Below are 115,343 nucleotides of genomic sequence, written 5' to 3'. Positions count from 1 at the left end.
TTCAAACCCTGCAGATCCAGACCTTCACGGATACCGGCGCAGACCGCGCTGTGGCTGACGTTCTTGCAGTTGCACAGGGTTTTGTCCGCCACAACCTGCGCCCCGGCATTGCCCGGCGGTGCACTCATCGGCGCCAGCAGCCAGCGCCGCAGTTGTTCGTCGGCACGACCTTCCAGCCACAGGCCTTGCAACCAGTGCTGAGCGAGGGTTTCGCCAGCGAGGCGGATCGCAGTGATGCGCCCGTTTTCAATGCGCACCCGTTTGCCGATGGCGCGGCGAGGATCGTCATAAGCCAGCACCGGCCCGTCGATCAGGGCCAGGCACTGGTCGATTTCACGCAGTAATTGCGGTTCTGGCGCCACGGCGCTGGCTGCGCGTATCAGCAGCGCAGGCCGTTCACGTCCGACAAGGCTGAGACTTGCGTAGGAAAACGCCTCACAGAGCGGTCGAAGCGCCTCGAAATGCCGTTGAACATCGCCCTCGATCAGTGCGAACAGTTGCCATGGCAAATCCACCGGTTCCAGCCGTACACCGCTGTGCTTGAGTTCCGGCTGTTTCGACAAAGGATCGAAGGCGGGCAGGGTCAGGCTGTTCACGCCGCCCTTGAGGAAACGATCGCCCCAGTGCATCGGCAGGAACGCCTGGCCCGGACGCACGCTGTCATCGCTGGCGACCGCCACAATCACCGCGCCCCGACGACTTTTCAGATTCACCAGATCCCCCGGCTGCAAGCGGTGACGGCGCAATTCGTCCGGATGCAGGCTCAACACGGCTTCGCTGACATGGCCGAACAACTGCGCCGCCGTGCCGGTGCGGCTCATACCGTGCCATTGATCACGCAGGCGGCCGGTGATCAGGGTCAGGGGAAAGCGCGCGTCGCGTTGTTCCTTGGCGGCGCGATAGGGATCGGCAACGAACCGCGCGCGCCCGTTCGCTGTAGGAAAGATCCCGTCGCCATACAGCCGGGCTGTACCTTGGCGAGCGCCAGCGGGGAAGGGCCATTGCTGTGGCCCCAGCTCATCAATCAACCCATGGCTGATCCCGGACAAATCCAGATCGCGCCCCCGGGTCAGTTGTTTGTACTCGTCAAACAACTGCGCCGGTTGCTCGAAGGCAAACAGACCGGGCTGTTGCGGGCGCAGACGTTTCTCCAGGCGTTGTGCGAAATCAACGGTAATCGTCCAGTCCGGACGCGCTTCACCCGGTGCGGCAATGGCTTGGCGGACGTGGGAAATCCGCCGCTCGGAGTTGGTCACCGAACCTTCCTTCTCGCCCCAACTGGCCGCCGGCAACAGTAGATCGGCAAACGCTGCGGTTTCGGTGGTACGGAACGCCTCCTGCAAAACCACGAACGGACAAGCCTCCAGCGCGGCGCGCACGGCGTTCTGATCCGGCATCGATTGCGCCGGGTTGGTGCAGGCAATCCACAGCGCCTTGATCTTGCCGCTGCGCACTTGTTCAAACAGTTCGATGGCGCTGAGCCCGGTGTTTTCCGGCAGCTTATCCACACCCCAATACGCCGCGACTTCGGCGCGGTGCTCTGGATTGGCTACCTCACGATGACCGGGCAAAAGGTTTGAGAGGCTGCCGGTTTCGCGCCCGCCCATGGCATTGGGCTGACCGGTCAGGGAGAAAGGTCCTGCACCCGGCCGGCCGATTTGCCCGGTGGCCAGATGCAGATTGATCAGCGCGCTGTTCTTGGCACTGCCAGCGGTGGACTGGTTCAGGCCCATGCACCACAGCGACAGGAAACTCGGCGCGGTGCCGATCCACTCGGCGCATTGCTGCAACTGCTCGACGCTGATCCCGCACAGCTGCGAAACCATCGCCGGGGTGTAATCGCGCACCAGGCTTTTCAGCTCGGCGAGGCCATCGGTGTGGGCCTTGATGAAATCGCGGTCGATCCAGTCTTCCCACAACAGCAGATGCAAAATCCCATGGAACAGCGCGACATCGGTGCCCGGCAGAATCGCCAGATGCAGGCCCGCCAGATCGCAGGTGTCGGTGCGCCGTGGATCAATGACGACGACTTTCATCTGCGGGCGGCGGGATTTGGCTTCTTCGATACGGCGAAAAAGCACCGGATGGGCGTAGGCCATGTTACTGCCGACGATCACCACGCAATCGCTCAACTCCAGGTCTTCATAGCTGCATGGCGGTGCGTCGGCGCCGAGGCTGTGTTTGTAGCCGACCACCGCCGAAGACATGCACAGCCGCGAATTGCTGTCGATGTTATTGGTGCCGACCAGCGCCCGCGCCAGTTTGTTGAAGGCGTAGTAATCCTCGGTCAGCAACTGCCCGGAGATATAGAACGCCACGCTGTCCGGGCCGTGTTCGGCGATGGTGTCGGCGAACACGTTGGTGGCGTGATCCAGCGCGGTGTCCCAGTCGCAACGACTGCGTGCCAGGCCTTTGCCCAGGCGCAATTCCGGATACAACGCCCGGGCCGCCAGATCGCCGGTCAGGTGCAGGGTCGAGCCTTTGCTGCACAGTTTGCCGAAGTTGGCCGGATGCGCCGGATCGCCGCTGACGCCGAGGATGCGCTCGCCGTCATGCTCGATCAGCACGCCGCAGCCGACCCCGCAGTAGCAGCAGGTCGAGGCGGTCGTCTGGCGGTTCATCAGACGGCATCCCGCAGGGCCAGTTGCACGCGGCCGTTTTCGACCCGGGCCGGGTGATGGTGCGCGCAGCCGACGTCCGGCGCCTGGGCTTCGCCGGATTGCAGGTCGATCTGCCAGTTGTGCAGCGGGCAGGCGACGCGTTTGCCGTAGATCAGTCCTTGGGACAATGGGCCGCCCTTGTGCGGGCAGCGGTCATCCAGTGCGAAAACTTCGTCGTCGCTTGTGCGAAAGATCGCAATGTCACCTTTGGGCCCGGCGATGATCCGCGAACCGAGGGCGTTGATCTCTTCCAGGGCACAGATATCGAGCCAGTTCATGCCGGCACCTCCAGGTTTTTCACGGGGATCACGTCGAATTCTTTCTTCAGTTGCGGCTGCGCCAGGCGCTCTTTCCACGGGTCTTGTTCGAACGACAGGGAGAACTGCAGGCGCTCGTTCAGGGCCTTGCGGCGCTCGGGGTCTTCCAGCACGGCTTTCTTGATGTGCTCCATGCCGACCCGTTGCAGGTAGTGCACGGTGCGTTCGAGGTAGAAGGCTTCTTCGCGGTACAGCTGCAGGAACGCGCCGTTGTACTCGCGCACTTCCTCGGCCGTCTTGAGCTTGACGAAGAACTCGGCGACTTCGGTCTTGATCCCGCCGTTGCCACCGATGTACATCTCCCAGCCGGAATCGACGCCGATGATGCCTACATCCTTGATCCCCGCTTCCGAGCAGTTGCGTGGGCATCCGGAGACCGCCAGCTTCACTTTGTGCGGCGACCACATGTTGAACAGGTCGTGTTCGAGGTCGATGCCCAACTGGGTCGAGTTCTGCGTGCCGAAGCGGCAGAACTCGCTGCCGACGCAGGTTTTCACCGTGCGGATGGATTTGCCATAGGCGTGGCCGGACGGCATGTCGAGGTCTTTCCATACGCCGGGCAAATCCTGTTTCTTGATCCCCAGCAAGTCGATGCGCTGGCCGCCGGTGACCTTGACCATTGGCACCTGGTATTTGTCCGCCACGTCGGCGATCCGCCGCAGTTCCGACGGGTTGGTCACGCCGCCCCACATCCGCGGCACCACCGAATAAGTGCCGTCCTTCTGGATGTTGGCGTGGGCCCGCTCGTTGATCAGGCGCGACTGCGGATCGTCCTTGGCTTCGCCTGGCCAGGTGGAAATCAGGTAATAGTTGAGGGCCGGGCGGCAGGTGGCGCAGCCGTTCGGAGTGCGCCAGTTGAGGTAGCTCATGGTGCCGGCGATGGTCAGCAAATGCTGTTCGCGAATGGCCTGGCGGATCTGGCCGTGGTTGAGGTCGCTGCATCCGCAGATGGCTTTTTCGCTTTTCGGTTTGACGTCCGCCGCGCCGCCAACGGTGTTGATCAGGATCTGCTCGACCAGCCCGGCGCAGGAGCCACAGGAGCTGGCAGCCTTGGTGTGTTTCTTCACTTCGTCGACGCTGAACAGGCCGTGTTCCTGAATCGCCTTGACGATGGTGCCCTTGCATACGCCGTTGCAGCCGCAGACTTCGGCGTTGTCGGCCATGCTCATGGCTTTGTCCTGGCCCTGATGTCCTACGTCGCCAAGTGCGTTTTCTCCGAACATGAGGTGATCGCGGATCTCGCCGATGGCGTGATTCTCACGAATCTGCCGGAAATACCAACCGCCATCTGCCGTATCGCCGTACAGACAGGCGCCGACCAGCACGTCATCCTTGATCACCAGTTTTTTGTACACCCCGCCGATCGGGTCGGACAGAGTGATGGTTTCGGTGCCTTCGCCGCCCATGAAGTCACCGGCGGAAAACAGATCGATGCCGGTAACTTTCAGTTTGGTCGACGTCACCGAGCCCTGATAACGGGCGAAGCCCAGTTGCGCCAGGTGGTTGGCGCAGACTTTGGCCTGTTCGAACAACGGCGCCACCAGGCCGTAGGCAATGCCGCGATGGCTGGCGCATTCGCCGATGGCATAGATGCGCGGGTCATAGGTTTGCAGGGTGTCATTGACCAGAATCCCGCGGTTGCACGGGATGCCGGCCTTTTCTGCCAGTTCAGTGTTGGGGCGGATGCCGGCGGCCATGACCACCAGATCGGCGGGGATGATGTCGCCGTTCTTGAATTGCACCGAGCCGACCCGACCATTGCCGGCATCGTGCAGGGCCTGGGTCTGTTCACACAGGCGAAAGTGCAGGCCACGGGATTCGAGGGCGGTTTGCAGGAGCTGGCCGCTGGTCTTGTCCAGTTGCCGCTCCAGCAGCCATTCACCGAGGTGCACCACGGTGACGTGCATGCCGCGCAGCATCAGGCCGTTGGCCGCTTCGAGACCGAGCAGGCCGCCGCCGATCACCACGGCGTGCTTGTGGGTCTTGGCAGTGTCGATCATCGCCTGGGTGTCGGCGATGTCGCGGTAGCCGATCACGCCCTGCAAGGTGTTGCCGGGGATCGGCAGGATGAACGGGGTCGAACCTGTGGCGATCAGCAGACGATCGTATTCGGCTTCGGTGCCATCCTCGGCGATCACTCGGCGTTTGACCCGGTCGATCTCCACCACTTTGCGGTTGAGCAGCAGTTTGATGTTGTTTTCCAGATACCAGTCGAGGTCGTTGAGCACGATCTCTTCGAAGGTCTGTTCGCCGGCCAGTACCGGCGACAACAGGATGCGGTTGTAGTTGGTGTGCGGTTCGGCGCCGAAGACCGTGATGTCGTACAGCTCGTTGCTCAGTTTCAGCAGTTCTTCCAGGGTGCGAACCCCGGCCATGCCATTGCCGATCATCACCAGTTTGAGTTTTTTCATCAGGTTCTCCGGGAGCATCGGGCTTGCCTCTTGTGGGCAGTCAGGCCTTGCTCGACAAAAATGGCGCAAACAAAAAAGGCGTCCCGCCAGTTACCTAGCGAGGACGCCTTTGTCCTTGTCCCGTTCTCTCGGGAAGCCTGGCCTTCGTCGTTGAAGGTCGGGCTTTATGTCAGTTGAAAACGTTAATGCAGTGGTTGTGCCAAGTCGCGGCGGGCCGCGAATTCACTGGGGTAAGGCTGGAATTGGCCAGATGTTCATTGTGGTTTTTGCACTGAATGGAAGCGGCACGCCCGTTAATGGAGCGCCGCGTCAGCCATGAAACAGCAGGAACAGCAGCACCAGATTGCCCAGCAGTGCCAGTAGCGCCAGTGTCCGCCAGACCTTCAGCGGCTCACGCTCCAGCAAGGGACGAGGGCGCACATTCAGGCTGCGGCGTTCACCTTGTTCCAGAGCCAGCAGCCATTCTTCAGCAGTTTCATAACGTTGCAATGGGTCGGCCAAGACCCCGCGCTCCAGGCATTGCGCCAGCCATTCCGGCAGATCCGGGCGATAGCGACCGGCACTCACCGGCACCCCGAAACGCGGGCGCTGGAAGGCTTCTATCTCGCCGTAGGGAAAATGCCCGGTAAGCAGGAAATACAAGGTCACGCCTACCGCATACAGATCCTGGTGTGTGCTGGGCGCCGTGCCTTGAAAGGCTTCCGGCGCGATGAAGCTCGGGGTTCCGGGCAAGGTCGACGGTGCGTCCTGCGACAGACCGGGACAATACGCCAGACCGAAATCCAGCAGGCGCAACTCGCCGTCGTCCCCCAGGTGCAGGTTTTCCGGTTTGATGTCGCGGTGCAGGATCTGCCGTCGATGCAACAGGCCGACTGCCCGCAGCAGACGTTCTGCCAGATCCTGCCACTGGGCCAGTGGCAGCGGGCCGCTTTGTGCGAACAGCTGCGCCAGGGTCGTCCCTGAATATTCACGCATCACGTAGTACAAATGCTGACGCTGACCGGCGCTATGGACTTCAGGGAAGTGCCGCCCGGCGACGCGTTTGAGAAACCATTCCTCTGCCAGCAAGGCCTGACCGGCCTGGGCATCGTCTGCCAGTTGTGCAGGCAACGTCTTCAAAAGCCACGCCTGGCCCTGACCATCGAGCACGCGATACAACAACGATTGCTGGCTCCGGCTTATAACCTCTTGAACCCGCCAGCCTTCAAAGACCTGACCCGGTTTCAACGACGTGGGCAGCGGCCACTGCTGCAAATGAATCAGCGCATCGCCGAGGCTGGCCTCGCCAACAGCATCCACCCGCACCAACAGCGCACTGGCATTGTCCTGACTGCCGGCCAGATGCGCGGCATTGACCAAGGTTTGCGCGGCACTGTGCAGATCCGGTTGATCGCGCAGGATTCCGGCAATGGCGGTATCGCCGAGCGCCGCCCAAACGCCATCACTGAGCAGCACAAAACATTCGCCGTCACGCAGTTCGCCGTCGAGAAAATCCAGCACCAGATGCTGATCCAGCCCCAGGGCGCGCTTGAGCACGTGCTGCATGCCCGGTTGATCCCAGACGTGATCCTCGCTGATCCGTTGCAAGGTCTCGGCGTGCCAGCGATAGACCCGGCAATCACCGACGTGCGCCAGCGTAAACCGCCGGCCGCGCAGGACCAGCGCGCTGACGGTGGTGAGCAGCGGCTGGCCGCCACCGTTGGCCTGCAACCAGCGGTTTTGCGCGAGCAGCAGACGATCGAGGGCCTGGGCCACGCTCCAGGTTTCCGGAGTGGCGTAATAGTCCAGTGCCAGCGCCTGCAAGGTCGAACGTGCGGCCAGCCCGCCATCGGCGCACTGGCTCACGCCGTCGGCGATGGCAAACAGAAAGCCTTTGCTGGCCGCCAGCGCCGGGGCCGGCGTGACCAGGCGCAAGGCGTCCTGATTTTCCGCGCGGGGGCCTGTGGCGCTGGCTTCGGCGAAGCTCAGTTGCAGAGCCATTCGGGCCTCAGACCCGGGCAGCGGTCACGGCCGCCGAACCCCAAGTGGTTCTCCAGCGACGTTTGACCCCGTGCAGACCGAACCAGGCCAACACGCCAAGGCTGGCGAACAACCACAGCGCCAGTTGATAGCTGCCGGTGCTCTGTTTGATCGCGCCCATGCCTGCCGCCAGGGCAAAACCGCCGATACCGCCGGCCATGCCGATCAGCCCGGTCATCACGCCGATTTCGCGACGGAAACGTTGCGGCACCAGTTGGAACACCGCGCCGTTACCCGCGCCGAGACCGAGCATGGTGCAGACGAAAAGTGCCAGCGCCGCGTAGGAACTTGGCAGGTTGAAACCGACCGCCGCGATACAAACTGCGGCGACCGTGTACATCGCCAAAAGCGTGCGAATACCACCGAATCGGTCAGCCAGTGCGCCACCGAGGGGACGCATCAGGCTGCCGCCGAAGACGCAGGCGGCGGTGTAGTAACCGGCGGTCACCGGGCTCAGGCCGTATTGATCGTTGAAGTAGCCGGGCAGGGCGCTGGCCAGGCCGATGAAGCCGCCGAAGGTGACGCTGTAGAAAAACATGAACCACCAGCTGTCGCGATCACCCAAAGCCTTGAAGTAGTCGGCCATGGCTTTGGCTCTTGGTCGCTCCGGCGCGTTTTTCGCCAGCCAGGCGAACAGCACCAGGGTCAGGATCAACGGGATCAGGGCGAAACCGAATACATTGCTCCAGCCAAACGCCGCCGCCAGCACCGGGGCGATCAGTGCCGCGAATACGGTGCCGGAGTTGCCGGCACCGGCGATGCCCATCGCCTTGCCCTGATGCTCCGGCGGATACCACTGCGAGGCCAGGGGCAGGGCCACGGCGAACGAGGCGCCGGCCATACCGAGGAACAAACCGAGCAGCAGGGCCTGTTCATAACTGTGGATGCCCAGTTTCCAGGCACCGAACAGCGCACAGATCACGATCACCTGGCCGATCAGCCCGGCGGTTTTCGGCGACAGGCGATCGGCGAGCATGCCCATCGCAAAACGCAGTACCGCGCCGGCCAGAATCGGCGTGGCGACCACAAGACCGCGCTGCTGGGTAGTCAGGTGCAGATCGCCAGCAATCTGCACCGCCAGCGGGCCGAGCAGGTACCAGACCATGAAGCTCAGGTCGAAATACAGGAAGGCCGCGAACAGGGTCGGGGTGTGGCCGGATTTCCAGAAGCTTTTATTCATCGCGCACCTCAGCTGTAGAGAATCTCGAGAAGGAGTCAGAACCAGCACAGTGGGGCGCCGCCACGGCCGCACCACCGGCCCCGGGCTGTGGGGCCAAAACGCAAAAACGCCGCTACCCGGATCGCCGAAAGGGGCGAAGAAGGTGAGCGACGTCTTTGTCGTAGGTGGGGCAACCGCCGTTGGTTACCTGTAGGGATTGCCTAGCGAGATTTGTGCCAGCTCAGCCAAGCAACTCGCTCATCGCGATGATCTGCTCTGCCACCTGAATCAGTTTCTGCTGGCGGCTCATGGCCTGGCGGCGCATCAGGGTGTAGGCCTCTTCTTCGTTGCAGTCCTTCATTTTCATCAGCAGTCCTTTGGCCAGTTCGATGCGCTTGCGCTCGGCCAGTTGCTGGTCGCGGGCCTGAAGCTGGGCGCGCAAGGCCTGGTCGCTTTCGAAGCGGGCCATCGCCACGTCGAGAATCGGCTGCAAGCGTTGTGCATGAATGCCTTCGACGATGTAGGCACTGACCCCGGACTTGATCGCCTGACGCATCACGCCGGGGTCATGTTCGTCGGTGAACATCACGATCGGCCGGGGCTGGTCGCGGCTGACCAGCACCACTTGCTCCATCACATCGCGGCTCGGTGACTCGGTATCGATCAGGATCACGTCCGGACGCACCGTTTCGACGCGCGCCGGCAAATCGATGGTCAGGCCCGACTCATCGATCACCTCGAAACCGGCCTCGGTCAGCGCGGCTTTCAGGCGCCCGACTTTTTTCGCGGTGTCGTTGATCAGCAGAATGCGCAGCATGTTCGCGGTCTCCTGTCAGCGCTGGGCGAGAAGGGTGGCGCTGTCGCTCAGCGCGTGGAGCTTGAAGCTTCGGGCGTAGGCGGCAGGATCGCTGCCGTCCCAGATTTTGCCGTCGATCAACTGGCTGCTGCGCATGTCCTTGCCCCATGGCGCGACGCCCACGGCAGTTGCCGCGTCGCGATAGATCTCCAGTTGTTGCACCTGCCGGGCGACAGCGAGGTAATCCGGGTCATCGCGCAGCAAGCCCCAGCGGCGGAACTGGGTCATGAACCACATGCCATCCGACAGATACGGCAGATTCACCGCGCCATCGCCGTGAAAGCGCAGGGCGTGCGGGTCCTGCCAGCGATTGCCCAGTCCATCGTCGTAATCGCCGAGAAAGCGCGGTTCGATGCAGGACACCGGGGCGTCGAGGTATTCCGCAGCGCTCAGCAACTGCGCGGTGCTGCGGCGGTTTTCCGGGCTTTCTTCAATGAAGCGGCTGGCTTCGAGGATCGCCATCACCAGCGCCCGGGCGGTGTTGGGGTACTGCTCGACGAAGGCGCGGGTGCAGCCGAGGACTTTTTCCGGGTGATCGGGCCAGATGGTCTGGCTGGTGGCCAGCGTGAAGCCGAGACTCTGTTGCACGGCGCTGGCCGCCCACGGCTCGCCGACACAGAAGCCATCAATGCGTCCGGCCTGCAAGTGCGCGACCATTTGCGGTGGCGGCACCACCACGCTGTCGACATCCTGCAACGGATGAATGCCCTGGCTCGCCAGCCAGTAATACAACCACATGGCATGGGTGCCGGTCGGGAAGGTCTGGGCGAAGGTCAGTTTTGCGCGGGTTTGGTGCACATGGTGGTGCAGCGCTTCAGGACCGGTCACGCCCAGGCCCTGCAAACCGTGGGACAGGTTCAGGCTCTGGCCGTTCTGGTTCAGGCCCATCAGTACCGCCATGTCGGTTGACGCGACGCCGCCGATGCCCAGATGCACCGCGTAGATCAGGCCGTAAAGGCTGTGGGCGGCATCGAGTTCGCCGCTGACCAGATTGTCCCGCAGGTTGGCCCAGGAACTCTGGCGCTTGAGATTCAGGGTCAAGCCGTAAGGCTGGGCAAAGCCCTGGGTGGCGGCGACCACCAGCGAGGCGCAGTCGCTCAGGGCCATGAAACCCAGGTTGATCGCGCTTTTTTCCGGGGCATCGCTGCCGTTGACCCAGGCCAGCGGCCCGGCGGAGGTTTGAGTCATGAAAGCCACCCTCAAAAAAAACGTCGTCCCAGGCTTTGCCCGCGCAAAACCGAGAGACGACGCCATTGTCTTTGCCTGCGCGCCACCATTGGCCTGCGGGCTGATGCCGAGGAGGGTGCAAGGCATATGCCATGCGCACCGATTTACCCGTGCGCCTCGCGCGGCGGGGCGATGCCCGGCTATAATCGCCGCCTCTTTTCGCCGCCCGAGTCATAGCCGCCCATGTACACCCTGGCCCGTCAGCTGTTGTTCAAACTTTCCCCGGAAACCTCCCACGATCTGTCGCTGGATCTGATCGGCGCGGGCGGGCGTTTGGGCCTCAATGGCTTGCTGTGCAAGGCGCCGGCGTCGTTGCCGGTAAACGTCATGGGCCTGCAGTTCCCGAACCCTGTCGGTCTGGCGGCCGGTCTGGACAAGAACGGCGCGGCCATCGATGGCTTCGCCCAGCTGGGGTTCGGTTTTGTCGAAATCGGCACCGTGACCCCGCGCCCGCAGCCGGGCAATCCGAAACCACGGATTTTCCGCCTGCCGGAAGCCGAGGCGATCATCAACCGCATGGGTTTCAACAACCTCGGTGTGGATAACCTGCTGGCGCGGGTGGCGGCGGCCAAATACAAGGGCGTGCTGGGGATCAACATCGGCAAGAACTTCGACACCCCGGTCGAGCGCGCCGTGGATGACTACCTGATCTGCCTGGACAAGGTCTACGCCCACGCCAGTTACGTCACGGTCAACGTCAGCTCGCCGAACACTCCGGGCCTGCGCAGCCTGCAATTCGGTGATTCGCTCAAGCAATTGCTGGCGGACCTGGCCACGCGCCGCGCCGAACTGGCCCTGCGCCACGGCAAACATGTACCGCTGGCGATCAAGATCGCGCCGGACATGACCGACGAAGAAACCGCGCAAGTCGCCCAGGCGCTGATCGAAACCGGGATGGACGCGGTGATCGCCACCAACACCACCCTCAGCCGCGTGGGCGTCGAAGGCATGGAACACGGTGACGAGGCGGGCGGTCTGTCCGGCGCGCCGGTGCGTGAGAAGAGCACCCACACCGTGAAAGTGCTGGCGTCCGAGCTGGGCGGCAAGCTGCCGATCATCGCGGCGGGCGGCATCACCGAAGGCAAGCATGCGGCCGAGAAGATCGCTGCCGGCGCGAGCCTGGTGCAGATCTACTCCGGCTTCATCTATAAGGGCCCGGCGCTGATCCGCGAATCGGTGGACGCGATCGCCGCCAAGCGCTGATTTGCGGATTTAAAAGGCAGGCATAAAAAAGGGCTCCTCGAAGGAGCCCCTGGGCCGTAGCCCGCCGTCCGGGAAGGACGTGCATGGTGATCAGGTCGTTACGAAATCAGATTGTCGTGTCGCAATAAGTGCCCTGTGTCAGCCGACGGCGTGAAGTTCGTTGAGTCTGTGGATTCCCGCAGTGCCGGTCATACCGTCCCAGTTGTCGCCGCGTCCTTCTCGCCAGCCGTTGATCCAGGCTTGACGTACCGACGGTAGAGTAAATGGGCAAAGCTCACGGGATTTGCCACCAACGCCATATTGATATCCGCGCAAAAATGCTCTTTCCAACGGATCACGCTTAAGTCTTCTCATAGGGTGTTTCCCTCACTTGTTGACTGTTTTTGTCGCGTCGACCTCAACTGAGGTCTGGCAGAAAAACTCTGCCGTTGGCGGCTCGCTGCCGGCGTGGCGAGCCAAGGTGTTGACGCCGTTGCGACGTCAACCTGTGTCCAGTTCTAACCAATGAGTCACATCGATGGAATGACCGTTTTGTCATAAGGACGTAACGAAAAAGATGCTATGGCCATAAGTAACCGCGTATTTATCCAGCGTCTGTTGGCCAAACCCCGGTATGATCGGCCCCGCGCTGGATGATGAGGTTAATCCTTTAGTGAGAATGACCCACGTTTACGCTGGGGTACTATTCGACGAAGGGTTGCTTTGAGTCATTTTGTTGCTTCAACTTTTTTATCTGTCCCGGCATCTAAGCTCTTTTAACCCGAGCAGCGGGGATGGAACGGCACACCTTCGTGCCACGCGGGCGCTCTTGTAGAAAAGCGCCTGATTGAAAACCGGATCGGCAATGCGTTGCCGGTTCATCAGCCAAAGGCTCTGGAAAAACCATGTCCGACCGTTTCGAACTCTTCCTCACTTGCCCCAAAGGCCTTGAAGGCCTGCTCATCGAGGAAGCCGTCGGGCTTGGCCTTGAAGAGGCCCGCGAACACACCTCCGCCGTGCGTGGCATGGCGACCATGGAAACCGCTTATCGCCTGTGCCTCTGGTCGCGTCTGGCCAACCGGGTGCTGCTGGTGCTCAAGCGCTTCCCGATGAAAAACGCCGAAGACCTGTACCACGGCGTACTCGACGTCGACTGGCAGGATCACATGCTGGCCGACGGCACCCTGGCGGTGGAATTCAGCGGCCACGGCTCGGGCATCGACAACACCCACTTCGGCGCCCTGAAGGTCAAGGACGCCATCGTCGACAAACTGCGCACCCCGCAGGGCGACCGTCCAAGCATCGACAAACTCAACCCGGACCTGCGCATTCACCTGCGCCTTGATCGCGGCGAAGCGATTCTGTCCCTCGACCTTTCCGGCCACAGCCTGCACCAGCGCGGTTACCGCTTGCAGCAGGGCGCTGCGCCGCTGAAGGAGAACCTTGCAGCCGCGATCCTGATCCGTTCCGGCTGGCCGCGCATTGCCGCCGAAGGTGGCGCGCTGGCTGACCCGATGTGCGGTGTCGGTACGTTCCTGGTCGAAGCCGGCATGATCGCCGCCGACATGGCGCCGAACCTGCGTCGCGAACAGTGGGGCTTCACCGCCTGGCTCGGTCACGTGCCGGCGTTGTGGAAAAAACTGCATGAAGAAGCCGTCGAGCGTGCTGCTGCCGGTCTGGCCAAGCCGCCGCTGTGGATTCGCGGTTATGAAGCCGACCCACGGCTGATCCAGCCGGGCCGCAACAACGTCGAACGCGCCGGCCTGAGCGAGTGGATCAAGATCTATCAGGGCGAAGTGGCGACGTTCGAACCGCGTCCGGATCAGAACCAGAAAGGTCTGGTCATCTGCAACCCGCCGTACGGCGAGCGTCTGGGTGATGAAGCGAGTCTGTTGTACCTCTACCAGAACCTCGGCGAGCGTCTGCGTCAGGCCTGCCTGAACTGGGAAGCGGCGGTGTTCACCGGCGCGCCGGATCTGGGCAAGCGCATGGGCATCCGCAGCCATAAACAATATTCGTTCTGGAACGGCGCGTTGCCGTGCAAGCTGCTGTTGATCAAAGTCCTGCCGGATCAGTTCGTCACCGGCGAGCGCCGCACCCCGGAACAACGTCAGGCCGAGCGCGAGCAAGCCGCCTACGACCAGACGCCGAACGAGCCGCAGGAGCGCAAGTTCAACAAGAACGGCAACCCGATCAAACCGACGCCGGCCCCGGCGCCAGTGATCGAGCAACCGCGCCTGAGCGAAGGCGGGCAGATGTTTGCCAACCGCCTGCAAAAGAACCTCAAGGCCATGAGCAAGTGGGTCAAGCGTGAAGGCATCGATTGCTACCGCGTCTACGATGCGGACATGCCGGAATACGCCATGGCCATCGACCTGTACCACGACTGGGTGCACGTTCAGGAATACGCCGCGCCGAAGTCGATCGACCCGGAAAAAGCTTCGATCCGCATGTTCGACGCCCTGGCGGCCATTCCGCAGGCGCTGAACATCGACAAGAGCCGCGTGGTGGTCAAGCGCCGCGAGCGTCAGAGCGGCACCAAGCAGTACGAGCGTCAGGCCGCCCAGGGCAAGTTCAATGAAGTGACCGAGGGCGGCGTGAAGTTGCTGGTCAACCTCACCGACTACCTCGACACCGGGCTGTTCCTCGATCACCGGCCGATGCGTATGCGGATCCAGAAAGAGGCCGCCGGCAAGCGCTTCCTCAACCTGTTCTGCTACACCGCGACTGCCAGCGTGCACGCAGCCAAGGGCGGCGCGCGCAGCACCACCAGTGTCGACCTGTCGAAAACCTACCTCGACTGGGCGCGCCGCAACCTGTCGCTCAACGGTTTCTCCGACAAGAACCGTCTGGAGCAGGGCGACGTGATGGCGTGGCTGGAAAACTCCCGCGACGAATACGACCTGATCTTCATCGATCCGCCGACCTTTTCCAACTCCAAGCGCATGGAAGGCATCTTCGACGTGCAGCGTGACCAGGTGCAGTTGATCGATCTGGCCATGGCCCGTCTGGCGGCGGGCGGGGTGTTGTACTTCTCCAACAACTTCCGCAAGTTCCAGCTCGAAGACAACCTGGCCGAGCGCTACGCGGTCGAGGAAATCACCGCCAGCACCATCGACCCGGATTTCGCCCGTAACGGCAAGATCCACCGCGCCTGGAAAATCACGGCTCGTTGACACTTTGCAAAATTGGATCCACAGAGCCTTGATTTTTAAAGGCTCTTGGATCCGTTCAGAGCTAGCCAAATTAGTGGCTAATAGCTATAACTCACACACGGCCGATGGGGTTTTTCCCGCAGATGCTGACGTAGTGAGTGGCTTTTATGTCGTTGCACCCCGTGCGCCCGAAGATATTGGGTTTTATCAGCGAAGACGTCTCGGCCTGGCTGGTCGGGGTGCTGGTATTGCTCGCCGGCGGAATTCTCACGGGGCTGCTCGCCTGGGGCACCCTCAATCAGTTTCACAGCCAGTTGCGCCAACGCTTTCAGCTGCTGGCCAACGAACGCTATAGCCGCATCGAAGAACGTTTTCAGGATCAGGAGCAACGCCTCGACGGCCTGCGCCGGTTCTTCGCCAACTCCGAATCGGTGTCCCGCGCCGAATTCGACGGTTACACCCATCCTCTATTGCTGCGCACCCAGGCTTATTCGTTTGCCTTGCGGGTGAGCGGTGCCGAACGTGCCGCCTTCGAGCAGCGCGTGCGAGATGAGGGCCTGAGCACCTTCAGCGTGCGCGAACTCAATGCGCGCGGCGAACTGCAACTGGCGTCGGCCCGCGATGAGTACGTCGTCGTGGTGTACAGCCAGACCCAGAGCCGGCTCGGTTCTCCGCTGGGTTACGACTTGCTGGCTCAGCCTTTGCGCCGCTCGACCCTGGAGCGCGCCGACCAGCTTCGCAGTCTGGCAGTCTCGCAGCCGATGCATCTGGTCGGTATAGAGCCGGCATACGCACGCGGCGTATTGCTGGTGGCACCGGTGTTGCGCGAAGGCGAGCCCAGATCATACGGCTACGTGATGGCTGTCATCAGCATGCGTCAGCTGCTGGCAGACGGCTTGCCGGATGCATTTCATGACTATCTGTCGGTGCGCATCCTCGATCTGTCCACCAACGATCAGCATGAAGTGCTGTTCGAATCGACCAATGAACCGGCGCAGAGTGATCTGTCGGCGACCCGGCTGGTGCGCATGGCCGATCACGACTATCAGGTGGATATCCTGCCCAGCGAAGCGTTCATGCAGGCCAACCATTCGTCGGTGGGCAGCGTAGTGGTGCTGGGCGGGTTGCTCAGTCTGCTGCTGAGCGCGCTGCTTTATGTGCTGGTCAGCCAGCGTCAGCGTGCGTTGCGCATGGTCGAATTGCGCACTCAGGAGCTGCATGAGCGCGAGCAGGAACTGCGTGGCACCCACGGTCAGTTGCGCGGGGTGCTCAACGCGGCGACCCAAGTGGCAATCATCGCCACCGACCTGCGCGGCGTGATCAACACTTTCAACCCCGGTGCCGAGCAGATGCTCGGTTATCACAGCAACGAAGTGGTCGGCCACATGACCCTGGAAAACCTGCACTTTCCCCGGGAACTGGTGGCCCGCGCGGCGGAGCTCAGCGCCCGTTATGGCAAGGCCATTCCGACCTGTCAGGCGATGCTGGTGGAGGGTGGCGAAGTCGGTGGGCACGAGGCGCGGGAGTGGACGCTGGTGCGCAAGGACGGCAGCCACATTCCAGTGAACATGCTGGCCACGCCGGTGCTGGACGAGCAGGGGCTGTGGGTCGGGCACCTGGCGATCTGCATCGACATCACCGAGCGCAAGCGCGTGCACGAAGCGCTGGCCGCGCGGGATGTGCTGTTGAAGAAGCTCAGCGCCCATGTTCCCGGCGGGATCTATCAATTCAAGATGGAGTTCGACGGGCGTTTCAGCGTGATCTACGCCAGCGACGGCATCCGCGAGATCTACGAGCTGGAGCCGGACGTGCTGCTGCTCAACGCCGAGGCGATCTTCACCCGTATCCACCCGCAGGACGTCAGCCGCGTGCGCAAGTCGATCCGTGCTTCGGCGGACAATCTCAGCCCATGGCGTGAGGAGTATCGTGTGCAATTGCCCGAGCGTGGCCTGCGCTGGGTTCGCGGCGAGGCGACGCCGGAGGAACTGCCGGGCGGCGGGGTGCTGTGGCATGGCTATATTTCGGATATTTCCGACCTGAAACGGGTGGAAGAAGAGCTGCGCGCGCTGTCGGTGACCGATTCGCTGACCGGGATTCACAACCGGCGCTATTTCCAGGAGCGCCTGACCACCGAAATGGCCCGGGTCGAGCGCGGCGGAGGCGAGTTGTCGGTGATCATGCTCGACATCGACCACTTCAAGCGGATCAACGATCAGTACGGTCACGCGGTAGGTGACCGCGTGTTGCAGGCGGTCTGCGAGCGCATCGGCCATCGTCTGCGGCGTACCGACGTATTCTGCCGCTTGGGTGGCGAAGAGTTCATGGTGCTGTGCCCGGACATCGACGGCGATCACGCCCACATGCTGGCCGAGGAGTTATGGCACAGCCTGCGCAGTGCACCGATCGATGTGGTGGGAGTGGTGACGGCCAGTTTCGGGATTGCCAGCTGGCGTCCGGGAGAGGGCGCGGATGCGCTGTTGCTGCGGGCGGATTCCGGGGTGTATGCGGCGAAGCAGGGCGGACGGGATCGGGTCGAGCGGCAGATGAACTAGGCACTAAACGTGTGGGAGCCAGCCTGCTGGCTCCCACAGTGTTTTGTGGTGTGCTTACAGAACCGAAGCGGTCTGCGGCGTCCGCGGCTGTTTGTAGAGATCCAGCAGCACCTGATCCAGCACCGACGACGCGCCGAACGGGGCCTTGTCGTTGAGGATCGCCACCACCGCCCAAGTGTTGCCGTTGACGTCGCGGCTGAAGCCGGCGATTGCCCGTACCGTGTTCAGAGTGCCGGTCTTGACGTGGGCCTCTCCGCGCATCGCGGTGGTCTTCAGGCGTTTGCGCATGGTGCCGTCGGTGCCGGCAATCGGCAGCGAGCTGATGTACTCGGCGGCGTAAGGGCTGTGCCAGGCCGCTTGCAGCATGTTGGCCATTTCCCGGGCGCTGACCCGCTCGGAACGCGACAGACCGGAACCGTTCTCCATCACCAGATGCGGCGCGGTGATGCCTTTCTTCGCCAGCCACTGACGCACCACCCGTTGCGCGGCTTTGGCGTCATCGCCGTCGGCGTCGTTGCGGAATTTCTGGCCCAGGCTCAGGAAAAGCTGCTGAGCCATGGTGTTGTTACTGTATTTGTTGATGTCGCGGATGATTTCCGCCAGATCCGGCGAGAACGCACGGGCCAGCACTTTCGCGCTGCTCGGGGTCGGGGCCAGACGATCCTTGCCCTGGATGCTGCCGCCCAATTCTTTCCAGATCGCCCGCACGGCGCCGGCGGTGTAGGTCGCGTGGTCAAGCAGCGACAGGTAAGTCTGCGAGCTGCAGCCTTCGCCCAACTGGCCGGCCACGGTCACGGTCACGCTGCCATCGGCCTGCGGCACCGGGTTGTAGCGCACGCCGCCGGTGCATTGTTTGGAGTTGAGCGCTTTGACAGTGTTTTCGATGTTGATGCTGGCAATCGGCGGTTCGACCGAGATCAGCACCCGGCCGTTGTCGTTGCGGGCCACGAAACGCAAGGCCTTGAGGTTGACCAGCAGCGAATCCGGCTTGACCAGGAACGGCTTGTTCTCGTCGTTGCCGTCATCGTTGAATTCCGGCAGTTGCGGCTGCACGAAGAAGCTGCGATCGAGTACCAGATCACCGGTGACCTGGGTCACGCCGTTGGCGCGCAGGTCGCGCATCAGCAGCCAGAGTTTTTCCATGTTCAGCTTCGGATCGCCGCCACCCTTGAGGTAGAGGTTGCCGTTGAGGATCCCGCCGTTCAGGTCGCCGTCGGTATAGAACTCGGTTTTCCACTGATGGTTGGGGCCGAGCATTTCCAGCGCCGCGTAAGTGGTGACCAGCTTCATGGTCGAGGCCGGGTTGACCGACACATCGGCGTTGTACACGGTCGGCGTGCCCGGGCCGTCCAGCGGCACCATCACCAGCGACAGGGCAGAGGGCTGCAGCTTGCTGGCCTTGAGGGCTTTTTCGACGTTGGGGGTCAGGGCGGTGTTGATGGTGGCAGCGGAGACGGGCAGGGCCAGCGGCAGAAGAAGACCGGCCAGGAGCAGAGGACGCAACGATTTGATCATATGAAATAAAACCCTACAGCCGAGGGGAAAAAAGACGAGGACATGGATGAAAAGGCCCTCAGTGGTCATGAAAGTGTCGGCATTATGCCCCAAGGTGCAACAGCTTGGGCCTTTCGCAAGGGCGCCAATTCGTTATTTTTTTACAGGCGGTCGCACGCACGTCCCAGAGAGTCGGGCAATCGCCGGCTTAAACTGGTAAAGTGCCGGCCGTTATTACTTAAGAGGATTGTTCCAATGGCGACTAACCGTTCCCAGCGTCTGCGCAAAAAACTGTGCGTCGATGAATTTCAAGAGCTGGGTTTCGAACTGAACCTGGGCTTCAAAGAAGACCTGTCCGAAGAAGCCATTGACGCTTTCCTCGAAGCATTCATCAAAGAAGCCATGGAAGCCAATGGTCTGGGCTATGTCGGCGGCGACGACTTCGGTCTGGTTTGCCTGCAGAAGCGCGGCTCGGTCTCCGAAGAGCAGCGCGCTGCTGTTGAAGCCTGGCTGAAAACCCGCTCCGAGCTGACCACCACTGAAATCAGCCCGCTGCTGGACGTCTGGTATCCGGAAAAGCCGATCAACGCGGCCAAGTGATACTAAAAAAACGGCGACCCGAGGGTCGCCGTTTTTTTATGCCTGCTTTTTAATCAGGCCTTGCGCCAGTTGAGGATCAGCAAGGTCAGCACCCCCGCGACAATCCCCCAGAACGCCGAACCGATGGAAAACAGCGTCAGCCCCGACGCCGTGACCATGAAGGTGATCAGCGCCGCTTCCCGTTCCTTCACCTCGGTCATGGCGATGCTCAAACCGTTGATGATCGAGCCGAACAGCGCCAGCGCGGCAATCGAAAGCACCAGCTCCTTGGGCAGCGCGGCAAACAGCGCCGCCAGCGTGGCGCCGAATACCCCGGCAATCCCGTAGAAAATCCCGCACCACACCGCCGCGGTGTAGCGTTTGTTGCGATCCTCATGGGCATGCGGCCCGGTGCAGATCGCCGCGCTGATGGCCGCGAGGTTGATGCCGTGGGAACCGAACGGCGCCAGCAGCAGGGACGCGATGCCGGTGGCGGTGATCAGCGGCGAGGCCGGGACGTTGTAGCCGTCGGCCCGCAGCACGGCGATGCCGGGCATGTTTTGCGAGGTCATCGCTACGACAAACAGCGGGATGCCGATGCTGATGGTCGCAGCCAGGGAAAAGTGCGGCGTGGTCCAGACCGGTGTCGCCACTTCCAGATGAAAACCGCTGAAGTCCAGCAGCCCCATGAAACCCGACAGCGCGGTGCCGATCAGCAGCGCGGCGAGCACCGCATAACGCGGCGACAGGCGTTTGACGATGAGATAAGTGAAGAACATCCCCAGCACCAGGCCGGTGCGGTGTTGCGCGGCGACGAAGATTTCGCTGCCGATCTTGAACAGAATCCCCGCCAGCAGCGCGGCGGCGAGGGAGGCCGGGATCTTTTTCACCAGCCGTTCGAAGCTGCCGGTCAGGCCGCAAATGGTCACCAGCACCGCGCAGGTGATGTAGGCGCCGATGGCTTCGCCGTAGGTAACGCCGCTAAGGCTGGTGATCAACAGCGCTGCGCCGGGCGTTGACCAGGCAATCGTGATCGGCGTGCGATAACGCAACGACAGGCCGATTGAACAGACCGCCATGCCGATGGAAATCGCCCAGATCCACGACGAGATCTGCCCGCTGGTCAGGCCCGCCGCCTGTCCGGCCTGGAACATCAGCACCAGCGAACTGGTGTAGCCGGTCATCATCGCAATGAACCCGGCGACGATGGCGGAGGGCGATGTGTCCGCCAGCGGGCGCAGTCGGGTGTGGGTGATTTCGTTCATGACAGCGGTGTTCCTTGTTCAAGCCACGGATTTCGGGTTTAAGCCTAAACTCAAACGTAACGGAGCGTTGCAATACAGCCGAAGCCGCAAACAGCCGTACAGTCGTGTTGCCACCTTCCATTGTGTACAATCGCGCTGTTTTTTACGCGATACTTGCCAGCGACCTACTGTGCCGTATTACAGTCACGGTCAATTCGCCGCCGTTCTTCCCGACTCGAGTGCCCATGAACGAACAGTTGCAACCCCTCAAGAAACAACCGCGAGCAGGCAAAGCCGGCCGCAGCGGAACCCAGGACGATATTGTCTATGCGCATATCTTCGAGGCCATCCTCGAACAACGCCTGGCGCCCGGCACCAAGTTGAGCGAAGAAGCGCTGGGGGAAATTTTCGGGGTCAGCCGGACCATCATTCGCCGTGCGCTGTCGCGTCTGGCCCATGAAGGCGTGGTGCTGTTGCGGCCGAACCGTGGCGCGGTCGTCGCCAGCCCGAGCGTCGAAGAAGCGCGTCAGGTGTTCCTCGCCCGGCGTCTGGTGGAACGCGCGATCACTGAACTGGCGGTGCAACACGCCACCGCCGAGCAGATCGCCGAACTGCGCCAGATGGTCAACGACGAACGCGACAGCTTCTCCCGTGGCGATCGCGGCGCCGGCATCCGTCTCTCCGGCGAATTCCACCTGAAACTGGCCGAAGCGGCGAAGAACGCGCCGTTGATCAGTTTCCAGCGCAGCCTGGTTTCGCAGACCTCGCTGATCATCGCCCAATATGAAAGCGGCAACCGTTCGCACTGTTCCTACGACGAGCACACTCAGTTGATCGACGCCATCGAAGCGCGCAACGGCGAGCTGGCAGTGGACCTGATGATGCATCACATGGACCACATCGACAGCAAGCTCAACCTCGACGAGGAAAGCGCGTCCGACGATCTGCATGCAGTGTTCTCGCACCTGTTGCAGACCAAGAAGCCGGGGCGGCCTGCGGCCAAGCTCTGAGGCGAATCGACAGGCAACAAAAATCCCCCGGACTGCAAAGTACCGGGGGATTTTTTTGTCCGTCTGATCGTGATGATCGTTCCCACGCTCCGCGTGGGAATGCAGCCCGTGACGCTCTGCGTCACTGGACGCGGAGCGTCCCCAGAGGCATTCCCACGCAGAGCGTGGGAACGATCGAGCAATCAGTTAGCGCTGGTGTACCAGCCCACCCGCCGCATAGGTCTGGGCCACAGTGCGGTCATCGCCCAGGGTCATCAGCACAAACAACGTTTCGGCAATATTGTTGGCCTGCTTCAAGCGGTAGCTCAGCAGCGGCGTGGCGTTGTAGTCCAGCACCAGGAAGTCGGCGTCGGAGCCCGGTTGCAGGTTGCCGATCCTGTCTTCCAGACGCAGCGCCCGCGCGCCGCCGAGGGTAGCGAGGTACAGCGATTTGAACGGGCTCAGGCGCGCACCTTGCAGCTGCATCACCTTGTAGGCTTCGTTCAGGGTTTGCAGCAGCGAGAAACTGGTGCCGCCACCGACGTCAGTGCCGAGGCCGACGTTCAGTTTGTGCTTCTCGGCCATCGGCAGGTTGAACAGGCCGCTGCCGAGGAAGAAGTTCGAGGTCGGGCAAAACGCGACCGCCGAACCGGTCTGCGCCAGGCGCGCGCACTCGTCGTCGCACAGGTGCACGCCGTGGGCGAACACCGAGCGCTCGCCGAGCAATTGGTAGTGATCGTAGACGTCCAGATAGCCCTTGCGCTCCGGGAACAGCGCCTTGACCCACTCGACTTCCTTGAGGTTTTCGCTGATGTGGGTCTGCATGTACAGATCCGGGTATTCGCTGAGCAGCTGGCCGGCGAGCGTCAGCTGTTCCGGGGTGCTGGTCGGGGCGAAACGCGGGGTGACCGCATAGTGCAGACGACCCTTGCCGTGCCAGCGCTCGATCAGCGCCTTGCTGTCGACGTAGCTCGATTCCGGGGTGTCGGTCAGGTAGTCCGGCGCGTTGCGGTCCATCATCACCTTGCCGGCGATCATTCGCAGATCCAGCTTTTCGGCCGCTTCGAAGAACGAGTTCACCGACTGCGGGTGCACGCTGCCGAACACCAGCGCGGTGGTGGTGCCGTTGCGCAGCAGTTCCTTGATGAAAATATCCGCCACTTCATCGGCGTGGGCCTTGTCGGCGAACTGGCTTTCGCACGGGAAGGTGTAGGTGTTCAGCCAGTCCAGCAGTTGCTCACCATAGGCGCCGACCATGCCGGTCTGCGGAAGGTGGATGTGGGTGTCGATGAAGCCCGGAGTGATCAGCGCATCCTTGTGATGGGTGATCTCGATGTCCGCCGGCAGGGTCGGCAGCAGTTCGCTGGCGTGGCCGAGGGCACTGATCTTGCCGTCATCGACCACCAGCAGGCCGTCCTCGAAATACTCGTAGGAGGCTTCGATGCCGACCTCGGCAGGGTCGGCAATGCTGTGCAGGATGGCGGCTCGGTAGGCTTTGCGAGTCAGAGGCATGAGGGTTCTCTAATCAGTTTGAGGCTTTGAGTGTGGCGGCCTGACTGCGGCGCGAAACCGGCAGCAGTTTGGCAATCGGTTCGGCACTGGCGGTGTGCTGGCCGAAATTGGCGTTATAGGTGGCGATGATTTCGCCGGCGATGGAGATGGCGATTTCCACAGGCAACTTGCCTTTGACTTCGCCGATGCCCATCGGGCAGCGCATGCGTTGCACGACGCTGGCGTCGAAGCCACGGTCACGCAGGCGGTGTTCGAACTTGGCGCGTTTGGTCTTCGAGCCGATCAGGCCAAACCAGGTGAAGTCGTTGCGCTTGAGGATCGCGGCGGTGAGTTCCAGATCCAGTTGATGGTTGTGGGTCATGACGATGCAGTAGCTGCCGACGGGCAGGTCGTCGATTTCATCCACCGGTTCCTCGGCGACGATCTTGCGCACGCCGTGGGGAATCTGTTCGGGGAATTCCTCTTCCCGGGAATCGATCCAGCGCACCCGGCAGGGCAGGCTGGCGAGCAAGGGCACCAGCGCCCGGCCGACATGACCGGCGCCGAACACCGCGATTTGCGCCTGCACCTGGCCCATCGGTTCGAACAGCAGCACCGTGGCGCCGCCGCAGCACTGGCCCAGGCTCGCGCCGAGGCTGAAGCGCTCCAGATGGGTGTCCTGCCTGCCGCTGGCGAGCATGTCGCGGGCGATCTGCATGGCTTTATATTCCAGGTGCCCGCCACCGATGGTGTCGAACGTCTGGCGGGCGCTGACGACCATCTTCGAGCCGGCATTGCGCGGCGTCGAGCCGAGTTCTTCGATGATCGTCACCAGAACGCAGGGTTCGCCCTGGTTCTGCAGGTCGGCGAGGGCGTCGATCCAGTTGTACATATCTCACCTCTCAGATCGTTCCCACGCTCTGCGTGGGAATGCATCACTGGACGCTCCGCGTCCGCTGTTCAGGATGCGACGCAGAGCGTCGCGGGCTGCATTCCCACGCAGAGCGTGGGAACGATCATCAAACAACCTCGGTTTCAGCTTCTACGGCTTTCACCGCCTTGAGCTGGCGCATCTGCTCGCAGCCCCACAACACCCGCTCCGGGGTCGCCGGCGCGTCGATCTTCGGTTGATGCTTGTAGTCGCCGAGGCTGGCCACCGCATCCTTGATCGCACACCACGCGGCGATGCCGAGCATGAACGGCGGCTCACCCACAGCCTTGGAGTGGAACACCGTGTCTTCCGGGTTCTTGCGGTTTTCCACCAGCTTCACCCGCAGGTCCAGCGGCATGTCCGCCACGGCCGGGATCTTGTAGCTGGCCGGGCCGTTGGTCATCAGCTTGCCCTTGTTGTTCCACACCAGTTCTTCCATGGTCAGCCAGCCCATGCCCTGAACGAAACCACCCTCGACCTGGCCGATATCGATGGCCGGGTTCAGCGAGGCGCCGACGTCGTGGAGGATGTCGGTACGCAGCATCTTGTACTCGCCGGTCAGGGTGTCGACGATCACTTCGCAGCACGCCGCGCCGAAGGCGAAGTAGTAGAACGGCCGGCCACGGGCCTGGCTGCGGTCGTAGTAGATTTTCGGGGTCTTGTAGAACCCGGTGCTCGACAGCGAAACCTGGTTGAAATACGCCAGCTGGATCAGCGCTTCGAAAGTCAGGATGTGGTCGCGCACACGGACGTGGCCGTTGTGGAATTCCACGTCCTCTTCGCTGACCTTGTAGTGCCGCGCGGCGAATTCGACCAGGCGTTGCTTGATGATTTCTGCTGCGTTCTGCGCCGCTTTGCCGTTCAGGTCTGCACCGCTGGAGGCCGCGGTTGGCGAGGTGTTTGGCACCTTGTCGGTGTTGGTCGCGGTGATCTGCACGCGGTCCATTTCCACCTGGAACACTTCGGCCACGACCTGCGCAACCTTGGTGTTCAGGCCCTGGCCCATTTCCGTGCCGCCGTGGTTCAGGTGAATGCTGCCGTCGGTGTAGACGTGCACCAAGGCACCTGCCTGGTTGAGGAAGCTGGCGGTGAAGGAAATGCCGAATTTCACCGGGGTCAGCGCCAGGCCTTTTTTCAGGATCGGGCTGTTGGCGTTGTAGCGACGGATCGCTTCGCGGCGCTCGGCGTACTGGCTGCTTTCTTCCAGCTCGGCGGTCATTTCCTCGAGCATGTTGTGCTCGACGGTCTGGTAGTAATGGGTGACGTTGCGCTCGGTCTTGCCGTAGTAGTTGGCCTTGCGCACGGCCAGCGGATCGAGGTTCAGGTGACGGGCGATGGCGTCCATCACTTCTTCGATCGCGACCATCCCTTGCGGGCCGCCGAAACCACGGTACGCAGTGTTCGACGCGGTGTTGGTCTTGCAGCGGTGACCGTTGATGGTCGCATCGCCGAGGTAGTACGAGTTGTCCGAGTGGAACATCGCCCGGTCAACGATCGAGGCCGACAGGTCAGGCGAGCAGCCGCAGTTACCGGCCAGATCCATCGCGATGCCGTGCAGGCGGCCGGTGCTGTCGAAACCGACGTCGTACTCGACGTAGAAAGGGTGACGCTTGCCGGTCATCAGCATGTCCTCGACACGCGGCAGGCGCATCTTGGTCGGCTGGCCGGTGAGGTGCGCGATCACTGCGCACAGGCACGCCGGGCTCGCGGCCTGGGTTTCCTTGCCGCCGAAACCACCGCCCATGCGGCGCATGTCGACCACGATCTTGTTCATCGAAACGTCGAGGACTTCGGCCACCAGTTTCTGCACTTCGGTGGGGTTCTGGGTCGAGCAGTAGACGATCATGCCGCCGTCTTCGGTCGGCATCACCGAGGAAATCTGGGTCTCCAGATAAAAGTGTTCCTGGCCGCCGATGTGCAGCGTGCCTTGAATGCGATGCTCGGCCGTGGCCAAGGCGTTGGCGGAATCACCACGCTGATGAGTGTGGCTGTCGAGTACGAAGTGGCGTTTGCGCAGGGCTTCGACCACGTCCAGCACCGGTTCCAGATCTTCGTATTCGATGATCGCGGCCATGGCGGCCTTGCGTGCGGTTTCCAGATCCTTGGCGGCCACGGCCAGCACCGGTTGACCGACAAACTGCACGTCATCGATGGCCAGCATCGGATCGCCCGGCAGCAACGGGCCGATGTCTTTCAGGCCCGGCACGTCTTCGTGGGTGATGGCGATGCGTACGCCTTCGAAGGCGTAGCAAGGCTGGGTGTCGATGCTGATGATTTTCGCGTGGGCGCGATCCGACAGCCGCGCGTAAACGTGCAACTGGTTGGGGAATTCCAGGCGGTCATCGATGTACTGCGCTTCACCGGACACATGCTTGGCGGCGCTGTCGTGCTTGACGCTGCGGCCGACGCCGGTGGTCAGGTCTTTGGCGAACAGTTCAGCCAGTTCAGCTTGCGTTTTCTCTACGCCGTGATGGTTAGACATAAGCGGTCACCCGAGTCTCGATGTGCGGTGTTTGCAGTTCGATGAAGTATTTGCGCAGCAGGTTCTGCGCGCTGAGCAGGCGGTATTCCTTGCTGGCGCGGAAGTCCGAGAGCGGGGTGAAATCCTCGCCCAGCGCGGTGCAGGCACGTTCGATTACAGCGTTGTTGAACGGCTGACCGAGCAGTACGGCTTCACAGTGAGCGGCGCGTTTCGGGATCGCTGCCATGCCGCCGAAGGCGACGCGGGCGTCGGTGATCACGTCGTTCTCAACCCGCAGGTTGAACGCGGCGCAGACGGCAGAGATGTCGTCGTCCAGACGCTTGGAGACTTTGTAGGCGCGGAAGCGCTGCTCGGCCGTGGCGCGAGGGACGATGATTTTCTCGATGAACTCGCTTTCCTGACGCGCAGTGACCCGGTAATCGATGAAGTAATCCTCGAGGGCCAGCGTGCGGCGGGTCTCGCCCTTGCACAGCACGATCTGCGCACCGAGGGCGATCAGCAGGGGCGGCGAGTCACCGATCGGCGAGGCGTTGCCGATATTGCCACCCAGGGTGCCCTGGTTGCGGATCTGCAGGGAGGCGAAGCGGTGCAGCAGTTCGCCGAAGTCCGGATACTCGGCGTTCAGCGCTTCGTAGCAGTCGGAGAGGGCGGTGGCGGCGCCGATTTCGATGCGGTCATCGAAGTGCTCGATGCGCTTCATTTCGGCGACGTTGCCGACGTAGATCATCACCGGCAGGGTGCGGTGGAACTGCGTGACTTCCAGCGCCAGATCGGTGCCGCCCGCCAGCAGGCGGGCCTGTGGATAAGCGTCGTAGAGATCGGCCAGATCGGCCACGGTCAGCGGCACCAGGCAACGTTTGTCGCCGCTGTTGAGTTCGCCGATCGACGTCGGGGCAATGGCTTTGAGGCGGGCGATGGTTTCGGCTTCGCGGGCGTCGAACTGGTCCGGTTGCTTGCCGCAGCAGGATTGCTCGGCAGCGGCCAGAATCGGCCGGTAGCCGGTACAGCGGCAGAGGTTGCCGGCCAGCGCTTCGTGGGCCTTGGCCTGATCCGGTGCATCGCTGTTCTTTTGCAGGGCGAACAGCGACATCACGAAACCGGGGGTGCAGAAACCGCACTGCGAACCGTGGCACTCGACCATGGCTTTCTGCACGCTGTGCAGTTCGCCCTTGTGCTTGAGGTCTTCGACGCTGATCAATTGCTTGCCGTGCAGCGACGAAACGAACGTCAGACACGAGTTGAGGCTGCGATAGCGAATGTGCTCGCGGCCATCGTCATCCGTCTGCAACTCGCCGACCACCACCGTACACGCGCCGCAGTCACCGCTGGCGCAGCCTTCTTTGGTGCCGGATTTACCCACGTGTTCGCGCAGGTAGTTGAGCACAGTCAGGTTCGGGTCCAGGGCGTGCTCGCTACGGAGTTCCTGGTTAAGTAAAAACTGGATCACGGAAGGCCTCGCAGACTCATTATTGTTGTTGAGCGACTTGAGCCGAATTTAGCAGGTCTGACTTTTCGGTCAATGGTTTTCTGACTTAAAGGTCAGGAAAAACCGTTTTGTCGCTCAACCACGTGTCTCTTCAGTATTGACCCTCATTGGATCAAGCGCTTTTTTGCGGGATTCGTGCCAAAAACCGCTGTGCGGGCACTCCGCCATGACCGCGCATTGCGCTACACTGCGCCGCTTGTGCAGATCGAAGAGTTTGAAGGACAACCATGACGTTCAAGGCGCCGGACAGCCTCGCCGAGCAAATCGCTCACCACCTCGCCGAACGGATCATTCGCGGCGAAATGAAGCCGGGAGAGCGCATCCAGGAACAAAAGGTCACGCTGGCGCTGAACGTCAGCCGCGGCTCTGTCCGCGAAGCCTTGCTGATCCTCGAGCGCCGTCACCTGATCGCGATCCTGCCGCGCCGAGGCGCCCACGTCACCGAACTGACGGCGCACAAGGTGCAGAGCCTGTGCACGTTGATGAGCGAGTTGTACATCCTGCTCGGCAACGCCGTGGCCAATGGCTGGCAGACCCAGGCCGACATGGCGCCGTTCGTGCAGATCCAGCAGCGCCTGACCGCCAGCTACGAGCGTCAGGACATCCGCACCTTCGTCGACGACAGCTTCAACGTGATGCGCGCCGCGTACCCGTTCGCCAACAACCCGTACCTGCAGGAAACCGTCGAGAACCTGCAACCGGCCATGAGCCGTGCGTATTTCCTCGCGCTGGAACAGCGCAAGGCCGAGATGAGCGAGTTCCTCGAACTGTTCGAACGCCTGCTCGCCGCCGTCCTTGCCCGTGACCTGCCGCAGATCCGCATCGTGCTGACGGCTTACGCCCAGCGCAGCTGCGATCTGGTGGTGTCCGCCCTGACGGTTGCCTGACCTTGCGGCTCAAGTGCATCAAGCTGGCGGGGTTCAAATCCTTCGTCGATCCGACCACGGTGAACTTCCCCAGCAACATGGCGGCGGTCGTCGGGCCGAACGGTTGCGGCAAGTCGAACATCATCGACGCCGTGCGCTGGGTAATGGGCGAAAGCTCGGCCAAGAACCTGCGCGGCGAGTCGATGACCGACGTCATCTTCAACGGCTCGACCAGCCGCAAACCGGTGAGCCAGGCGAGCATCGAACTGGTGTTCGACAACTCCGACGGCACGCTGCTGGGCGAGTGGGCCGCTTATGCGGAAATTTCGATCCGCCGCAAAGTGACCCGCGACAGCCAGACGACTTATTACCTCAATGGCGCCAAATGCCGTCGTCGCGACATCACCGACATCTTCCTCGGCACCGGCCTCGGTCCGCGCAGCTACTCGATCATCGAGCAGGGGATGATCTCCAAGCTGATCGAGTCCAAACCCGAAGACCTGCGTAATTTCATCGAAGAAGCCGCCGGCATCTCCAAGTACAAGGAGCGCCGGCGGGAGACCGAAAACCGCATCCGCCGCACCCACGAAAACCTGGCCCGTCTGACCGACCTGCGCGAAGAGCTCGAGCGCCAGCTCGAACGCTTGCACCGTCAGGCCGAGGCCGCCAAGAAGTATCAGGAATACAAGGCCGAAGAACGCCAGCTCAAGGCGCAACTGTCGGCCCTGCGCTGGCAGGATCTGAACGATCAGGTCAGCCAGCGTGAATCGATCATCGGCAACCAGGAAATCAGCTTCGAAGCGCTGGTTGCCGAGCAACGTAACGCCGACGCCGCCATTGAACGGCTGCGCGACGGTCACCATGACCTGTCCGAGCGCTTCAATCTGGTGCAGGGGCGCTTCTATTCGGTCGGCGGCGACATCGCCCGGGTCGAGCAGAGCATCCAGCACGGTCAGCAGCGCTTGCGCCAATTGCAGGACGATCTGAAAGAAGCCGAGCGCGCACGCCTCGAAACCGAATCGCACCTGGGCCACGACCGCACCTTGCTGCTGACCCTCGGCGAAGAACTCGATCAACTGACCCCTGAGCAGGAAATCACCAACGCCGCCGCCGAAGAAGCCGCCGCGGCGCTGGAAGATTCCGAAACCGTCATGCACGGCTGGCAGGAGCAGTGGGACGCCTTCAACCTGACCGCCGCTGAACCGCGCCGTCAGGCCGAAGTGCAGCAGTCGCGGATCCAGCAGCTGGAAACCAGCATGGAGCGTCTGGCCGATCGGCAAAAACGTCTGGGCGAAGAGCGCGCGCTGCTTTCGGCCGATCCGGAAGACGCGGCGATCATTGAGCTCAGCGAACAGCTCGCCGAGTCCGAAGCCACCCTTGAAGATTTGCAGACCAGCGAAGCAGCCCAAGTCGAAAAACTTGAGCAACTGCGCCAGGAATTGCAGCAGGCGCTGGCCGCGCAGCAACAGGCGCAGGGCGATTTGCAGCGCCTCAATGGTCGCCTCGCATCGTTGGAAGCCTTGCAGCAGGCCGCGCTCGATCCGGGCACCGGCACTGCCGAATGGCTGAAGGAACACAACCTCGCCGAACGTCCGCGTCTGGCTGAAGGCCTGAAGGTCGAGGCCGGTTGGGAGCTGGCGGTGGAAACCGTGCTCGGCGCCGACCTGCAAGCGGTGCTGGTGGATGATTTCGACGGTTTCGATCTGTCTGGTTTCGAGCAGGGCGATCTGCGTTTGCTCAGCCCCGGCAACGACGGCGTGCGCGCCGCCGGCAGCCTGCTGGACAAGGTCGAGGCGCAGGTGGATTTGTCGCCTTGGCTCGCTCAGGTCAAACCGGTCGACAGCCTTGAGCAGGCACTCGCCTCGCGCGGCCAACTGGCTGCCGGGCAGAGTCTGATCAGCCGCGACGGTTACTGGGTCGGCCGGCACTTCCTGCGGGTACGCCGCGCCAGTGAAGCCGAAAGCGGCATGCTCGCACGCGGTCAGGAAATCGAATCGCTGCATGCGGAACGCGAAGAGCGCGAAGCCACGGTCGAGGCTATGGAAGCCCGTTTGCAGACCCTGCGCGCGCAACAGCGTCAGCAGGAAAACGGCCGCGAACATTTGCGTCGCCTGTTGCAGGACGAAGCCCGTCAGCAAGGCGAACTGAAAGCCCAGTTGTCCGCCGGCAAAGCCAAGGCCGAGCAGTTGAACCTGCGTCGCACCCGCCTCGACGAAGAGCTGGTCGAACTCGCCGAGCAGCGCGAACTGGAACACGAAAACATCGGCGAAGCGCGGATCCAGTTGCAGGACGCCCTCGACGCCATGGCCCTCGACACCGAGCAGCGCGAATTGCTGCTGGCTCAACGTGACAGCCTGCGCGAGCGGCTGGATCGGGTGCGTCAGGAAGCCCGTCAGCACAAGGACCACGCCCATCAATTGGCCGTGCGCCTCGGCTCGCTACGGGCCCAGCATGATTCGACTCGCCAGGCCCTTGAGCGTCTGGAAATGCAGGCCGAGCGTCTCACCGAAAAACGTGAACAGCTCAGCCTGAATCTGGAGGAGGGCGAGGCGCCGCTGGAAGAACTGCGCCTCAAACTCGAAGAGTTGCTCGACAAGCGCATGAGCGTCGACGATGAACTCAAGACCGCGCAGATCGCCCTGGAAGACGCCGACCGCGAACTGCGCGACGCGGAAAAACGCCGGACCCAGGCCGAGCAGCAATCGCAATTGATCCGTGGCCAGCTCGAACAGCAACGCATGGAATGGCAAGCCCTGACCGTGCGCCGCAAGGCCTTGCAGGATCAATTGCTGGAAGACGGCTACGATCTGCACGGCGTGCTCAGCACCTTGACTGCCGAGGCCAGCGAGAAGGCTGCCGAAGAAGAACTTGAACGCATCGCCGCGCGGATTCAGCGCCTGGGCGCGATCAACCTCGCGGCGATCGACGAATACCAGCAACAATCCGAGCGTAAACGTTATCTGGACGCCCAGGACGCCGATCTGGTCGAAGCACTGGAGACCCTGGAAAACGTCATACGCAAGATCGACAAGGAAACCCGTAACCGTTTCAAAGATACCTTTGATCAGATCAATGGCGGTTTACAGGCACTTTTCCCGAAAGTTTTCGGTGGCGGGCGGGCGTATTTGGAACTGACGGGCGAAGATCTACTCGATACAGGGGTGACGATCATGGCGCAACCGCCCGGGAAGAAGAACAGCACCATCCATTTGCTCTCCGGCGGCGAGAAAGCCCTGACGGCACTGGCACTGGTTTTTGCGATCTTCAAATTGAATCCGGCGCCGTTCTGCATGCTCGATGAGGTTGACGCACCACTGGATGACGCTAACGTTGGACGCTACGCACGATTGGTCAAAGAGATGTCGCAGACCGTGCAGTTCATCTATATCACCCACAACAAGATCGCCATGGAAATGGCTGACCAGTTGATGGGCGTGACGATGCACGAGCCGGGTTGTTCGCGACTGGTAGCCGTGGATGTCGAGGAGGCGATGGCGATGGTGGATGCCTGAGCCGGCGCTGTCGGAAAAGGTATTTGTAGTCTGTAGGACATATTTACCGGCTTCGACTTGCTGGCCAATCGACATAATCGCGCAAGCCAATGAGACAGACGGTGTAAAGTTGTCTTTGGTCGTGCTAGTTTAATGTCAATTTTTCGTATACGTGGGCAAAACGCCTGTCAGAACATAGAGTTGGCGCCACGTTTTAAAGCGGTTTGCACAGTGTAAACCCCTTATTTTTCAGCATTTTTTATAGAGGCACGGGATTACATGGAAATCGGTCTGCGCGAGTGGCTGATCGTCATCGGCATCATTGTGATAGCCGGTATTCTTTTCGATGGCTGGCGCCGTATGCGCGGCGGCAAGGGAAAACTGAAATTCCGTCTTGACCGAAGTCTGTCCAACCTGCCGGACGAGGACACCAGCGCCGAGCTGTTGGGCCCGGCCCGCGTGCTGGATACCCACAAAGAGCCGCAACTGGACGAACACGATTTGCCATCGGTGAGTATGCCGGCCCGCGAAGCACGCGAGCCTCGCGAATCCGGTTCCAAGCGCGGCAAGCGTGGCGGCAACGGTCCGGCCCAGGGCGACCTGAACCTCGATCTGGATCTGGACGGCGGTCCGAGCTTCAGCAGCCGCGACGATGATTTCGTCGAGCCTGCCGCCAAGTCGTCGCCGGCAGTGGCCGACAAGGATCAGCCGCAAGCCGAAGAAGTGCTGGTGATCAGCGTGATCTGCCGCGACCCGGCCGGCTTCAAGGGCCCGGCACTGCTGCAGAACATTCTGGAAAGCGGTCTGCGTTTCGGCGAGATGGATATCTTCCACCGTCACGAAAGCATGGCCGGCAACGGTGAAGTGCTGTTCTCCATGGCCAACGCGGTCAAGCCGGGCATCTTCGATCTGGACGACATCGACCATTTCAGCACCCCGGCGGTGAGCTTCTTCCTCGGCCTGCCAGGCCCGCGTCATCCGAAGCAGGCCTTCGACGTGATGGTCGCGGCAGCCCGCAAGCTGTCCCAGGAGCTGAACGGCGAATTGAAAGATGACCAGCGCAGCGTCCTGACCGCGCAGACCATCGAGCACTACCGTCAGCGCATCGTCGAATTCGAACGTCGCGCCCTGACCCAGAAGCGTTGATTGAAAAGATTGCCTCGCAATAAAGGGGCAATCGGCAAAATAGATTGAGCAGCCTCGGCTGCTCTTTTGCTTTATGAGAGAACACCCATGACTGCCGCCAAAGACCGCATTCTAGAGCTGCGCGCTGAACTCGATCAGCACAACTACCGTTACCACGTCCTCGATGAGCCGAGCATTCCGGATGCCGAGTACGACCGGTTGTTCCACGAGCTCAAGGCGCTGGAAGCGGCCAACCCGGAACTGATCACCAGCGACTCGCCGACCCAGCGCGTCGGCAGCGTGGCGCTGACCGCATTCACCCAGGTGCGTCACGAAGTGCCGATGCTCAGCCTCGGCAACGCCTTCGAAGAAACCGACATGCGCGAGTTCGACCGCCGGGTGACCGAAGGTCTGGATCTGCCGGCCGGCGATCTGTTCGGTGGTGGCGCGGCGGTGGAATACAGCTGCGAGCCGAAACTCGATGGTCTGGCGGTCAGCCTGCTGTATCAGGACGGCGTGCTGGTGCGCGGTGCCACGCGCGGAGACGGTACCACCGGCGAAGACATCAGCGTCAACGTGCGCACCGTGCGCAACATTCCGCTGAAGCTGCACGGCACGGGCTGGCCGGCGACGCTGGAAGTGCGTGGCGAAGTGTTCATGTCCAAGGCCGGTTTCGAACGCCTCAACGCTTCGCAACTGGAAGTCGGCGGCAAGACTTTCGCCAACCCGCGCAACGCCGCCGCCGGCAGCCTGCGTCAGCTGGATTCGAAGATCACCGCCAACCGGCCGCTGGAATTCTGCTGCTACGGCATCGGCCAGGTGTCCCACGATATTTCCGACACCCACATCGGCAACCTCCAGCAACTGAAAGCCTGGGGCATGCCGATCAGCCACGAATTGAAACTGGCCAACGGCATCGGCGAATGCCTGGATTATTACCGCGATATCGGTGAGCGCCGTAATTCGCTGGCCTATGAAATCGACGGCGTGGTGTTCAAGGTAAACAGCATTGCCGACCAGCGCGAACTGGGCTTCCGCGCCCGTGAACCGCGCTGGGCCATCGCCCACAAATTCCCGGCCATGGAAGAGCTCACCGAGCTGCTCGACGTGGAGTTCCAGGTCGGCCGTACCGGCGCCGTCACCCCTGTGGCGCGCTTGAAACCGGTCAAGGTCGCTGGCGTCACGGTGGCCAACGCCACATTGCACAACATGGATGAAGTCGCCCGGCTGGGCCTGATGATCGGCGACACGGTGATCATTCGTCGCGCTGGCGATGTGATCCCGCAAGTGGTGCAAGTGGTCATGGAGCGCCGCCCGGAAGATGCGCGGCCGGTGCAGATTCCTGAGAGCTGCCCGGTCTGCGGCTCCCACGTCGAACGCACGCAACTGGTCAAGCGCAGCAAGGGCAAGGAAACCATCAGCGAGGGCGCGGTGTATCGCTGCGTCGGCCGACTGGCCTGCGGTGCGCAACTGAAGCAGGCGATCATTCACTTCGTCTCCCGTCGTGCGATGGACATCGAAGGCCTGGGCGACAAGAGTGTCGAGCAGTTGGTCGATGAGGGGCTGGTCAGTTCGCCGGCTGATCTTTATGCGCTGAAGTTCGAGGACATCGTCGACCTCGAGGGCTTTGCCGAGGTGTCGAGCAACAAGTTGCTGGCTGCGATTGAAGACAGCAAGAAACCGGGTCTGGCGCGCTTCATCTATGCGCTGGGCATTCCAGATGTCGGCGAAGAGACGGCCAAGGTGCTGGCGCGTTCGCTGGGGTCGCTGGAGCGTGTTCAGCAAGCCTTGCCGCAAGTGCTGACTTACCTGCCGGACATCGGTCTGGAAGTGGCGCACGAGATTCACAGCTTCTTCGAAGATGCGCACAACCGGCAGGTGATCACCGAGCTGCTGGGCCACGGTTTGCAGATTCAGGATCAGGGCGAGCTGGGCGCCGAGTTTGCCGCCAGCACCACGCTGGGTGGCTTCCTCGACAAGCTGCACATTCCCTCGGTGGGCCCGGGCGGGGCGCAGAAGCTGGCGGACAAGTTCGAATCGCTGGAAGGGGTGATGAATGCGGACTGGCTGGACATGCGCCAGGCATTGCCGGAGAAGCAGGCCAACTCGGTTCGCGAGTTCTTCGCCTTGCCAGAACATCGTCAACTGGCTGAAGACGCCGAGAAGCAACTGCGCGATTTCGGTATGCACTGGCAGAGCGAAAAGAAAGTCGTCGAAGGCCTGCCATTGGCCGGGGAGACCTGGGTACTGACCGGCAAGGTCGAGCTGATGAGCCGCGACGTGGCCAAGGAACACCTGGAAAGCCTCGGCGCCAAGGTCGCCGGCTCCGTGTCGGCCAAGACTCATTGCGTGGTCGCCGGGCCGGGCGCCGGGTCGAAACTGACCAAGGCCAACGAACTGGGCGTGAAAGTGATGGATGAAGAGGCGTTTATCGCGTTCCTGAAAGGACACGGTATTTCCGCCTGACGCAACGCGCGGGAACGATCGACTCGCGGGAATGATCTAGTCTTGGCAAGCCCAAGGGAGAGATCGCCATGTACCGCTTTTTCGAGCAGCTCAGTTCCCGCATCGTCGCGCCGTTCATGGGCGAATCCTCGCGCAACAGCAAAATCTGGCCGTGCCGCTGCGGCCAGTCGCTGTTCTTTCGCAACAGCCAGTGCCTGGCCTGCAATGCGGCGCTGGGTTATCAACCGGAACACAGTCGCCTGACCTCGCTGCAACCGGGGCCGCAAGAGGGCACCTGGACGCTGGACGCCGACCCCGAAGCCGGGCTGTTCCGACGTTGTGCCAACCTTGATACCCCGGCGGCCTGCAACTGGCTGCTGCCCGCCAACGATCACTACACCCTGTGCGCGGCCTGCGATCTGAATCGCACCATTCCCGATCTGTCCGTCCCGGAAAACCCCGAACGCTGGCGCAAGGTGGAAATCGCCAAGCGGCGACTGGTGGCGCAACTGATCAGCCTCGGTCTGCCGGTCGTTCCGAAAACCGTCGACGAAGCCACCGGCCTGGCCTTCGATTTCATCGGCGTCGATCTGCAAGGCAACGCACCGATGACCGGCCACGCCAACGGCCTGATCACTCTCGACATCGAAGAAGCCGACGACGCCCACCGCGAGCGGGTCAGGGCGCAGATGCACGAACCCTATCGCACGCTGCTCGGGCATTTTCGCCATGAGGTCGGGCACTACTACTGGGATCGCCTGATCGACAACGGCCCGTGGCTCGGTTCATTCCGCAACCTGTTCGGCGACGAACGCGCCAGTTATGCCGAGGCGCTGGAGCGACATTATCAACAAGGCGCGCCGGCGGACTGGTCGCAGCACTACGTCAGCGCCTACGCCACCATGCACCCGTGGGAAGACTGGGCGGAAACCTGGGCGCATTACCTGCACATGATGGACGCGGTGGATACGGCGCTGGGTTTCGGCATGAGTGCCCGGGAGATGGACCTGGATTACCAGCCATTTCCGCCGAGCACGCTGTACGACCCCGAGCATCCCGGCGGCGCGGCGTTCCTGTCGTTCGTCAACGCGTGGATCGAACTGGCCGGCATGCTCAACGAGCTGTCGCGCAGCATGGGCCAGCCGGATTTCTATCCCTTCGTCCTGCCGCCGGCGGCGATCGCCAAGCTGCACTTCATTCATCTGGTGATCCAGCAAGAGGGCGGCCGCGCGGACGAGGTGCTGCAGGCGCAATAGCAAGTGCTTGAAGCCCTTCATATTTTTAATCTGCAACGAGCGGTTGTAACTTCGTCTCAGATAGGTACAATGGCGCGGCTCGCCGACAGGCGAGTGTCGTTATGGTGACCCTATCGGTCCCCCCGCAACGATTACCCGTGAACCTGGTCAGAGCCGGAAGGCAGCAGCCACAGCGGGAACATTGTGTGCCGGGGTGTGGCTGGTAGGGTTACCACCTTAACGAACATCGAACGAACCGACTGAACTGCATGGGTTTCGCCCAGTGCGGTTTTTTTATGCCTGCGATTTGTCGGTTCGTACCCAAACCTCCCGCTCTCGAGTGCGCCGACACGGGGTAATCATTTGCTCTTCAATCGCGCATACTCGCAGCCACCGAAATAAATGAAGAGTCTGGCCAGGATCGACCTTGCAAGGTCTGCGCCCTGGCCGCGAGGTTTTATGCTCCCGGAACATTCCGATCTATCCAGCCCTGTGTTCTTGCCCGTCACGGATGAAACCTGCGCGAACCTGTTGCAGGCGGGTGGCGCAAAAGCGCTCGAAAGCCTGACCGATCCGGAATTGGCGGCGGTGCTGGTCATCCAGAATCTGGTGCAGACGAAAGAGCAGGATCTCGGCGCCGTGGCGGCAGAGAAGATTCTGGCCAAGCTGTTGGCGTGGGCTGTCGACACTCCTCAGTCTACGAATGCGAGCCTGCTGTCCGAAGCGCAGCGACTGTTCGACCCGCGCAAACTGTATTTCGGCCTGAAGGTCCTGAATCCTCTGAATCTGCGTTTTCTGTTGGTCGAAGAAATATCGGCACGCGATTACCTATTGCCCGACGGCCAGTGGGATTTTGAATACAAGGTCCGGCGCCATCGCAGCCATGACCCGTTCAGCCAGCCGATCGTGACGCCCCGTTACCGCGAGCGCTGGTTAAGCCCGGCGCAGGACAAACTGGTCAGAACCTTCCGCGCCAATCTGGACGAAGACCTGCACGTTCAGGGTTACGCGGGGATCGGCAAAAGCCATCTGTTGGTCGCTTTGCTGGAGCACTTGCGCCCGGAAAAGACTTTATTGTTGGCGCGCACCCCGGCCAAGCTGGAGGTCCTTCGCCAGCGCATGACAGGGCCGAGCGAGAAGAAGGCCGGCAAGACCTTCCTGGCGTTTGCGCAGTCACTGATGCTCGGGCGCAGGCCTCAGGCTGAAGGGGCGACTCGGATTCTGAGTCGACAGGCGCTGGCGCAGGAACTGAATATCTACGGTTTCCACCACCACGATGGACAGGCGACCCTTGAACTCTGCCTCAAAGTGATCGAGCGCTATTGCCGCTTCCGCGATCACACCTTTTCGGCGAAGCATCTGCCGCATTTCAACCAGCCGCTCTCCAGCGTCGACGCTCAAGTGTTGCTGGAGTATTCGAGCCGGGTGTGGGGCTATCTAGAACTCAACCCGGTGTGGGGCAGCCAGACCGGGTTCGAAGCGCTACTGATGATCAAGCGCGCCTGCATCGCCGGTTGCGTGGTGCCAGCGCGCTACACCCACGTGTTGATCGATGAGAGCCAGGACATTCCCGGATCGCTGTTGCAGATTATCGAACGCGGCCGCCAGGTGTTGATCACCCTCGGCGACGAGTACCAGCAGGCCAGTGGCGTGCCGGTCAAACGGCACCGTGAGGTTCGCCAAAGCGATATCAGCTATTCCGTGCGCTCGGGTCGCAACGTCGAACGGCTGGTCAATCCGCTGATCGCCCGGCATTCGCAGAAGGGCAAGATTCCGTTCGAAGGCGCCAGTGACGCCGATGTTGTTATCAAGGAGTACCCGGAAGGTTTCGTACCGTCCGAGGGTTGCGTGGTGCTGACGGCATCGCCCTGGGACAGCATGATCTGGGCCATCCACCTGCACGACTCCAACTGCAAGTTCAGATTTCCGGACAAGCGCACTCAGGATGAACTCAAGCATTTCATGGCCACCGCCATCGAACTGTTCAAACCTGATTTCTACCGTTCCGAATTCAGCGAAAACGGCGTGCATCCGTACTTCAGCGACCTGCCTGACTGGCAGGCCGTTTGTGACGCCAATCAGTTCGACGAATCATTTCTGCGGGTCAAGGCCAAGCTGGAAAACGGCTTCATGATCGCCGACCTGACACGCTTGAACCGAATGATCGACAACGCCGGCAACGGCTGCCTGCTGATGCTCGCGGAAGAGGCGGGGGGCATGGAGTTCGACAAGGTCTTGCTGACGCCGGGGTTGCTGACCAACGAGAAATTCAAGGACGCCTACGCGTTCGATCAGCGGATCTGCGCCGTGTACATCGCCATCTCTCGCGCCAGGCTGAAGCTTTACGTGCCGTACGATGTGGTTGAGTGGGTCGAGTATCACGAGTACCAGCAGTTTCGTGATACGGCTGGGCATTGAGGGTCTGGCTCACGGCTCGCCGCCAGACTTACCGGTATACAACCGGATAATGTCATCAATCTCCCCCGACATTTTCATCCGCAGCAACGTCCTCAATATCCGCTGCACCGGCACATTCGGATCATTGCGCACATAGCAGCCGACCTTCTGCTCCTGCAGCACCGCCACCGCTTGCAGCTGCTGCCCCGGCTGCAGGCGCTGATTGAACCAGTCCAGCGTCCATTGATTGCTTACGGCGTAGCGATAGCGGCCGGCCAGCAGTTTGTCGAGCACCTGCTCCTGGTTGCGCGCGTCTTCGCGCCAGAGTCGATCGGCGTCGAATATCGGTTGCAGCGTGGGGTAGCTGTAGCCAAGCACGGTGCCGATCGACTGGCGGGGCAGGTGGGCCGGATCAGCGCTGGGCGGTTGGTCCTGGCGGCTGATCAGCAGGTCACGCTGGAACAGCAGCGGAATGCTCCAGATGTAATCACCGGACTGGTTCGGCAGCCACGATTGCGCGGCATAGCAGCGCACGTCGACTTCGCCATGTTCCATGGCGTTCTGCACGCGGGCGCGGGGCAGGACGTGAAATTGCGCCGGTATGCCGACCTGGGTCGCCAGGCTGAGCATCATGTCGTAGAGGATGCCCTGGGTCGGACGGCCGCGTTCGATCTGCACCATCGGCATCGCCCAGCTGTCGGCAATCACGAAGCGCAGCGGCGGTTGCGACGCCATCGCGCTCAGGCTGATTCCCAGTATTGCCCCCACGGCCCACCGCATAAACGCTCCGGTAATTCCCGATCCCGAACCGATAAAAGCCCTCGATCATGCAGCTTAGCCAGAATAGACGAGCACACCGGATGCAATTTTGCCCTTGCTCCGCTAGCATTAGCCGCTTCTGCTTCCTTTGCCGCGACGGTTTTCGATGAGTTATCAGGTTCTTGCACGTAAATGGCGTCCGCGCTCGTTCCGCGAAATGGTCGGCCAGACCCATGTGCTCAAGGCTCTGATCAATGCCTTGGACAGCCAGCGCCTGCACCACGCCTACCTCTTCACGGGTACGCGGGGCGTCGGCAAGACCACGATTGCGCGGATCATCGCCAAATGCCTGAACTGTGAAACAGGTATCACTTCAAGCCCGTGCGGCGAGTGTTCGGTGTGCCGCGAGATCGATGAAGGCCGTTTCGTCGACCTGATCGAGATCGACGCCGCGAGCCGGACCAAGGTCGAGGACACCCGCGAGCTGCTCGACAACGTGCAGTACGCCCCGAGCCGTGGGCGCTTCAAGGTCTACCTGATCGACGAAGTGCACATGCTCTCCAGCCATTCCTTCAATGCGCTGCTCAAAACCCTCGAAGAGCCGCCGCCCTACGTCAAGTTCATCCTGGCGACCACCGACCCGCAGAAACTTCCGGCAACGATTTTGTCGCGTTGCCTGCAGTTCTCCCTGAAGAACATGACGCCTGAGCGGGTCGTCGAGCATCTGACCCACGTTCTGGGCGCCGAAAATGTCCCGTTCGAAGACGACGCCCTGTGGCTGCTCGGCCGCGCGGCCGACGGTTCGATGCGTGACGCCATGAGCCTGACCGACCAGGCCATCGCCTTCGGTGAAGGCAAGGTGTTGGCCGCCGACGTGCGGGCGATGCTCGGTACGCTGGATCACGGCCAGGTCTACGACGTGCTGCACGCGCTGATCGAAGGCGACGCCAAGGCGTTGCTCGAAGCGGTGCGTCATCTCGCTGAACAGGGGCCGGACTGGAACGGCGTGCTCTCGGAAATTCTCAACGTGCTGCACCGCGTCGCCATCGCCCAGGCCTTGCCGGAAGGTGTCGACAACGGCCACGGCGACCGTGACCGGGTGCTGGCACTGGCCCAGGCCTTGCCGGCCGAAGACGTGCAGTTCTATTACCAGATGGGCCTGATCGGTCGCCGCGACTTGCCGCTGGCGCCGGACCCGCGAGGCGGTTTCGAGATGGTGCTGCTGCGGATGCTGGCCTTCCGGCCAGCAGACACGGCGGACGCCCCGAGGCAACCGCTAAAGCCAGTGGGGATCAGCCAGGCCACAGTTGATTCCGCAAACTCAGTGGCTGCCGCGCCGAAACCTGCGCCGGTAGTTGCTGTGGCTGTTGCGCCGGCGCCAGCGCCGGTGGTTGCACCTGCGCCGGCTCCCGAGCCTGCACCGGTTGCCCCGGTGATTGCGCCTGAACCCGTTCCTGAGCCCGAGGCCGAGCCCGAGCCGGTCGCCGTCGAAGAAGTCGTCGATCTGCCGTGGAATGACCCGGTAGAGCCGGCGCCTGTGCAGCAGCCAGCGGTAGAACCGGTGCTGGAAACCACCGCCGAACAGCCTGACCTGCCGCCCATGCCGCTGCCGACTCCGGACAGCGTCGTACCGGACGCGCCGGAGTGGGCCGCCGCGCCGATCCCCGAGCCATCAGTGGCCGACGTCGATGCCGCCACACCGGGCATGGACATGGACGACGAGCCGCCGCTCGACGAGGATTACATCGAGCCGGACATGGATTCGGCCTACAGTTACCTCGACGATCTGGCCAGCGAACACGCCGCAGAACCGGCTCCCGAGCCCGAGCCGGAACCCGCCGCCGCGCCGGCCACCGGTCTGGCCCTGCAATGGCTGGAGCTGTTCCCGCAACTGCCGATCTCCGGGATGACCGGCAGCATCGCCGCCAACTGCACGCTGATCGCAGTCGATGGCGACAACTGGCTGATGCACCTGGACCCGGCCCACAGCGCCTTGTTCAACGCCACCCAGCAGCGTCGTCTGAACGATGCGCTGAACCAGTTCCACGGGCGCACGCTGACCCTGACCATCGAGCTGATCAAGCCCGAGCAGGAAACTCCTGCCCAGGCGGCGTCCCGGCGCCGTGCCAACCGTCAGCGCGAGGCGGAGGAATCGATCCACGGCGATCCGTTCATCCAGCAGATGGTCCAACAGTTCGGTGCGGTCGTGCGACACGATACTATTGAACCTGTCGACGCCCTGGTCAGTCAGGGCTAATAACTGAGGGCGTCCGGCCTGTCTGGCCGGGCGCTGTTTTGATCCAAGTACTTTTGAGGTGATTCCCATGATGAAAGGTGGCATGGCCGGCCTGATGAAGCAGGCGCAGCAGATGCAGGAAAAAATGGCCAAGATGCAGGAAGAACTGGCCAACGCCGAAGTCACTGGCAAAGCCGGTGGCGATCTGGTCACCGTGGTGATGACCGGTCGTCATGACGTGAAAAAAGTCAGCATCGACCCGAGCGTACTGCCGGGCCTGGACGAAGATGACCGCGAAGTGGTCGAGGATCTGGTGGCCGCTGCCGTCAACGCCGCCGTGCGTCAGATCGAAGCCAACAGCCAGGCGAAAATGGGCAGCATGACCGCCGGCATGAACCTGCCGGCCGGTATGAAACTGCCGTTCTGATTCGCCTTTGCGGGTTGGATGAGCTACAAAAAATGCCAGGCATCGCGCCTGGCATTTTTGTTTCCGGCTGACGAAACATCGAACGCGCAATAGCTGCAACGGTCTGCTCCCTATACCACCGAATTCACCCTTCAAAGGAGATGCTGACATGTCTGACCCACTGACCCTCAATCAACGCTTCGTGCTGGCCTCGCGGCCGGTGGGTGCGCCGACGCCCGAGAACTTCCGTCTGGAGCGCGAGGCGCTGCCGGACCTTGAAGACGGCCAGGTGTTGCTCAAGACCCTGTACCTGTCGCTCGATCCCTACATGCGCGGGCGCATGAGTGACGCGCCGTCCTACGCGGCGCCGGTACAAATCGGCGAGGTGATGACCGGCGGGGCTGTCAGCCGGGTCGAACAGTCGCGTCATCCGAAATTCCATCCCGGCGATCTGGTGGTCGGTGCCACTGGTTGGCAAAGCCACAGCATCAGCGATGGCCGCAACATCATCCCGATTCCGTCGGGCCTGGCGAGCCCGTCGATGGCGCTCGGCGTTCTGGGCATGCCCGGCATGACCGCTTACATGGGTTTGATGGACATCGGCCAGCCAAAAGAAGGGGAGACCCTTGTGGTCGCCGCCGCCTCCGGCGCAGTGGGCTCGGTGGTCGGCCAGGTGGCGAAGATAAAAGGCCTGCGCGCCGTCGGCGTGGCCGGTGGTGCCGAGAAATGCAAATACGTGGTCGAGGAACTGGGCTTCGACGCCTGTATCGATCACAAGGCACCGGACTTCGCCGAGCAACTGGCCAAAGCCTGTCCCGATGGCATCGACATCTATTACGAAAACGTCGGTGGTCACGTCTTTGATGCCGTCGTGCCGCTGCTCAATTCCAAGGCGCGGATCCCGCTGTGCGGCCTGATCGCCGGCTACAACGCCTCGGAAGCGCCGAAAGGCCCTGATCGTTTGCCCGCCTTGCAACGGACCTTGCTGACCAAGCGCGTACGGATTCAGGGCTTTATCGTGTTTGACGACTACGGCGACCGTCAGCCGGAATTCATCAGCGCCATGGTGCCGTGGGTGCGCGACGGCAAGGTGAAATTCCGCGAGGACGTGGTCGAGGGCCTGGAGCAGGCGCCGCAAGCGTTTATCGGGCTGCTGGAGGGGCGCAACTTCGGCAAACTGGTGGTGAAGGTCGCCCAGGACTGAGGATTTGACGCTGGCCGGAGGCGCGGGTATAAACCGCGTCTCGTTGTTTTGTCGGACTTTTTCCCCATGAGCTTCAGCCCTTTGATTCGCCAACTGATCGACGCCCTGCGAACTTTGCCGGGCGTGGGTCAGAAAACTGCCCAGCGTATGGCGTTGCAGTTGCTCGAACGTGACCGCAGCGGCGGTACGCGCCTGGCCCAGGCCTTGAGCCAAGCCATGGAAGGGGTCGGACACTGCCGCCAGTGCCGCACGTTGACCGAAGACGATCTGTGCCCGCAATGCGCCGACACCCGTCGCGACGACACGCTACTGTGCGTGGTGGAAGGGCCGATGGACGTCTACGCGGTCGAGCAGACCGGCTTCCGTGGTCGCTACTTCGTGCTCAAGGGGCACCTATCGCCGCTGGACGGCCTGGGCCCGGAAGCCATCGGCATTCCGCAATTGATGGCGCGGATCGAAGAGGCGGGCACCTTCACCGAAGTCATCCTCGCCACCAACCCGACCGTGGAGGGTGAAGCAACCGCCCACTACATCGCCCAGTTGCTGCAGAACAAAGGCCTGATCGCCTCGCGCATCGCCCACGGCGTGCCGTTGGGCGGCGAACTGGAGCTGGTGGACGGCGGCACGCTGGCTCACTCGTTTGCCGGGCGCAAGCCGATTTCCCTCTGAGCCACACAATTCTGTTGAAAACCAAGCAAGCGCTCGGTTAAGTTCGGCGAACCCTTCCATGGAGTTCGCCGATGCCCGCCTTCCAGGAATACTTCGATCCCAGCCACCAAATGGTCCGCGACAGCGTCAGTCGTTTCGTCGAACGCGAGATCCTGCCGGATATCGATGCGTGGGAAGAAGCCGAAAACTTTCCCCGTGAGCTGTACCTCAAGGCCGGCGCGGCCGGCATCCTCGGCATCGGTTACCCCGAAGCGCTGGGCGGCAGTCACGAAGGTGATCTGTTCGCCAAGATCGCCGCCAGCGAAGAACTGATGCGTTGCGGCTCCGGCGGGCTGGTGGCAGGGCTCGGTTCGCTGGATATCGGTTTGCCGCCGATCGTCAAATGGGCCCGGCCCGAAGTCCGCGATTGCGTCGTCCCCCAAGTGCTCCGCGGCGAGAAGATCAGCGCCTTGGCCGTCACCGAGCCGGGCGGCGGTTCCGACGTCGCCAACCTGCAGACCCGCGCCGTACGCGATGGCGATTATTACCGGGTCAGTGGCAGCAAAACCTTCATCACCAGTGGGGTACGCGCCGACTACTACACGGTCGCGGTACGTACCGGTGCGCCTGGTTTTGGCGGCATCAGCCTGCTGCTGATCGAGAAGAGTACGCCAGGTTTCACTGTCGGCCGGCAACTGAAGAAAATGGGCTGGTGGGCGTCAGACACCGCTGAATTGTTCTTCGACGATTGCCGGGTGCCTGTAGGAAATCTGATTGGCGCGGAGAACATGGGCTTTGCCTGCATCATGGGCAACTTTCAGAGCGAGCGTCTGGCGCTGGCGCTGATGGCCAACATGACCGCACAACTGGCGCTGGAAGAGAGCGTGAAGTGGGCGAAGGAGCGTGAAGCGTTCGGCAAACCCATCGGCAAGTTCCAGGTGATCAAGCATCGCCTCGCGGAAATGGCCACGACGCTGGAAGTCTCGCGGGAGTTCACCTACCGGCAGGCGGCGAAGATGGCGGCGGGGCAGAGCGTGATCAAGGAGATTTCCATGGCCAAGAACTTTGCCACGGACACTTCGGATCGCATCACCAATGAAGCGGTGCAGATTCTCGGTGGGCTGGGTTACGTGCGCGAAAGCCTGGTGGAGCGGCTTTATCGGGATAACCGCATTTTGTCGATTGGCGGCGGGACGCGGGAAGTGATGAACGAGATCATCAGCAAGCAGATGGGACTGTAATCTTCGGTGTTTGATCGTTCCCACGCGGAGCGTGGGAACGATCGAGGCGCGGGGCTGATTATTTATCAGTCAACGCAAACTGCGTCAGGCAGAACGTCGGAATCCCCATGTCCTCAAGACGCTGCGAACCACCCAGCTCCGGCAGATCAATGATCGCCGCCGCTTCATGAACGCGGGCGCCCATGCGGCGGATCAGGTTGGCCGCCGCGATCAGCGTGCCGCCGGTGGCGATCAGGTCATCGAACATCACCACCGAATCGCCTTCGCACAGGCTGTCGGCGTGCACTTCGAGGAACGCTTCGCCGTACTCGGTCGCGTAACCTTCGGCCAGCACGTCCGCCGGCAGTTTGCCTTGCTTGCGGAACAGCACCAGCGGCTTGTTCAGTTGATAAGCCAGCACCGAACCGATCAGGAAACCACGCGCATCCATCGCGCCGATGTGGGTGAAGTCGGCTTCAACATAGCGGTGGGCGAAGCTGTCCATCACCAGGCGCAGGGCCTTGGGCGACTGGAACAGCGGGGTGATGTCGCGAAAGATCACGCCCGGTTTCGGGAAGTCGATCACGGGGCGGATCAGGGATTTGATGTCGAAGGAGTCGAAGACCATCGTCGAGGTGTCCTGGCAGGGCTGCAAACGGCGCAGTATACCCGCGGCTGAAACGATACGCTCGGCCGCGGGTCGAGATCAGACTTCGAGCGAGCCGCCGGCCAGGGCACAGAGCTGGATCGGGTCGAGAATATGGATTTCCTTGCCCTCGGCGGCGATCAGTTCGTTCTGTTGGAAGCGGGTGAAGACCCGGGACACGGTTTCCACCGCCAGCCCCAGGTAGTTGCCGATTTCATTGCGCGACATGCTCAGGCGGAACTGGTTGGCCGAGAAGCCGCGAGCGCGGAAACGCGCCGACAGGTTGACCAGGAAGGTGGCGATGCGCTCGTCGGCGGTTTTCTTCGACAGCAGCAACATCATTTGCTGGTCGTCGCGAATTTCGCGGCTCATCACACGCATCAACTGACGGCGCAGCTGCGGCAATTGCAGGGCCAGTTCGTCGAGGCGTTCGAACGGAATCTCGCAGACCGAAGTGGTTTCCAGCGCCTGGGCGGAGACCGGGTGTTTCTCGGTGTCCATGCCGGACAGCCCGACCAGTTCGCTCGGCAGGTGGAAGCCGGTCAGTTGCTCTTCGCCGGTGTCGCTCAGGCTGAAGGTCTTGAGGGCGCCGGAGCGTACTGCATAAACGGAATCGAAGGTATCGCCCTGACGGAACAGGAACTCACCCTTTTTCAACGGGCGGCCACGTTTAACGATTTCGTCCAGCGCATCCATGTCTTCCAGATTCAGCGAAAGTGGCAGGCAGAGAGGGGCCAGGCTGCAATCCTTGCAATTAGCCTGGTTGTGAGCGCGCAGTTTAACTGGCTCGGACATTTCTTGGATCCTTGTGGGAAAACACACATAAGGCGTAAGGGTAACCCAGCGGAGGACATTCAGGCCAGCTTGGGGCGAGATTGCCCCCTCGGCATAAAGCCGCAGGGATGACGGCCGATAAACAGGTATCTGACGGCATGCAAGGAACCGCTTCGATGACTGCTATTGGTACGCTGACCCCCGGTAACAGTGGCGTTGCGTCGTTGCTGGAAAGTGCTGAAACCTCCGTTGCCGATGAGTCCGGCACAGACGCGTCGTCTTTGGGAAGCCCGACCTTGGTCGAGGGCGTCAAAGTGTCGCTGTCCGGTGCCGCCATTGCAAAATCCGCCGGTGCCGGCGGGAAAAACCGCGATATCGAAGAAAGTGGCCTGCCGGAGAACGTCCAGCAATTGCTGAAGATGATTCGCAAGTTTCGCCAGCAGATCGCCGAAAAGAACGCCCAGATCAACGCGCTGATGGCCAACAAGACCCTTTCCAACGAAGAGCGGTTCGCCAAGATCGCTGCCCTCAAAGGCGCCATCTCCTCCCTCAACAACGGCCTGATTACTGCCAATCTGTCCCTGGCCAAGGTCATCGACCAGTCGAGCCTGACCGCTGACCAGAACCTGAAAACCAACTCGCTGCTGATGAAGAGCTAGATCACCCGCGAAAAACGCTGGCGGTTCTGCTGCTCCAGATACGCGTCGAACACCATGCACACCGAACGTACCAGCAGGCGCCCGGCCGGTAGCACGGTGATGCGCTCGCGATCCAGTTCGATCAACCCGTCCTGCGCCATGCCCTGCAATTGCGGCCAGAGCGCGCCGAAGTAGCCCTGAAAATCGATGTTGAAACTGCGCTCGATCTCGGCGAAATCCAGGCTGAAGTTGCAGATCAGTTGCTGAATTACCGCGCGGCGCAGGCGATCGTCGGCGTTGCACACCAGGCCCCGGCTGGTGGCCAGTTGCGCGCCGGCGAGGGTGTTCTGGTAGTGATTGAGGTCGCTGCTGTTCTGGCAGTACAGGTCGCCGATCTGGCTGATGGCCGACACGCCCAGGCCGATCAAGTCGCAATGGCCGTGGGTGGTGTAGCCCTGGAAATTGCGTTGCAGGGTCGACTCTTCCTGAGCAATCGCCAGTTCATCGTCGGGCAGGGCGAAGTGGTCCATGCCGATGTAGCGGTAGCCGGCGGCGGTCAGTTGTTCGATGGTGCGTTGCAGCATTTCCAGTTTCTGCGCCGGGCTCGGCAGTTCGTTGCCGTTGATCCGCCGCTGCGGCATGAAGCGTTCCGGCAGGTGCGCGTAGTTGAACACCGAGAGCCGGTCCGGTTGCAGGCTGATGACTTCCTCGACGGTGCGGGCGAACTTGTCCGGGGTCTGTTTGGGCAGGCCGTAAATCAGGTCGATGTTGATCGAGCGAAATTGCAGGGTCCGCGCCGCGTCGATCACCGCGCGGGTTTCTTCCAGGCTTTGCAGGCGATTGACCGCCCGCTGCACCGCCGGGTCGAGATCCTGCAGGCCGATGCTGACCCGGTTGAAGCCCAGTTCCCGCAGCAGGCCCATGGTCGACCAGTCGGCTTCGCGCGGGTCGATTTCGATGCCGTAGTCGCCAGAATCATCGTCCAGCAGATTGAAGTGCTTGCGCAGGTGCGCCATCAACTGCCGCAATTCATCGTGGCTGAGAAAGGTCGGCGTGCCGCCGCCGAAGTGCAGTTGCTCGACTTTCTGCGCCGGGTCGAGGTGGCAGGCGATCAATTGGATTTCCTGCTCGAGCCGTTGCAGATAAGGCAACGCGCGGCCGCGATCCTTGGTGATGACCTTGTTGCAGGCGCAGTAGTAGCAAATGTTCGCGCAGAACGGCACGTGCACGTACAGCGACAGCGGGCGCAGGGCCTTGCGGCTGTCGCGCAGGGCGTGAAACAGGTCGAAGGTGCCGACCTGACTGTGAAATTGCACGGCCGTCGGGTACGAGGTGTAGCGCGGCCCCGCCAGGTCGTAGCGGCGGATCAAATCGGTGTCCCAACGAATGGCGTCGAGCATGCGGGCATTCCCCCGGATAGGCTGGCAGTGTGCCGAGTCTAGGGGAGGGCGCGAAAAGGCATCTTGATTTGCATCAACGGGATCAGTGGCCCATCAGCCAGTGCTGGTGCGGCCCCGGCAGGGTCCAGATGCCGAACAGGATCACCAGCAAGCCGCCGGCCATGCGCACGCTGCGTTTGCGCAACAGTGTCGTTACACGCTCGGCCGCGAGGCCGGTCGCCAGTAATACCGGCCAGGTGCCGAGGCCGAAGGCCAGCATCAGTAAGGCGCTGTCGAGTGCATTGCCCTGGCTGGCCGACCACAACAACGTGCTGTAAACCAGCCCGCACGGCAGCCAGCCCCACAGCGCGCCAAGCAGCAGGGCGCGGGGCAGGCTCGACACCGGCAGCAGACGATTGGCGACAGGTTGAATGTAACGCCACAGTCCGCGACCGAGGCTTTCGATGCGGGTCAGGCCGCTCCACCAGCCCGCCAGATACAGGCCCATGGCGATCAGCAGCAACCCGGCCAGAACCCGCATGAACAATGCGGCAGGGCTGTTGGCTACGGCCCATCCAGCAAGACCGATCAGCAGACCGGCCGTGGCATAGCTGAGAATTCGCCCGAGGTTATAAGCCAGCAGCAATCGAAAGCGTCGGCTGCGTTGTTCCTTGGGAATCGCCAGAGTCAGCGCGCCCATCAGACCGCCGCACATGCCCAGGCAATGCCCGCCGCCGAGCAGGCCGAGAATCAACGCAGACACCAGCAGTGGCGCCAGTTCAAGCATGGGGTGGCGCCTTGTCGTCCGGTTTGGCCGGGTTGGCTTCGTCCACAGCGGCGGTGTGGTTCGGGTCCTGGTCGTCGAACAGGATGCTGTGGGCCGGGCCGTCGAGGTCGTCGTACTGGCCGCTGTCCACCGCCCAGAAGAAGATGTAGACGGCGATGGCCACGATCAGCAGCGCGGCCGGAATCATCACGTAGAGAGCTGGCATCTGTACTCCATGCCCGCGCGGTTCAGGCCGGCAGCGGGCGGGTTTCTGACGTGGCGCTGACGGCCGGCGCGCTCGGCAGGCGAGTCAGGCGCAGGGCGTTGAGCACCACGGTCAGCGAACTGATCGACATGCCGACGGCGGCCCACACCGGAGTGATCCAGCCGAGGGCGGCGAACGGCAACATGAGGCCATTGTACAGCGCGGCCCACAACAGGTTCTCGATGATCACCCGGCGAGTGCGGCGGGCCAGCGTGAAGGCTTGTACCAAGGCGTCGAGACGGTTGGACAGCAACACCGCGTCGGCACTGGTTTTTGCCAGATCGGTGGCCGAACCCATGGCCACGCTGATGTCCGCAGCGGCCAGTACCGGCACGTCGTTGACCCCGTCGCCGAGCATCAACACCTTGCGGCCGTTCCTGTGCAGTTGTTGCAGCACTTGCAACTTGTCGTCCGGACGCAAGCCGCCACGGGCCTCGTCGATGCCCAGTTCGGCGGCGACACTGGCGACCATTGGCGAACTGTCGCCCGACAGCAGCAGCGTGCGCCAGCCGCGCGCCTTGCACGCCGCGAGCAGGGCCGGGGCGTCGTCGCGCAGACGGTCGTCGAGGGCGAACCAGGCCAGCGGCCCCTGACGGTTACCGAGCAGCAGCCATTGACCCGGCTCGTTCGGCATCGATGGCACCGGCGCGCCGCTGAGATCACAGACAAAATCCGCCTGGCCGATGCGCAAGCGTTGTTCGCCAACCAACCCTTCAAGCCCCAGGCCCGGCGTGCTGTGGACATCTTCGGCAGCCAGCGGCGCGCGGCCGAAGGCGCGGGCAATCGGGTGTTCGGAACGGTTTTCCAGGGCGGCGGCGAGGCTCAGGCAATGATCGTTGTCGAGGGCGCCGAGCGGGCGGATCGAGCGCAATACCAGACGCCCCTCGGTGAGGGTGCCGGTCTTGTCGAAAATCACCGTGTCGATCTGGTTCAGGCCTTCCAGCACATGGCCGCGGGTCAGCAGCAGGCCGAGTTTGTGCAGGGTGCCGGTGGCGGCGGTGAGGGCGGTCGGTGTCGCCAGCGACAGCGCGCACGGGCAGGTCGCCACCAGCATGGCGAGGACGATCCAGAAGGCCCGTGACGAATCCAGTTCCCACCACAGTAAGCCGATGGCGGCCGCCGCGATCAACGACAGCAACAGGAACCATTGCGCGGCGCGGTCGGCGATTTCCGCCAGCCGTGGTTTTTCCGCCTGGGCGCGATCCAGCAGGCGGACGATCGCCGAGAGTCGCGTGTCCTGACCCAGCGCCTGCACCTCGACGGTCAGCGCACCTTCCACGTTCAGCGTGCCAGCGGTGACGGCATCGCCCTTGGCACGCGGTTGCGGCAGGTATTCGCCGGTCAGCACCGATTCGTCGATGCTCGACTGGCCATCAAGGATCTTGCCGTCCGCCGGCAGCACCGAACCGGGCTGCACCAGTACCCGGTCACCGAGGCGCAGTTCGCTGAGCAGGATCCGCTCGCTCTGGCCGGCGTCGTCGAGGCGCAGGCACGAGGCGGGCAGCAGATTGACCAGTTGCGCGGTGGCGGCAGCGGTGCGCTCGCGGGCGCGGCGTTCGAGGTAGCGGCCGGCGAGCAGGAACAGCGCGAACATGCCCACCGCATCGAAATACAGCTCGCCAACCCCGGTAATAGAGGTCCAGATTCCGGCGACATACGCTGCGCCGATCGCCAGCGACACCGAGACATCCATGGTCAGATGACGGGTGCGCAAGTCGCGCATGGCCCCTTTGAAAAACGGCGCGCAGCTGTAGAACACGATCGGCGTGGTGAGGAACAGCGCGACCCAGCGCAGGATGGTGTGCAACTCCGGGCTGAGGTCGATGTTGAATTCCGGCCAGGTCGCCATGGTCGCCATCATCGCCTGAAACCACAGCAGCCCGGCGACCCCGAGTTGGCGCAGGGCGAGACGGTTTTCGCTGGCCAGTTGTTCGCTCGCGCGGTCGGCCTGATACGGGTGCGCGGCGTAGCCGATGTGGCGCAGTTCGCCGAGGATCTGGCTCAGTGGCAGCTGAGCGTCAGCCCAGCGCACATGCAGGCGATGATTGGACAGGTTCAGCCGCGCCTCGGCCACGGCGGGCAGGGTGCGCAGGTGTTTCTCGATCAGCCAGCCGCAGGCGGCGCAACTGATGCCTTCCATCAGCAACGTGGTTTCGGCCAGTTCACCTTCGTGGCGCACAAACGGTTGCTGCACATCGGCGCGGTCGTACAGCTCAAGCTCATCGACCAGTTGCACCGGCAGCGCTTCGGGGTTGGCCGAGGCTTCGCTGCGATGCTGGTAATAGCTTTCCAGACCACCGGCGACGATGGCTTCGGCCACGGCCTGACAGCCGGGGCAGCAGAACTCGCGGGACTCCCCGAGCACGACGGCGGTGAAGCGGCTGCCGGACGGGACGGGCAGGGCGCAGTGGTAGCAGGGGATCGGGGTGGTCATGGCATTGTCGAGGGGATAAACCCTTGGAATCGAGTGGTCCGCTTGCCCTCACCCCAGCCCTCTCCCAGAGGGAGAGGGGGCCGATTGATGTGAGCCGGAAAAGTGGGTTCAGTCAGCGACATCGTCACTGGCATACATGGCGCGTGCAAGCGTCCGAGATCAGTTCCCTCTCCAGGGGGAGAGGGCCAGGGTGAGGGGGCACTTGCAGGCTGCTTACTTCTTCAAATCCTCGGCGCCCTGCAGCGGTTCATCACCCAGCAACAAATCCTTCTCATGGCTGACCAGTTCTTCCTCGAACATCCGCCACACGTGATCATCCTGAGTGCCCAGCAACTCCACAAAACGCCGGCCTTCGATCTTGTCGCTCAACTGGCCGATGTAGCGGCCGGTTTCAGTCTCGCTGCGGGCCAGGACGATCTTGCGATCCTTCTCCGGCTGGGTCGGCGAGATCAGGTTCAGTTCCAGGGTCTTAGGCTGGCTGTCGCCGCTCAGACGCAGGTCGACCTCGCCAGTGACGTCATCCAGATGCACGGCCGCGCGCATCTTCAGGGTCTGCGCCAGCAGCTCGCGATCCAGCGAACGGTTGATGCCTTTGCCGGCCTCGTAGTAGTTGTCGTTGACCAGGTTGTCCGGGTTGTTCACCGCGATGGTCACCATGGACAGCGTCAGGGTCACCGAACAGGCCAGAATCCCGATGATGATCCATGGCCAAAGGTGCTTGTACCAGGGACTTGCGGCGTTTGCTGCGGGCATGTTCAGTTCTCTCAACGATTTTGTGGGCCGATGAACCGGCTCTTGGCTTCTACGTGGACGCTGTCGTCATCGGCATCCTTGAGGATGAATTTCACCTCGTTGGTGCTCGACGGCAGTTGTTCGGGAGCGCTCGACAGCTCGACCGGCATGCTGAAGATTTCTCCGGCCGGGACCTTGATCTCGCGCTTGCCTTGCAGGCGCAGATCCGGCAAACCGGCGGCTTCCAGCACATAGGTGTGGTCGCGCTGATCCTTGTTCATGATCTTCAGGCTGTAGACGTTTTCGATCCGGCCTTCGGCGTTTTCACGGTACAGCACGCGGTCCTTGCTGACGTCGAAACCCACCAGCGAACGCATGAAAAAGGCCGTCACCAACAGGCTGATCATCGCCAGCAGCACCACGGCGTAGCCGATCAGGCGTGGTCGCAGTTTATGGGTTTTCTGCCCGGACAAGTTATGTTCGGTGGTGTAGCTGATCAGCCCGCGCGGGTAATCCATCTTGTCCATGATGCTGTCGCAGGCGTCGATGCAGGCGGCGCAGCCGATGCACTCGATCTGCAGGCCGTCGCGGATGTCGATGCCGGTCGGGCAGACCTGAACGCACATGGTGCAGTCGATGCAATCGCCCAGCCCTTGAGCCTTGTAGTCGACGCCTTTCTTGCGCGGGCCACGGCTTTCGCCGCGACGCGGGTCGTAGGAAACGATCAGCGTGTCCTTGTCGAACATCACGCTCTGGAAGCGCGCATACGGACACATGTAGATGCACACCTGCTCACGCAGCCAGCCGGCATTGCCGTAGGTGGCGAGGGTGAAGAAGCCGACCCAGAAATACGACCAGCCATCGGCCTGGCCGGTGAAGAATTCGAAGACCAGTTCGCGGATCGGCGAGAAGTAGCCGACGAAGGTCATGCCGGTGACGAAACCGATCAGCAGCCACAGCGCGTGCTTGGCGAATTTACGCAGGAACTTGTTGGCGCTCATCGGCGCCTTGTCGAGCTTGATGCGCTGGTTGCGGTCGCCTTCGGTGACCTTCTCGCACCACATGAAAATCCATGTCCACACGCTTTGCGGACAGGTATAGCCGCACCAGACCCGGCCGGCATACACGGTGATGAAGAACAGGCCGAACGCCGCAATGATCAGCAGCCCGGAAAGCAGAATGAAATCCTGCGGCCAGAACGTGGCGCCGAAGATGAAGAATTTGCGCTCCGGCAGGTTCCACCACACGGCCTGATGGCCGCCCCAGTTCAGCCAGACCGTTCCGAAATACAAGAGGAACAGCGCGGCGCCGCCTATCATCCGCAGATTACGGAACAGGCCGGTGAAAGCACGGGTGTAGATTTTTTCTCGAGAGGCGTAAAGGTCGACGCTGTTGTTCGCGTTTTTGCTGGGTGGCGTGACGTCGTGTACCGGAATCTGGTTGCTCATCATTGCATCCCACGGCAGTGGAAAAATGCCTCGGTCGATACGTGCCGGCCGGGGTCAAAAAGGGGTGTTGCAGTGGCCCAATGATACGCCTGTCATGTCGACGAACGGGTGCGACCTTTGGTCGCGTTGGGCAAAATCAATTGATGGTGTAATGACTTGAATCAATTGACTTGTGAGGGATCACCCTTTTTTGCCCGGCCGATAAATCAGTCTAGGCGATTCGTCGCCGTTGCGCTGCCGGGTGATCCGCATGGCCGAAAACCGGCCCTTCGTCGTCCGGTTTCCGTAATTAAACCTAGAGCGGTCTTGTTGAAGTGCGGAGCTCTGCTTTCTGTTGTTCTTGTATTTGAAACAAGTTTATTTAATTGCTCATGTTGTCGGCTTTGAAAGATTCCGTTTGATCGAATATGTTTGCGTCTGGCGAAATTTAGTTGCCAGTCATTATTCAAGTTAAATGGAGTTTCACTGTTATGGCTTTAAATGGAGTTGTAAAGTTTCTGCTGAGCATCTGTTTATTATCTTCTGTCACTTTGGCTCATGCCGTCGAGGGCACGCCACGGCATATGGTGTTCGCTTCCGATACGCAGTATCCCTGGACTGACAAGACCGATAGTGGAGCGCCGGAATCCGATGCGGACTTTGAGAAACGTGCCAAGTGGCTGGTGGACAGCCAGTTGGGCAGTATCGCCGAGTTTCGAAATGCCCACGGTGGGCAGACGGCAATCCCGTTGATGATCAATGGCGACATTACTGCTTTTGGTCATGGTTGGCAGCGCTCGTATATGAAATCGGCCCTTGAGAAATACTTCAAGGGTGATTACCTGTATGGCTTGGGTAATCATGACTACGAAAATAATGTTGATGACTGTTTCAGTAATAGTTGTGCGGCGGGCAGTATTGTCGAGTTCAACGAGCATCATAAGAGCAAGGTGGATAACTTTGATCTCAAGGTCACTGGCGCTTTTCTGAATATCCTTTATTCGGGCAGTCTCGCTTACTCGAAAAATGTCGGAGAAGTTCATCTGGTGCAGCTCAACAATGAACCCACCTACGCCACAAAGATTGCTCATGCGTTGAATCCGACAACCTTCAATATCACCAGTGCCCTGGACTGGCTGGAGAACGATTTGAGGGTGGCGAGGGCCCAGGGTTACGCCATCATCCTCAACATGCACAAGTGGGATGACTGGCAGGGAGACTGGCAACAGGAGCAGCGCTTTCTGGACATGATCGAGAAGTATGAAGTCACGGCCATTTTTGCGGGTCATTACCATGCGCGAGGTGGAGCCAAGCGCTGGATGGGTAAGGTGCCGATGTTTCTCAGCGGCGCAACGTCCCAGCAAACGTACCTGACGGCCAGTTTTTCGGATGATCGCAGGCAGCTGCACGTCAATCTGGTCGAGAACAATGAATGGCAAAAGCCGCGATTCGTGCACACGGTTCCGGTGAAGTCCATCTGGGCCAATCGTCCATAAAAAATGTCTCGGACATCGCTTTCACAGGCTTTGTCCGGAAGATCTGACTCTTTCAAGGATGAAAATGTATGAATAAAGGCACTTTCAAAGCACTCGGCATTACTCAGAAAGAAATGGATGCATTGGACCGTCATTCTGAATAGCGCCAGCGCGGTAGCTCCCTTGGCCGTCGTGTACCTGCAAACGGCTCTGCGAGCGCTTGAGCCGGTCGAAGCTGCGCAGGGGACGAAGGATCTGGCCAGTCAGAAAGGCAACCAGCCGGGCGATGCCGGCAGGCAGCGCAGACCTTCGGGCCTGGACAGTCTCGGTGGAGGCAATATTCTTTGAATCAGTAGAGAGGGAAACAAAATGGCCCCGCCAATACTCATTGGCGGGGCCGTTTTTTGCTTCAAGCGTTGGTCTTACTGAGCCTCGGCTTCCGCTGGTTTTTCACCGTGGGACAGGCTGTAAACGTAAGCCGCCAGCAGGTGAACCTTGTCGTTGCCTTGCAGTTGTTCCTGGGCAGGCATCTGGCCCTGACGGCCGTAACGGATGGTCTGCTGCAGCTGGGCGAAGCTCGAACCGTAGATGAACGCGGCCGGGTGGGTCAGGTTCGGGGCGCCCATTGCCGGGGTGCCTTTGCCTTCCGGACCGTGGCAGGCCACGCAGTTGGCGGCGAACAGTTTCTGGCCGTTGGCCGGGTCTGCCTTGGTGCCTTCCGGCAGCTTGCGGCCATCCAGATTGGTCAGCACGAACGCGGCCACGTCGGCCACGCCTTGCTCGCCGATCACTTCTGCCCAGGCCGGCATCACCGCGTGACGACCGCCCATGATGGTGGTCTTGATGGTTTCCGGCTCGCCGCCCCAGCGCCAGTCGGCGTCGGTCAGGTTAGGGAAACCATAAGCGCCCTTGGCATCGGAACCGTGGCAGACCGAGCAGTTGGAGGCGAACAGGCGGCCACCCATCTTCAGGGCTTGCGGATCCTTGGCGACTTCTTCGATCGGCATGGCGGCGAACTTGGCGAAGATCGGACCGAACTTGGCGTCCGAACGCGCCATTTCCTTTTCCCATTCGTGAACGCCGGTCCAGCCGGTCTGGCCGTTGGCGAACGCGGTCTGCTTCTCGGTATCGAGGTAGTTGTAGCCCGGCAGCAGGCCTTTCCAGTTGCCCAGGCCCGGGTACAGCACCAGATAACCCAGCGCAAACACGATGGTACCCACGAACAGCATGAACCACCATTTCGGCAGCGGGTTGTCGTACTCCTCGATTCCGTCGAAGGAGTGGCCCACTGTCTCGTCCGTCTGTTCGCTGCGCTGGCCCTTGCGGGTCGACAGCAACAGCCAGGTCAGGGAAAAGATCGTACCGAGACTGAGGACTGTGACGTACAGACTCCAGAATGTAGTCATTCTTTGTTACTCCTAGAAGCTTGCTCGACGTGCTTGATGGCTTCGGGATCATCCGCGAAGGGCAGCAAGGTCGCGTCTTCAAACTCCGACTTGCGCTTGGGGCTGAACACCCACAACGCCAGGCCGATGAAGGCAACCATCACGACAACGGTGCCCAGGCCTCGAATCATCCCGATATCCATCAGAATCACCGTTTGCTTTTGATGATGGTGCCCAGGCCTTGCAGATAGGCCACCAGCGCGTCCATTTCGGTTTTGCCCTTCACGGCATCTCTTGCACCGGCGATGTCTTCGTCGGTGTAAGGGACGCCGAGCGTGCGCAACACTTCCATTTTCTTGGCCGTGTCTTTGCCATCGAGCTTGTTTTCTACGAGGAACGGGTAGGCCGGCATTTTCGACTCGGGGACGACGTTGCGCGGGTTGTACAAGTGCGCACGCTGCCAGTCATCGGAGTAACGGCCGCCGACGCGGGCCAGGTCCGGGCCGGTACGTTTGGAACCCCACAGGAACGGGTGATCCCAAACGCTTTCACCGGCGACCGAGTAGTGGCCATAGCGTTCGGTTTCGGCACGGAACGGACGGATCATCTGCGAGTGGCAGCCGACACAGCCGTTGGCGATGTAAACGTCGCGGCCTTCCAGTTCAAGGGCGGTGCGCGGCTTCATGCCTTCGACCGGCTTGTTGGTGACGTCCTGGAAAAACAGCGGAACGATTTGGGTCAGGCCACCGACGCTGACGGCGATGACCATGAAGAAGGCCAGCAGGCCAATGTTCTTCTCGACAGCTTCATGCTTCATCAGTGAGCTCCAACTACGGCGATCTTGGCGGCGGCTTCAGCTTCAGCCGGGTCCGAGGCGCGAACGGTGCGCCACACGTTGTAGGCCATCAGGAACATGCCGCTGGCGAAGAACGCACCGCCCAGGGCGCGAACGATGTAGCCAGGGTGGCTGGCCTGCAGGGCTTCGACGAACGAGTAGGTGAGGGTGCCGTCATCGTTGATTGCACGCCACATCAGGCCCTGGGTGATGCCGTTGACCCACATCGAAGCGATGTACAGCACGGTACCGATGGTCGCGAGCCAGAAGTGCGCGTTGATCAGGCCGGTGCTGTGCATCTGCGCACGGCCGAACAGTTTCGGGATCATGTGGTAGATCGCGCCGATCGAGATCATCGCCACCCAGCCGAGCGCGCCGGCGTGTACGTGGCCGATGGTCCAGTCGGTGTAGTGCGAGAGCGAGTTGACGGTCTTGATCGCCATCATCGGACCTTCGAAGGTCGACATGCCGTAGAACGCCAGCGATACCACGAGGAAGCGCAGGATCGGGTCGGTGCGCAGCTTATGCCAGGCGCCCGACAGGGTCATCATGCCGTTGATCATGCCGCCCCAGCTTGGCGCCAGCAGGATGATCGACATCGCCATGCCCAGCGATTGGGCCCAGTCCGGCAGCGCGGTGTAGTGCAGGTGGTGCGGGCCGGCCCAGATGTACAGGGTGATCAGCGCCCAGAAATGCACGATCGACAGACGATAGGAGTAGATCGGACGTTCGGCCTGTTTCGGCACGAAGTAGTACATCATCCCCAGGAAGCCGGTGGTCAGGAAGAAGCCCACGGCGTTGTGGCCGTACCACCACTGGATCATCGCATCGGTGGCGCCCGAGTAGGCCGAGTAGGACTTGAACAGGCTGACCGGCAGCGACATGTGGTTGACGATGTGCAGCATCGCGGTCACCACGATGAACGCACCGTAGAACCAGTTACCGACATAGATGTGCTTGGTCTTGCGCTTGGTGATGGTGCCGAAGAACACCAGACCGTAGGTGACCCAGACAATGGCCAGCAGAATGGCGAGGGGCCATTCCAGTTCCGCGTATTCCTTGGTGGTGGTGTAACCCAGCGGCAAGGTAATGATCGCGCCGACGATTACCGCTTGCCATCCCCAGAAGGTGAAGGCCGCGAGGCTGTCGGAAATCAGTCGCGTCTGGCAGGTTCGCTGCACGACATAGTAAGAAGTGGCAAACAGTGCACAACCACCGAAGGCGAAAATCACCAGGTTTGTGTGCAACGGGCGCAGGCGTCCAAAGCTCGTCCACGGCAGACCGAAATTCAACTCCGGCCAGACCAGTTGCGAGGCGATGAAGACACCGAGCCCCATGCCAAGGATCCCCCAGACCACCGTCATGATGGCGAACTGGCGGACTACCTTATAGTTATAAGCAGTCGGACTGATTGCTGTGCTCATTCTAAGGTTCCACGGTTTGGGTGTTTTATTAGGATTAAAATCGGCCGCAAGTATGTAGAAAGCAGGGGGTCAATGCAACGCGCCATGACCTGGGTCAATGCTTTCCAACGCTGATTCTGCGGCCTTTCCATGCGCCGCGTAAGGACAAAATTGCCCTCGGGCAAAATGTCGCAGCGAACAAAAAAAGTGAGGGGTCCCGGTCGGATGTAACGGGGTGTGTTCGAACGCTCGGTTAGGGTGACGGACGGTAATCGGCACGACAGCCGGTATCTACCGGCCTTTGCGGCCATGTCAGTCAGCCGATTCGTTCAACGCCTCGCTCAGGGTCGACCTGGAACCGGCACGGGCCAGTCCGCATCGAGCAAGCGTAGACCCGAATCCGGGTAATCGAAAGGAGAGGGGGTAACAGGGTGCGACAATGCGTCGCAAAGAGGCTGGAAACTGCCGCACTGGAAACGTGCGGCAGTGTTGTACTCAATGATTATTGTTTGTTGTCTTCAGTAATCAGTTTTTCTGTATTCAATCCGTGACTCAAGCTGTACACGTAAGCGGCCAGCAATTGCACTTTATCGTTGCCCAGCAGCTCGTTCTGAGCTGGCATGTGGCCTTGACGACCATGGCGAATGGTCTGCTCGAGCTGGGTCAGGCTGGTGCCGTAGATGAAACCGGCCGGGTGCGTCAGGTTCGGTGCGCCCATGGCTTCGGTGCCTTGGCCGTTTGCCCCGTGACAGGCGACGCACATGGTGCTGAACGTTTGCTGCCCCGCTTGCAGATCGGCCTTGTTGTCTGCCGGCAGTGGCAGCCCGGCGAGTTCGTGGCGCACGTATGCCGCGACGTTTTTCACACCTGCCTCACCGAGCGACTCGCCCCACGCCGGCATCGCCGCCATCCGGCCACCCATGATGGTGGTCTTGATGGTTTCCGCACTGCCGCCCCAACGCCAGTCCTTGTCGGCGAGATTAGGGAAGCCGAACGCGCCCTTGGCGTCCGAGCCGTGGCACACCGAGCAATTGGAGGCGAACAGACGGCCACCCATTTTCAGCGCCTGCGGATCCTTCGCCACTTCTTCCACCGGCATGGCGGCGAATTTGGCGAAGATCGGCCCGAATTTGGCGTCAGCCTTGCTCATTTCCTTTTCCCATTCGTGGACGCCGGTCCAGCCGTCCTCGTAGCCGGGCAGGATGCCTTTCCAGTTGCCCAGGCCCGGATAAAGGATCAGATAACCCACGGAAAACACCAGCGTGCCGGCGAACAGCATGAACCACCACTGCGGCAGCGGGTTGTCGTACTCCTCGATGCCGTCGAAGCTGTGGCCCATGGTCTGGTCGACGCTGCCCTTGGTTTCGCCCCGACGGGTGCCGACCAGCAGCCAGGTCAGGCCGATCAGGCTGCCGATGGTCAGTACGCAGATCCACGTACTCCAGAAGGTGGTCATGGCCGGGTACTCCTTGTTTCATTAACTTGGGTAGTGTCGGGTTGCGGCTCGTCGGCAAACGGCAGCAGGCGCGCTTCGGCGAATTCCGGCGTGCGCTTGCGGTTGAACACCCACAGGGTCAGGCCGACGAAGGCCACGAACACCACGACCGTGCCGAGGCCGCGAATCAGCCCCGCGCTCATTTCAAAGGCCATCTCGATCACCTCTTGCTTTTGATCGCAGTGCCGAGCACTTGCAGGTAGGAGACGAGGGCGTCCATTTCGGTCTTGCCCTTGAGGCTGGCCACCGCGCCGCTGATGTCGTCATCGGTGTACGGCACGCCGAGGGTGCGCATGGTCTTGAGCTTGGTTTCGGTGTGGCTGCTGTCGACCGCTTGCGTAACCAGCCATGGGTAGGCCGGCATTTTCGATTCCGGTACAACGTTGCGCGGGTTGTACAAGTGCGCGCGGTGCCAGTCATCCGAGTAGCGCGCGCCAACCCGGGCCAGGTCCGGACCGGTACGCTTGGAACCCCACAGGAACGGGTGATCCCACACGCTTTCACCGGCTACCGAGTAGTGGCCGTAGCGTTCGGTTTCGGCGCGGAACGGACGGATCATCTGCGAGTGGCAGCCGACGCAGCCTTCGCGGATGTAGATGTCGCGGCCTTCCAGTTGCAGCGCGGTGTAGGGTTTCATGCCTTCCACCGGTTTGTTGGTCACGTCCTGGAAGAACAGCGGGACGATCTGGGTCAGGCCGCCGATGCTCACGGCGAACACCATCAGCAGCATCAGCAGGCCGACGTTCTTTTCAATCGTTTCGTGTTTCATGGCGGACTCCTCAGGCCATCTGCGCGGCAGCAACGACGTCAGCAGGCTGCGAGGCCCGCACGGTGCGCCAGGTGTTGTAAGCCATCAGGAACATGCCGCTGAGGAAGATCGCACCGCCGATCAGCCGCACGACGAAGCCAGGGTGGCTGGCCACCAGGGTTTCGACGAAGGAGTAGGTCAGCGTGCCGTCCTCGTTCACCGCACGCCACATCAGGCCCTGGGCGATGCCGTTGACCCACATCGAGGCGATGTAGAGCACGGTGCCGATGGTCGCGAGCCAGAAGTGCGCATTGATCAGGCCGATGCTGTGCATCTGCTCTTTGCCGAAGACTTTCGGGATCATGTGATACAGCGCGCCGATGGAAATCATCGCCACCCAGCCGAGCGCGCCGGCGTGTACGTGGCCGATGGTCCAGTCGGTGTAGTGGGAGAGGGCGTTGACAGTCTTGATCGCCATCATCGGACCTTCGAAGGTCGACATGCCGTAGAACGCCAGCGACACCACCAGGAAGCGCAGGATCGGGTCGCTGCGCAACTTATGCCAGGCGCCCGAGAGGGTCATCATGCCGTTGATCATGCCGCCCCAGCTCGGTGCCAGCAGTACCAGCGACATCACCATGCCCAGCGACTGCGCCCAGTCCGGCAGCGCGGTGTAGTGCAAATGGTGCGGGCCGGCCCAGATGTACAGGGTGATCAGCGCCCAGAAGTGCACGATCGACAGACGATACGAATACACCGGACGTTCGGCCTGTTTCGGCACGAAGTAGTACATCATCCCGAGGAAACCGGCGGTGAGGAAAAAGCCTACGGCGTTGTGGCCGTACCACCATTGCACCATCGCGTCGGTTGCACCGGCATACACCGAGTAGGACTTGGTGAAACTCACCGGCAACTCAAGGTTGTTGACGATGTGCAGGATCGCCACGGTGATGATGAACGCGCCGAAGAACCAGTTGCCCACATAAATGTGTTTGGTCTTGCGCTGCATGATCGTGCCGAAGAACACGATGGCGTAGGCGACCCAGACGATGGTGATCAGAATGTCGATCGGCCATTCCAGTTCGGCGTATTCCTTGGAGCTGGTGTAACCCAGTGGCAGGCTGATGGCCGCCAGCAGGATCACCAGTTGCCAGCCCCAGAAGCAGAAGGCGGCGATTTTCGGCGCAAACAGCTGGGTCTGGCAGGTGCGCTGCACCGAGTAGAACGAACTGGCGAACAAGGCACAGCCGCCGAACGCGAAGATCACCGCGTTGGTGTGCAGCGGGCGCAGGCGTCCGAAGCTGGTCCACGGCAGGTTGAAGTTGAGTTCGGGCCAGACCAATTGAGCCGCGAGAAAAACCCCGAGCCCCATGCCGACGATGCCCCACACCACCGTCATAATGGCGAATTGGCGGACCACCTTGTAGTTGTAGGCGGTACTGATAGAAGTGTTCATGGTTCCCCATCCACGGTTCAGCCGAAGTGAGCGCCAACAGCGCGTCCTTCGCCTGGAGTTATAGGCAGACTAAAAGCGAGGCAAGCATGGACAAACAGCACAAGGCCAGTATTGACGGGGATCAATGGGCGCAGTGCCTGCGGGATCATGGGTGGCTTTGGGATGCCGCTGTTGGCGAGGCTTCGGCGACGCTCATTCTCGCGCATGGGGCGGGGGCGCCGATGGACAGTGAGTGGATGACGGATGTGGCTGGGCGCCTTGCTGCATTGGGCGTGAACGTGTTGCGGTTTGAGTTTCCTTATATGGCGCAGCGGCGGATTGATGGGGTCAAGCGACCGCCGAATCCTGCGGGGAAATTGCAGGAGTGCTGGCGTGAGGTTTATGGCTTGGTGCGACTTCATGTCGCTGGTCTGCTCGCGATTGGCGGGAAGTCCATGGGGGGGCGGATGGCTAGTTTGCTGGCTGATGAACTTGGCGCTGATGCGTTGGTTTGTCTGGGGTATCCGTTTTATGCGGTGGGGAAACCGGAGAAACCTCGGGTTGAGCATTTGGCTGCTTTGCGGACTCGGACGTTGATTGTTCAGGGGGAGCGGGATGCTCTGGGGAATCGGGACGCTGTCGAAGGGTATTCCTTATCGCCGAGTATTGAAGTGTTTTGGCTGGCGGCGGGGGATCATGATTTGAAGCCGCTCAAGGTTTCCGGGTTTACGCATGAGCAGCATTTGGCTAGCGCCGCGCAGAAGGTAGCCGAGTTCCTTTAGTGTTGATTGAGCCGAACCGAAATTTTGAAACTCATGAAGATCGGCTCCCTTTCTCCCTCGCCCCCTTGGAGGAGAGGGCTAAATAGCCAGCTTCTTGGCGGTCATAGTTACGGGACAGGCCCAGAATCCCCCTTAACGATATAACCGGCCCCCCTTCAGCAGAACGGCCCGTCCTGTGCACAGCAATGCCCTGGGGCGGGCTACGCAGCGCCATTTACATTGGTTTTTGCCAATCAGAGGTGGCGTAACGGTACCGGGGGTTTTGAACCTTCGGGCTGCCAAATTTTTCCTCGTCGATGACGAACGATTTGGCCATGAGGTCGCGAACACCACCTTAGGCCGGATAGCGCAGCGCCCAGCGCTTGTTGCTCGCCCTCATCGTCCAAATTTGGGGCTTTGCACCGCTATTCGTGCAGTGGTGTAAGCGTTGGCGAACTCGGACTGGTCAATAGTGCCCTGCGTTAGGCTCTCATTGAGCTCGGTGAAGATTCGCAACCCTTCGCCAGCCGCTACGGATTCCAACTGAGCACATTTCGAACCGAGCAACCGGATAGCAACCTTCTCAAGACGCTCATCCATATGGTCACCATGGTGAGACTCGACCAACAATCTGTAAACCGCCCAGAGTCGTTTGGCGCAAGCCTCCTGCAAATGCCCTATAAGTGCGGCGGTTATGATCAAAATGACTATGGTCTCAAGGGCCTGGTCAGGGGCATCATTTTTCATGGCTGCTTTGACATGCCAGTGTCGCATCAACGCAGCTAGCCCAATTTCAGGAAGTAGAGCCTGCTCCATCAGTTCACGTAGCACCGATGCAGCATGCTCCAGAGCTTTATCAAAGGGCGCGCGGTAATCCCAGACCGCCGAGATAACCGAAATGAACCTAGGTTCTGCGTCAAGGATTTCTACGCCTTGACGTACGGTTCGTGCATTAAAGGCAGCCGGAGGGAGTAACTGCACAATATCGGGTAGCTGTACGATTACTCCGACTCGCCATTCGCATAGCTGCGCAATTTTGCCCGCTTTTTCAAGTGGTGAGAGCCGCCCCACCTCTGTCAGTGCGGCCAAGACGTCAAGCGTGCAGAAGCCATCGACCTCGGAACCTGCGGCACAAAATAAGCGCAGCGCTTCGTCATCAGAATAGAGTCTGTACCGTTCTGGCTCTTTTGCGCATATCTCCGCCATTTCGCTGTTGCTTCGCCCAATGACTATAGAGGGCGGTGTTTCGCTTGCTTCCTCTGAAGCGGAGGGTTGGAGGATCGAAGCGAGGTGGGGTTTCAAGGCGTTTTGTAGGTCCAAACATTTGCTTCGCATTGGACTTCCGAATATAGGATTCGTGAACTCGGCAAGCTCCTCCATCGTGGCTCTGGCCACTGCGATTTGACCGAAGAAAGTGATGGCGGCGTCGATCAACCCCAAGTCGTTGAGGACTAACAGCGCTGTCCAATCCAGCAAAGGCACTCGCTTGCGCAGGGCCTCGGCACCGGTCGGTTGCCAACCAATATCGTTAACCATCACTAGGTGATACTGGCGATCATCCCGGCTGGACACCTTGGCAACTTCCCACAGATGCACGATATCGGAAATGCAGGACAGGACCAGTCGCGGGCGCCATGAGAAAGGGATGGTGTTTAATCCCTGCTGTAAGGACCGCTCCAGCCGTTTCTGGAGCGCTTCTCTGCCGGGCGTCAGTCCAATAAGTGCTTTCAGACTTTCAACTAACTCTTTGCCAGAGGCGCCCTCTCGAACCTCGCCTTTCCATAGCATCCGGGAATTTGGGAAGTTTCTGAAGAATGCATCGGCGCGTGTTCGGAATTGCTCTCTATCCTTTGCAAGGTCGATGTCGCTGCGTCCACCCAGAGTGCCACTCAGATGCATCATCAAGTAGGTGCCTTCCTGGCTCTCTACGCTCTGATCCACCAGTTCGCCTGCTCGCAAGGCCAACTCCAATAGCCTGTCGCTCGTTGGGTCGGAAAACTGAATGAGAAAAAACAGTAATTTCACGAACTCCAACTGTTCCCCTTTGGACTTCGCTGTTTCGAGAGCCCTTTCCGCCGCCTCTACTGCGTCATCGACGTAGCCGCAACGAGTGGCGATCGTGACATAGGTGTTTAGAGCTAGTGGGTCGTCGGATCCTGTAGCTACAATTTTCAACAGCCGATCGCGGGCCTTTTCCGTTTCGCCTAGATGATCAAGTGCCAATGCCTCGAAGGCACCCATTCGATCACCAGGTTCAACGCGGACTCTATTGCTTTGACACAGTTCAACGAGGCCCCGCCAGTCTTTCAAGGTCACCAACGCCATCCCGAGGCGCGCAGCCATCGCAGGCGAGAGTACATAGTGCTCAGTTATTTTTTCGGAGAGTCGAACACACTCCATCGCACTTTCCGGATCAGTAGGATCAAGCTCGTGGATGAGTGTGAGTGCAATGCTCACGGGCCGATCCAGTTCCTCATACCTGGACTGCAGCGACCTCAAAGCCTCATCTTTGGCCAACCTGCTGATTTCCAACTGAAGATAAAAATGTGCGAGGGCGGCTTGGGGGGCTAGATCAGGATCTGATTCGAGCAGGCCCATCCACTGTTTTACGAGGCCAGGCTGAACTGATTTGTGAGCAGAAATAGAGGCCGCAGTGACAGCCGACCCAAACAGGGAATGGCTGCGATCCACGTTGTCGATGTATGCGCTGAAGCTTTGGTAGCATGCCCGGAATTTACGGGTCTCATAGAGCAAAAGCGTGTTCCAGATATGCTTGTCAGGTGAGTCGGGCAACTGATCATTTGCCGACAACGCGAGGGTGAAGTCCGACAGCTGACCCGCAATGCCCCGTAAGACCTCATGGATATGGGGCAAGTCCGGACGTTTCTGCGCAGCATCCTTCAGGTCTGCAAGTATCGACTCTGCTCTGCCGAGTGCCGAAGCTGTAGCCCCCCATATGTCGACGAGCTGCTCTATGTTGGAGTTCCAGCCTGATGCCTTTATGGACAAGACAGCGTCGTTAATCGCAGCCCAAGCCTCTTCAAGCTTTTGAAGGTCTACACCCGGAAGACCTGCTGGTGGGATAGATTCACGTCTCTGCGTAGTGGCGGTGGCCACCGCGAGGGCAAATTTGGCTCGGGCTCTAAGCAAAAGCAACAGTTCACGTATGTCATCGGATGCCTCGCAGGATGCAAGGCCCGCTTCGCAGTCCGCCAGGGCATTTGCAGGCTCCTCAGACAACCAATGTGCAAACGCTCTGGCGAAAGACCGTTGAGGTTCTGGAAGCAAATCAGCCAGCTCCACGGCCAACTGGTAATGCCCTTGCACCGCATGTAGCCGGGAACGAACGGCGATGACTATTGGGTCTTCACCCTCCAGTAGATCATGCAGCTCAGCAAGCGAGTCGCTATCGTTTTCGAATCTGATGCGGATCTCTGCTTCCACCCTAGCGGCTCGGTACTTGGGCAAAGGCGTTGCCTCATACGCGTTCTGGTATGAAGTGACTGCCGCTTGGTTATCCCCCGTTTGAACCTGCCAGTTGCCACGTAGACGCCAATATTCCGCGCGCTCAAGGGTGGTCGATTCTTCTAGCTTTGGCTCTGCCTCGTCGAGCTGTATCTTTGCTCGATCCAGCGCAGTTACCCGTAGATCTGCTTTGGCCTGAGTCAGATTCCAGGCAAGCGTGTCCCGAGCTGGGTTGACCCAGTAGTCTTCAGTTGAGCCTGCCAAAGCGTTCATCAGTGCAGACCCTCTCGCAGCCACGCCTTTTACCACCCCCTGAACCAAGGTTAAGCGGTCATCTGCTCGCATCCCGGGGTGGGTTTGCTCCGCGCGTTGGCTAAGGACGTGCCCCACGCGAGACAGTTCGTTCTGGTGGCTAATGTCCTCAGAGAGATCTGTAGTCCTTTTCAGAATGTTCTTTGTTGGCGCGCGAAGGGTGACGTATTTCTGTTCGGCAGACAGATCATCGACGGTGATGCGGATCAGCTCATCCCTGAGCCAGACGTAGTAAAGGGGGCAGTCAACAGGGTCTTCGTTTACTGAAAGGTCGCAGATCACCAAGAGCACCGGTTCTACGGCTCGGGCGTAATAGCGGACAGTGGTGGCTTTCAGAGCGACCGAAATGTATTCGCCATCCGCCGTCAGGCTCGGAGAGCGGGTGCCTTTAAGTTGGATACGGAAAATATCCGTCGCGCGTTGATTCGGCGTGGTCTGCACTTGGAAGTCATAGCCATAGTCGTCAGTCCCTTCCAGGCTTTGCAATCGCCAATCCTTGGGATGACGAGCCATCAGGCAACGTGTTGCATCGGCATTGATGTCGTGCTGATCACCCGTCCCAGGTAAAGGCCCGTCAACTGGCATGGTGCTTCCTCGGAATAATCAAAAAGGGCGCTGATGGCGTAAAGAGGCGTTTCTCGGTGCAATTTTTTTTAGGAGTATACAGCCCTCTAAACAGGGCTTGGGATCAGACTACGGGATCAATATCTCTGTATCTGGGGCTGAGAGTCAGGTTGGGCGTATACCTGTCTCGCACGAGACTGCCCAAGGTTATCCGAGCTCCGGCCTTTCCAAAGCGCCTGGTAATGGCATCTTGATGCTAGTCCGGCTACGCTGATGTGCACCGGGGAGGATGCGTGATGAGTCAGTACCTTTTAAGTTTTGCAAGGCAGAATCTTGAGGGGCGCACTGATGCTTACCTGGTGCTTCTCTGGTGTATGTACCAGGCTAACCAAAGCAAGGGCCGCTACTCAGACCACATCAAATCACACATCACCACGGCGTCGGATCAGCTGCTGGGTCGCAACTACCAACGTGTCGCTGCTCGCTTCAAGAAAGTGCTCGATAAAAGGCCTGAACTAGATCGAATACCACCTTCGGGCTTGGGGGCGTTGGATTACCTTCGCGTCAAGAATTTCCGTGGCTTTGGGGAGTTTGGCGCCGACGATAAAGGCACGTTCATTCGATTCAGTAAGCTGAAAAACATTTTCTACGCGCCCAATGGTGGCGGTAAATCATCGCTCTGCGAAGCCATCGAAATTTGCACCACTGGGGACATCAAGGAAGCCGCTAGGCGCAAGACCAAGGTCAAGCAGTACATTGCACGTGGAGAAACCAAGCCTCAGCTCGCTCTCTTGGGAACGAATAAGCTCAAAATTACGCCCAGCATCAGTTGGTCGAGCTGTTTCATTGATCGCAATCGCCTTCAGGAGTTTTCGCTCCTGGGCTCCAAGGACACAGGCAGTGGCGAAAGTGATGTCTTGGCCACCTTGTTCGGATTGGAAGAGCTCCAAGAAGTCATTTCTCGTTTCGTCCGCCCTGAAAGCTTTACGCTCAAAACATTTATGCGTGCCGACCAGGCGGAGGCGCTGCTGAACCTTGAACGCGCTCGAACAGAACTAGGTCAACAGCGGCGCAAGCACAGGGCAGATCTTCAAGTTGCGATTTCGGAAACCTGTCAGCTATTGGGACTGCGGTCTGATCAGGATTTCGAAATTCGTCCAAAGGTACAGCGGCTCCGCAAAAAGATAGACATGCATATCCGTGGGGCCGAGCGACTGCGAGCAGCCAAGGCACCAGTGGTCATTCCTGTGAAACGTGTTGCACGTACTTCTGCCATCGCCAAGCGGTTGCTCAACCGCAGAACTCAGATCGAAACACTTTTTCTGCAAAGGGCCAGTGAAGTTAACTATCGCGCTGTTTTTGAAGCCTTGGAAGCCATGGAACAACAGTCTGAGCAGACCTGTCCTGCATGTTTGACGCCACTTGATCAGGTCACGGTGAACCCCTTTGAAAGGGCTCGCGATCAGATCAAAGCGCTCGGAGCCTTGGAGGCTCTGAAGCAATCCAAGCTGAGAAATGATGCTCAAGTTGTCTTGTGGGCTTCCAGGATCGCTACTGGTATCAGTTCCGTGAAGGGTAATACCTACGCTGATGTACCCTGCTCACTGGCGATGGACGCGTTGGAAGCGGTGCTCGCAGAATTCCATACGGCCACTGATCGCTCGACAGTGGCAGCGTCTGTCCTCAATGCTTTCATCGCGCTCTGTGCTGACAGTACAGCCCAGATCGAGGCCTATCTGCTCGCCTGCGAGCGTAAGCGGCGAGAGGTTGACCAGGCAGAAGTTCAAGCGGCCCGTCTCAATGAGCTCATCGAACACCTCAAGAAGGTAGATGAGTCGCTGAAGCGACAGTTCGACATCAAAACCCGTGCAGAAACCGAGTTCAAAAACGCCAATAACAGAATGCTTGCCTTGATGGGGCAGAGAACGGTTTTGCTCAACGATTCTGTGGATAACAGTCACTTCAACCAATTGCTCAAGGATCTTGAGGTTGAATACCGAACGCTGTATGGCGACCTGCTGGATTACAAGCTAGAGCTCGAAAAAGCGCGCATTACAGGGATCGAAGCCAAGGCTGCCGAGTACTACCGAGCGATCAATAACCATGACGATGACCATGAGCAGATAGAGACGCTGAACTTTGAAAAGCTCTCGGAGAGCTACCGGATCAAGATCAACAACGTGGACGGATCTCTTCTGGATGCATTTGCTGTGCTCAGCGAGGGGCATCTGAGGGCATTGGGCTTATCGATTCTTCTGGCGATGGCTGAGAAAAACAATTTTCCGCTAATCGTCTTTGATGACGTCGTCAATGCGATCGACACGGATCACCGATCCAACATCATTGATCTGTTTTTCAATGACACTTACCTGCGTCGGATCCAGATGGTGGTAACCACCCATGATCGCCTCTTCTGGGAGCGCTTCTGCATCATCGCTGACCGTCATCCTCAATGCGACCAGCACGCAAACCATGTGCTCAGCTACACGAACAAAGGCATCGTGGTGATTGATCACGCAGGCGGTTTCCAGAAAAAGGTGCACATGGCGTTGTCGGTCTTCGACGTTCGGCAAGCGTTGCTGTATTGCCGGATCTGGTTCGAGTCCATGGTGCTGGAGTTCTGCATTGAAAACGGCGTCCAGGTCACCGCGAACTTCAACAAATCTCAGCTCAAGAAGAGTATGTACCTGCAGGTGAGCCTGGAGCACACCTTCAAGCTAGTGGAGCCCTTCATTGACTACGACCTATCGTATTTCAATTTTATCAAGAATGATCTGGTGAACTGGGGTGGCCAAAATCAAGAACATCATGCATTTGATGAAGAAAGCCTGAACTTTGTGCACTCCAAGACCAGTGGTGAGGTTTCGAGAATCTACGACGCGATCCGTTTTCTGGAATGTCAGCTTTTCATGGACAAAAAGAAGGAGTCCGGAGAAAGGTACCTTGCAGAGGTGAATGAGAAAGTCGAGAAGGGCCGCAGGAAATTAGCAGGACTCGCCAGAGCACCTGAAGAGGTGCAGAAAGAACATCAGGCAGGGTTGAAGGCGTTGGAAAAGCGCGCCCTTGAGCTCACCCATGAGCTTCAGTTCATCGAGCGCTGTGTAGTGAGCATGGCTGACCGCGAGCGAGCCGGGGAGCTGCCCGCTGAGTTGCCGCCTGCCTAGTGCCCTGAAAGGTTAGTTCGTTTATCTAGCTAATTCGATTCTCCCTGAGATTCCAGAGGGCTCTAGCTCAGCAAGTCCTCTCTCCCACGGGAAGAGGGCTAGGGTGAGGGGGAAGGCTTCACTGACACGTCACCAAAACCGAAAGCTCCCCCAGCCCAGCATTTCCAGCGCATAAACACGATCGCGTAACCACGTTTAAAGTACACGAACCGTTACGCCATAAGGGCTACAACACCTTGCGTCGTTGCCTACGCGTACGCCAGAATCCGCCGGCTTACGCGGCTATGGGGCGGGCTATATCGTTTCCCTGTCACTGAAAAACAGTGATCGGGTTTGGTAGCCCGTCTGTAATAGCTGTGTGGCAACACCGTATGCAGTCCCTTTCTTGGGGCTCGGTTTTATGGTGGTCATGCGTGGGGCTCATTCGTGGGCGCCGGGTTCCTATTGCAGCCGGTCTACCAACCCGCGTATGGCCGCCACCCATCGTTTGGTAGCGTGGGTGATGGCTCCTTGAAGTCTGCGATAGGAGTTACATCTATGTTCAAAGTCACACCCAACCCACCAGAAACCGATTCAATCCCCTACGACGCCGCACTCGAAGCCGAAAACATAAAAACGGCAACCGAACGGGCGATCAATCATTACCTCGATCCTGGGGCGCAGAAGACATCCAAGCCATCGCGCAAGCCCGGCAGGATTTATCTGGTCAATCCAACGGTGGATGACGAGACGCTGCTGGTCGAAGCGTGCGAAACGCTGTCGTCGGCCAGTGACATGGCCCGGGTTATTGGCGACACCGTCGATCCATCGCAGCGCAAGGCGATGCAGATACTGCAGCAGGTCATCATGCTGAGTGAGCTGCTGGTCAATCGTGTGCTGGATAACCATCACGTTTCGCGGTAGTTGCCGCCCCGGTGAGGGGCTTGTCCCCTCACTGTCAGGCAGCCGTCTATAAAAATCCTCAAGCGACTCTTTCCGGAGTTCCAGCTAATGTCCAAGACCGTCATTCCACCGTTAGAAGATCCGGTGTCCCCGTACGAATTTCCCGATTCAAGAAAGCTCCACGACGCCGCCGAACGCGCCCTCGACTATTACCTGACCCCCGCAGCCCAAATCATGGCCACGCCTTACACCCCAAACGACATGTTCATGGTCAACCCGCAAACCGACACCGAGTCCTTGCTGGCCAACGCCTGCGAATCCCTCGCGTCAGCCACGGTCATGCTCGGTGACTTCGCCGGCCTGCTGGAAGGGCCGAACCGCAAGACCCTGTTGGGCATTGCGCAGGTGGTGATGTTGGGTGAGTTGGCGGTGAATCAGGCGCTCGATAACCTCGTGCCGAAGGAGTAAACGACACAAAAAACCGGAAGTGTTTGGCTTCCGGTTTTTTCATCGATATCAAAAGGTCACAGCCTGCCAGTGATCACAAATTTATCGAATGCTTTCTGCCCATCACGTGCCGCTCGCCGCACTTCAAGGAATGTCAGTTCTCCTCGGACTTCCTTTCTCACAGGTTTGTCAGTCCTGATCATCGGATGCTGCGTACGTGATGTATTCATGTTGGCTAGCCCGTGTGAGTAGGTTTGTACGACAAAGTAGAGCCGGGCTTCATCGCGTGCCAGTCAGTTGGGTCTGATTCAGTTGTAGGCACTGTCCGCGCTTTTTGAATGAGATTTTCGCCAGCAGGCCTGGCCTCTTCGCGGGCAAGCCCGCTCCCACAATGGGTTGTGGTGTCGCGAGATTTTGTGGCCAATGCGAAACCCTGTGGGAGTGGGCTTGCCCACGAAGAGGGCGGTGCTGGCTACGTCCATTTCAGACAGGCAATAAAAACCCCGGAAGCTTTCGCTGTCCGGGGTTTCTTTATTGCCAGAACAATCAGCGGTTAAACCGCTCCACCAACGAGTATTGCGTGTTGGCAGTCTTGGTCAGCTCTTCACTCAACAGCGCCGAGTTATGCGCCTGTTCCGAGGTCTGGTCCGCCAGTTCCGAGATGTTGCTGATGTTGCGGCTGATTTCTTCAGCCACGGCACTTTGCTCTTCGGTCGCGGCGGCGATCTGGGTGGTCATGTCGGTGATGTTGGCCACCGCTTCGCTGATGCCGACCAGGGCCTGATCCGCTTCCAGAACCCGCGCTACACCTTCTTCCGCCTGGCGATGCCCGGCTTCCATGGTTTGTACGGCGCTGGATGCAGTCTGTTGCAGTTTGGCGATCAGGGCGTGGATCTGGCCGGTGGATTCGCTGGTGCGTTGTGCCAGTTGGCGGACTTCGTCGGCGACCACGGCAAAACCACGGCCCATCTCGCCGGCACGCGCGGCTTCAATCGCGGCGTTGAGCGCGAGCAGGTTGGTTTGGTCGGCGATGCCTTTGATCACGTCGACCACGCCGCCGATTTCGTCGCTGTCCTTGGCCAGTTGGGTGACGGTCAGGCCGGTTTCACCGACCACGACCGACAGGCGCTGGATGGCTTCGCGGGTTTCCCCGGCGATGTCGCGGCCGCGACCGGTCAGGCGATTGGCTTCCTGGGTGGCGTCGGCGGTGCGTTGGACGTGGCTCGCCACTTCCTGGGTGGTGGCGGCCATCTGGTTGACGGCGGTGGCGACCTGTTCGGTTTCCACGCGCTGACGTTCCAGCCCGCTGGAGCTGTTATGCGCCAGGGCGTCGGACTGTTTGGCCTGATCGGTCAGGTGCTCGGCGGTGTCCTGCAGACGGGTCAGGCAGGTTTTCAGGCGCGCTTCTTGGCTGAGGATCGACATTTCCAGACGCGCCTGGGCGCCACGGCTGTCGGTGTACATCTGCGCGATCAACGGGTCGGAGGTGGTCTGCTCGGCCAGACGCAGCAGGCGCTTGAGCCCGCGTTGTTGCCATTGCAGGCCCAGCAGGCCCAGCGGCACCGACAGACCGGCGGCGAGGGCGAAGCCCCACTGCGAGTTCAGCGTGGCGCCGATCATGAAGCTCAGCTGGCTGACCAGAATGAACGGCAGCCAGTCCTGCACAATCGGCAGCCACTTGTCGCTCGAAGGAATCGCCGACTTGCCCTGGTTGATGCGTTGGTAGAGCGCTTCGGCACGGCGGATCTGTTCGGCGGTGGGTTTGACCCGCACCGACTCGTAACCGACCACCTGATTGCCCTCGAACACCGGCGTTACATAGGCGTTCACCCAGTAATGGTCACCGGTCTTGCAGCGATTCTTGACAATGCCCATCCATGGCAAGCCTTGTTTCAGTGTGCCCCACATGTGCGAAAACACCGCCGCCGGCACGTCAGGGTGACGAACCAGGTTGTGCGGCGCACGGATCAGTTCTTCACGCGAAAACCCGCTGATTTCGACGAAAGCGTCGTTGCAGTAGGTGATCACGCCCTTGGCGTCGGTTGTGGAAATCAACCGTTGCTGAGCCGGGAAAGTCCGTTCGCGTTGTGTAATGGGCTGGTTGTTACGCATGGTTTTTCAATCCGCAAGGCTTTGAAAGGTTGTCGGCGGGGTCGGCCATTTATTGAAATTTTTTTTCATTTATAAGTACGGCGTCGCAAAACGGCCCTTGCTTCAACCCGCGAGCATCGGATAGGTGAACAGGCCGAAATGCAGCAGGTTCAGGCCAAAATGCGTTGCGATCGCCGCGCCGAGCCCGCCAAAACGGTAGGCCAGACCATAGCCGACACCCGCCAGGCTCGCCAGCAACACCCATTGCCAGCCGGCGCCCACATGCACCAGGCCGAACAGCAGGGAAGCCAGCAGCAACGCGAGGTTTTCGCCGTAGGGCAGGTGTTGGAAACGCCGACTCAGGCCACCCTGGATATAGCCGCGAAACAGCGCTTCTTCGACCAGCGTCACCAGCAGCAGATTGTTCAGCACCCACAGCCACGCCTGATCCGGCCATTTCGGCGCCCAGGTGATCATACCCAGCAATACCGCGCCGCCCAGCGCCAGAATCACGCTCAACGTCAGTGCCAGCGCAGTGGCGTAGACGGTCAGGCGCAACGAACGACGCGCGACGATCCATGGGCAGACCAGCAGCAGCCAGAAGCCAATCAGCGGTTTGTCGAGATTCAGGTACATCGAGAACGGCACGGCATTGTCGGTGAAGCGCTGCGGCTCGATGGCCCGACCGTTGTAGAAGCCCGGCAGCCAGTGCAGGGCCAGCGCCAGAGCCAACACGATAAACAGGCCATGCCCGAGATAACGCCCGACCGGCACGGTTTGCTGGCGCACGGCATAACCGGCGAAAACCAGCAGTGCAATGGAGATCAGCGCCAGCCAGCCGAGCTGGCCGAAACTCAGCGCCAATCCGTAACCAAGGCTGAGAAGCCCGAGATAGAGCCATGGCAGAGCTGTCATGGAAAGTCCTTGTGCACGATTTGTGGACAGGCTTTCTACACGGCTGGGGGCGGGGGGACAAGTGAAGGTGTAGGGCTAAACCGGTTCGCAGGCCCTGCGGGTTGGTCCCCGCAGGGCCTATGTTGCGCACGAATCAGCGCAGATTGAGCTTCGCCGCAGCACGCTCGGTGATTTCAGTGCGCAACTTCAATGAAGGCGCCGCACGCTTGCGCGCCTCATCGACAACAGCACTCGGCGCCGTGTCCGGGCTGCCCGAATCAAATGGCGGCGCCGGCGCGTATTCCAGCTGCAACTGCACCAGTTGCGCCGTATCGACACCGACCAGTTCCTGCGCCAGTGTCAGGGCAAAATCGATCCCGGCGGTGATGCCGCCCCCGGTAAACAGATTGCCGTCACGCACCACCCGATCCTTCACCGGAATCGCGCCCAGTGTCGGCAGCAAATCGTGATATGCCCAGTGCGTAGTCGCCCGTTTACCTTGCAACAGACCCGCCGCGCCAAGCACAAGCGAACCGGTGCAAACCGACGTAACGTACCGAGCCTGTGCCGCTTGCGACCTGATGAAGTCCAGCGTCTGCTCATCCTCCATCAACGGCCCGACCCCGGCGCCGCCGGGTACGCAGATCACGTCCAAAACCGGGCAGTCCTCGAACGTAGTGGTCGGTTTCAGCTGCAGCCCGGTGCTGGAAGTTACCGGCACCAAATCCTTCCAGACCAGATGCACCTGCACGTCCGGCAGAGAGGCCAGCACGTCATACGGGCCGGTCAGGTCGAGTTGCTGCACCTGGGGAAACAACAGAAAACCGATCTGCAACGCCATGGTTCTTCTCCGTGAAAAGGGGGTAGACGGCTTCACTGTAGGCGCGTAGGTTTTGGCGCATACGCCAATCAGCCCACGAATTACGCCAAATGCCGAAAACCATCCACGTCCTCGCGTTCGCCAATGTGCAATTGCTCGATGTCACCGGGCCGTTACAGGTCTTCGCCTCGGCCAACGATATCGCCCGCCAGCAGGGATTGCCTGCGCCGTATGCGCCAACGGTCATCGCCAGCGGTGGCGGGGCGGTGAACTCGTCCGCCGGGTTGGCGATGCTGGCCGAACCGCTGCCGAAACAGCCCAGCGATACGCTGATCATCGCCGGAGGCTGGGGCGTTTATGCCGCTGCCGAAGACGCCGGGTTGGTGAATTGGGTGCGTGAACATGCGAATGGCTGTCGGCGCGTGGCCTCGGTCTGCACCGGCGCATTTCTGCTGGCGGCCAGCGGCTGGCTCGACGGTCGCCGGGTCGTCACTCACTGGACCCGTTGCGAACAACTGGCGCAGCAACACCCGCAATTAAAGGTCGAACCGAATCCGATCTTCATCAACGACGGACCGGTCTGGACCTCGGCGGGCGTCACCGCCGGCATCGACCTGGCGCTGGCCATGGTCGAAGACGACCTCGGCCGCGACATGGCTCTGGACGTTGCCCGGCAACTGGTGGTGTTCCTCAAGCGCCCGGGCGGGCAGTCGCAATTCAGCGTGACACTGTCACTGCAAAAACAGGGCAACCGCTTTGATGATCTGCACGCGTGGATCGCCGAACACCTGACCTGCGACCTGGGCATCCCGACCCTCGCCGAACAGGCCGGCATGAGCGAGCGCAGCTTCGTGCGCCACTACCGCGCCGACACCGGCCAGACCCCGGCCCGCGCCATCGAATTGATCCGCGTCGAAACCGCCCGCCGGTTGCTGAGCGATACCGGATTGCCGATTAAACGGGTGGCGGCCAATTGTGGATTTGGCAGTGAAGAGACGTTAAGACGCAGTTTCCTGCGAGCCATAGGTGTGACGCCGCAGGCGTATCGGGAGCGGTTTTCGGTCAGTGCCGCAGCAGATCCAGTAATGCCTTGAGCGTTTCGCCCGGTGCTTCCTCGGGAATGTTATGCCCGACACCCGCCAACACCCGCCGCTCGTAAAGTCCGTTGAAGTGGTGCGCATCGTCATCGTCCGCCGGCGCCGGGCCAACGCCATCATCGGCACCGCACAGCGAAATCGTCGGAACGCCGATCGCCGGTTGTTTCTCCAGCGCCTGCTCCATCCCCTCCAGCGCCGGATCGCCCGGCGCATACATGAAGCGATGGCGATAAGAGTGAATCACCACCTCGACGAAATCCGGGTTGTCGAACGCCGGCGCGCTCAGCGGAAAACGCTCGGCGTTCCGCGCCCAGGTCGGTGACCACAATTGCCACAGCAACTCGCACAGCGCCCGACGATTCTGCGTCAGCCCTACAACGCCACGGGGCGTGTGGAAGTAATACTGATACCAGTAGCGATGCTCGCTCTGCGGATCCAGCGGCTGGATCGAATTCGGAATGTCCTGCAGGTTGTAGCCATCACCTGTCACCAACCCGCGCACCCGCTCAGGAAACAGCGCCGCCACAATGCACGCTGCCCGACCACCCCAGTCGTAACCGCACAATGTCGCTTGCTCGATACCCAGGGCATCCATCAGATCCAGCAGATCCTGCGCCAGCGCCGCTTGCTGGCCGGAGCGCAGTGTGTCCGGGCTATTGAAACGGGTCGGGCCGTAACCGCGCAGGTACGGCACGATCACCCGATAACCTTGGGCGGCGAGGGTTGGGGCGATTTCGTCATAGGCGCGGGGAGAGTAGGGGAAGCCGTGAAGCAGAATGACCGGCATGCCGTTTTCCGGGCCGTGATGCTCATAGGCGATGGTCAGACTTTCAGTCTTGCAAAACTGCATCACGGCTCGGGTCATACGGGATTCCTCAAGTTTCGGCTTCCGCCACCTGATTGAAATACTTGCTGCGATCCGGCGTAAATGTCACCACCATTTTCGTCCGCGAGCAGGTCAGCACCCGTTCGGCACTCAAATCGATATCCAGATCTTCCCCACGCAAACCCTGCCACTGAGCCAGGTATTTCAGCGATCCGTACTTTTCATTCTTCTTCAGGCTGCGACTGACTCCGCCTTTCCAGCCCAGCACCGGCAGTTCATCGGCGCTGCAGCGTTGGGCGAGGTCGGGGAAGCGGGCGGCGCGCTGGCGGCCGATTTCCCAGCATTTGATCAGGCCTTTGTCGGCGGCTTCCCACAGTTCGTCGCGCTTGAGGCCGGTGCGCAATGGGGTGTCGATCTGGCGGTGGATGCGTTGGCTCATTCTGGTTCCTTGAATCGGGTTTTTATTGGACAGCTCCGCTGTGCCCGTTGCGGTGGATGGTAGGGGGGGATGTAACAGCTGGCAACAAGGTATTTCGGGGTGTGAGTGCGAGTTGCGGGCCAAGCGTTACACGGGGTTGGCAGCTTTCTGTAGGCCGTGCCATCAACAAGTTGTATCGAAAGGAATCGATTGTGTGGGCCAGCCCTTCAACCGCAAGGCTCGGAGGTGTTTGCCGTTCGTAGGTAGCCATCCTACAAACGGCGATTGGAGTTGGGATCTTTCTTACAGTCTCTGGCGAAGAAGGATGACTACGGCTGCCAGTAATTCTTCTCCCCACTCAACTTGCGATCGAGAAAACTCGCCGCGCTGATCAGCGCCAGATGGGTCAACGCCTGGGGTGTGTTGCCCAGATGCCGTCCACGGTTGTCGAATTCCTCCGCGTACAGACCCAGCGGATTGGCGTAACGCAGCAGTTGCTCGAATTCCAGATGGGCCTTTTCCACTTGCCCGGCCCGAGCCAGACACTCGACGTACCAGAACGAGCACGCAGCAAAAGCGCCTTCAGTGCCCGACAAACCATCGATGCCGGCATCGTCGTTGCGGTAGCGGTAAACCATGCCGTCACGCACCAGATGCTTCTCGATCGCTTCCAGCGTCGCCAGCCACTTCGGATCCTTGGCGCTGACGAAGCGCACCAACGGCATCAGCAGCATCGAGCCATCCAGCGCGGTACCGCCTCGGTATTGCACGAAATGCCCACGCTCTTCGTTCCAGAAGTTGTCCCAGATGTCGGCATGAATCGCCTGACGGGTCTGGTCCCAGCGGGCAAAGGGCGCCGGCAGCGAGCGTTTCGAGGCCAGGCGGATTGCCCGGTCCAGTGCCACCCAGCACATCAGCCGTGAGTGCAGGAAGTGATGTTGCTCACCGCGCATTTCCCAGATGCCTACGTCCTTGGTCTGCCAGGTCTCACAGACCTGATCGACCACTTCCATCACATGTTTCCAGCCTTCTTGGGAAATCGCGTCGCCGTATTTGTTGACCAGATAAACGGCGTCCATCAGTTCGCCGAAGATATCCAGTTGAATCTGGTTGTACGCGCCATTGCCGATCCGTACCGGTTTCGCGCCGCCGTGTCCGGATAGATGCGTAAGTTCGGTTTCCGGCAGTTCCTGACGGCCGTCGATGGCGTAGAGGATGTTCAGCTTCATCGACGACTGGCCGCTGCAATCGCTGATCCGCCCGCGCAGCCAGCGCATATAGGCGTTGGCTTCGTCGACAAAGCCCAGGCGCATAAAGGCGTAGACGGTGAAGGAGGCGTCGCGGATCCAGGTGTAGCGATAGTCCCAGTTGCGTTCGCCGCCGGGAGTTTCCGGCAGGCCGAAGGTGGCGGCGGCGAGGATTGCGCCGTGCTGGCGCGAGGTCAGCAGCTTGAGGGCGAGGGCCGAGCGGTTGACCATTTCCCGCCAGCGACCGCGATAGTTGGACTGGCCGATCCAGTCACGCCAGAACTTCAGCGTGCGCTCGATGCACAGTTGCGCGGCGCCTTCGGCGAAGCGCGGATCGTCGCTGGCGCCGAGCATGAATGCCGCCGTCTGATCTTGCTTGAGGGTGAACTGTGTGACTGCCGCAGCGTTATCGACGCTCAGGGTTTGATCCGAAGCCAGCCGCAGTGTCGGCTGATCTAAAGCGCTGAACAGCACATCCTTTTTATCGATGACGGCGCGCGTTTCAGCGCGGGCGTAGTCATGCCGAACCGCGCAGCGCAGGTGAAACGTTGCCTGTCCGCTGACCACTCGCACCCGGCGCATCAACAGCGGCAAGGCATCGTCGTTGTCGCCGATGGGCAGCAGATCGGTGATTTCCACCACGGCGTGGTCGCTGAGCCAGCGGGTCTGCAGGACGTTGGTGTCTGGCAGGTAAATCTGTTCGCGCCGGGCATCGGGTAGGTCCGGCGCGAGCTGAAAAATTCCCGCGTCGGGCGTGTCCAGCAGCGAACAGAAGATCGACGGACTGTCGAACTCCGGCCAGCAGAAAAAATCCACGCTGCCCTTGTCATTGACCAGCGCGGCACTGCGCAGGTCGCCAATGATGCCGTGGGCGTCGATGGGGCTTTGTCGTTCGGGATGATGCTCAGCCATTGCCACGGAACTCCGGATAGAGGCTCATGCCGCCGTCGATGAACAAGGTGGTGCCGACGATGTAGTCGGAGGCATCGGAGGCGAGAAACACCACCGCGTTGGCCACGTCCTCGACATCGCCGATGCGCCCGTAAGGGATGAGTTTGAGCAGGGCCTGCGCGGCGTCGCCTTCGGTGGCGTCTTTGTTGATGGCCGTGCGGATCGCCCCCGGCGCGATGCCGTTGATGCGGATGCGCTGGTGGCTGACTTCCTGGGCCAGGGTCTGCATCAGCTGATCGACGCCGCCCTTGGACGCTGCGTAATTGACGTGCCCAGCCCACGGAATGCGCTGGTGCACCGAGCTCATGTGGATGATCTTGCCGGCGGCCCGGGACACGCCTTCGCGCACGCCCTGGCGATTGAAGATCCGCAGCGCGGCGCGGGCGCAGAGGAACTGGCCGGTGAGGTTGACGTCGATCACCGCGTTCCAGTCGGCCAGCGACATATCCACAGCCGCCGCGTCTTTTTGCAGGCCGGAATTGGCCACCAGAATGTCCAGTGTGCCGAAGGCGTCGAGGGTTTGCTGGAACAGCCGCTCCACGTCTTCTTCTTTCGAAACATCTGCGCCAATCGCGATGGCCTGACCACCGTCGGCGACGATCTGCCGGGCCAGCGCTTCGGCGGGCTCGGCCTGGCGGTTGTAGTTGATGACGACAGCGGCACCGGCAGCGGCCAGGGCTTTGGCGGCGCCGTGGCCGATGCCGGAACTGGCGCCGGTGACAAGAGCCACTTGGCGGGCGAGGGAAATCTGCATGAACGGTCGCGCCTTATGCGGGGATCTGATCTGCTGACCGGCATCCTTGAGTCAGAGTTCAGCGTGAATGCGAAGGGGCACGTAATCAAGTCGAGTCCCGCAGGGCTGTACGGGTTCAGATATGGTACCGGGCACTGTGTTTATGCCACTCCAGATTGCCGCCGATCCATGTACTCAATCCGGTGAGATAGCGCCGCAATACCGGCGAGCGCGTGCCTTTCATCAGCGTTGCGTGCAGGCGTTCGTATTCTTCCATCACTGCGTCATGGATATCGGCTGCCAGGTCGATTGCCTCTTGAAGCGAACAGTTGTGCCTGGCTGCCAGTAGATAAGGCAGCTTGAAGTCGCCGGTTTCGTTCAGGTGCTCTTTGTAAGCGGAATACAGATCGTTGACCAGAGTGGTCGCCAGCGAGGCCAGTGCGGTGACGTGGTGAATGTCTGGACGGGAATACGTATTGGCCGGGACTTCGTAGCCGCCGATCAGGTCGATCAGTACCAGGCATGGCCAGAAGCTGTTGACCTGCCGACTGGCCAGGTATTCGGCGACGGTGGGTTGAGTGCCATAGAGGCGCCAGGGACCTTCCGCCGCCATGGTGACGAACATGGCGATGGTGATCTGGCGCACCCGGGCGACTTGCGAGGGCGTGCAGAATTGGGCGACCCGTTTCATGTAGGCCAGCAATCCCCTGATTACCGGGTCGCACATTTGCTGCTTCAGGAGTTCTTTGTCGAACGGCGAAGGCAAATAGACCGGATCGATCGCGGTGAGGGCGAACGACAAGCTTTCGGCCACTGTCTCGGGGCGACCGCCGAGGGATTGATCGTCGCAATAGTGATCGTCCACCGCAAACAACGCCGCAAAGCATTGCGCCACGAGTAACAGTCGATCCGGATTATTCGTGTCGGCATGGCACAGCATTGCATAGCGACCGAAGTCGCTGGCGCGGATTTTTTCTTCCTTGCCGGCAAAGATCCCTATGTTCGATATCCACTCCATCAGGCGTTCGTTGACTTCCTGGCCCAACGCCTCATCAATGCGCGTAGGCGGCGGGCAGCGTACGGCACGGACGATAAAGGGGGCAGTGGCGCTGCGTGGCGTCCGGGCACTGCTGGATTGATTCATGGGGTGATCCTTTTCTCGGGGCCGATTGAGATGCTCACCGACGCGGTTCCTGTGCAGGGATGACAGGTCCATGTAAAACCTTTGGCGGAATTTGCGCACCTGTCATGTTTGACAGGTGCGCGGCTCAATGGACGAGCAGTCAACGACCTCCACTAAGCGTCAGGCAGGCAATTTGCGAAGCCAAAACCCTGAATCTTTCGCGGGTGCATTCCCTTCACATTCCACCAACAATTCCTCGCTTCCCCGCCCGTCAGGCTTTGTGGCAACTTGGCCGCCCCTGATGAGGCTGCATCCGATGGCAAACCCTTACCGCGAGTTGTTCAACGCCCCCGGCGCCCGGGCTTTTGTGATGGCCGCGATGATCGCGCGCATGCCGATTTCCATGACCGGCATCGGTGTCATCACCATGCTCTCGCAATTGACCGGCGGTTACGCGCTGGCGGGTGGGGTGGCGGCGACGTTTGCGTTGGCCACGGCGTTTTGCGCGCCGCAGGTGTCACGGCTGGTGGACCGTTTCGGCCAGGGTCGGGTGCTGCCGGTGGCGGCGCTGATCGGCGGGGGCGCGCTGCTGATGTTGCTGCTGTGCACCCGTTTGCAGGCGCCGACCTGGACCCTGTTTGTGTGCGCAGCATTGGCCGGTTGCATGCCGAGCATGTCGGCGATGGCGCGGGCACGCTGGACCGAAATCTATCGCGGCCAGCCGCAATTGCAGACCGCTTATGCATTGGAGTCGGTGCTCGACGAAGTCTGTTTCATCGTCGGCCCGCCGTTGTCGGTGGGCTTGTGCGTCGGCGTGTTTCCCGAGGCCGGGCCACTGGCGGCGCTGTTGATGCTGGCGATTGGCGTCACAGCGTTCGTCGCCCAGCGCAGCACCGAGCCGCCGGTGCATCCGCACGAATCGCAGCATCAAGGTTCGATCATTCGTTCCACCGACGTGCAATGGCTGCTGGCGTTGATGCTCGCCATGGGCGTGATTGTCGGCGTGGTGGATGTGGTCAGCGTCGCGTTCGCCCAGCAGCAGGAGCAGCCGGCGGCGGCGAGCATCGTGCTGTCGGTGTATGCCATCGGCTCCTGTCTGGCCGGGATTGCCTTCGGCGCGATGCGCTCGAAGCTGCCGTTGCCGCGCCTGTTTCTCTACGGCGGTCTGGCGACAGCGGTGACAACGCTGCCGTTGTTGCTGGCGAGCAACATTTTCGGGTTGGCCGTCGCGGTGTTCATTGCCGGGCTGTTCTTCTCGCCGACCCTGATCGTGGCGATGGCGTTGATCGAGCGCATCGTACCGCCGGCCAAACTCACCGAAGGCCTGACCTGGCTGGTGACCGGTTTGAGCATTGGCGTCGCCATCGGTGCCGCCGGTTCCGGCGCACTGGTGGATGCGTTCGGTGCCCGCAGCGGCTTCTGGCTGGCGATTGCCGCCGGGGCAGTGGTGCTGGGCTCGGCGGTGCAGAGCTTTCGTCACCTCAAATAATGCCGGTTACCAGCCCCGGCCCGAGTTCACCCAGAAATTGACCGACAGCGACGTCGACACCGATTCCACCTGATGGAACCAGCCTTCGGGCAGGAACAGCAGATCCCCGGCTTCCAGCGTCACCCGCATGAAGGTCACGTCGCGGGCCTTGGGGAAGCGCTCATAGTCCGGCGCATCCGGGTTGAAATCGCAGCCGTCCAGCCCGCCTTCCGGCGCGGTGGACCAGGTGCCCAGCGCTTCACGATGATGCGGTGCGGCGAGGGTGAACTTCTTTTGGCCCCAGACCTGGGCGAACAGGTTGTCGGTGTCATCGCGGTGCAGCGGGGTCAATGTGCCTTTGGGGCCGATCCAGATGCGCGGTGGGATGAACAGCGAAGCGTCGAAGTAGGGCGGGTACTGAATCTGCTCCATCAGCGCTGCCGGCAGAATGTTGTTGCCCATGTAGGCCGGTGGCTCTCCGTCCGCACCTTTGACCGCCGGGCTGTCCAGCGAGGCGATGAAATCGGCCATCGACGTGGAGCGGAAGTCCCGCTCGGTCGAGAACGTCTTTTTCACGTAATCGCCGTGGCGGGTGATGCCTTGCAGTTCGGCGAAATGCACCAGCGATTCTTCGCGGCTGAGCCTGAACAGCGGCCAGTCGTGCAAGGCATTGCTGATCACCACCGGAATACCGTTGGGCAGGTAGCGGCTCTCGAATTCGATCAGCGACAACTCGCTGCGCGGTCTGCGCTCGACGACGGTTTGCGCTGGCAGGCTGGCGGTGAGTTTTTCGCTGAAACGGGGCGGCGTCGGATAGCGCTTGTTCATGTCGACCTTTTCCACGGGCGCCACCCCCCGGCGAGCGTGGTCGATGATCTGCGGCAGCATCGTCGCCAGGCCCATGTTGCCGCTGATCTTCAGGCGACCGCTGGCAAACAGTTCCTCGACGTTGGCGATGCCGGCCATGATCCCGAGAAAGTCCTGCTCAGCGACTTCAATGGTCACGTCGGGGCTGGCATGGCGACCGGCCTCGGTGCGGCTGCTCGCGCTGACCTCGGACCAGAATGCCTGTGAACCCAATACGAATTGGAAAACGCCTTCGATACCGACCGCGCCGGCATTGGCGAACAGTTTGCCCAGAATGGTCTGCAGGTCCACGGTGAATCCTCGTCGTTGTTTTGGTCTGAACGGTTAACGAGCGTTTGTAACGGAAATTTACGAACTGCCGACTAATTTGCCCGGGCAGCCATCCGTACCCTCAACAGAGACATTTTTTCCGAGGGAAGCGTGGTGACCAAGTTGACCCTGCTGTGCCTGCCGTACTCCGGCGCCAGTGCCATGGTCTACAGCCGCTGGCGGCCGAAGCTGCCGCAGTGGCTGCAATTGCAACCGGTAGAGTTGCCGGGGCGCGGTGCCCGGTTCGGCGAACCGCTGCACACCGACATGCGGGCACTGGCCATGCAACTGGCCAGGGAACTGCGGCCGACACTCAAGGCCCCTTACGCACTGTTCGGCCATAGCCTGGGCGCCTTGCTGGCCTGCGAAATGGCTCATGCCTTGCGCGCGCTGGGCTGCCCGGAGCCGGTGGCACTGTTCGCCTCGGGCACCGCAGCGCCGACGTTGCGCGCCGATTACGACCGCGGCTTTGCCGAGCCCAAGACAGACGCCGAGCTGATCGATCAGCTGCGCACACTCAATGGCACCAGTGAGGAAGTGCTGGCCAATGAAGAGTTGATGAGCCTGACGCTGCCGATCCTGCGCGCCGATTTCCTGCTGTGCGGCAAATTCCAGCCGTTGCAGCGGCCGCTGCTCAACTGCCCGGTGCACGTACTCGGCGGCAAGGCCGACAAGGCCACCACCGAGCAGTTGATCGGCTGGAGCAAGGAAACCCGTGGCAGTTTCTCGGTGGACATGCTGGCCGGTGGACACTTCTTCATTCATGAGCACGAAGCCAAGGTGCTGCGGGTGATCAAGGATCAGCTCGACGTGCATCATCGTCGACATGGCTTGATGGCCGCCGTCTAATCCGGACTCAGTACTGTCCAGAACCCTGTGATGAGCGAGCAGGCTTGCTCCCGCAGGGTTTTTTATCGCCCGCAAATCCGCGCTGCACCTCCCTTCTGATAGTTCTTCTCAATCGCTAATTTTTCCGCTTTGCATTCGTTTTATAGGGACGACGTGCCTTTGTGCTGCCAGCCTACTGATTCGGATACCAAGAAATGAATGCTGAAGACTCCTTGAAACTTGCTCGCCGGTTTATCGGGTTGCCCCTGGAAAAGCGCCAGATGTTCCTCGCGGCCCTGCACAAGGAGGGCGTGGATTTCGCCCGTTTTCCGATTCCTCAAGGGGTCGAGGCCGATGATCGGCAGGCGCTGTCCTACGCGCAGCAGCGTATGTGGTTTCTCTGGCAGTTGGACCCGCACAGCGGCGCCTACAACTTGCCCGGTGCGGTGCGCCTGACGGGGCGCCTGAGCCTGGCCGCCCTCGACGCGGCGTTTGCCAGCCTGGTGGCGCGCCACGAAACCCTGCGCACGGTGTTCCAGCGGCAGGCCGACGACAGCCTGCTGCACGTGCCGGCCGAAGCGCCGCTGGTGATCGAACACGTGGATTTCCGCGGTCTTGCAGAGCCCGAGCGCGAAGTCGCGGTGGCCGACGCCGCTCAGCAACAATCCTTGCAACCGTTCGATCTGGCCGTCGGCCCGCTGCTGCGGGTCAAGTTGCTCAAGCTCGACGAACAGGAGCACGTGCTGCTGTTGACCCTGCACCACATCGTTTCCGATGGCTGGTCGATGAACGTGCTGATCGACGAATTCATCCGTTGCTATGACGCCCATGAAGCCGGCCAGTCGCCGCAACTGGCGCCGTTGCCGATCCAGTACAGCGACTACGCACTGTGGCAGCGCCGCTGGCTGGAGGCGGGCGAGCAGGCCCGGCAGCTGGAATACTGGCAGGCGCAACTGGGCAATGAGCACCCGGTGCTGGAGTTGCCAACCGATCACCCGCGCCCGGCAATGCCGAGCTATCGCGGCACGCGCTACGAATTCGCCATCGACGGCGCGCTGGCGGAACAACTGCGCAGCAGCGCCCAGCAGCACAACATCACCTTGTTCATGTTGCTGCTCGGCGCCTTCAACGTGTTGCTGCATCGCTACACCGGGCAGTCGGACATTCGCGTCGGCGTGCCGATCGCCAACCGTAACCGGGGGGAAATCGAAGGCCTGATCGGCTTCTTCGTCAACACCCAGGTATTGCGTACCGAACTGGACGGACAGACGCGCGTCGCTGATCTGTTGCGTGCCGTCAAAGAGACCGCACTCGGTGCCCAGGCTCATCAGGACTTGCCGTTCGAGCGTCTGGTCGAAGCGCTGAAACTGGAACGCAGCCTCAGCCACACGCCGCTGTTCCAGGTGATGTACAACCATCAGCCGCAAGTCGCCGACATCAGCACCGTGAGCACGGCTTCCGGGCTGGAGCTGGGCGTCATCGAATGGCAGGGGCGCACCACCCAGTTCGATCTGACCCTGGACACCTACGAGAAGGGCGGCAGGCTGCACGCCGCGCTGACTTACGCCAACGATCTGTTCGACCCGCAGACCATCGCGCGCATGGCGCAGCACTGGCTCAATCTGCTGCGTGGCATGGTGCAGAACAGCAACCAGCGCATCAGCGATCTGCCGCTGCTGGAAGCGGCTGAATACCAACGCATGGTGTTCGACTGGAACAGCGTGGACGCCGGCACTGCCGAGGCGTCGAGCATCCATCGCTTGATCGAGCAACAGGTTGCCGCCCAGCCGGGCGCGCTGGCCGTGACCTTTGGCGAGCAAACCTTCACCTATGCCGAGATCGATGCGCGGGCCAATGCGCTGGCGCACAAACTGATCGAGTGCGGCGTCAGTCCGGAAGTCCGGGTTGGCGTTGCCATGCAGCGTTCCGACAGCCTGCTGGTGGCATTGCTGGCGGTGCTCAAGGCCGGCGGCGCCTATGTACCGCTGGACCCGGATTATCCGGCGGATCGTGTTGCCTACATGCTTGAAGACAGCCGCGCGCTGGTGCTGCTGACCGAGCACGCCGTGGCCGAGACCCTCTCCGTCAGCGCCGAAACCCAGGTGCTGTTGCTGGACCGGATCGGCGCAGAACTGGCGGCGTATCCGTCCCGTGCGCCCGTCACGGCGGTGACACCGGACAACCTCGCCTACGTGATCTACACCTCCGGCTCCACCGGCAAACCGAAAGGCGTGGCCATCGCGCACCGCAACGTGCAGGCCTTGATCGACTGGTCGCGCACGGTCTACAGCCGCGATGACATTCAAGGTGTGCTGGCGTCGACGTCGGTGTGTTTCGACCTGTCCGTGTGGGAGCTGTTTGTCACCCTCGCCAATGGCGGCTCGCTGATCATCGCGCGCAATGCCCTCGAGTTGCCGCAACTGTCGGCGCGCGATCAGGTGCGGTTGATCAACACCGTGCCTTCGGCGATCAATGCCTTGCAGCGCGACGGTGCGATCCCGTCGAGCGTGCGCATCATCAACCTCGCCGGCGAGCCGCTGAAGCAAAGCCTGGTGGAAGCGCTGTATCAGCAGGCCAGCGTCGAGCACGTCTATGACCTGTACGGCCCGTCGGAAGACACCACGTATTCCACCTGGACCCGTCGTGCGGCGGGCGGTACGCCGAGCATCGGTCGACCACTGACCGGCACCGCCAGCTATCTGCTGGACGCCGATCTGCAACCGGTGCCGCAAGGCGCGGCAGCCGAACTGTATCTGGCGGGGGCTGGCATCACCCGTGGCTATCTGGGCCGCGCGGCGATGACCGCCGAGAAGTACGTGCCCAATCCATTCGCCAGCAATGGCGAGCGGCTGTACCGCACCGGCGACCTGACCCGTTATCAGGCCGATGGCGCGCTGCAATACGTTGGCCGGATCGACCATCAGGTGAAGGTACGCGGCTTCCGCATCGAACTCGGCGAAATCGAAGCGCGGCTGTTGCAGCAGGGCGCGGTGCGCGAGCTGGCGGTGCTGGCTCAGGAAGGCGCCAGCGGCCAGCAATTGGTGGCCTACATCGTGCCGACCGACGCGGCCGTGCTGGCGGCGGATGCCGATGCCCAGGCAAGCCTGCGCGAAACCCTGAAAGCGGCGCTGCGCCAACATTTGCCGGACTACATGGTGCCGGCGTACCTGCTGTTCCTCGAGCAATTGCCGCTGACGCCCAACGGCAAACTCGATCGCAAGGCGTTGCCGGCCGTCGATGGCAGCCAGCAACAACGCGAACACGTGGCGCCCCGCAGCGCCCTGGAAAAAGCCCTGGCGGCGATCTGGCAGGACGTGTTGTCGATTGAAAACGTCGGCCTCGAAGACAACTTCTTCGAACTGGGCGGCGACTCCATTGTGTCGATGCAAGTGGTCAGCCGTGCCCGTCAGGCCGGGATCGTGCTGAGCCCCAAAGAACTGTTCCAGCACCAGACTATCCGTAGCCTGGTGCAAGTCGCCCGTCAGGGCCAACAGACGCTGATCGACCAAGGCCCGGCCGTGGGCGCCGTGGCGCTGGCACCGGTTCAGCAGTGGTTCTTCGAACAGGACATTCCTCAGCGTCAGCACTGGAACCAGTCGCTGTTGCTGGCGGCGCAACAGCCTGTGGACGCTGCCGCGCTGGAGCGCGCGCTGAGTCAGTTGCTCAACCATCACGACGCGCTGCGCCTGCGCTACGAATCGACTGCCGAGGGCTGGCAGCAGGCGTACGCTGCGCCAACCGGCGAGTCGGTGTTGTGGCAGCGCAGCGCGCAATCGCAGGAAGATCTCAAGGCCTTGTGCGATGAAGCCCAGCGCAGTCTGGACCTGAGCAATGGGCCATTGTTGCGCGCGATGCTGGTGAATATGGCCTATGGCGGCCAGCGTCTGCTGCTGGTTGCGCATCACCTGGTGATCGACGGCGTGTCGTGGCGCGTGTTGCTGGAAGACCTGCAAGCTGCTTACACCCAGGCCCTGAGCGGCGCGGCCAGCGCCTTGCCGGGCAAGACCAGTTCGTATCAGCAGTGGGTCGCACGCCTGCAAGGACACCTGCCGACTTTCGCCGAAAGCCTCGATTACTGGCAGGCGCAGCTGCGTGACGCACCGCGTGCCGAACTGCCTTGCGAGCGTCCTGACGGCGCACTGGAAAACCGTTTCGAAGACAAGGTTGAGCTCAAGCTCAGCGCCGAGCAGACCCGCAAGTTGCTGCAACAGGCGCCGGCGGCCTATCGCACCCAGGTCAACGACCTGCTGCTGACCGCGCTGGCCCGCGTGGTCTGCCGCTGGAGCGGCCAGGCCAGCACCCTGATTCAACTGGAAGGTCACGGTCGCGAAGACCTGTTCGATGACATCGACCTGACCCGCACCCTTGGCTGGTTCACCAGCCTGTTCCCGGTCAATCTTTGCCCGGCGGACAACCTGGGCGCTTCGATCAAAGCCATCAAGGAACAACTGCGTGCCGTGCCGGACAAAGGCCTGAGCTACGGCGCACTGCGTTATCTGGCGGACGCGCAAACGGCGGCGTCGCTGAACAGCGACGTCAAACCGCGCATCACCTTCAATTACCTCGGCCAGTTCGACCGTCAGTTCGATGAAGCGGCACTGTTTGTGCCGTCCGGTGAAGGTGGTGGTGAAGCACAGGATCCTTCGGCGCCGCTGGCCAACTGGCTGACGGTCGAAGGCCAGGTGTACGGCGGCGAGCTGGCGCTGAACTGGGGCTTCAGCCGTGAGATGTTCGACACGGCGACCGTGCAGCAACTGGCAGATCAATACGCCCATGAACTCAATGCCCTGATCGACCATTGCTGTGCGCTCGAAGCGCCGCAAGCGACGCCGTCGGACTTCCCGCTGGCACGGGTGACCCAGGCGCAACTCGATGCGCTGCCGGTGCCGGCCGGTGAGCTGGACGATCTCTATCCGCTGTCGCCGATGCAGCAGGGTCTGCTGTTCCATACCCTGTACGAGCAAGCGGCGGGCGAGTACATCAACCAGATGCGCGTCGACGTTCAAGGCATCAATCCACAACGTTTCCGCGATGCGTGGCAAGCCACTGTAGATGCTCAGGACATCCTGCGCAGCGGGTTTGTCTGGCAGGGCGAGTTGGCCGAGCCGGTGCAAATCGTCCACAAACAGGTGCAGTTGCCGTTCACGTCGCTGGACTGGCGCACCCGTGATGATCAGCCACAAGCCCTCGCGGCGCTGGCCGATGCCGAGCGCCAACAAGGTTTCGACCTGACCTGCGCGCCGTTGCTGCGTCTGGTGCTGGTGCAGACCGGCGCCGAGCAGTGGCATCTGATCTACACCCATCACCACATCCTGATGGACGGCTGGAGCAACTCGCAGTTGCTCGGTGAGGTGTTGCAGCGCTACAGCGGGCAGATTCCGGCGAATGCCGGCGGCCGCTATCGCGACTACATTGCCTGGTTGCAACGTCAGGACGCTCGACTCAGCGAAAACTTCTGGGGCGAGCAACTGGCCGCCCTGCAAGAGCCGACCCGTCTGGCCCGTGTGGCCTCGACCAGCGACGGCCAGAGCGGTCACGGCGATCACTTCCAGACCCTCGACGTGGCGCAAACCCGTGTGCTGGAAACCTTCGCCCGCCAGCAGAAAGTCACCGTCAACACCTTGATCCAGGCCGCGTGGCTGCTGTTGCTGCAACGCTACACCGGTCACGAAGCGGTGGCGTTCGGGGCCACGGTCGCCGGGCGTCCGGCGGACTTGCCGGGTATCGAGCAGCAAGTCGGACTGTTCATCAACACCTTGCCAGTGATCGGTGCGCCGCGTCCCGATCAAAGCGTGGGCCACTGGCTGCAAACCGTGCAGGCGCAGAACCTCGGCCTGCGCGATTTCGAGCACACGCCGCTGGCGGACATTCAGCGTTGGGCCGGGCAGGGCGGTGAAGCGCTGTTCGACAACATTCTGGTGTTCGAAAACTACCCGATTACCCAGGCCCTGAAGCAAGGCGCCGATCAGGGCGTGGTGTTCGGCGAAGTCGCCAACCTGGAACAGACTCACTATGCGTTGAGCGTCGCCGTCACGCTCGGTGAACAACTGGCGCTGCACTACAGCTTCGACCGTGGTCATTTCGCCCCCGCTGCCATCGAAGGCATCAGCGCGCACCTGCTGCAATTGCTGGAGCAGTTTGCTGTGTCGGCCGAGCGCAGCCTCGGTGAAATTGCCCTGGCCGATGCCGGCGAACACGCCCGCCAACAAGCCGATAACCACCCGCAGCCGTACCCGGTGGACATCGCTGTGCACCAGCGGATCAGCGCCCTGGCCGCTGAGCGTCCGCAGCGCACGGCGGTGATTTTCAACGGCCAGCACTTCAGCTATGGCGAGATCGATCAGCGCGCCAATCAACTGGCCCACGCGCTGATTGCACGCGGTGTCGGTGCCGAAACCCGGGTCGGCGTAGCCTTGCCGCGCAGCGAATCAGTGATCGTTGCCTTGCTGGCCGTGCTCAAGGCGGGCGGTGCCTATGTGCCGCTGGACACCAGCTATCCGCGCGAGCGTCTGGCGTACCTGATCGAGGATTCGGGGCTGGCGCTGCTGATCAGCGATTCGTCGGTGTCGGCGCAACTGCCGGTCGCCGAATCGGTACCGGTGCTGGAACTGGACCGCCTCGACTTGCGCGAGTGGCCGATCAAGGCACCGCAGGTGCAGCTCGATCCGGACAACCTCGCCTACGTGATTTACACCTCCGGTTCTACCGGCAATCCGAAGGGTGTCAGTGTTGCCCACGGCCCGCTGGCGATGCACTGCCAGGCCATCGGTCAGCGTTATGAAATGCGTGACAGCGACTGCGAATTCCACTTCATGTCGTTCGCCTTCGACGGTGCCCACGAGCGCTGGCTGACCAGCCTGACCCACGGTGCCTCGCTGCTGATCCGCGACGACACGCTGTGGACCCCGGAGCAGACTTACAACGCAATGCGCGAACACGGCGTGACCGTGGTCGCGTTCCCGCCGGTGTACTTGCAACAACTGGCCGAACACGCCGAGCGCGAGGGGCATCCACCCAAGGTGCGCATTTACTGCTTCGGCGGTGACGCGGTGCCGAGCGCCAGTTTCGAACGGGTCAAACGCGCCCTTGATCCGGACTACATCATCAACGGTTACGGGCCGACCGAAACCGTGGTCACGCCGCTGATCTGGAAGGCCGGCCGCGAAGTGCCGTGCGGTGCAGCCTACGCGCCGATAGGCAGCCGTATCGGCGACCGCAGCGCCTATGTGCTCGACGCCGATCTGAACCTGTTGCCGCAAGGCATGGCCGGTGAGTTGTACCTTGGCGGCACGGGCCTGGCGCGCGGTTACCTCAACCGTCCGGGGCTGACGGCGGAGCGTTTCGTCGCGGATCCGTTCAGCCACACCGGCGGTTTGCTGTACCGCACCGGCGACCTGGTGCGCCAGCGCGCCGACGGCACTTTCGACTACCTGGATCGCATCGACAATCAGGTGAAGATCCGTGGTTTCCGGATCGAACTGGGGGAAATCGAAGCCTGCCTGCAAGCCCTCGACGGCGTGCGCGAAGCGGTGGTCGTGGCCCAGGAAGGCAGCGCCGGCAGCGGCAAGCGTCTGGTGGCCTACGTGGTCGGTGATTCGGCCCGCGAGGATTTCGCCGAAGACCTGCGCGAGCAACTCAAAGCCACGCTACCGGCGCACATGGTGCCGGCCTACGTGCTGCGTCTGGAACGCATGCCGCTGACGCCGAACGGCAAACTCGACCGCAAGAACCTGCCGAAACCGGATGTCAGCCAACTGCAACAAGCCTACGTCGCGCCGCAAACCGTGCTGGAGCAGCAACTGGCGACGATCTGGCAGGACGTGCTGAAGCTTCAGCAGGTGGGTGTCAGCGACAACTTCTTCGAGCTGGGTGGCGATTCGATCATCTCGATCCAGGTGGTCAGTCGTGCGCGGCAGGCCGGGATCCGCTTCACGCCGAAAGACCTGTTCCAGCACCAGACCATTGCTGCACTGGCGGCGGTGGCCAAAGTGGGCGAGCAGGCGCAAGCGATCGATCAGGGCCCGGTGACTGGCGCGCTGCCGTTGCTGGCGGTGCAGCAGGCCTTCTTCGAACAGGACATCCCCGAGCGTCAGCACTGGAACCAGGCGGTGATGCTCAAGCCGACTCAGCTGGTGCAGGCGGCGGCGCTGGAGCAGGCGCTGAACGCGCTGGTCGCGCACCACGATGCTTTGCGCCTGAGTTTCGTCGAGCAGGCCGATGGCTGGCACGCCGAGTACCGCGACGTCGACAGCCGTGACGACGCTCTGCTGTGGACTGTCGATGTGGCCGATGGCGCCGCGCTGGAAGCGGTGGCCAACGAGGCGCAACGCAGCCTCGATCTGCAAGCCGGGCCGCTGCTGCGTGCAGTGCTGGCGAACCTCGACGACGGCAGCCAGCGGTTGTTGCTGGCGATCCATCACCTGGTGGTGGACGGCGTGTCGTGGCGGATTCTGTTCGATGATCTGCAAAGCGCTTACCGGCAGATTGCAGCGGGTGAGTCCCTGCAATTGCCGGCTAAAACCAGCGCCGCCAAGGCCTGGGCCGAGCACCTGCAGACCTACGCCCGCAGCAGCGAGCTGCGCGCCGAACTGGCGTATTGGCAGGAGCAGCTTCAAGGCGCCGATGTCGCGCTGCCGCTGGACAACGCCGACGGTGGTCTGCAAAACCGTCACGCGCTGACCGTGCGTACCCGTCTGGACAAGGCCCTGACCCGTCAGTTGTTGCAGGACGCTCCGGCGGCCTATCGCACCCAGGTCAATGACCTGCTGTTGACCGCACTGGCCCGCGTGATGGTGCGCTGGACAGGCGCCGACAGTGCGCTGATTCAACTCGAAGGCCATGGCCGTGAAGAGCTGTTCGATAGCATCGACCTGACCCGCACCGTGGGCTGGTTCACCACCGTGTACCCGGCCAGACTGACGCCGGTGGCAGGGCTGGGCGCGTCGCTGAAACAGATCAAGGAGCAACTGCGCGCGATCCCCAACAAAGGCATCGGTTTCGGTGCGCTGGCGTATCTGGGCGAGGAGGCGGATCGTGCCGCCCTCGCGCAGCTGCCGGTTCCGCGCCTGACCTTCAACTACCTGGGCCAGTTCGACGGCAGCTTCGACGCCGCCGATGGCGCGCTGTTCGTGCCGTCCAGCGAAGCGGCGGGCGATGAGCTGGATGCCAATGCGCCGCTGGCCAACCAGTTGGCGCTCAACGGCCAGGTGTATGGCGGCGAACTGAACCTGGGCTGGACGTTCAGCCATGAGATGTTCGATGAGGCAACGATTCAGCGTCTGGCCGATGATTACGCCCAGGAACTGCAAGCGCTGATCGCGCATTGCTGCCAGGCCGGTCATCACGGGGTCACGCCGTCGGACTTCCCGCTGGCGCGCTTGAGCCAGGCTCAACTGGACGGCTTGCCGCTGGCGCCGCAGTCGATCGAAGACGTTTATCCGCTGTCGCCGATGCAGCAGGGCATGCTGTTTCACGCGGTGTATGAAGAGTCCACCGGCAACTACATCAACCAGATGCGCCTGGACGTCGAAGGCCTCGACCCCGAGCGTTTCCATCAGGCCTGGCAGGCCGCCGTCGATGCGCACGACATTCTGCGTACGCGGTTCGTCTGGCAGGGCGAGCTGGATGCGCCGGTGCAAGTGGTCAGCAAGCACGCGCAAATGCCTTACAGCCTGCACGATTGGCGTGCACAGCCGCAGCGGGAAGACGCGTTGCAGACCCTGGCTGACGCCGAGCGTCAGAGCCTGGACCTGAATGCATCGACCCTGCTGCGTCTGGTGATCGTACGTATTGATGATCAGCGTCATCACTTGATCTACACCAACCACCACATCCTGATGGATGGCTGGAGCAACTCGCAGTTGCTCGGCGAAGTGCTGCAACGCTACAGCGGCAAGTTCAGTGCCGCGCACGCAGGTCGCTACGGCGACTACATCGGCTGGTTGCAGCGTCAGGACGCGGCGGCGAGCGAGGCGTTCTGGCTGCCGGCGTTGCGCACGCTGGACGAGCCGACGCGCCTGGCTCACGCCATCGCCCGGCCGAAAGATGCGCCGGCGGTGCAAGGCTACGGCGACCATTATCGCGTGCTGGACAGCGAGCAGACTGCTCGTCTGGGTGAGTTCGCCCGGGCTTCCAAAGTCACCGTCAACACCCTCGTTCAGGCCGCATGGCTGCTGGTGCTGCAACGCTACACCGGCAAGGCCAGCGTCGCGTTCGGCGCCACCGTGGCGGGGCGTCCGGCGGACTTGCCGGGAATCGAGCAACAGATTGGTCTGTTCATCAACACCTTGCCGGTGATCGCCAGCCCACGGCCCGAGCAATCGCTCGGCAGCTGGCTGCAAGCGGTGCAGGCGCAAAACCTCGCGCTGCGCGAGTTCGAACACACCGCGCTGTTCGATATCCAGCGCTGGGCCGGGCAGGGCGGTGAAGCGCTGTTCGACAACATTCTGGTGTTCGAAAACTACCCGATTGCCCAGGCGCTGGAGCAGGGCGCACCGCAAGGTCTGCGCTTCGGCCCGGTGGCCAACCACGAACAGACCAACTACCCGCTGACCCTGGGCGTAAGCCTGGAAGGCACGCTGGAAGTGCATTACAGCTTTGACCGCGAGCACTTTGCCGACGCCACCGTCGAGCAGTTGGGCGCGCAGTTGAACCACGTGCTGATGCAGATGGCCGCCGGTTCCGATCAACGTTGCCTGGGCGACCTGCAACTGCTCGATGCGGCTGCACGTGAGCTGGCACTCAACGATTGGGGCTATTGCGCCGGGCACTACCCGACTGCGCTGCATGTGCATCAATTGTTCGAACAGCAAGTGCAACGGGCGCCGGATCAGGTCGCGCTGTACTTTGCCGATCAACATCTGACGTACGCCGCACTCAACCAGCAGGCCAACCGTCTGGCGCACACCTTGCGTCAGCGCGGCGTCGGTCCTGACGTGCTGGTGGGGATCGCGGTCGAGCGTTCGCTGGAGATGATTGTCAGCCTGCTGGCGGTGCTCAAGGCCGGCGGCGCCTATGTGCCGCTGGACCCGCAATACCCGGGTGATCGCCTGACCTGCATGATCGAAGACAGCGGCCTGCTCCTTTTGCTGAGCCAGAGCCATTTGCTGGAGCGTCTGCCGCAGGTCGCAGGCGTCGAGGTGCTGTGTGTTGATCGTCAACCAGAGCAGCTCCAAAGCGCTGATCTGCCGAACCTGACCCTGGCCGATAATCTCGCTTACGTGATGTTTACCTCGGGCTCCACCGGGCGTCCGAAAGGCGTGGGGATCAATCAGGCGTCGCTGACCAAGCACGCCTGCGTGACCGTGGACCTGATGGCGTTGACCGCGCAGGACTGCGTGCTGCAATTCTCGACGTTCAACTTCGACGGTTTCGTCGAACAGCTTTACCCGGCGCTGATCACCGGTGCTTCGGTGGTGCTGCGCGGCACCGAGATCTGGGACAGCGAAACCCTGTACAGCGAGATGCTCGACAAGCGCATCAGCGTGATCGACCTGACCACCGCCTACTGGGGCATGCTGGCCAAGGACTTCGCCGAAGTCGGCCCACGTGACTACGGCGTGTTGCGTCAGGTGCATGCCGGCGGTGAAGCGATGCCGCCCGAAGGCATGGCGGCCTGGAACAAGGCCGGTCTGGCCCACGTTCGTTTGCTCAACACCTACGGCCCGACCGAAGCCACCGTGACTGCCACGTCGCTGGATTGTGGCGACTACGTGACCGGTGCCGAGCCGACGCCATCGACCTTGCCGATCGGTTCGGCGTTGCCGGGCCGTTCCATCTACCTGCTGGACATTGCCGGCCAACCGGTGCCGGTCGGCGCGGTGGGCGAGCTGATGATCGGCGGCGAATTGCTCGCTCGCGGTTATTTCAACCGTCCGGACCTGAGCGCCGAGCGCTTCATGCCCGACCCGTTCTCGGTGCAGCCGGGGGCACGTCTGTATCGCACCGGTGACCTGGCGCGGTTCCGGGCCGACGGGGTGATCGAGTACATCGGCCGTGTCGACCATCAGGTGAAGATTCGCGGTTTCCGTATCGAACTGGGTGAAATCGAAGCGCGTCTGCTGGATGCCCCCACCGTCCGCGAAACGCTGGTGATGGCGGTGGCCGGGCCAAGCGGTCAGCAACTGGTGGCCTACGTGGTGCCGACCGACCCCGAACCGGTCATGTCTGACAGCGAGCTGCAAAGCGAGCTGCGCCGTGCATTGCGCGAGCAGCTTCAGCAAACCCTGCCGGATTACATGGTGCCGACACACCTGTTGTTCCTGGCAAAAATGCCGCTGTCGCCCAACGGCAAACTCGATCGTCACGCGTTGCCGAAACCCGACGCGGCGCAGGCGCAGCAGGATTACCTGGCCGCCACCAATGCCGCCGAGCAAACGCTGGTGGACATCTGGCAAGCGGTGCTGGGCCTGGCGCAAGTCGGTGTGACCGACAACTTCTTCGAACTGGGCGGTGACTCGATCGTCTCGATTCAAGTGGTCAGCCGCGCCCGTCAGGCGGGTATTCATTTCAGTCCGAAAGACCTGTTCCAGCACCAGACCATTCAAGGTCTGGCCAGCGTCGCGCGGGTCGGCGAGGGCGGTTTTGTCATCGACCAGTCGCCGGTCACCGGTGCATCGCTGTTGCTGCCGGCGCAGTTGCAGTTCTTCGAAGAAGGCGTGGCCGAGCCGCATCACTGGAACCAGTCGGTGCTGCTCAACACCTCGCAGACTCTGGACGCTGCGCATCTGAAAGCTGCCCTCGACGCGTTGATCGAGCATCACGACGCACTGCGCTTGTCGTTTGTGTCGGTTAACGGCCTATGGACCGCGCAACACCTGGCGGTCGACGAGCTGCCGGAGGATCTGCTGTGGCAAACCCAGGTCACAGACGCCGCCGAGCTCGAAGCGCTGGGCCTGGAAGCGCAACGCAGCCTCGCCCTCGGCGGGCCGTTGTTGCGCGCGGTGCTGGCGACGCTGGCGGACGGTACTCAGCGGCTGTTGCTGGTGATCCATCACCTGGTGGTCGACGGCGTTTCGTGGCGTGTTCTGCTGGAAGACCTGCAAGGGCTTTACCAGCAAATCAGCAACGCTCAGCCGGTGAAACTGCCGGCCCGGACCAGCGCGTTCAAAACCTGGGCCGAGCGCCTGCACGCTTATGCAAGCAGTGAAGCGCTGCTGGCCGAGCAACCGTACTGGCTCGAACAGCTGCAAAACGTGTCCAGCCAGTTGCCGGTGGATCATGCCGATGGCAGCTTGCAGAGCCGTCATGAACACACGGTGCAGACCCGACTCGGCGCCGAGCTGACCCGCCAACTGCTGCAAGACGCGCCAGCGGCCTACCGCACCCAGGTCAACGACCTGTTGCTGACCGCACTGGCACGGGTGATCAGCCGTTGGACCGGCGAGGATTCGACGCTGATTCAGCTCGAAGGCCATGGCCGCGAAGACCTGTTCGCCGACATCGACCTGAGCCGCAGCGTCGGCTGGTTCACCAGTCTGTTCCCGGTCAGGCTGACTGCCGGCGTCGAACTCGGCGCTTCGCTCAAAGCGGTCAAGGAGCAACTGCGCGCCATCCCGAACAAAGGCATCGGCTTCGGTGTGTTGCGTTATCTGGGCAGCGATGCGGTACGCGAAACCCTGCGTGCCTTGCCGCAACCGGCGATCACGTTCAATTACCTGGGGCAGTTCGACAGCAGCTTCGACGCGGGGCAGGCCGCCCTGTTCACGCCAGCCAGTGAAGCGCGCGGTGCCGAGCAGAGCCTGGACGCCTTGCTCAGCAGTCCGTTGACCCTTAACGGCGGCATTTATGGCGGCGAATTCAGCCTTGGCTGGACCTTCAGTGAACGCATGTTCGAGCGCGGCACCGTTCAGGCTCTGGCCGATGATTACGCCCAGGAACTGGCGGCGCTGATCGAACATTGCTGCCGCGACGGCATGCACGGTGTGACGCCGTCGGACTTCCCGCTGGCGCCGCTGAGCCAGGCACAACTCGATGGGTTGCCGCTGCCGTCGTCGCTGATCGAAGACATCTATCCGCTGTCGCCGATGCAGCAAGGCATGCTGTTCCACACGCTGTACGAGGAAGAGGCCGGCGATTACATCAACCAGACCCGCGCCGATGTGCAGGGGCTGGATGTCGAGCGCTTCCGTGCTGCCTGGCAGGCAGCGTTGCAGGCGCATGACGTACTGCGCAGCGGATTCCTGTGGCAGGGCGAGCGTCCGGTGCAGGTGGTGCATAAACAGGTCGAACTGCCGTTCAGCGTGCAGGACTGGCGTGGTCGCCGTGACTATCAGGCCGACCTCGACGCACTGGCCGCGCAGGAGCGCAAACGGGGCTTCGAACTGACCGCTGCGCCGTTGCTGCGCCTGTGTCTGGTGCGCATCGATGATGACACCTGTCACCTGATCTACACCAACCATCACATCCTGATGGATGGCTGGGGCAACTCGCAGTTGATGGGCGAAGTGCTGCACCGCTACAGCGGTCAGCCGCTGGCGCAATCGGTGGGACGTTATCGCGACTACATCGCCTGGCTGCAACGTCAGGACGGCAGCGTCAGCGAGTCTTTCTGGAAAACCCAGTTGGCCGACCTGCAAGAGCCGACCCGTCTGACTCAGGCCATCGCCCGTCGTGATGACCTGATGGACGTCGCGGGGTATGCCGATCATCAGCGCGTCATGAATGCCGCTGCCACCCGGCAACTGGCCGAGTTCGCCCGTGAGCAGAAAGTCACCCTCAACACCCTGGTGCAAGCGGCGTGGCTGCTGTTGCTGCAACGCTACAGCGGTCAGGACACGGTCGCCTTCGGTGCAACGGTGGCCGGGCGTCCGGCGGATCTCAAAGGCATCGAGCAGCAGATCGGGCTGTTCATCAACACCTTGCCGGTGATCGGCACCCCGCGAGCCGAGCAGAGTGTCGGCCAGTGGTTGCACACCGTGCAGACGCAAAACCTGAGCCTGCGCGAGCACGAACACACGCCGCTGTTCGAGATCCAGCGCTGGGCCGGCAAGGGCGGTGACGCCCTGTTCGACAGCATTCTGGTGTTCGAGAACTACCCGGTATCGGAGGCCATGCAACAGGGTGCGCCGGCCGGATTGCGCTTCACCGACGTCACCAACCACGAGCAGACCAACTACCCGTTGACTCTCGCCGTGAGCATGGGCGACACCCTGTCGCTGCACTTCAGCTACGGCCGTGCGCATTTTGCCGAAGTCGACATTGCGCGACTGGGCGAACACTTGCACAACCTGCTGACGCAGATGATGCAGGGCGGCGCTTTGGCGTTGGGCCAACTGGAGTTGCTCTCCAGCGAGGAGCAACAGCAGCAGGTCGAACAATGGAACGCCACGACCACCGAATACCCGCTGTCGCGCAGCGTGCATTCGCTGATCGAGGATCAGGTACGTGCTACCCCGGACGCTCTGGCGCTGGTGTTCGGCGAACAACGTTTGACCTATGCCCAGCTCAACGCCCGGGCCAATCGGCTGGCAGATGTGTTGATCGAACACGGTGTCGGCCCGGAAGTGCTGGTCGGGATTTCGGTCGAGCGCTCGCTGGAAATGGTTGTCGGTTTGCTGGCGATTCTCAAGGCCGGCGGTGCCTATCTGCCGCTGGATCCTGAGTACCCGCAGGATCGTCTGGCCTACATGTTCGAGGACAGCGGGGTTGCGCTGTTGCTGACCCAAAGTCATCTGCTGGCGCAACTGCCGGTTCCGGCCGGGCTGCACAGTCTGGTGCTGGATCAGGACGGTGATTGGCTCGAAGGTCGCAGCGAAGCCAACCCGGCGCTGAACATCGATCCGGAAAACCTCGCCTACGTGATCTACACCTCGGGCTCGACCGGCAAACCGAAAGGCGCGGGCAACCGCCACTCGGCGCTGGTCAACCGTTTGTGCTGGATGCAGCAGGCCTATCAGCTGACGGCTGACGACAGCGTGCTGCAGAAGACCCCGTTCAGCTTCGACGTGTCGGTGTGGGAGTTCTTCTGGCCGCTGATGACCGGTTCTTCCTTGGTGGTCGCGGCGCCGGGCGCGCACCGTGATCCGGCGCAACTGATTCAGGTCATCACCGAACAGCGCATTACCACGCTGCACTTTGTGCCGTCGATGTTGCAGGCGTTCCTCCAGGATCCGGCGGTGGCCGAATGCACCAGCCTGACCCGAATCGTGTGCAGCGGCGAAGCCTTGCAGGTCGATGCGCAGCAGCAGGTGTTCGCCAAGTTGCCGAACGCCGGGCTGTTCAACCTGTACGGCCCGACCGAAGCGGCCATCGACGTGACCCACTGGACCTGCCGCGACGAAGGCCGTGACAGCGTGCCGATCGGTCAGCCGATTGCCAACCTCAGCACTTACATCCTCGACAACAGCCTGGCGCCGTTGCCGGTCGGTGTGATCGGCGAGCTATATCTGGGCGGCGAAGGCCTGGCCCGGGGTTACCACCGTCGTCCGGCCCTGACCGCCGAACGCTTTGTTACCAGCCCGTTCGGTGACGGCCAGCGCCTGTACCGCACCGGCGACCTGGCGCGCTATCGCGCCGACGGCGTGATCGAGTACGCCGGGCGTATGGACCATCAGGTGAAGATCCGTGGCCTGCGTATCGAACTGGGCGAAATCGAAGCGCGTCTGGCCGAGCACGATGACGTGCGCGAGACCGTGGTCATCGCCCAGGACGGCTCGTTGCTGGTGGGTTATGTGGTGCCGAACGACGCCCGTCTGGTGGATGCCGACGAGGCCAGTCGCAGCGAACTGGTCCAGCGTCTTAAAGAACACCTCGCCCGGAACGTTCCTGACTATATGGTTCCGCTGCACTGGGTGCTGCTGGCGAAAATGCCGGTCAGCCCGAACGGCAAACTCGAACGCAAGGCACTGCCCAAGTTCGATGCCAGCCAGGCGCAGCAGGCCTTTGTCGCGCCGTCCACTGAACTGCAACAACAAGTGGCGGCGATCTGGCAGGACGTGCTGCAACTGGAGCGCATCGGCCTCAACGACAACTTCTTCGAACTGGGCGGCCACTCCTTGTTGGCCGTCACCGTGGTTTCGCGCCTGCAACTGGAACTGGGCCTGAAGCTGACACCGCAATTGATTTTCCAGCACCCCGCGCTTGGCGATTTCGTCAGCCAGCTGGACGCCGCCGATGAGCAAGTCGATATGTTGAAACTGAGCAAGCTGGAATCCCTGCTTGATGAAATGGAGGAGGCTTGATGGATAGGAATGTCGCACTGAAGATTGCCAGGCGGTTCATTTGTCTGCCCCTGGAAAAGCGCACGCTCTATCTTGAAAAGATGCTCCAGGAAGGGGTTTCCCCCGCGAACCTGCCGATCCCGCAGACCCGCGAGGAATTCACCGCGATCCCGTTGTCCTTCGCTCAGGACCGGCAATGGTTTGTCTGGCAGATGGACCCGCACAGTGCGGCCTACAACATTCCGACCGCGCTGCAGTTGCGCGGCACCCTCGACGTGCCGGCGCTGGAGCGTGCGTTCAACGCCGTGATCGCCCGTCACGACAGCCTGCGCACCACCTTCGGTCAGGACGACGAAGGCGCGGTGCAGGTGATTCACGCACAACTGCCGCTGACCATCGCGGTGGATGCGCTGGATAGCGCGGCGGACCCGACGCAGCGCGAGCAGCAGATTCAGGCCTACATCAACGAGCAGTTGCACCTTCCGTTCGATCTGCAGACCGGCCCGCTGATGCGCGCCAGCCTGCTGCGTCTGGCGGATGACGATCATGTATTGGCGGTCACCGTGCACCACATTGCGGCCGATGGCTGGTCGATGCGGGTCATGGTCGAAGAACTGGTGCAGCTGTATTCCGGTTATGCACAGGGGCGCGACGTCAGCCTCGCCGAATTGCCGATCCAGTACGCCGACTACGCCATCTGGCAGCGGCACTGGATGGAGGCGGGCGAGCGGGCGCGGCAACTGGCTTACTGGCAGGAACAACTGGGCACCGACCATTCGGTGCTGCAACTGCCGACCGATTTTCCTCGACCGTCGGTGCAGAGCTTCCGTGGCCAGCGGCTCGATGTGAGCCTCGACAGCCAATTGGCTGCCGGTTTGAAAACCCTTGCCCAGCGCGAAGGCATGACCGTGTTCATGGTCTTGCTGGCCTCGTTCCAGGCCTTGTTGCACCGCTACAGCGGCCAGAACGAAATCAGCGTCGGCGTGCCCAACGCCAACCGCAACCGGGTCGAGACCGAGCGCCTGATCGGCTTCTTCGTCAACACTCAGGTGCTCAAGGCACGCATTGACCCGCAAGCGAGTTTTCGCAGCCTGCTGCAACAGGTCAAGCAATCGGCGATGGGCGCCCAGGCGCATCAGGAGCTGCCGTTCGAACAATTGGTGGAAGCCCTGCAACCGGAACGCAGCCTGAGCCACAGCCCGCTGTTCCAGGTGATGTTCAACCACCAGAACCTCGCGACCGGCGAGTCCCGGCAAGGCGCGCGTTTGCCGGGGCTGCAAATCGATCCGCTGAGCATGGCCAGCCAGACTGCCCAGTTCGACCTGAGCCTGGACACCTTCGAGACCCCGCAAGGCCTTGGCGCTCAACTGACCTTTGCCACCGATCTGTTCAGCGCCGCGACCATCGAACGGATGGCCGCGCATTGGCAAAACCTGTTGGCAGCGGTTGTGGCCGACGCGAGTTGCTCGCTGGCCGAACTGGTGTTGCTCGACAGCGCAGAACGCGAGCTGATTGTCGAAGGCTGGAACGCCACCGCCACCGAATACCCGCTGTCGCGCAGCGTGCATTCGCTGATCGAAGATCAGGTGCGCGCCACGCCGGACTCGCTGGCGCTGGTGTTCGGCGAGCAACGTCTGACCTACGCCCAGCTCAACGCCCGCGCTAATCAGTTGGCAGATGTATTGATCGAACACGGTGTTGGCCCGGAAGTGCTGGTCGGCATCTCGGTCGAGCGTTCGCTGGAAATGGTTGTCGGCCTGTTGGCAATTCTCAAGGCGGGCGGTGCGTATCTGCCGCTGGATCCGGAGTATCCGCAGGATCGTCTGGCCTACATGTTCGAGGACAGCGGCATTGCCTTGCTGCTGACCCAAAGTCATCTGCTGGCACAACTGCCGGTTCCGGCCGGGTTGCGCAGTCTGGTGCTCGATCAGGACGGTGACTGGCTGGAAGGTCGCAGCGAAGCCAATCCGGAGCTGAACCTCGATCCGGAAAACCTCGCGTACGTGATCTACACCTCCGGCTCGACCGGCAAACCGAAAGGCGCGGGCAACCGTCATTCGGCGCTGGTCAACCGCCTGTGCTGGATGCAGCAGGCCTATCAACTGACGGCTGACGACAGCGTGCTGCAAAAGACCCCGTTCAGCTTCGACGTGTCGGTGTGGGAATTCTTCTGGCCGCTGATGACCGGTTCTTCGTTGGTGGTGGCTGCTCCGGGTGCGCACCGGGATCCGGCGCAACTGATTCAGGTGATCACCGAACAACGCATCACCACGCTGCACTTTGTGCCGTCGATGTTGCAGGCGTTCCTGCAGGATCCGGCGGTGGCCGAATGCACCAGCCTGACCCGGATCGTGTGCAGCGGTGAAGCGTTGCAGGTCGATGCGCAGCAGCAGGTGTTCGCCAAGTTGCCGAACGCCGGACTGTTCAACCTCTACGGTCCGACCGAAGCGGCGATCGACGTCACCCACTGGACGTGCCGCGACGAAGGTCGCGACAGCGTGCCGATCGGTCAGCCGATTGCCAACCTCAGCACCTACATCCTCGACAACAGCCTGGCGCCGTTGCCGGTGGGTGTGATCGGCGAGTTGTACCTGGGCGGCGAAGGCCTGGCCCGGGGTTACCACCGTCGTCCGGCGCTGACCGCCGAACGCTTTGTTACCAGCCCGTTCGGTGACGGCCAGCGCCTGTACCGCACCGGCGACCTGGCGCGTTATCGCGCCGACGGCGTGATCGAGTACGCCGGGCGCATGGACCATCAGGTAAAGATCCGTGGCCTGCGCATCGAACTGGGCGAAATCGAAGCCCGCCTGGCCGAACACGATGACGTACGCGAGACCGTGGTCATCGCTCAGGATGGTTCGTTGCTGGTGGCCTACGTGGTGCCCGACGACGAAGCGTTGTTGAGTGCCGACGACGCCACACACAGCGCGAAAAACCTCGAACTCAAGGCGCATCTGGGGCAGAGCCTGCCGGAGTTCATGGTGCCGCAGCACTGGGTCTGGCTGGAAAAAATGCCGGTCAGCCCCAACGGTAAACTCGAACGCAAGGCGTTGCCGAAGTTTGATGCCAGCACCCTGCAAAACACCTTTGTCGCGCCGCAGACCGACCTGCAAAAACACGTCGCGACGATCTGGCAGGACGTGCTCAAGCTCGAACGCGTCGGCCTGACCGACAACTTCTTCGAGCTGGGCGGGCATTCGCTGCTGGTGACCCAGGTGGTGTCGCGCATCCGTCGCACGCTGGATATTCAGGTGCCGCTGCGCACGCTGTTCGAACACAGCAGCCTGGAAGCCTTTGTCCGCGTCCTCGATGCCGATCAGCAGACCACGCAAACCCCGATTCCACAGGTCAGCCGCGAGCAACCGCTGGCGCTGTCCTACGCCCAGGAACGTCAATGGTTCCTGTGGCAGATGGACCCGCAAAGCGCCGCCTACAACATTCCCACCGCGCTGCGCCTGCATGGCGAACTCGATCGTGCGGCTCTGGAGCAAAGCTTCCAGGCGCTGATCCAGCGCCACGAAAGCCTGCGCACGGCGTTTGTCGATACCGACGGGCGCGTGCAGCAAGTGATCCGGCCGAGCGGGCAGGTGGCGTTTTACGAGCAGACGCTGGCCAACGCCACGGATGAGCAGATCAAAGTCTTCGTCGAACAGCAGACCCGGCAGGCGTTCGACCTGTTGGCGGGCGAGTTGCTGCGAGTGGCCTTGCTGCGCATCAGCGACACCGACCATGTGTTGGTCCTGACCCTGCACCACATCGTCTCCGATGGCTGGTCGATGCAGGTGATGATCGAAGACCTGATCGCCTGTTACGCAGCGTTCAGCCAAGGCCGCACGGCCGAGTTGCCGGCGCTGGCGGTGCAGTACGCCGATTACGCGGTGTGGCAGCGCGAGTGGATGGACAACGGCGAGCGCGAACGGCAGCTGACGTACTGGAAAACTCAACTGGGCAGCCAGCAACCGCTGCTGGAAATGCCGGCCGACCATCCGCGTCCCGCCGTGCAGAGCTTCCGCGGTGCGCGCCTGAACGTGACCATCGAACCGGCGCTGGGTGACGCACTCAAGGCGCTGGCGCGGCGTGAAGGCGTGACCGTGTTCATGTTGCTGCTGGCCTCGTTCCAGACCCTGTTGCACCGCTACAGCGGTCAGTCGGATATCCGCGTCGGGGTGCCGATCGCCAACCGCAATCGTCTGGAAATCGAGCGGTTGATCGGCTTCTTCGTCAACACCCAGGTGCTGCGGGCCGAGTTCGACCCGGCGCTGGATTTCGCCCGGTTGCTGCAGCAGGTCAAGCACACCGCGATTGCCGCGCAAATGCATCAGGACCTGCCGTTCGAGCAACTGGTCGATGCCTTGCAGCCTGAACGCAATCTGAGCCACAGCCCGTTGTTTCAGGCGATGTTCAACCACCGCACCGAAGCCGAGTCCGATCTGGTCGCGCAATTGCCGGGGCTGAACCTGCAAAGCCTGAGCTGGGAACACCGGACCGCGCAGTTCGACCTGGCGCTGGACACCGGCGACAGCCCGGAAGGCCTGGATGCGTCCTTTACATACGCTACCGATCTGTTCGAGGCGAGCAGCATCCGGCGCCTCGCCGGGCATTGGCTGAACCTGCTCAACGCCGTCGTGACTGACGCGACACGTCCGTTGGCTGAGCTGGTGCTGCTTGACGGTGCAGAACGCGAACTGATTGTCGAAGGCTGGAACGCCACCGCCACTGAATACCCACTGTCACGCAGCGTGCACTCGCTGATCGAGGATCAGGTACGTGCCACCCCGGACGCTCTGGCGCTGGTGTTCGGCGAACAACGTTTGACCTATGCCCAGCTCAACGCCCGGGCCAATCGGCTGGCAGCGGTGTTGATCGAACACGGTGTCGGCCCGGAAGTGCTGGTCGGCATTTCGGTCGAGCGCTCGCTGGAAATGGTTGTCGGGCTGCTGGCGATTCTCAAGGCGGGCGGTGCCTATCTGCCGCTGGATCCTGAGTACCCGCAGGATCGTCTGGCCTACATGTTCGAGGACAGCGGCATTGCCTTGCTGCTGACCCAAAGTCATCTGCTGGCGCAACTGCCGGTTCCGGCCGGGCTGCGCAGTCTGGTGCTGGATCAGGAAGGTGATTGGCTCGAAGGTCGCAGCGAAGCCAACCCGGCGCTGAACATCGATCCGGAAAACCTCGCCTACGTGATCTACACCTCGGGCTCGACCGGCAAACCGAAAGGCGCGGGCAACCGCCACTCGGCGCTGGTCAACCGTTTGTGCTGGATGCAGCAGGCCTATCAGCTGACGGCTGACGACAGCGTGCTGCAGAAGACCCCGTTCAGCTTCGACGTGTCGGTGTGGGAGTTCTTCTGGCCGCTGATGACCGGTTCTTCCTTGGTGGTCGCGGCGCCGGGCGCGCACCGTGATCCGGCGCAACTGATTCAGGTCATCACCGAACAGCGCATTACCACGCTGCACTTTGTGCCGTCGATGTTGCAGGCGTTCCTCCAGGATCCGGCGGTGGCCGAATGCACCAGCCTGACCCGAATCGTGTGCAGCGGCGAAGCCTTGCAGGTCGATGCGCAGCAGCAGGTGTTCGCCAAGTTGCCGAACGCCGGGCTGTTCAACCTGTACGGCCCGACCGAAGCGGCCATCGACGTGACCCACTGGACCTGCCGCGACGAAGGCCGTGACAGCGTGCCGATCGGTCAGCCGATTGCCAACCTCAGCACTTACATCCTCGACAACAGCCTGGCGCCGTTGCCGGTCGGTGTGATCGGCGAGCTATATCTGGCCGGCGAAGGCCTGGCCCGTGGTTACCACCGTCGTCCGGCGCTGACCGCCGAACGCTTTGTTACCAGCCCGTTCGGTGACGGCCAGCGCCTGTACCGCACCGGCGACCTGGCGCGCTATCGCGCCGACGGCGTGATCGAGTACGCCGGGCGCATGGACCATCAGGTAAAGATCCGTGGTCTGCGTATCGAACTGGGCGAAATCGAAGCGCGCCTGGCCGAACACGATGACGTACGCGAGACCGTGGTCATCGCTCAGGACGGTTCGTTGCTGGTGGGCTATGTGGTGCCGAACGACGAATTGCTGCTGGAGGCGGACGATGATCGCCGTCAGGCCTTCCAGCGCCGTCTCAAGGAGCACCTGAGCCAGAGCCTGCCGGAATACATGATTCCGCAACACTGGCTGTTGCTGGCGAAGATGCCAGTCAGCCCGAACGGCAAACTCGAGCGCAAAGCCCTGCCAAAGGCCGATCCGAGCGTCAGCCAGAAAGCCTACAGTGCACCGACCAGTGAGATCGAGCAAGCGTTGGTGGCGATCTGGCAGAACGTGCTGGGCCTGGAGCAGGTGGGCATTCACGACAACTTCTTCGAGCTGGGCGGGGATTCGATCATCTCGATTCAGGTGGTCAGCCGCGCCCGGCAAGCCGGCATTCATTTCAGTCCCAAGGATCTGTTCCTGCACCAGAACGTGCAGAGTCTGGCAGCGGTGGCCAAGGTCGGTGTGGCCGGTCCGAGCATCGATCAGGGCCCGGTAACGGGCGACAGTCCGTTGCTGCCGTTCCAGCAATTGTTCTTCGACAGCGCCATGGCCGAGCCGCATCACTGGAACCAGTCGGTGTTGCTCAAGCCGCGCGAAACGCTGGATGCCGCCCACGTCGAACATGCGTTGCAGGCGCTGCTGGTGCAGCACGATGCCTTGCGATTGGTGTTCAGCCAGCGTGACGGCCAGTGGTCTGCAACTCACCGTGCTCCGGGCAGCGAACCACTGCTCTGGCAACACGCGGTGGCGGATGATGCCGCGCTGGAACAGCTGGGCGAACAGGCGCAACGCAGCCTCGACCTGGAAAACGGCCCATTGCTGCGGGCAGTGTTGGCGACCCTGGCCGACGGCAGCCAGCGCTTGCTGCTGGTGATCCATCACCTGGCGGTCGACGGGGTGTCGTGGCGCATCCTGCTGGAAGATCTGCAACAGGCGTATCAGCAGTTGCAGGCCGGTCAGGCACTCAAGTTGCCGGCCAAGACCAGCGCTGCGAAAGCCTGGGCGCAACGTCTGCAAACCTACGCCGCCAGCCCTGCACTGCAAGCGGAGCTGGGGTTCTGGCAGGCGCAGCTGCAAGGCGCGAAGGTTGAACTGCCGCTGGATCACGCTGACGGTGCACTGCAAACCCGCTACGCCGCGAGCGTCGAAACCCGTCTCGACAAGGAGCAGACCCGCCAACTGCTGCAACAGGCGCCGGCGGCCTATCGCACCCAGGTCAACGACCTGTTGCTGACTGCGCTGGCACGGGTCATTTCCCGCTGGACCGCCAGCGAATCGACCCTGATTCAGCTCGAAGGCCACGGCCGTGAAGACCTGTTCGATGAACTGGATCTGAGCCGCACCGTGGGCTGGTTCACCAGCCTGTTCCCGGTCCGGTTGACCCCGACTGCCGACCTCGCCGGGTCGATCAAGGCAGTCAAGGAGCAACTGCGCGCGATTCCGGCCAAAGGCATCGGTTTCGGTGCGCTGCGTTATCTGGGCGACGACGCGGCGCGTCAGACCCTGCAAGCGCTGCCGATGCCGCGCATCACCTTCAACTATCTGGGGCAGTTCGACGCCGGTTTCGCTGACGATGGCGGTGCATTGTTCAGCCCGGCCAACGAACCGGCCGGTGCCGAGCAGAGCCCGTTGGCGGCGCTGGGTAACTGGCTGACCCTCAACGGTCAGGTGTATGGCGGTCAGTTGAGTGTCGGCTGGACGTTCAGTTCGCAGATGTTCGACACCGCGACCATTCAGGCGCTGGCCGATGCCTACGCGCTGGAACTGAATGCATTGCTGGAGCATTGCTGCCAGCGCGACAGCCACGGCGTTACACCGTCGGACTTCCCGCTGGCGCACCTGACTCAGGTGCAGCTCGATTCGCTGGCGCTGGCGCCGCAACAGATCGAAGACATTTATCCACTGTCGCCGATGCAGCAGGGCATGTTGTTCCACACCCTGTACGAGCAACAGGCCGGCGATTACATCAATCAGATGTGCGTCGACGTTCAAGGCCTGGACATCGAACGCTTCCGTACGGCGTGGCAGGACGCGCTGGATGCCCACGATGTGCTGCGCAGCAGTTTTGTCTGGGACGGTGAATTCCAGCGTCCGGTGCAAGTCATCCACAAGCACCTGACCGTGCCGTTCAGCGTGCTCGACTGGCGTGACCGCGCAGACCTGCCGCAAGCCATCGCCGCCCTGGCGCTGGCCGAACAGCAGCAAGGTTTCGAGCTGGGTACCGCGCCGTTGTTGCGTCTGGTGGTGGTGCGTACCGCGGCCGATAGCTGCCGGCTGATCTACACCAGCCATCACATTTTGATGGATGGCTGGAGCAATTCGCAGTTGCTCGGCGAAGTGCTGCAACGCTACAGCGGTCAGCCACCGGCCGGCGGTGCAGGCCGATATCGCGATTACATTCAGTGGCTGGCCCGACAGGACGCGCAGGTCAGCGAGGCGTTCTGGAACGCGCAACTGGCCGACCTGCAAGAGCCGACCCGACTGGCGCGCGCGTTTGCCGCGGTGCAGCCGGTCAAGGGCCATGGCGAGCGTTTCCATGTGCTGGACGAGGTGCGCACGCGCCAGCTCAACGAGTTTGCCCGTGGCCACAAAGTCACCCTCAACACGCTGGTGCAAAGCGCCTGGTTGCTGCTGTTGCAACGCTTCACCGGGCTCGACACCGTCAGCTTCGGTGCGACCGTGTCCGGGCGTCCGGCGCAACTGGCCGGCGTCGAGCAGCAGATCGGCCTGTTCATCAACACCTTGCCGGTGATCGCCAGTCCGCGTGCCGAACAAACGCTGAGTGCCTGGCTGCAACAGGTGCAGGCGCAGAACCTGGCACTGCGCGAGCAGGAACACACGCCGCTGTTCGAGATTCAGCGCTGGGCCGGGCAGGGCGGTGAAGCGCTGTTCGACAACATCCTGGTGTTCGAAAACTACCCGGTGTCCGAAGCGCTGCAACAAGGTGCGCCGCAGGATCTGCGCTTTGGCGAAGTAGCCAATCACGAACAGACCAACTACCCGCTGACCCTCGCGGTCAGCCTCGACGCACAGCTGTCGCTGCACCTGAGTTTCGACCGTGAGCAATTCGACGGGCGTTCGGTCGAGCAACTGGCGAGCCAGCTCGATCACCTGTTGCAGCAGATGGTGCAGGCACCGGCGTCGACCTGTCTGGGCGAACTGGCCCTGGCGACCGGGCCGATGCTCGCCGCCATCGACGCACCGGCCAGCGAGCATTGCGTGCATCAGTGGTTCGAACAGCAAGTGGCACAAACCCCGGATGCCATCGCCCTGATATTCGAAGACCGACAACTGACTTACACCGAACTCAATGCGGCCGCCAACCGCGTGGCCCACGGCTTGTTGCAACACAACGTCGGCAGCGATGTGCTGGTGGGGATTGCGGTTGATCGTTCGATGGACATGATCATCAGCCTGTTGGCCGTGCTCAAGGCAGGCGGTGCTTACGTGCCGCTGGACCCCGGCTACCCGGCCGACCGGCTGCTGGCGATGATCGAAGACAGCGGCCTGCGCCTGATGCTCAGCCAGCAGCACCTGCTGGAGCGACTGCCTGTGGTGGCCGGTGTGCGCACGCTGACCGTGGACGGCGATGCATGGCCGTCGCTCGACAGCAACCCGTCAGCCGTCGTGCACGGGCAGAGCCTGGCTTACGTGATGTTCACGTCCGGCTCGACCGGGCGCCCGAAAGGCGTGGGCATCAGCCACCAGGCGCTGGCGCGGCACACCCGTGTGTCCGAGGCCTACAAGGGCCTGTCGGCCCGTGATCGGGTGTTGCAGTTTGCGACGTTCAACTTCGACAGTTTTGTCGAGCAGGTCTACCCGGCGCTGATCTGTGGCGCGGCGGTGGTGCTGCGCGGCAACGAGGTGTGGGACAGCGAAACCCTGTATCAGCAAATTCTTGCCCGGGACATCAGCATCGCCGACCTGACAACGGCGTACTGGAACGTGGTGGTGCAGGACTTCGCCGATCATGGCCCGCGCGACTACGGTCGTCTGCGCCAGATGGTGGTGGGCGGTGAAGCCATGCCGCCGCAAGCCATCGCGGCGTATCGGCGTGCAGGGCTTGAGCAGGTGCAACTGATCAACGCCTATGGCCCGACCGAGGCGACAGTCACCAGCACCGTGCTCGACTGCGTTGACTACGTGCAGGACAGCCAGCCGTTGCCGGCAGCGTTGCCGATCGGTCATGGTCTGGCCGGGCGCACGATTCATATCCTCGACAGCGCCGGGCAGCCGGTGCCGCAAGGTGTGGTGGGCGAGTTGCTGGTCGGTGGCGAACTGTTGGCGCGGGGTTATTTCCAGCGTCCTGACCTGACGGCCGATCGCTTCCTGCCTGATCCGTTCAGCACGCTGGGCGGGCGGCTGTATCGCACTGGCGATCTGGCGCGGGTCAACGCTGACGGTTTGATCGAATACGTCGGGCGTCTCGATCATCAGGTCAAGGTGCGCGGTTTCCGCATCGAACTGGGCGAGATCGAGACTTGCCTGTTGCGTCAGGACGGTGTGCGTCAAGCATTGGTGCTGGCGCAGCCGGGGGCGGGTGGACAGCAGCTGGTGGCTTACGTCGTGCCACACGACGAATCACTGGCCAGCAACGCTGATGCAGCGCTGCTTCAAACACTGCGCGACGGACTGAAAAACAGCCTGCCGGACTACATGCAGCCAAGCCATGTCCTGCTGCTGGCGCAATTACCAATCGGCCCGAGCGGCAAGCTGGATCGCAAGGCCTTGCCACTGCCGGACAGCCAGGTGTCGAGCGAAGATTTCGTCGCACCACAGGGCCAA

The 115,343-nt window shown here is 61.6% G+C and carries 68 protein-coding genes and 1 other RNA gene (2 of these 69 only partly in view); 28 read left to right on the top strand and 41 right to left on the bottom strand.

Going from position 1 to position 115,343, the window contains the following annotated elements:
• From JKA62_RS10850 to JKA62_RS10820, 7 genes are all read right to left on the bottom strand, one after another.
• Window positions 1-2,621, bottom strand: the 5' portion of a protein-coding gene (locus JKA62_RS10850) for a nitrate reductase (protein WP_201817791.1). The gene continues 94 nt to the left of window position 1, outside the view; 2,621 of the gene's 2,715 nt are visible here — the first part of the coding sequence; its start codon is at window positions 2,619-2,621; its stop codon lies beyond the left edge, outside the window.
• Window positions 2,621-2,938 (bottom strand): nitrite reductase small subunit NirD, encoded by a 318-nt coding sequence (nirD, locus tag JKA62_RS10845; RefSeq protein ID WP_007951992.1) that lies wholly within the window; start codon window positions 2,936-2,938, stop codon window positions 2,621-2,623. Before nirD ends, JKA62_RS10850 begins: the two co-directional genes overlap by 1 nt.
• A complete protein-coding gene (gene nirB / locus JKA62_RS10840) occupies window positions 2,935-5,388 on the bottom strand; it encodes a nitrite reductase large subunit NirB (protein ID WP_045121673.1) in 2,454 nt (817 codons plus the stop codon). The genes nirD and nirB overlap by 4 nt, the downstream gene beginning before the upstream one ends.
• Before the next feature lie 309 nt (window positions 5,389-5,697).
• The gene (locus JKA62_RS10835; protein ID WP_011333256.1) at window positions 5,698-7,368 is read right to left on the bottom strand and encodes a bifunctional protein-serine/threonine kinase/phosphatase; all 1,671 of its coding nucleotides are present in this window, start codon (window positions 7,366-7,368) and stop codon (window positions 5,698-5,700) included.
• 7 nt (window positions 7,369-7,375) lie between these two features.
• Window positions 7,376-8,587 (bottom strand): nitrate/nitrite transporter, encoded by a 1,212-nt coding sequence (locus JKA62_RS10830; RefSeq protein WP_011333257.1) that lies wholly within the window; start codon window positions 8,585-8,587, stop codon window positions 7,376-7,378.
• A 220-nt stretch (window positions 8,588-8,807) separates the two neighbouring features.
• Window positions 8,808-9,383 carry an ANTAR domain-containing response regulator gene (locus tag JKA62_RS10825; protein WP_007916390.1) on the bottom strand — a complete coding sequence of 192 codons (576 nt, stop codon included), beginning with the start codon at window positions 9,381-9,383 and terminating at the stop codon, window positions 8,808-8,810.
• A 15-nt stretch (window positions 9,384-9,398) separates the two neighbouring features.
• The gene (locus JKA62_RS10820; RefSeq protein ID WP_201817789.1) at window positions 9,399-10,610 is read right to left on the bottom strand and encodes a CmpA/NrtA family ABC transporter substrate-binding protein; all 1,212 of its coding nucleotides are present in this window, start codon (window positions 10,608-10,610) and stop codon (window positions 9,399-9,401) included.
• Window positions 10,611-10,832: 222 nt separating this feature from the next.
• Here JKA62_RS10820 and JKA62_RS10815 point away from each other — a divergent pair, with 222 nt between their 5' ends.
• Window positions 10,833-11,852, top strand: a complete 1,020-nt coding sequence (locus JKA62_RS10815) for a quinone-dependent dihydroorotate dehydrogenase (protein ID WP_011333259.1) — start codon at window positions 10,833-10,835, stop codon at window positions 11,850-11,852.
• Window positions 11,853-11,990: 138 nt separating this feature from the next.
• On the opposite strand, the gene rmf is transcribed toward JKA62_RS10815, so the two are convergent.
• A complete protein-coding gene (gene rmf / locus JKA62_RS10810; protein ID WP_003223300.1) occupies window positions 11,991-12,206 on the bottom strand; it encodes a ribosome modulation factor in 216 nt (71 codons plus the stop codon).
• A gap of 530 nt (window positions 12,207-12,736) precedes the next feature.
• On the opposite strand from rmf, the gene rlmKL reads away from it, so the two are divergent.
• Window positions 12,737-15,007 (top strand): bifunctional 23S rRNA (guanine(2069)-N(7))-methyltransferase RlmK/23S rRNA (guanine(2445)-N(2))-methyltransferase RlmL, encoded by a 2,271-nt coding sequence (rlmKL, locus tag JKA62_RS10805; protein ID WP_201817784.1) that lies wholly within the window; start codon window positions 12,737-12,739, stop codon window positions 15,005-15,007.
• Between the two features lie 146 nt (window positions 15,008-15,153).
• A complete protein-coding gene (locus tag JKA62_RS10800) occupies window positions 15,154-17,538 on the top strand; it encodes a sensor domain-containing diguanylate cyclase (RefSeq protein ID WP_201817781.1) in 2,385 nt (794 codons plus the stop codon).
• A 54-nt stretch (window positions 17,539-17,592) separates the two neighbouring features.
• Here the strand turns inward: JKA62_RS10800 and dacB are convergent, their stop codons facing one another.
• A complete protein-coding gene (gene dacB / locus JKA62_RS10795; protein ID WP_201817765.1) occupies window positions 17,593-19,053 on the bottom strand; it encodes a D-alanyl-D-alanine carboxypeptidase/D-alanyl-D-alanine endopeptidase in 1,461 nt (486 codons plus the stop codon).
• Between the two features lie 234 nt (window positions 19,054-19,287).
• Here dacB and JKA62_RS10790 point away from each other — a divergent pair, with 234 nt between their 5' ends.
• Window positions 19,288-19,632, top strand: a complete 345-nt coding sequence (locus JKA62_RS10790) for a YggL family protein (RefSeq protein WP_011333263.1) — start codon at window positions 19,288-19,290, stop codon at window positions 19,630-19,632.
• Between the two features lie 53 nt (window positions 19,633-19,685).
• On the opposite strand, the gene JKA62_RS10785 is transcribed toward JKA62_RS10790, so the two are convergent.
• Window positions 19,686-20,876, bottom strand: coding sequence for a benzoate/H(+) symporter BenE family transporter (locus tag JKA62_RS10785; RefSeq protein WP_201817763.1), 1,191 nt, complete (start codon window positions 20,874-20,876; stop codon window positions 19,686-19,688).
• A 224-nt stretch (window positions 20,877-21,100) separates the two neighbouring features.
• On the opposite strand from JKA62_RS10785, the gene JKA62_RS10780 reads away from it, so the two are divergent.
• Window positions 21,101-21,865, top strand: coding sequence for a GntR family transcriptional regulator (locus JKA62_RS10780; protein ID WP_064378756.1), 765 nt, complete (start codon window positions 21,101-21,103; stop codon window positions 21,863-21,865).
• 186 nt (window positions 21,866-22,051) lie between these two features.
• On the opposite strand, the gene guaD is transcribed toward JKA62_RS10780, so the two are convergent.
• The 4 genes from guaD to xdhA form a co-directional block, all read right to left on the bottom strand.
• Window positions 22,052-23,356 (bottom strand): guanine deaminase, encoded by a 1,305-nt coding sequence (guaD, locus tag JKA62_RS10775; RefSeq protein ID WP_201817761.1) that lies wholly within the window; start codon window positions 23,354-23,356, stop codon window positions 22,052-22,054.
• Window positions 23,357-23,369: 13 nt separating this feature from the next.
• Window positions 23,370-24,227 carry a xanthine dehydrogenase accessory protein XdhC gene (xdhC, locus tag JKA62_RS10770; protein ID WP_201817759.1) on the bottom strand — a complete coding sequence of 286 codons (858 nt, stop codon included), beginning with the start codon at window positions 24,225-24,227 and terminating at the stop codon, window positions 23,370-23,372.
• Window positions 24,228-24,354: 127 nt separating this feature from the next.
• On the bottom strand, window positions 24,355-26,748 hold the full coding sequence (xdhB, locus tag JKA62_RS10765; protein WP_201817757.1) for a xanthine dehydrogenase molybdopterin binding subunit: 2,394 nt from the start codon (window positions 26,746-26,748) through the stop codon (window positions 24,355-24,357).
• Window positions 26,741-28,195, bottom strand: a complete 1,455-nt coding sequence (gene xdhA, locus JKA62_RS10760; RefSeq protein ID WP_201817756.1) for a xanthine dehydrogenase small subunit — start codon at window positions 28,193-28,195, stop codon at window positions 26,741-26,743. Before xdhA ends, xdhB begins: the two co-directional genes overlap by 8 nt.
• 266 nt (window positions 28,196-28,461) lie before the next feature.
• Between xdhA and JKA62_RS10755 the strand changes: the two genes are divergently transcribed.
• From JKA62_RS10755 to JKA62_RS10725, 7 genes are all read left to right on the top strand, one after another.
• Window positions 28,462-29,121, top strand: a complete 660-nt coding sequence (locus JKA62_RS10755; protein WP_011333269.1) for a GntR family transcriptional regulator — start codon at window positions 28,462-28,464, stop codon at window positions 29,119-29,121.
• A gap of 2 nt (window positions 29,122-29,123) precedes the next feature.
• Complete coding sequence (gene smc, locus JKA62_RS10750) at window positions 29,124-32,612, top strand: chromosome segregation protein SMC (protein ID WP_201817754.1); 3,489 nt, start codon at window positions 29,124-29,126, stop codon at window positions 32,610-32,612.
• A gap of 258 nt (window positions 32,613-32,870) precedes the next feature.
• Complete coding sequence (zipA, locus tag JKA62_RS10745; RefSeq protein WP_011333271.1) at window positions 32,871-33,737, top strand: cell division protein ZipA; 867 nt, start codon at window positions 32,871-32,873, stop codon at window positions 33,735-33,737.
• 87 nt (window positions 33,738-33,824) lie between these two features.
• The gene (gene ligA / locus JKA62_RS10740; protein WP_201817752.1) at window positions 33,825-36,182 is read left to right on the top strand and encodes an NAD-dependent DNA ligase LigA; all 2,358 of its coding nucleotides are present in this window, start codon (window positions 33,825-33,827) and stop codon (window positions 36,180-36,182) included.
• A 68-nt stretch (window positions 36,183-36,250) separates the two neighbouring features.
• Window positions 36,251-37,417 (top strand): zinc-binding metallopeptidase family protein, encoded by a 1,167-nt coding sequence (locus JKA62_RS10735; protein WP_011333273.1) that lies wholly within the window; start codon window positions 36,251-36,253, stop codon window positions 37,415-37,417.
• Window positions 37,418-37,528: 111 nt separating this feature from the next.
• Window positions 37,529-37,625, top strand: an RNA gene (ffs, locus tag JKA62_RS10730) — signal recognition particle sRNA small type.
• Between the two features lie 230 nt (window positions 37,626-37,855).
• Complete coding sequence (locus JKA62_RS10725) at window positions 37,856-39,814, top strand: hypothetical protein (protein WP_201817749.1); 1,959 nt, start codon at window positions 37,856-37,858, stop codon at window positions 39,812-39,814.
• 9 nt (window positions 39,815-39,823) lie between these two features.
• Here the strand turns inward: JKA62_RS10725 and JKA62_RS10720 are convergent, their stop codons facing one another.
• Window positions 39,824-40,573 (bottom strand): substrate-binding periplasmic protein, encoded by a 750-nt coding sequence (locus tag JKA62_RS10720; RefSeq protein ID WP_201817748.1) that lies wholly within the window; start codon window positions 40,571-40,573, stop codon window positions 39,824-39,826.
• Window positions 40,574-40,718: 145 nt separating this feature from the next.
• Here JKA62_RS10720 and dnaX point away from each other — a divergent pair, with 145 nt between their 5' ends.
• The 5 genes from dnaX to JKA62_RS10695 all read left to right on the top strand — a co-directional run bounded on the left by dnaX (window position 40,719) and on the right by JKA62_RS10695 (window position 46,287).
• Window positions 40,719-42,809, top strand: coding sequence for a DNA polymerase III subunit gamma/tau (gene dnaX / locus JKA62_RS10715; RefSeq protein ID WP_011333276.1), 2,091 nt, complete (start codon window positions 40,719-40,721; stop codon window positions 42,807-42,809).
• Between the two features lie 67 nt (window positions 42,810-42,876).
• Window positions 42,877-43,215, top strand: coding sequence for a YbaB/EbfC family nucleoid-associated protein (locus tag JKA62_RS10710; RefSeq protein WP_007951650.1), 339 nt, complete (start codon window positions 42,877-42,879; stop codon window positions 43,213-43,215).
• A 148-nt stretch (window positions 43,216-43,363) separates the two neighbouring features.
• Entirely contained in the window at window positions 43,364-44,398 is a 1,035-nt protein-coding gene (locus JKA62_RS10705) for an NADP-dependent oxidoreductase (RefSeq protein ID WP_201817747.1), read from the top strand.
• A 66-nt stretch (window positions 44,399-44,464) separates the two neighbouring features.
• Window positions 44,465-45,067, top strand: coding sequence for a recombination mediator RecR (recR, locus tag JKA62_RS10700; protein ID WP_007951652.1), 603 nt, complete (start codon window positions 44,465-44,467; stop codon window positions 45,065-45,067).
• A 71-nt stretch (window positions 45,068-45,138) separates the two neighbouring features.
• Window positions 45,139-46,287, top strand: a complete 1,149-nt coding sequence (locus JKA62_RS10695) for an acyl-CoA dehydrogenase family protein (protein WP_011333278.1) — start codon at window positions 45,139-45,141, stop codon at window positions 46,285-46,287.
• A gap of 58 nt (window positions 46,288-46,345) precedes the next feature.
• Here JKA62_RS10695 and JKA62_RS10690 read toward each other — a convergent pair whose 3' ends face one another.
• Both JKA62_RS10690 and fnr read right to left on the bottom strand, forming a co-directional pair.
• Complete coding sequence (locus tag JKA62_RS10690; protein ID WP_003223345.1) at window positions 46,346-46,894, bottom strand: adenine phosphoribosyltransferase; 549 nt, start codon at window positions 46,892-46,894, stop codon at window positions 46,346-46,348.
• A gap of 78 nt (window positions 46,895-46,972) precedes the next feature.
• Window positions 46,973-47,707, bottom strand: a complete 735-nt coding sequence (gene fnr, locus JKA62_RS10685; protein WP_007951654.1) for a fumarate/nitrate reduction transcriptional regulator Fnr — start codon at window positions 47,705-47,707, stop codon at window positions 46,973-46,975.
• A gap of 155 nt (window positions 47,708-47,862) precedes the next feature.
• Here fnr and JKA62_RS10680 point away from each other — a divergent pair, with 155 nt between their 5' ends.
• Window positions 47,863-48,345 carry a hypothetical protein gene (locus JKA62_RS10680; RefSeq protein WP_011333279.1) on the top strand — a complete coding sequence of 161 codons (483 nt, stop codon included), beginning with the start codon at window positions 47,863-47,865 and terminating at the stop codon, window positions 48,343-48,345.
• On the opposite strand, the gene hemN is transcribed toward JKA62_RS10680, so the two are convergent.
• The 6 genes from hemN to ccoG all read right to left on the bottom strand — a co-directional run bounded on the left by hemN (window position 48,342) and on the right by ccoG (window position 55,348).
• Window positions 48,342-49,724 carry an oxygen-independent coproporphyrinogen III oxidase gene (gene hemN, locus JKA62_RS10675; protein ID WP_201817746.1) on the bottom strand — a complete coding sequence of 461 codons (1,383 nt, stop codon included), beginning with the start codon at window positions 49,722-49,724 and terminating at the stop codon, window positions 48,342-48,344. The genes JKA62_RS10680 and hemN overlap by 4 nt on opposite strands.
• An 82-nt stretch (window positions 49,725-49,806) precedes the next feature.
• Window positions 49,807-50,490 carry a sulfite exporter TauE/SafE family protein gene (locus JKA62_RS10670; RefSeq protein WP_011333281.1) on the bottom strand — a complete coding sequence of 228 codons (684 nt, stop codon included), beginning with the start codon at window positions 50,488-50,490 and terminating at the stop codon, window positions 49,807-49,809.
• Window positions 50,483-50,695: a cbb3-type cytochrome oxidase assembly protein CcoS gene (gene ccoS, locus JKA62_RS10665; RefSeq protein ID WP_007951659.1), complete on the bottom strand. Its 213-nt coding sequence runs from the start codon at window positions 50,693-50,695 to the stop codon at window positions 50,483-50,485. The genes JKA62_RS10670 and ccoS overlap by 8 nt, the downstream gene beginning before the upstream one ends.
• Before the next feature lie 22 nt (window positions 50,696-50,717).
• Window positions 50,718-53,168 carry a heavy metal translocating P-type ATPase gene (locus JKA62_RS10660; RefSeq protein WP_011333282.1) on the bottom strand — a complete coding sequence of 817 codons (2,451 nt, stop codon included), beginning with the start codon at window positions 53,166-53,168 and terminating at the stop codon, window positions 50,718-50,720.
• A gap of 213 nt (window positions 53,169-53,381) precedes the next feature.
• Window positions 53,382-53,921, bottom strand: coding sequence for a FixH family protein (locus JKA62_RS10655; RefSeq protein ID WP_011333283.1), 540 nt, complete (start codon window positions 53,919-53,921; stop codon window positions 53,382-53,384).
• An 11-nt stretch (window positions 53,922-53,932) separates the two neighbouring features.
• Entirely contained in the window at window positions 53,933-55,348 is a 1,416-nt protein-coding gene (gene ccoG, locus JKA62_RS10650) for a cytochrome c oxidase accessory protein CcoG (protein WP_041475186.1), read from the bottom strand.
• Window positions 55,349-55,818: 470 nt separating this feature from the next.
• Here ccoG and JKA62_RS10645 point away from each other — a divergent pair, with 470 nt between their 5' ends.
• Entirely contained in the window at window positions 55,819-56,823 is a 1,005-nt protein-coding gene (locus JKA62_RS10645) for a metallophosphoesterase family protein (protein WP_011333285.1), read from the top strand.
• 401 nt (window positions 56,824-57,224) lie between these two features.
• Here the strand turns inward: JKA62_RS10645 and ccoP (JKA62_RS10640) are convergent, their stop codons facing one another.
• The 8 genes from ccoP (JKA62_RS10640) to ccoN (JKA62_RS10605) form a co-directional block, all read right to left on the bottom strand.
• Window positions 57,225-58,208, bottom strand: coding sequence for a cytochrome-c oxidase, cbb3-type subunit III (gene ccoP, locus JKA62_RS10640; protein WP_011333286.1), 984 nt, complete (start codon window positions 58,206-58,208; stop codon window positions 57,225-57,227).
• Window positions 58,205-58,390 (bottom strand): CcoQ/FixQ family Cbb3-type cytochrome c oxidase assembly chaperone, encoded by a 186-nt coding sequence (locus JKA62_RS10635; protein ID WP_003175465.1) that lies wholly within the window; start codon window positions 58,388-58,390, stop codon window positions 58,205-58,207. The genes ccoP (JKA62_RS10640) and JKA62_RS10635 overlap by 4 nt, the downstream gene beginning before the upstream one ends.
• 5 nt (window positions 58,391-58,395) lie before the next feature.
• On the bottom strand, window positions 58,396-59,004 hold the full coding sequence (ccoO, locus tag JKA62_RS10630) for a cytochrome-c oxidase, cbb3-type subunit II (protein WP_011333287.1): 609 nt from the start codon (window positions 59,002-59,004) through the stop codon (window positions 58,396-58,398).
• Window positions 59,004-60,446: a cytochrome-c oxidase, cbb3-type subunit I gene (gene ccoN / locus JKA62_RS10625; RefSeq protein WP_011333288.1), complete on the bottom strand. Its 1,443-nt coding sequence runs from the start codon at window positions 60,444-60,446 to the stop codon at window positions 59,004-59,006. Before ccoN (JKA62_RS10625) ends, ccoO (JKA62_RS10630) begins: the two co-directional genes overlap by 1 nt.
• 481 nt (window positions 60,447-60,927) lie before the next feature.
• Window positions 60,928-61,881 carry a cytochrome-c oxidase, cbb3-type subunit III gene (gene ccoP, locus JKA62_RS10620; protein ID WP_011333289.1) on the bottom strand — a complete coding sequence of 318 codons (954 nt, stop codon included), beginning with the start codon at window positions 61,879-61,881 and terminating at the stop codon, window positions 60,928-60,930.
• Entirely contained in the window at window positions 61,878-62,075 is a 198-nt protein-coding gene (locus JKA62_RS10615) for a cbb3-type cytochrome oxidase subunit 3 (RefSeq protein ID WP_011333290.1), read from the bottom strand. Before JKA62_RS10615 ends, ccoP (JKA62_RS10620) begins: the two co-directional genes overlap by 4 nt.
• A 5-nt stretch (window positions 62,076-62,080) precedes the next feature.
• Complete coding sequence (gene ccoO, locus JKA62_RS10610; protein ID WP_003223389.1) at window positions 62,081-62,689, bottom strand: cytochrome-c oxidase, cbb3-type subunit II; 609 nt, start codon at window positions 62,687-62,689, stop codon at window positions 62,081-62,083.
• 10 nt (window positions 62,690-62,699) lie between these two features.
• Window positions 62,700-64,124: a cytochrome-c oxidase, cbb3-type subunit I gene (gene ccoN / locus JKA62_RS10605; RefSeq protein ID WP_011333291.1), complete on the bottom strand. Its 1,425-nt coding sequence runs from the start codon at window positions 64,122-64,124 to the stop codon at window positions 62,700-62,702.
• Between the two features lie 86 nt (window positions 64,125-64,210).
• On the opposite strand from ccoN (JKA62_RS10605), the gene JKA62_RS10600 reads away from it, so the two are divergent.
• Window positions 64,211-64,885 (top strand): alpha/beta family hydrolase, encoded by a 675-nt coding sequence (locus JKA62_RS10600; RefSeq protein ID WP_011333292.1) that lies wholly within the window; start codon window positions 64,211-64,213, stop codon window positions 64,883-64,885.
• 375 nt (window positions 64,886-65,260) lie between these two features.
• On the opposite strand, the gene JKA62_RS10595 is transcribed toward JKA62_RS10600, so the two are convergent.
• Window positions 65,261-69,127, bottom strand: coding sequence for a DUF4365 domain-containing protein (locus JKA62_RS10595; protein WP_236676496.1), 3,867 nt, complete (start codon window positions 69,125-69,127; stop codon window positions 65,261-65,263).
• Window positions 69,128-69,501: 374 nt separating this feature from the next.
• On the opposite strand from JKA62_RS10595, the gene JKA62_RS10590 reads away from it, so the two are divergent.
• The 3 genes from JKA62_RS10590 to JKA62_RS10580 all read left to right on the top strand — a co-directional run bounded on the left by JKA62_RS10590 (window position 69,502) and on the right by JKA62_RS10580 (window position 73,719).
• A complete protein-coding gene (locus JKA62_RS10590) occupies window positions 69,502-72,369 on the top strand; it encodes an AAA family ATPase (RefSeq protein ID WP_011333294.1) in 2,868 nt (955 codons plus the stop codon).
• A 537-nt stretch (window positions 72,370-72,906) separates the two neighbouring features.
• Window positions 72,907-73,272: a DUF6124 family protein gene (locus tag JKA62_RS10585; RefSeq protein ID WP_011333295.1), complete on the top strand. Its 366-nt coding sequence runs from the start codon at window positions 72,907-72,909 to the stop codon at window positions 73,270-73,272.
• An 87-nt stretch (window positions 73,273-73,359) separates the two neighbouring features.
• A complete protein-coding gene (locus JKA62_RS10580; RefSeq protein WP_011333296.1) occupies window positions 73,360-73,719 on the top strand; it encodes a DUF6124 family protein in 360 nt (119 codons plus the stop codon).
• Between the two features lie 525 nt (window positions 73,720-74,244).
• Here the strand turns inward: JKA62_RS10580 and JKA62_RS10575 are convergent.
• From JKA62_RS10575 to inhA, 3 genes are all read right to left on the bottom strand, one after another.
• Window positions 74,245-75,810, bottom strand: coding sequence for a methyl-accepting chemotaxis protein (locus JKA62_RS10575; protein ID WP_011333297.1), 1,566 nt, complete (start codon window positions 75,808-75,810; stop codon window positions 74,245-74,247).
• 102 nt (window positions 75,811-75,912) lie between these two features.
• Window positions 75,913-76,704 carry a CPBP family intramembrane glutamic endopeptidase gene (locus JKA62_RS10570; protein ID WP_011333298.1) on the bottom strand — a complete coding sequence of 264 codons (792 nt, stop codon included), beginning with the start codon at window positions 76,702-76,704 and terminating at the stop codon, window positions 75,913-75,915.
• 133 nt (window positions 76,705-76,837) lie between these two features.
• Window positions 76,838-77,524 carry an isonitrile hydratase gene (inhA, locus tag JKA62_RS10565; RefSeq protein WP_201817745.1) on the bottom strand — a complete coding sequence of 229 codons (687 nt, stop codon included), beginning with the start codon at window positions 77,522-77,524 and terminating at the stop codon, window positions 76,838-76,840.
• A gap of 89 nt (window positions 77,525-77,613) precedes the next feature.
• On the opposite strand from inhA, the gene JKA62_RS10560 reads away from it, so the two are divergent.
• Complete coding sequence (locus JKA62_RS10560; protein WP_201817744.1) at window positions 77,614-78,597, top strand: GlxA family transcriptional regulator; 984 nt, start codon at window positions 77,614-77,616, stop codon at window positions 78,595-78,597.
• Here the strand turns inward: JKA62_RS10560 and JKA62_RS10555 are convergent.
• The 5 genes from JKA62_RS10555 to JKA62_RS10535 all read right to left on the bottom strand — a co-directional run bounded on the left by JKA62_RS10555 (window position 78,566) and on the right by JKA62_RS10535 (window position 83,919).
• Entirely contained in the window at window positions 78,566-79,465 is a 900-nt protein-coding gene (locus tag JKA62_RS10555) for an alpha/beta fold hydrolase (RefSeq protein ID WP_011333301.1), read from the bottom strand. The two genes, JKA62_RS10560 and JKA62_RS10555, sit on opposite strands and share 32 nt — an antisense overlap.
• 10 nt (window positions 79,466-79,475) lie before the next feature.
• Window positions 79,476-79,865 carry a hypothetical protein gene (locus tag JKA62_RS10550; RefSeq protein ID WP_011333302.1) on the bottom strand — a complete coding sequence of 130 codons (390 nt, stop codon included), beginning with the start codon at window positions 79,863-79,865 and terminating at the stop codon, window positions 79,476-79,478.
• A 308-nt stretch (window positions 79,866-80,173) separates the two neighbouring features.
• The gene (locus JKA62_RS10545; RefSeq protein ID WP_011333303.1) at window positions 80,174-82,003 is read right to left on the bottom strand and encodes a glycoside hydrolase family 15 protein; all 1,830 of its coding nucleotides are present in this window, start codon (window positions 82,001-82,003) and stop codon (window positions 80,174-80,176) included.
• Window positions 81,996-82,796 (bottom strand): glucose 1-dehydrogenase, encoded by an 801-nt coding sequence (locus tag JKA62_RS10540; protein WP_011333304.1) that lies wholly within the window; start codon window positions 82,794-82,796, stop codon window positions 81,996-81,998. Before JKA62_RS10540 ends, JKA62_RS10545 begins: the two co-directional genes overlap by 8 nt.
• A gap of 115 nt (window positions 82,797-82,911) precedes the next feature.
• A complete protein-coding gene (locus JKA62_RS10535; RefSeq protein ID WP_011333305.1) occupies window positions 82,912-83,919 on the bottom strand; it encodes a terpene synthase family protein in 1,008 nt (335 codons plus the stop codon).
• 295 nt (window positions 83,920-84,214) lie between these two features.
• Here JKA62_RS10535 and JKA62_RS10530 point away from each other — a divergent pair, with 295 nt between their 5' ends.
• The gene (locus JKA62_RS10530) at window positions 84,215-85,387 is read left to right on the top strand and encodes an MFS transporter (protein WP_011333306.1); all 1,173 of its coding nucleotides are present in this window, start codon (window positions 84,215-84,217) and stop codon (window positions 85,385-85,387) included.
• A gap of 6 nt (window positions 85,388-85,393) precedes the next feature.
• Here the strand turns inward: JKA62_RS10530 and JKA62_RS10525 are convergent, their stop codons facing one another.
• Entirely contained in the window at window positions 85,394-86,524 is a 1,131-nt protein-coding gene (locus JKA62_RS10525; RefSeq protein ID WP_011333307.1) for a cupin-like domain-containing protein, read from the bottom strand.
• A gap of 129 nt (window positions 86,525-86,653) precedes the next feature.
• Between JKA62_RS10525 and JKA62_RS10520 the strand changes: the two genes are divergently transcribed.
• The 3 genes from JKA62_RS10520 to JKA62_RS10510 all read left to right on the top strand — a co-directional run.
• Entirely contained in the window at window positions 86,654-87,391 is a 738-nt protein-coding gene (locus tag JKA62_RS10520) for a thioesterase II family protein (RefSeq protein ID WP_011333308.1), read from the top strand.
• Between the two features lie 194 nt (window positions 87,392-87,585).
• Entirely contained in the window at window positions 87,586-104,550 is a 16,965-nt protein-coding gene (locus JKA62_RS10515; protein ID WP_201817739.1) for a non-ribosomal peptide synthase/polyketide synthase, read from the top strand.
• Window positions 104,550-115,343 carry the 5' portion of a non-ribosomal peptide synthase/polyketide synthase gene (locus tag JKA62_RS10510; protein ID WP_201817736.1) on the top strand. It continues 2,712 nt past the right edge of the window, so 10,794 of the gene's 13,506 nt are visible here — the first part of the coding sequence; it begins with the start codon at window positions 104,550-104,552; its stop codon lies off the right edge, out of view. The genes JKA62_RS10515 and JKA62_RS10510 overlap by 1 nt, the downstream gene beginning before the upstream one ends.

Origin of the sequence: Pseudomonas sp. B7, from assembly GCF_016735645.1 — a bacterium.
Lineage (GTDB): Bacteria > Pseudomonadota > Gammaproteobacteria > Pseudomonadales > Pseudomonadaceae > Aquipseudomonas > Aquipseudomonas glycinae.
This window is presented reverse-complemented; position numbering and strand designations above follow the sequence as displayed.

Excerpts from the sequence above, each read along its gene's own strand:
- JKA62_RS10535 (WP_011333305.1), bottom strand. The coding sequence starts at position 83,919 with ATGAATCAATCCAGCAGTGCCCGGACGCCACGCAGCGCCACTGCCCCC.
- JKA62_RS10660 (WP_011333282.1), bottom strand. The coding sequence starts at position 53,168 with ATGACCACCCCGATCCCCTGCTACCACTGCGCCCTGCCCGTCCCGTCC.
- dnaX (WP_011333276.1), top strand. The coding sequence starts at position 40,719 with ATGAGTTATCAGGTTCTTGCACGTAAATGGCGTCCGCGCTCGTTCCGC.
- JKA62_RS10555 (WP_011333301.1), bottom strand. The coding sequence starts at position 79,465 with ATGACCCGAGCCGTGATGCAGTTTTGCAAGACTGAAAGTCTGACCATC.
- JKA62_RS10545 (WP_011333303.1), bottom strand. The coding sequence starts at position 82,003 with ATGGCTGAGCATCATCCCGAACGACAAAGCCCCATCGACGCCCACGGC.
- xdhC (WP_201817759.1), bottom strand. The coding sequence starts at position 24,227 with ATGTACAACTGGATCGACGCCCTCGCCGACCTGCAGAACCAGGGCGAA.
- JKA62_RS10800 (WP_201817781.1), top strand. The coding sequence starts at position 15,154 with ATGTCGTTGCACCCCGTGCGCCCGAAGATATTGGGTTTTATCAGCGAA.
- JKA62_RS10570 (WP_011333298.1), bottom strand. The coding sequence starts at position 76,704 with ATGACAGCTCTGCCATGGCTCTATCTCGGGCTTCTCAGCCTTGGTTAC.
- ccoP (WP_011333289.1), bottom strand. The coding sequence starts at position 61,881 with ATGACCACCTTCTGGAGTACGTGGATCTGCGTACTGACCATCGGCAGC.
- JKA62_RS10755 (WP_011333269.1), top strand. The coding sequence starts at position 28,462 with ATGACGTTCAAGGCGCCGGACAGCCTCGCCGAGCAAATCGCTCACCAC.
- JKA62_RS10710 (WP_007951650.1), top strand. The coding sequence starts at position 42,877 with ATGATGAAAGGTGGCATGGCCGGCCTGATGAAGCAGGCGCAGCAGATG.
- JKA62_RS10820 (WP_201817789.1), bottom strand. The coding sequence starts at position 10,610 with ATGACTCAAACCTCCGCCGGGCCGCTGGCCTGGGTCAACGGCAGCGAT.
- ccoO (WP_011333287.1), bottom strand. The coding sequence starts at position 59,004 with ATGAAGCATGAAGCTGTCGAGAAGAACATTGGCCTGCTGGCCTTCTTC.
- JKA62_RS10580 (WP_011333296.1), top strand. The coding sequence starts at position 73,360 with ATGTCCAAGACCGTCATTCCACCGTTAGAAGATCCGGTGTCCCCGTAC.
- JKA62_RS10645 (WP_011333285.1), top strand. The coding sequence starts at position 55,819 with ATGGCTTTAAATGGAGTTGTAAAGTTTCTGCTGAGCATCTGTTTATTA.
- JKA62_RS10780 (WP_064378756.1), top strand. The coding sequence starts at position 21,101 with ATGAACGAACAGTTGCAACCCCTCAAGAAACAACCGCGAGCAGGCAAA.
- JKA62_RS10720 (WP_201817748.1), bottom strand. The coding sequence starts at position 40,573 with ATGCGGTGGGCCGTGGGGGCAATACTGGGAATCAGCCTGAGCGCGATG.
- JKA62_RS10515 (WP_201817739.1), top strand. The coding sequence starts at position 87,586 with ATGAATGCTGAAGACTCCTTGAAACTTGCTCGCCGGTTTATCGGGTTG.
- JKA62_RS10790 (WP_011333263.1), top strand. The coding sequence starts at position 19,288 with ATGGCGACTAACCGTTCCCAGCGTCTGCGCAAAAAACTGTGCGTCGAT.
- ligA (WP_201817752.1), top strand. The coding sequence starts at position 33,825 with ATGACTGCCGCCAAAGACCGCATTCTAGAGCTGCGCGCTGAACTCGAT.
- hemN (WP_201817746.1), bottom strand. The coding sequence starts at position 49,724 with ATGCTCGACGCCATTCGTTGGGACACCGATTTGATCCGCCGCTACGAC.
- JKA62_RS10575 (WP_011333297.1), bottom strand. The coding sequence starts at position 75,810 with ATGCGTAACAACCAGCCCATTACACAACGCGAACGGACTTTCCCGGCT.
- nirD (WP_007951992.1), bottom strand. The coding sequence starts at position 2,938 with ATGAACTGGCTCGATATCTGTGCCCTGGAAGAGATCAACGCCCTCGGT.
- recR (WP_007951652.1), top strand. The coding sequence starts at position 44,465 with ATGAGCTTCAGCCCTTTGATTCGCCAACTGATCGACGCCCTGCGAACT.
- JKA62_RS10690 (WP_003223345.1), bottom strand. The coding sequence starts at position 46,894 with ATGGTCTTCGACTCCTTCGACATCAAATCCCTGATCCGCCCCGTGATC.
- JKA62_RS10530 (WP_011333306.1), top strand. The coding sequence starts at position 84,215 with ATGGCAAACCCTTACCGCGAGTTGTTCAACGCCCCCGGCGCCCGGGCT.
- JKA62_RS10705 (WP_201817747.1), top strand. The coding sequence starts at position 43,364 with ATGTCTGACCCACTGACCCTCAATCAACGCTTCGTGCTGGCCTCGCGG.
- rlmKL (WP_201817784.1), top strand. The coding sequence starts at position 12,737 with ATGTCCGACCGTTTCGAACTCTTCCTCACTTGCCCCAAAGGCCTTGAA.
- JKA62_RS10815 (WP_011333259.1), top strand. The coding sequence starts at position 10,833 with ATGTACACCCTGGCCCGTCAGCTGTTGTTCAAACTTTCCCCGGAAACC.
- ccoO (WP_003223389.1), bottom strand. The coding sequence starts at position 62,689 with ATGAAACACGAAACGATTGAAAAGAACGTCGGCCTGCTGATGCTGCTG.
- JKA62_RS10670 (WP_011333281.1), bottom strand. The coding sequence starts at position 50,490 with ATGCTTGAACTGGCGCCACTGCTGGTGTCTGCGTTGATTCTCGGCCTG.
- nirB (WP_045121673.1), bottom strand. The coding sequence starts at position 5,388 with ATGAAAAAACTCAAACTGGTGATGATCGGCAATGGCATGGCCGGGGTT.
- JKA62_RS10835 (WP_011333256.1), bottom strand. The coding sequence starts at position 7,368 with ATGGCTCTGCAACTGAGCTTCGCCGAAGCCAGCGCCACAGGCCCCCGC.
- zipA (WP_011333271.1), top strand. The coding sequence starts at position 32,871 with ATGGAAATCGGTCTGCGCGAGTGGCTGATCGTCATCGGCATCATTGTG.
- JKA62_RS10655 (WP_011333283.1), bottom strand. The coding sequence starts at position 53,921 with ATGCCCGCAGCAAACGCCGCAAGTCCCTGGTACAAGCACCTTTGGCCA.
- JKA62_RS10590 (WP_011333294.1), top strand. The coding sequence starts at position 69,502 with ATGAGTCAGTACCTTTTAAGTTTTGCAAGGCAGAATCTTGAGGGGCGC.
- JKA62_RS10635 (WP_003175465.1), bottom strand. The coding sequence starts at position 58,390 with ATGGATATCGGGATGATTCGAGGCCTGGGCACCGTTGTCGTGATGGTT.
- xdhB (WP_201817757.1), bottom strand. The coding sequence starts at position 26,748 with ATGTCTAACCATCACGGCGTAGAGAAAACGCAAGCTGAACTGGCTGAA.
- JKA62_RS10615 (WP_011333290.1), bottom strand. The coding sequence starts at position 62,075 with ATGGCCTTTGAAATGAGCGCGGGGCTGATTCGCGGCCTCGGCACGGTC.
- JKA62_RS10785 (WP_201817763.1), bottom strand. The coding sequence starts at position 20,876 with ATGAACGAAATCACCCACACCCGACTGCGCCCGCTGGCGGACACATCG.
- JKA62_RS10695 (WP_011333278.1), top strand. The coding sequence starts at position 45,139 with ATGCCCGCCTTCCAGGAATACTTCGATCCCAGCCACCAAATGGTCCGC.
- rmf (WP_003223300.1), bottom strand. The coding sequence starts at position 12,206 with ATGAGAAGACTTAAGCGTGATCCGTTGGAAAGAGCATTTTTGCGCGGA.
- JKA62_RS10680 (WP_011333279.1), top strand. The coding sequence starts at position 47,863 with ATGACTGCTATTGGTACGCTGACCCCCGGTAACAGTGGCGTTGCGTCG.
- fnr (WP_007951654.1), bottom strand. The coding sequence starts at position 47,707 with ATGTCCGAGCCAGTTAAACTGCGCGCTCACAACCAGGCTAATTGCAAG.
- ccoG (WP_041475186.1), bottom strand. The coding sequence starts at position 55,348 with ATGAGCAACCAGATTCCGGTACACGACGTCACGCCACCCAGCAAAAAC.
- JKA62_RS10585 (WP_011333295.1), top strand. The coding sequence starts at position 72,907 with ATGTTCAAAGTCACACCCAACCCACCAGAAACCGATTCAATCCCCTAC.
- JKA62_RS10825 (WP_007916390.1), bottom strand. The coding sequence starts at position 9,383 with ATGCTGCGCATTCTGCTGATCAACGACACCGCGAAAAAAGTCGGGCGC.
- guaD (WP_201817761.1), bottom strand. The coding sequence starts at position 23,356 with ATGCCTCTGACTCGCAAAGCCTACCGAGCCGCCATCCTGCACAGCATT.
- dacB (WP_201817765.1), bottom strand. The coding sequence starts at position 19,053 with ATGATCAAATCGTTGCGTCCTCTGCTCCTGGCCGGTCTTCTTCTGCCG.
- JKA62_RS10550 (WP_011333302.1), bottom strand. The coding sequence starts at position 79,865 with ATGAGCCAACGCATCCACCGCCAGATCGACACCCCATTGCGCACCGGC.
- JKA62_RS10600 (WP_011333292.1), top strand. The coding sequence starts at position 64,211 with ATGGACAAACAGCACAAGGCCAGTATTGACGGGGATCAATGGGCGCAG.
- JKA62_RS10735 (WP_011333273.1), top strand. The coding sequence starts at position 36,251 with ATGTACCGCTTTTTCGAGCAGCTCAGTTCCCGCATCGTCGCGCCGTTC.
- JKA62_RS10560 (WP_201817744.1), top strand. The coding sequence starts at position 77,614 with ATGCCGAAAACCATCCACGTCCTCGCGTTCGCCAATGTGCAATTGCTC.
- JKA62_RS10540 (WP_011333304.1), bottom strand. The coding sequence starts at position 82,796 with ATGCAGATTTCCCTCGCCCGCCAAGTGGCTCTTGTCACCGGCGCCAGT.
- JKA62_RS10830 (WP_011333257.1), bottom strand. The coding sequence starts at position 8,587 with ATGAATAAAAGCTTCTGGAAATCCGGCCACACCCCGACCCTGTTCGCG.
- ccoP (WP_011333286.1), bottom strand. The coding sequence starts at position 58,208 with ATGACTACATTCTGGAGTCTGTACGTCACAGTCCTCAGTCTCGGTACG.
- ccoS (WP_007951659.1), bottom strand. The coding sequence starts at position 50,695 with ATGCCAGCTCTCTACGTGATGATTCCGGCCGCGCTGCTGATCGTGGCC.
- inhA (WP_201817745.1), bottom strand. The coding sequence starts at position 77,524 with ATGGCGTTGCAGATCGGTTTTCTGTTGTTTCCCCAGGTGCAGCAACTC.
- JKA62_RS10725 (WP_201817749.1), top strand. The coding sequence starts at position 37,856 with ATGCTCCCGGAACATTCCGATCTATCCAGCCCTGTGTTCTTGCCCGTC.
- ccoN (WP_011333288.1), bottom strand. The coding sequence starts at position 60,446 with ATGAGCACAGCAATCAGTCCGACTGCTTATAACTATAAGGTAGTCCGC.
- ccoN (WP_011333291.1), bottom strand. The coding sequence starts at position 64,124 with ATGAACACTTCTATCAGTACCGCCTACAACTACAAGGTGGTCCGCCAA.